This window comes from Streptomyces sp. NPDC088252 (genome assembly GCF_044740965.1).
Lineage (GTDB): Bacteria > Actinomycetota > Actinomycetes > Streptomycetales > Streptomycetaceae > Streptomyces.
On sequence record NZ_JBIURS010000016.1, the window covers coordinates 1 to 113,542 of the forward strand.

General features: G+C 70.8%; 107 protein-coding genes, 6 tRNA genes, 1 other RNA gene and 2 pseudogenes (1 of these 116 cut by a window edge). 55 read left to right on the forward strand and 61 right to left on the reverse strand.

Annotated features, from left to right (window positions below; translation table 11 throughout):
• From ACIOHC_RS28150 to ACIOHC_RS28215, 14 genes and pseudogenes are all read right to left on the reverse strand, one after another.
• Positions 1-452 (reverse strand): annotated as a pseudogene (locus ACIOHC_RS28150) (DNA primase); the annotation flags it as partial.
• Positions 449-592: a hypothetical protein gene (locus ACIOHC_RS28155; RefSeq protein ID WP_401844444.1), complete on the reverse strand. Its 144-nt coding sequence runs from the start codon at positions 590-592 to the stop codon at positions 449-451. The pseudogene ACIOHC_RS28150 and the gene ACIOHC_RS28155, both read right to left, overlap by 4 nt.
• 206 nt (positions 593-798) lie before the next feature.
• A complete protein-coding gene (locus tag ACIOHC_RS28160) occupies positions 799-1,701 on the reverse strand; it encodes a bifunctional DNA primase/polymerase (RefSeq protein WP_401844446.1) in 903 nt (300 codons plus the stop codon).
• Positions 1,698-2,549, reverse strand: a complete 852-nt coding sequence (locus tag ACIOHC_RS28165) for a hypothetical protein (RefSeq protein ID WP_401844447.1) — start codon at positions 2,547-2,549, stop codon at positions 1,698-1,700. The genes ACIOHC_RS28160 and ACIOHC_RS28165 overlap by 4 nt, the downstream gene beginning before the upstream one ends.
• 87 nt (positions 2,550-2,636) lie before the next feature.
• The gene (locus ACIOHC_RS28170; RefSeq protein WP_401844449.1) at positions 2,637-2,825 is read right to left on the reverse strand and encodes a hypothetical protein; all 189 of its coding nucleotides are present in this window, start codon (positions 2,823-2,825) and stop codon (positions 2,637-2,639) included.
• A gap of 202 nt (positions 2,826-3,027) precedes the next feature.
• Complete coding sequence (locus ACIOHC_RS28175) at positions 3,028-3,519, reverse strand: hypothetical protein (protein ID WP_401844450.1); 492 nt, start codon at positions 3,517-3,519, stop codon at positions 3,028-3,030.
• A 212-nt stretch (positions 3,520-3,731) separates the two neighbouring features.
• Positions 3,732-5,828: a hypothetical protein gene (locus tag ACIOHC_RS28180; RefSeq protein WP_401844452.1), complete on the reverse strand. Its 2,097-nt coding sequence runs from the start codon at positions 5,826-5,828 to the stop codon at positions 3,732-3,734.
• 1 nt (position 5,829) lies between these two features.
• Positions 5,830-7,359 carry a hypothetical protein gene (locus ACIOHC_RS28185; protein WP_401844455.1) on the reverse strand — a complete coding sequence of 510 codons (1,530 nt, stop codon included), beginning with the start codon at positions 7,357-7,359 and terminating at the stop codon, positions 5,830-5,832.
• Between the two features lie 90 nt (positions 7,360-7,449).
• Positions 7,450-7,674 carry a hypothetical protein gene (locus ACIOHC_RS28190; RefSeq protein WP_401844457.1) on the reverse strand — a complete coding sequence of 75 codons (225 nt, stop codon included), beginning with the start codon at positions 7,672-7,674 and terminating at the stop codon, positions 7,450-7,452.
• 1 nt (position 7,675) lies between these two features.
• Positions 7,676-8,026, reverse strand: a complete 351-nt coding sequence (locus tag ACIOHC_RS28195) for an RRQRL motif-containing zinc-binding protein (RefSeq protein WP_401844459.1) — start codon at positions 8,024-8,026, stop codon at positions 7,676-7,678.
• Entirely contained in the window at positions 8,023-8,265 is a 243-nt protein-coding gene (locus tag ACIOHC_RS28200) for a hypothetical protein (protein WP_401844462.1), read from the reverse strand. Before ACIOHC_RS28200 ends, ACIOHC_RS28195 begins: the two co-directional genes overlap by 4 nt.
• A complete protein-coding gene (locus tag ACIOHC_RS28205) occupies positions 8,262-9,263 on the reverse strand; it encodes a DUF2637 domain-containing protein (protein WP_401844463.1) in 1,002 nt (333 codons plus the stop codon). The genes ACIOHC_RS28200 and ACIOHC_RS28205 overlap by 4 nt, the downstream gene beginning before the upstream one ends.
• Entirely contained in the window at positions 9,260-9,544 is a 285-nt protein-coding gene (locus ACIOHC_RS28210) for a DUF6303 family protein (RefSeq protein ID WP_401844466.1), read from the reverse strand. The genes ACIOHC_RS28205 and ACIOHC_RS28210 overlap by 4 nt, the downstream gene beginning before the upstream one ends.
• The gene (locus tag ACIOHC_RS28215; RefSeq protein WP_401844467.1) at positions 9,544-9,852 is read right to left on the reverse strand and encodes a hypothetical protein; all 309 of its coding nucleotides are present in this window, start codon (positions 9,850-9,852) and stop codon (positions 9,544-9,546) included. Before ACIOHC_RS28215 ends, ACIOHC_RS28210 begins: the two co-directional genes overlap by 1 nt.
• Before the next feature lie 509 nt (positions 9,853-10,361).
• Here ACIOHC_RS28215 and ACIOHC_RS28220 point away from each other — a divergent pair.
• The 8 genes from ACIOHC_RS28220 (at position 10,362) to ACIOHC_RS28255 (ending at position 20,551) form a co-directional block, all read left to right on the forward strand.
• Positions 10,362-11,138: a GntR family transcriptional regulator gene (locus ACIOHC_RS28220; protein ID WP_401844581.1), complete on the forward strand. Its 777-nt coding sequence runs from the start codon at positions 10,362-10,364 to the stop codon at positions 11,136-11,138.
• 40 nt (positions 11,139-11,178) lie between these two features.
• A complete protein-coding gene (locus tag ACIOHC_RS28225) occupies positions 11,179-11,691 on the forward strand; it encodes a GNAT family N-acetyltransferase (protein WP_401844470.1) in 513 nt (170 codons plus the stop codon).
• Between the two features lie 1,046 nt (positions 11,692-12,737).
• Complete coding sequence (locus tag ACIOHC_RS28230; RefSeq protein WP_351076171.1) at positions 12,738-13,619, forward strand: DUF2797 domain-containing protein; 882 nt, start codon at positions 12,738-12,740, stop codon at positions 13,617-13,619.
• 34 nt (positions 13,620-13,653) lie between these two features.
• Positions 13,654-14,532, forward strand: coding sequence for an amidohydrolase family protein (locus ACIOHC_RS28235; RefSeq protein ID WP_351076169.1), 879 nt, complete (start codon positions 13,654-13,656; stop codon positions 14,530-14,532).
• 155 nt (positions 14,533-14,687) lie between these two features.
• A complete protein-coding gene (locus ACIOHC_RS28240) occupies positions 14,688-15,425 on the forward strand; it encodes a response regulator transcription factor (protein ID WP_351076167.1) in 738 nt (245 codons plus the stop codon).
• A gap of 4 nt (positions 15,426-15,429) precedes the next feature.
• A complete protein-coding gene (locus ACIOHC_RS28245; RefSeq protein ID WP_401844474.1) occupies positions 15,430-17,019 on the forward strand; it encodes an ATP-binding protein in 1,590 nt (529 codons plus the stop codon).
• A gap of 26 nt (positions 17,020-17,045) precedes the next feature.
• The gene (locus ACIOHC_RS28250; RefSeq protein ID WP_401844477.1) at positions 17,046-18,389 is read left to right on the forward strand and encodes a glycosyltransferase; all 1,344 of its coding nucleotides are present in this window, start codon (positions 17,046-17,048) and stop codon (positions 18,387-18,389) included.
• Positions 18,386-20,551, forward strand: coding sequence for an ArnT family glycosyltransferase (locus tag ACIOHC_RS28255; RefSeq protein WP_401844480.1), 2,166 nt, complete (start codon positions 18,386-18,388; stop codon positions 20,549-20,551). The genes ACIOHC_RS28250 and ACIOHC_RS28255 overlap by 4 nt, the downstream gene beginning before the upstream one ends.
• A gap of 10 nt (positions 20,552-20,561) precedes the next feature.
• Here ACIOHC_RS28255 and ACIOHC_RS28260 read toward each other — a convergent pair whose 3' ends face one another.
• Positions 20,562-21,419: an endonuclease/exonuclease/phosphatase family protein gene (locus ACIOHC_RS28260; protein ID WP_401844482.1), complete on the reverse strand. Its 858-nt coding sequence runs from the start codon at positions 21,417-21,419 to the stop codon at positions 20,562-20,564.
• A gap of 128 nt (positions 21,420-21,547) precedes the next feature.
• Between ACIOHC_RS28260 and ACIOHC_RS28265 the strand changes: the two genes are divergently transcribed.
• Positions 21,548-23,077: an MFS transporter gene (locus tag ACIOHC_RS28265; protein ID WP_351076158.1), complete on the forward strand. Its 1,530-nt coding sequence runs from the start codon at positions 21,548-21,550 to the stop codon at positions 23,075-23,077.
• Between the two features lie 91 nt (positions 23,078-23,168).
• On the forward strand, positions 23,169-23,927 hold the full coding sequence (locus tag ACIOHC_RS28270) for a TetR/AcrR family transcriptional regulator (RefSeq protein ID WP_351076155.1): 759 nt from the start codon (positions 23,169-23,171) through the stop codon (positions 23,925-23,927).
• A 28-nt stretch (positions 23,928-23,955) separates the two neighbouring features.
• Here the strand turns inward: ACIOHC_RS28270 and ACIOHC_RS28275 are convergent, their stop codons facing one another.
• The 5 genes from ACIOHC_RS28275 to ACIOHC_RS28295 form a co-directional block, all read right to left on the reverse strand.
• Positions 23,956-24,915 (reverse strand): NAD(P)-dependent oxidoreductase, encoded by a 960-nt coding sequence (locus tag ACIOHC_RS28275; RefSeq protein ID WP_401844484.1) that lies wholly within the window; start codon positions 24,913-24,915, stop codon positions 23,956-23,958.
• A gap of 26 nt (positions 24,916-24,941) precedes the next feature.
• The gene (locus tag ACIOHC_RS28280; RefSeq protein WP_351076153.1) at positions 24,942-25,412 is read right to left on the reverse strand and encodes a PPOX class F420-dependent oxidoreductase; all 471 of its coding nucleotides are present in this window, start codon (positions 25,410-25,412) and stop codon (positions 24,942-24,944) included.
• Between the two features lie 9 nt (positions 25,413-25,421).
• Positions 25,422-26,237: a YceI family protein gene (locus ACIOHC_RS28285; RefSeq protein ID WP_351076150.1), complete on the reverse strand. Its 816-nt coding sequence runs from the start codon at positions 26,235-26,237 to the stop codon at positions 25,422-25,424.
• Positions 26,238-26,412: 175 nt separating this feature from the next.
• Entirely contained in the window at positions 26,413-28,911 is a 2,499-nt protein-coding gene (locus ACIOHC_RS28290; RefSeq protein WP_389638027.1) for an MFS transporter, read from the reverse strand.
• Positions 28,912-28,934: 23 nt separating this feature from the next.
• Positions 28,935-29,456, reverse strand: a complete 522-nt coding sequence (locus tag ACIOHC_RS28295) for a MarR family winged helix-turn-helix transcriptional regulator (protein ID WP_351081703.1) — start codon at positions 29,454-29,456, stop codon at positions 28,935-28,937.
• 414 nt (positions 29,457-29,870) lie between these two features.
• Between ACIOHC_RS28295 and ACIOHC_RS28300 the strand changes: the two genes are divergently transcribed.
• Positions 29,871-30,080, forward strand: coding sequence for a hypothetical protein (locus ACIOHC_RS28300; protein ID WP_351081702.1), 210 nt, complete (start codon positions 29,871-29,873; stop codon positions 30,078-30,080).
• Positions 30,081-30,121: 41 nt separating this feature from the next.
• On the opposite strand, the gene ACIOHC_RS28305 is transcribed toward ACIOHC_RS28300, so the two are convergent.
• The 9 genes from ACIOHC_RS28305 to ACIOHC_RS28345 form a co-directional block, all read right to left on the reverse strand.
• Positions 30,122-30,958: a hypothetical protein gene (locus ACIOHC_RS28305; RefSeq protein ID WP_401844490.1), complete on the reverse strand. Its 837-nt coding sequence runs from the start codon at positions 30,956-30,958 to the stop codon at positions 30,122-30,124.
• A gap of 73 nt (positions 30,959-31,031) precedes the next feature.
• On the reverse strand, positions 31,032-31,898 hold the full coding sequence (locus ACIOHC_RS28310) for an RNA polymerase sigma factor SigF (protein WP_351081700.1): 867 nt from the start codon (positions 31,896-31,898) through the stop codon (positions 31,032-31,034).
• A gap of 236 nt (positions 31,899-32,134) precedes the next feature.
• Entirely contained in the window at positions 32,135-33,010 is an 876-nt protein-coding gene (locus ACIOHC_RS28315) for an RNA polymerase sigma factor SigF (protein ID WP_389638025.1), read from the reverse strand.
• Positions 33,011-33,231: 221 nt separating this feature from the next.
• Positions 33,232-33,525: a Dabb family protein gene (locus ACIOHC_RS28320; RefSeq protein WP_389638024.1), complete on the reverse strand. Its 294-nt coding sequence runs from the start codon at positions 33,523-33,525 to the stop codon at positions 33,232-33,234.
• Between the two features lie 11 nt (positions 33,526-33,536).
• Positions 33,537-33,701: a hypothetical protein gene (locus tag ACIOHC_RS28325; protein ID WP_351081694.1), complete on the reverse strand. Its 165-nt coding sequence runs from the start codon at positions 33,699-33,701 to the stop codon at positions 33,537-33,539.
• Between the two features lie 523 nt (positions 33,702-34,224).
• Positions 34,225-34,309, reverse strand: a tRNA-Ser gene (locus ACIOHC_RS28330).
• A gap of 45 nt (positions 34,310-34,354) precedes the next feature.
• On the reverse strand, positions 34,355-34,783 hold the full coding sequence (gene tadA / locus ACIOHC_RS28335) for a tRNA adenosine(34) deaminase TadA (RefSeq protein WP_351081713.1): 429 nt from the start codon (positions 34,781-34,783) through the stop codon (positions 34,355-34,357).
• Between the two features lie 81 nt (positions 34,784-34,864).
• On the reverse strand, positions 34,865-35,410 hold the full coding sequence (locus ACIOHC_RS28340) for a hypothetical protein (RefSeq protein ID WP_401844584.1): 546 nt from the start codon (positions 35,408-35,410) through the stop codon (positions 34,865-34,867).
• A gap of 187 nt (positions 35,411-35,597) precedes the next feature.
• Positions 35,598-35,825, reverse strand: a complete 228-nt coding sequence (locus ACIOHC_RS28345) for a hypothetical protein (protein ID WP_351081692.1) — start codon at positions 35,823-35,825, stop codon at positions 35,598-35,600.
• Between the two features lie 103 nt (positions 35,826-35,928).
• Here ACIOHC_RS28345 and upp point away from each other — a divergent pair, with 103 nt between their 5' ends.
• Positions 35,929-36,564: a uracil phosphoribosyltransferase gene (upp, locus tag ACIOHC_RS28350; protein WP_351081690.1), complete on the forward strand. Its 636-nt coding sequence runs from the start codon at positions 35,929-35,931 to the stop codon at positions 36,562-36,564.
• Between the two features lie 114 nt (positions 36,565-36,678).
• Here the strand turns inward: upp and ACIOHC_RS28355 are convergent, their stop codons facing one another.
• From ACIOHC_RS28355 to ACIOHC_RS28365, 3 genes are all read right to left on the reverse strand, one after another.
• Entirely contained in the window at positions 36,679-37,272 is a 594-nt protein-coding gene (locus ACIOHC_RS28355) for a LytR C-terminal domain-containing protein (protein WP_351081709.1), read from the reverse strand.
• Positions 37,273-37,439: 167 nt separating this feature from the next.
• Positions 37,440-37,736: a type II toxin-antitoxin system VapB family antitoxin gene (locus tag ACIOHC_RS28360; protein ID WP_072488263.1), complete on the reverse strand. Its 297-nt coding sequence runs from the start codon at positions 37,734-37,736 to the stop codon at positions 37,440-37,442.
• A gap of 629 nt (positions 37,737-38,365) precedes the next feature.
• Complete coding sequence (locus ACIOHC_RS28365; RefSeq protein ID WP_401844493.1) at positions 38,366-38,980, reverse strand: HhH-GPD-type base excision DNA repair protein; 615 nt, start codon at positions 38,978-38,980, stop codon at positions 38,366-38,368.
• A gap of 176 nt (positions 38,981-39,156) precedes the next feature.
• Between ACIOHC_RS28365 and ACIOHC_RS28370 the strand changes: the two genes are divergently transcribed.
• Together ACIOHC_RS28370 and ACIOHC_RS28375 are read left to right on the forward strand one after the other, a co-directional pair.
• Positions 39,157-39,309, forward strand: coding sequence for a hypothetical protein (locus tag ACIOHC_RS28370; protein WP_401844494.1), 153 nt, complete (start codon positions 39,157-39,159; stop codon positions 39,307-39,309).
• A 676-nt stretch (positions 39,310-39,985) separates the two neighbouring features.
• Entirely contained in the window at positions 39,986-40,819 is an 834-nt protein-coding gene (locus tag ACIOHC_RS28375; protein WP_351081684.1) for a DUF4157 domain-containing protein, read from the forward strand.
• A 117-nt stretch (positions 40,820-40,936) separates the two neighbouring features.
• Here the strand turns inward: ACIOHC_RS28375 and ACIOHC_RS28380 are convergent, their stop codons facing one another.
• Positions 40,937-42,292 (reverse strand): hypothetical protein, encoded by a 1,356-nt coding sequence (locus ACIOHC_RS28380; protein ID WP_351081682.1) that lies wholly within the window; start codon positions 42,290-42,292, stop codon positions 40,937-40,939.
• Between the two features lie 209 nt (positions 42,293-42,501).
• Between ACIOHC_RS28380 and ACIOHC_RS28385 the strand changes: the two genes are divergently transcribed.
• The 6 genes from ACIOHC_RS28385 (at position 42,502) to ACIOHC_RS28410 (ending at position 50,433) form a co-directional block, all read left to right on the forward strand.
• Positions 42,502-43,128: a response regulator transcription factor gene (locus tag ACIOHC_RS28385; protein ID WP_351081680.1), complete on the forward strand. Its 627-nt coding sequence runs from the start codon at positions 42,502-42,504 to the stop codon at positions 43,126-43,128.
• 165 nt (positions 43,129-43,293) lie between these two features.
• Positions 43,294-45,399: an HYR domain-containing protein gene (locus ACIOHC_RS28390; RefSeq protein ID WP_365688517.1), complete on the forward strand. Its 2,106-nt coding sequence runs from the start codon at positions 43,294-43,296 to the stop codon at positions 45,397-45,399.
• Between the two features lie 28 nt (positions 45,400-45,427).
• Positions 45,428-46,207 carry a DUF4255 domain-containing protein gene (locus tag ACIOHC_RS28395; protein WP_401844497.1) on the forward strand — a complete coding sequence of 260 codons (780 nt, stop codon included), beginning with the start codon at positions 45,428-45,430 and terminating at the stop codon, positions 46,205-46,207.
• The gene (locus tag ACIOHC_RS28400) at positions 46,204-48,249 is read left to right on the forward strand and encodes an ATP-binding protein (protein WP_365688515.1); all 2,046 of its coding nucleotides are present in this window, start codon (positions 46,204-46,206) and stop codon (positions 48,247-48,249) included. The genes ACIOHC_RS28395 and ACIOHC_RS28400 overlap by 4 nt, the downstream gene beginning before the upstream one ends.
• A gap of 121 nt (positions 48,250-48,370) precedes the next feature.
• Positions 48,371-49,168: an alpha/beta fold hydrolase gene (locus tag ACIOHC_RS28405; protein ID WP_401844500.1), complete on the forward strand. Its 798-nt coding sequence runs from the start codon at positions 48,371-48,373 to the stop codon at positions 49,166-49,168.
• Positions 49,165-50,433: a cytochrome P450 gene (locus tag ACIOHC_RS28410; RefSeq protein WP_401844502.1), complete on the forward strand. Its 1,269-nt coding sequence runs from the start codon at positions 49,165-49,167 to the stop codon at positions 50,431-50,433. The genes ACIOHC_RS28405 and ACIOHC_RS28410 overlap by 4 nt, the downstream gene beginning before the upstream one ends.
• Positions 50,434-50,562: 129 nt before the next feature.
• On the opposite strand, the gene ACIOHC_RS28415 is transcribed toward ACIOHC_RS28410, so the two are convergent.
• Together ACIOHC_RS28415 and ACIOHC_RS28420 are read right to left on the reverse strand one after the other, a co-directional pair.
• A complete protein-coding gene (locus tag ACIOHC_RS28415) occupies positions 50,563-51,147 on the reverse strand; it encodes a HEAT repeat domain-containing protein (RefSeq protein ID WP_401844504.1) in 585 nt (194 codons plus the stop codon).
• A complete protein-coding gene (locus ACIOHC_RS28420) occupies positions 51,144-54,920 on the reverse strand; it encodes a hypothetical protein (RefSeq protein WP_365688510.1) in 3,777 nt (1,258 codons plus the stop codon). Before ACIOHC_RS28420 ends, ACIOHC_RS28415 begins: the two co-directional genes overlap by 4 nt.
• A 263-nt stretch (positions 54,921-55,183) precedes the next feature.
• On the opposite strand from ACIOHC_RS28420, the gene ACIOHC_RS28425 reads away from it, so the two are divergent.
• The 13 genes from ACIOHC_RS28425 to ACIOHC_RS28485 all read left to right on the forward strand — a co-directional run bounded on the left by ACIOHC_RS28425 (position 55,184) and on the right by ACIOHC_RS28485 (position 67,681).
• The gene (locus ACIOHC_RS28425) at positions 55,184-56,734 is read left to right on the forward strand and encodes a phage tail sheath subtilisin-like domain-containing protein (protein WP_351081664.1); all 1,551 of its coding nucleotides are present in this window, start codon (positions 55,184-55,186) and stop codon (positions 56,732-56,734) included.
• 108 nt (positions 56,735-56,842) lie between these two features.
• On the forward strand, positions 56,843-57,286 hold the full coding sequence (locus ACIOHC_RS28430; protein WP_072488539.1) for a phage tail protein: 444 nt from the start codon (positions 56,843-56,845) through the stop codon (positions 57,284-57,286).
• Positions 57,286-57,765 (forward strand): hypothetical protein, encoded by a 480-nt coding sequence (locus ACIOHC_RS28435; RefSeq protein ID WP_351081662.1) that lies wholly within the window; start codon positions 57,286-57,288, stop codon positions 57,763-57,765. The genes ACIOHC_RS28430 and ACIOHC_RS28435 overlap by 1 nt, the downstream gene beginning before the upstream one ends.
• On the forward strand, positions 57,762-57,905 hold the full coding sequence (locus ACIOHC_RS28440) for a DUF6760 family protein (RefSeq protein ID WP_093896703.1): 144 nt from the start codon (positions 57,762-57,764) through the stop codon (positions 57,903-57,905). The genes ACIOHC_RS28435 and ACIOHC_RS28440 overlap by 4 nt, the downstream gene beginning before the upstream one ends.
• Positions 57,906-57,934: 29 nt before the next feature.
• Positions 57,935-59,731, forward strand: a complete 1,797-nt coding sequence (locus ACIOHC_RS28445) for a hypothetical protein (RefSeq protein ID WP_401844506.1) — start codon at positions 57,935-57,937, stop codon at positions 59,729-59,731.
• 41 nt (positions 59,732-59,772) lie between these two features.
• Entirely contained in the window at positions 59,773-60,210 is a 438-nt protein-coding gene (locus tag ACIOHC_RS28450; protein WP_351081658.1) for a phage tail protein, read from the forward strand.
• Between the two features lie 4 nt (positions 60,211-60,214).
• Entirely contained in the window at positions 60,215-61,021 is an 807-nt protein-coding gene (locus tag ACIOHC_RS28455) for a peptidase M23 (protein ID WP_351081656.1), read from the forward strand.
• Positions 61,021-63,024 carry a VgrG-related protein gene (locus tag ACIOHC_RS28460; protein ID WP_401844507.1) on the forward strand — a complete coding sequence of 668 codons (2,004 nt, stop codon included), beginning with the start codon at positions 61,021-61,023 and terminating at the stop codon, positions 63,022-63,024. The genes ACIOHC_RS28455 and ACIOHC_RS28460 overlap by 1 nt, the downstream gene beginning before the upstream one ends.
• Positions 63,025-63,205: 181 nt before the next feature.
• Positions 63,206-63,499: a PAAR domain-containing protein gene (locus ACIOHC_RS28465; protein WP_351081652.1), complete on the forward strand. Its 294-nt coding sequence runs from the start codon at positions 63,206-63,208 to the stop codon at positions 63,497-63,499.
• 6 nt (positions 63,500-63,505) lie between these two features.
• The gene (locus ACIOHC_RS28470) at positions 63,506-63,919 is read left to right on the forward strand and encodes a GPW/gp25 family protein (protein WP_351081650.1); all 414 of its coding nucleotides are present in this window, start codon (positions 63,506-63,508) and stop codon (positions 63,917-63,919) included.
• Positions 63,916-65,874 (forward strand): putative baseplate assembly protein, encoded by a 1,959-nt coding sequence (locus ACIOHC_RS28475; protein ID WP_351081648.1) that lies wholly within the window; start codon positions 63,916-63,918, stop codon positions 65,872-65,874. Before ACIOHC_RS28470 ends, ACIOHC_RS28475 begins: the two co-directional genes overlap by 4 nt.
• A 5-nt stretch (positions 65,875-65,879) precedes the next feature.
• Positions 65,880-66,413, forward strand: coding sequence for a phage tail protein (locus tag ACIOHC_RS28480; RefSeq protein WP_351081646.1), 534 nt, complete (start codon positions 65,880-65,882; stop codon positions 66,411-66,413).
• Positions 66,414-66,859: 446 nt separating this feature from the next.
• Positions 66,860-67,681 (forward strand): NADase-type glycan-binding domain-containing protein, encoded by an 822-nt coding sequence (locus tag ACIOHC_RS28485; RefSeq protein ID WP_401844511.1) that lies wholly within the window; start codon positions 66,860-66,862, stop codon positions 67,679-67,681.
• Positions 67,682-67,688: 7 nt separating this feature from the next.
• On the opposite strand, the gene ACIOHC_RS28490 is transcribed toward ACIOHC_RS28485, so the two are convergent.
• The 11 genes from ACIOHC_RS28490 to ACIOHC_RS28540 form a co-directional block, all read right to left on the reverse strand.
• Positions 67,689-68,135 (reverse strand): TetR/AcrR family transcriptional regulator C-terminal domain-containing protein, encoded by a 447-nt coding sequence (locus tag ACIOHC_RS28490; protein ID WP_351081707.1) that lies wholly within the window; start codon positions 68,133-68,135, stop codon positions 67,689-67,691.
• A complete protein-coding gene (locus ACIOHC_RS28495) occupies positions 68,132-69,478 on the reverse strand; it encodes a diaminopimelate decarboxylase (RefSeq protein ID WP_351081642.1) in 1,347 nt (448 codons plus the stop codon). Before ACIOHC_RS28495 ends, ACIOHC_RS28490 begins: the two co-directional genes overlap by 4 nt.
• A gap of 260 nt (positions 69,479-69,738) precedes the next feature.
• Positions 69,739-71,442 carry a PucR family transcriptional regulator gene (locus ACIOHC_RS28500; RefSeq protein WP_401844513.1) on the reverse strand — a complete coding sequence of 568 codons (1,704 nt, stop codon included), beginning with the start codon at positions 71,440-71,442 and terminating at the stop codon, positions 69,739-69,741.
• Positions 71,443-71,554: 112 nt separating this feature from the next.
• Positions 71,555-71,701, reverse strand: coding sequence for a hypothetical protein (locus tag ACIOHC_RS28505; RefSeq protein ID WP_365688501.1), 147 nt, complete (start codon positions 71,699-71,701; stop codon positions 71,555-71,557).
• A 105-nt stretch (positions 71,702-71,806) separates the two neighbouring features.
• Entirely contained in the window at positions 71,807-72,775 is a 969-nt protein-coding gene (locus ACIOHC_RS28510) for a CPBP family intramembrane glutamic endopeptidase (protein ID WP_351081636.1), read from the reverse strand.
• A 533-nt stretch (positions 72,776-73,308) separates the two neighbouring features.
• On the reverse strand, positions 73,309-75,246 hold the full coding sequence (locus tag ACIOHC_RS28515) for a YncE family protein (RefSeq protein ID WP_401844515.1): 1,938 nt from the start codon (positions 75,244-75,246) through the stop codon (positions 73,309-73,311).
• A 175-nt stretch (positions 75,247-75,421) separates the two neighbouring features.
• Positions 75,422-76,561, reverse strand: coding sequence for a hypothetical protein (locus ACIOHC_RS28520; RefSeq protein ID WP_401844516.1), 1,140 nt, complete (start codon positions 76,559-76,561; stop codon positions 75,422-75,424).
• Positions 76,562-76,796: 235 nt separating this feature from the next.
• The gene (locus ACIOHC_RS28525) at positions 76,797-78,131 is read right to left on the reverse strand and encodes an ATP-binding protein (RefSeq protein ID WP_401844518.1); all 1,335 of its coding nucleotides are present in this window, start codon (positions 78,129-78,131) and stop codon (positions 76,797-76,799) included.
• A gap of 1 nt (position 78,132) precedes the next feature.
• Positions 78,133-78,933, reverse strand: a complete 801-nt coding sequence (gene cseB, locus ACIOHC_RS28530; protein WP_389638028.1) for a two-component system response regulator CseB — start codon at positions 78,931-78,933, stop codon at positions 78,133-78,135.
• An 80-nt stretch (positions 78,934-79,013) separates the two neighbouring features.
• Positions 79,014-80,000 carry an endonuclease/exonuclease/phosphatase family protein gene (locus ACIOHC_RS28535; RefSeq protein WP_365688494.1) on the reverse strand — a complete coding sequence of 329 codons (987 nt, stop codon included), beginning with the start codon at positions 79,998-80,000 and terminating at the stop codon, positions 79,014-79,016.
• On the reverse strand, positions 79,997-81,013 hold the full coding sequence (locus ACIOHC_RS28540) for a D-alanyl-D-alanine carboxypeptidase family protein (RefSeq protein WP_401844522.1): 1,017 nt from the start codon (positions 81,011-81,013) through the stop codon (positions 79,997-79,999). Before ACIOHC_RS28540 ends, ACIOHC_RS28535 begins: the two co-directional genes overlap by 4 nt.
• A gap of 386 nt (positions 81,014-81,399) precedes the next feature.
• On the opposite strand from ACIOHC_RS28540, the gene uppS reads away from it, so the two are divergent.
• A complete protein-coding gene (uppS, locus tag ACIOHC_RS28545) occupies positions 81,400-82,203 on the forward strand; it encodes a polyprenyl diphosphate synthase (protein ID WP_401844524.1) in 804 nt (267 codons plus the stop codon).
• 98 nt (positions 82,204-82,301) lie between these two features.
• Positions 82,302-83,711: an oxygenase MpaB family protein gene (locus ACIOHC_RS28550; protein ID WP_351086412.1), complete on the forward strand. Its 1,410-nt coding sequence runs from the start codon at positions 82,302-82,304 to the stop codon at positions 83,709-83,711.
• A gap of 202 nt (positions 83,712-83,913) precedes the next feature.
• Here the strand turns inward: ACIOHC_RS28550 and ACIOHC_RS28555 are convergent, their stop codons facing one another.
• Together ACIOHC_RS28555 and ACIOHC_RS28560 are read right to left on the reverse strand one after the other, a co-directional pair.
• The gene (locus tag ACIOHC_RS28555) at positions 83,914-84,276 is read right to left on the reverse strand and encodes a PIN domain nuclease (protein ID WP_401844525.1); all 363 of its coding nucleotides are present in this window, start codon (positions 84,274-84,276) and stop codon (positions 83,914-83,916) included.
• A 243-nt stretch (positions 84,277-84,519) separates the two neighbouring features.
• Positions 84,520-84,735, reverse strand: a complete 216-nt coding sequence (locus tag ACIOHC_RS28560; protein WP_351086406.1) for a hypothetical protein — start codon at positions 84,733-84,735, stop codon at positions 84,520-84,522.
• Positions 84,736-84,827: 92 nt separating this feature from the next.
• On the opposite strand from ACIOHC_RS28560, the pseudogene ACIOHC_RS28565 reads away from it, so the two are divergent.
• Positions 84,828-85,460 (forward strand): annotated as a pseudogene (locus ACIOHC_RS28565) (tyrosine-type recombinase/integrase); the annotation flags it as partial.
• Between the two features lie 29 nt (positions 85,461-85,489).
• On the opposite strand, the gene ACIOHC_RS28570 reads toward ACIOHC_RS28565, so the two are convergent.
• Positions 85,490-85,602, reverse strand: a tRNA-OTHER gene (locus ACIOHC_RS28570).
• Between the two features lie 93 nt (positions 85,603-85,695).
• Between ACIOHC_RS28570 and ACIOHC_RS28575 the strand changes: the two genes are divergently transcribed.
• A complete protein-coding gene (locus ACIOHC_RS28575; RefSeq protein WP_389638002.1) occupies positions 85,696-85,920 on the forward strand; it encodes a hypothetical protein in 225 nt (74 codons plus the stop codon).
• A gap of 252 nt (positions 85,921-86,172) precedes the next feature.
• On the opposite strand, the gene ACIOHC_RS28580 is transcribed toward ACIOHC_RS28575, so the two are convergent.
• Positions 86,173-86,361, reverse strand: coding sequence for a hypothetical protein (locus ACIOHC_RS28580; RefSeq protein ID WP_351086398.1), 189 nt, complete (start codon positions 86,359-86,361; stop codon positions 86,173-86,175).
• Between the two features lie 24 nt (positions 86,362-86,385).
• Here ACIOHC_RS28580 and ACIOHC_RS28585 point away from each other — a divergent pair, with 24 nt between their 5' ends.
• Positions 86,386-86,769, forward strand: a complete 384-nt coding sequence (locus tag ACIOHC_RS28585) for a hypothetical protein (protein ID WP_401844527.1) — start codon at positions 86,386-86,388, stop codon at positions 86,767-86,769.
• Between the two features lie 83 nt (positions 86,770-86,852).
• Complete coding sequence (locus ACIOHC_RS28590) at positions 86,853-87,053, forward strand: hypothetical protein (protein ID WP_401844529.1); 201 nt, start codon at positions 86,853-86,855, stop codon at positions 87,051-87,053.
• Positions 87,054-87,204: 151 nt separating this feature from the next.
• Here ACIOHC_RS28590 and ACIOHC_RS28595 read toward each other — a convergent pair whose 3' ends face one another.
• The gene (locus ACIOHC_RS28595; protein ID WP_351086410.1) at positions 87,205-87,885 is read right to left on the reverse strand and encodes a response regulator transcription factor; all 681 of its coding nucleotides are present in this window, start codon (positions 87,883-87,885) and stop codon (positions 87,205-87,207) included.
• A gap of 23 nt (positions 87,886-87,908) precedes the next feature.
• A complete protein-coding gene (locus ACIOHC_RS28600; protein ID WP_401844531.1) occupies positions 87,909-89,150 on the reverse strand; it encodes a sensor histidine kinase in 1,242 nt (413 codons plus the stop codon).
• A 140-nt stretch (positions 89,151-89,290) separates the two neighbouring features.
• Between ACIOHC_RS28600 and ACIOHC_RS28605 the strand changes: the two genes are divergently transcribed.
• The 3 genes from ACIOHC_RS28605 (at position 89,291) to ACIOHC_RS28615 (ending at position 92,197) form a co-directional block, all read left to right on the forward strand.
• Positions 89,291-90,466: a serine hydrolase domain-containing protein gene (locus ACIOHC_RS28605; RefSeq protein ID WP_401844533.1), complete on the forward strand. Its 1,176-nt coding sequence runs from the start codon at positions 89,291-89,293 to the stop codon at positions 90,464-90,466.
• Positions 90,467-90,536: 70 nt separating this feature from the next.
• Positions 90,537-91,703 (forward strand): serine hydrolase domain-containing protein, encoded by a 1,167-nt coding sequence (locus tag ACIOHC_RS28610; protein WP_389637998.1) that lies wholly within the window; start codon positions 90,537-90,539, stop codon positions 91,701-91,703.
• Positions 91,704-92,011: 308 nt separating this feature from the next.
• Positions 92,012-92,197, forward strand: a complete 186-nt coding sequence (locus ACIOHC_RS28615; protein ID WP_401844536.1) for a hypothetical protein — start codon at positions 92,012-92,014, stop codon at positions 92,195-92,197.
• A gap of 101 nt (positions 92,198-92,298) precedes the next feature.
• Here ACIOHC_RS28615 and ACIOHC_RS28620 read toward each other — a convergent pair.
• Positions 92,299-92,386: transfer RNA gene (locus ACIOHC_RS28620), tRNA-Ser, on the reverse strand.
• 131 nt (positions 92,387-92,517) lie between these two features.
• Between ACIOHC_RS28620 and ffs the strand changes: the two genes are divergently transcribed.
• From ffs to ACIOHC_RS28650, 6 genes are all read left to right on the forward strand, one after another.
• An RNA gene (gene ffs / locus ACIOHC_RS28625) (signal recognition particle sRNA small type) lies at positions 92,518-92,614 on the forward strand.
• Between the two features lie 76 nt (positions 92,615-92,690).
• Positions 92,691-94,868, forward strand: a complete 2,178-nt coding sequence (locus tag ACIOHC_RS28630; RefSeq protein ID WP_351076819.1) for a DNA polymerase III subunit gamma and tau — start codon at positions 92,691-92,693, stop codon at positions 94,866-94,868.
• A 199-nt stretch (positions 94,869-95,067) separates the two neighbouring features.
• Complete coding sequence (purD, locus tag ACIOHC_RS28635) at positions 95,068-96,318, forward strand: phosphoribosylamine--glycine ligase (RefSeq protein WP_351076822.1); 1,251 nt, start codon at positions 95,068-95,070, stop codon at positions 96,316-96,318.
• A gap of 273 nt (positions 96,319-96,591) precedes the next feature.
• Positions 96,592-98,358: a hypothetical protein gene (locus tag ACIOHC_RS28640; RefSeq protein ID WP_351076825.1), complete on the forward strand. Its 1,767-nt coding sequence runs from the start codon at positions 96,592-96,594 to the stop codon at positions 98,356-98,358.
• A 389-nt stretch (positions 98,359-98,747) separates the two neighbouring features.
• Positions 98,748-100,208: a N,N-dimethylformamidase beta subunit family domain-containing protein gene (locus ACIOHC_RS28645; protein ID WP_351076826.1), complete on the forward strand. Its 1,461-nt coding sequence runs from the start codon at positions 98,748-98,750 to the stop codon at positions 100,206-100,208.
• Positions 100,209-100,308: 100 nt separating this feature from the next.
• On the forward strand, positions 100,309-101,223 hold the full coding sequence (locus ACIOHC_RS28650; protein WP_351076828.1) for a phosphoribosylaminoimidazolesuccinocarboxamide synthase: 915 nt from the start codon (positions 100,309-100,311) through the stop codon (positions 101,221-101,223).
• A gap of 86 nt (positions 101,224-101,309) precedes the next feature.
• Here ACIOHC_RS28650 and ACIOHC_RS28655 read toward each other — a convergent pair.
• The 8 genes from ACIOHC_RS28655 to ACIOHC_RS28690 form a co-directional block, all read right to left on the reverse strand.
• Positions 101,310-101,382: transfer RNA gene (locus ACIOHC_RS28655), tRNA-Gly, on the reverse strand.
• A gap of 22 nt (positions 101,383-101,404) precedes the next feature.
• The gene (locus ACIOHC_RS28660) at positions 101,405-102,016 is read right to left on the reverse strand and encodes a response regulator transcription factor (RefSeq protein WP_351076831.1); all 612 of its coding nucleotides are present in this window, start codon (positions 102,014-102,016) and stop codon (positions 101,405-101,407) included.
• Complete coding sequence (locus tag ACIOHC_RS28665; protein WP_401844541.1) at positions 102,013-103,269, reverse strand: sensor histidine kinase; 1,257 nt, start codon at positions 103,267-103,269, stop codon at positions 102,013-102,015. The genes ACIOHC_RS28660 and ACIOHC_RS28665 overlap by 4 nt, the downstream gene beginning before the upstream one ends.
• 19 nt (positions 103,270-103,288) lie before the next feature.
• Entirely contained in the window at positions 103,289-104,059 is a 771-nt protein-coding gene (locus tag ACIOHC_RS28670) for an ABC transporter permease (RefSeq protein ID WP_351076835.1), read from the reverse strand.
• Positions 104,056-105,066, reverse strand: a complete 1,011-nt coding sequence (locus ACIOHC_RS28675; RefSeq protein ID WP_351076837.1) for an ABC transporter ATP-binding protein — start codon at positions 105,064-105,066, stop codon at positions 104,056-104,058. The genes ACIOHC_RS28670 and ACIOHC_RS28675 overlap by 4 nt, the downstream gene beginning before the upstream one ends.
• Before the next feature lie 155 nt (positions 105,067-105,221).
• Positions 105,222-105,294 (reverse strand) — tRNA-Gly (locus tag ACIOHC_RS28680).
• 98 nt (positions 105,295-105,392) lie between these two features.
• Positions 105,393-105,464 (reverse strand) — tRNA-Gly (locus ACIOHC_RS28685).
• A gap of 162 nt (positions 105,465-105,626) precedes the next feature.
• Positions 105,627-105,962 (reverse strand): Lsr2 family protein, encoded by a 336-nt coding sequence (locus ACIOHC_RS28690; RefSeq protein ID WP_351076839.1) that lies wholly within the window; start codon positions 105,960-105,962, stop codon positions 105,627-105,629.
• A gap of 382 nt (positions 105,963-106,344) precedes the next feature.
• Between ACIOHC_RS28690 and purS the strand changes: the two genes are divergently transcribed.
• The 7 genes from purS to purF form a co-directional block, all read left to right on the forward strand.
• Positions 106,345-106,605: a phosphoribosylformylglycinamidine synthase subunit PurS gene (gene purS, locus ACIOHC_RS28695; protein ID WP_351076841.1), complete on the forward strand. Its 261-nt coding sequence runs from the start codon at positions 106,345-106,347 to the stop codon at positions 106,603-106,605.
• Positions 106,602-107,282: a phosphoribosylformylglycinamidine synthase subunit PurQ gene (purQ, locus tag ACIOHC_RS28700; RefSeq protein WP_351076843.1), complete on the forward strand. Its 681-nt coding sequence runs from the start codon at positions 106,602-106,604 to the stop codon at positions 107,280-107,282. Before purS ends, purQ begins: the two co-directional genes overlap by 4 nt.
• Entirely contained in the window at positions 107,279-109,528 is a 2,250-nt protein-coding gene (gene purL, locus ACIOHC_RS28705) for a phosphoribosylformylglycinamidine synthase subunit PurL (protein WP_351076845.1), read from the forward strand. Before purQ ends, purL begins: the two co-directional genes overlap by 4 nt.
• A 477-nt stretch (positions 109,529-110,005) precedes the next feature.
• Positions 110,006-110,644 (forward strand): helix-turn-helix domain-containing protein, encoded by a 639-nt coding sequence (locus tag ACIOHC_RS28710; protein ID WP_351076848.1) that lies wholly within the window; start codon positions 110,006-110,008, stop codon positions 110,642-110,644.
• Between the two features lie 58 nt (positions 110,645-110,702).
• Entirely contained in the window at positions 110,703-111,503 is an 801-nt protein-coding gene (locus tag ACIOHC_RS28715) for a sterol carrier family protein (protein WP_351076850.1), read from the forward strand.
• A 52-nt stretch (positions 111,504-111,555) separates the two neighbouring features.
• A complete protein-coding gene (locus tag ACIOHC_RS28720) occupies positions 111,556-112,389 on the forward strand; it encodes an META domain-containing protein (protein WP_401844547.1) in 834 nt (277 codons plus the stop codon).
• Positions 112,390-112,944: 555 nt separating this feature from the next.
• A protein-coding gene (gene purF, locus ACIOHC_RS28725; protein WP_114245671.1) for an amidophosphoribosyltransferase crosses the window boundary here: on the forward strand, positions 112,945-113,542 show its 5' portion. It continues 929 nt past the right edge of the window; 598 of the gene's 1,527 nt are visible here — the first part of the coding sequence; it begins with the start codon at positions 112,945-112,947; its stop codon lies beyond the right edge, outside the window.

Consider the following 113,542-nt stretch of genomic DNA (forward strand, 5'->3'; position numbering starts at 1 on the left):
ACGGTCTGGTTTCCGCCGTCGCCGATGCACCGGTAGGTGACTCCGGAGCGGCGGTGTCCGGCGTTCAGGAAGCCGCGCAGTTCCTCGTTGTCCCCAGCCTTGGGACCAAAAACGGTGTCGATCTCGTCGAAGAGGATCGTCGGTCGTCCGGCCGGGTCGGAGACGGACCGGAAGAGCGCGGCGGCCCGCGCGTTCACTGCCAGCATCGGGCGGGGCACCAGGGTCTCAACCACTTCCAGCGCGCGGGACTTGCCCGACCCGGGCTCCGGGGAGAGGAACGCCACCCTGGGGGTGGAGTCGAACGCGTCGAGGAGGTGGGCGTGCGCGTCCCACAGGGCCACGGCTACATAGGCGGCCTCGCGGGGGAACACGTTGAACCTGCGGTGGAAGGCTTCCACCTCGGCCAGCAGGGCGGCACCGTCGACGGGCGGGGTGGTCGGTGTCGCGGTCATGTGGCGATCCTTTCCTCGGTGGTGCGCAGCGGGCAGCGGGTTCGGTGGGCGGTGTGGTCTGCGATCAGGGCGAGGGCTTTGCGGTGGCCTGCGGCGAAGAGGTTGCGTCCGCACTCACAGATGCTTGTCGCGGTGGGCACGGCGCCGCGGGGTGCGCTGATGGTGAGCCAGGCGATCGGGTACCGGCCGTCGCCAACCGGCTGGTCAGAAAGAACAGATGAAAGGACGGCCTTACGGCCGACGACCCTCGGCGCACCACTGCCGGACGGGGTGTGGGCGGGATTGGCGGTGCTGGGGCCGGTGGAGGGTGGGGGGAGGCTTTTCAGGTGGGGGCGGCGCGGGGTGCTCACGCGGCGGTCCCCCTCGGCCGGCAGGTTCGGATGGACCAGTTGAGGGCGCTGCGGATCGTGGTGCGGCACTCGGCCGCCGGGAGTCCGGTCGACTCGCCCGCCTCCTGAAAAGCCTGCTCTACCTCGTGCCGGGGGAGGTCGCCCCACGCGACGAAACGACCCACGGCGCGAGCGCTCCTGAGCAACTGCGCGTTGCGGCCACCCTCGGTGGTGGCCCGGACGGTGGCGGTCTCGCGCTCCAGGGCGGCGTCTGCGGCCCGGTTGCCGAACCGGGGTACCTGGATACGTACCGGCTGCGCGGGCGCCGGTTCGGCAGTGAGGGCACCCAACAGCCATGCGGGCAGTTCGGCCACGGGTACGGGGTCGATGACCTCATACGCCTGCCCGTTGACGACGGAGCCGGGGGCGACGACGTATCCGCCCCAGGCTCGTGTGTCGATGAGGGGTCCGAGCTTGCCCGCGCTGTTGGCGAGCCGAGTGCCGGGAGGGGCGGTGAAGTACAGGTGGTGTCCACCGCTCGCGGTCCGGGTCCGGTAGGTGGCGGGAACGGCCTGCCCGGCGCGCTCGCAGAGCGCCCCAAAGGTTGTCACGCCGCAAGGCGTGCCCTTACTGCTGTTGGGCTTGGGCATGTCGAGGTCGACGACGACCAGCCCCGACGGGCCCGTTGCGATCCCGATGTTGAACGGTCGGTCGGCCCACGCCCCGCGGATACGGCCCGGGTCGACCGTGGCCCGGTCCTCCCACTTCCAGTGGCCCCCGGCGCAGTCCCCGACCCGGGGGCAGGCGGCTTCGCCGTGGAGGGCGGGGCGCTTGTCGGCGGGGCGGAGCGGGAAGACGTGCCAGCCGCGCTCAGCGGCGGCCAGGGCGGCGGCGAGTGCTGCGGTGAAGTGGGTGTTCATGCGGCTTCGCTCCCGTCGATGGTGGGCTGGTGCCAGGTGGGGAGGCCCTCAAGGACGCGGGTGCGCCAGCGCATGGCGTAGTCGAAGCAGTTCGCGCAGTTCTTGTGCGTGTGGCCGGGCAGGGGTGGGCGGCGCCGTGCGTGGGAGCTCCAGGCAGCAGAGTCGGCGGAGGCCAACAGGTGGCCGACCCGGTTCAGGCCGAGGGTTTTGAAGCCGAAGCCGTGCAGGCGTAAGCCGTGTGCGGCCATCGCGGTGACGATCGCGGCGCCCTCGCGGGTGGACTGCAACCGGCACACCGACCCCAGTCCCACCACCGGCTCACGCTGCAAATCAACCCCGGCGTTCTCGAACATCTCCACACACCGCTCGTACTCCGGGATGCTGCGCCCCTGGAGAACGGGGGCGATGCGCAGGTCTGGAGCGAGGGAGCGCAGTTCGAGGAAGTTGGCGACGGTACGGCGCTGGTGTTCGGCGACGCTGAGGTGGGTTCCGACGAAGTACTGGCCGCCGAACCAGCCGCCGTGAATGATCGCTTCCTCGCACATCCAGTCCTGTTGCGCGGCCCAGTCGTAGGGGCCCACGTGCTCCCAGATCCGGCGCAGGCTGGCGATGTACTCGCGCGGGGTGCGTTCCCAGGTGCCCTTGTCCTTGAGCTCCATGAAGCCGCCGGAGTCGATGGCATAGGGGCCCTGCGCTACATCCCACTTCACCGCGCGGTCAAAGTGCTCGGACTTCAAGAACAGCGGCTCATTGGTCCAGCGCAGCCAGTGGCGTTTGTGGGTGGTGAGGTAGAACCGCATGCCACCCGCGGGCGGTGGGAGCTCCCGGATGGGGACAGGTTGCGTCATGCTGGATGTCTCCAGTTCTGTAAAGAGTGCTGGCAGACGAGGGCGGCCCCGGTTCATTGGCGTGAGAGGGGGCCGCCCTCGGCGTAGCTACTTCCGGTTGCCGTGGCGGGTGTGGTCGTGGGCGAGCGCGGCCAGCCAACGGGCCTCGTCCGGGGTGACGGCGCGGTAGCGGATCCGCAGGGTGCAGCCGGGCGCCGTGCAGCGCAGCGTGCGCATTCCGCTGAGGCGGGCGATGGCGTCGGATACCTGGGTCGCGTAGGGCTTCAGGTTGGGCATGGGTTCCTGCTTTCTGGTCAGTTGTGGAAGCGGGGGGATTCGGGGTGCTGGTCGAGCCACGCTTCCGCGCAGACTTTGTGGACGGGTTCGCGGTCGTGGGAGCGCATTGGCGTGGGACGGCGGCAGAGCACGCAGGGCAGGTCACGGGATGCGTCGAAGTGCCGGTTGTCGCGCCAGTCGAGTAACGGCATGACCGGCCCCGTCAGCGGTGGTTGATGGTGCCGTTGGCGCGGCCGAACATGCCGGGCGCGGTGATGTTCTGGGTGATGTGGGTCGTCGACCGTCCGCCGCCGGTGCCGCTGCGGGCGAGGCGCAGGAGGACGGGGAGGCCGATGGCCCCGGCGGCGATCAGGGCGACGGTGGCCCAGAGGGCTTGGCTCATGGCGATCAGTCCCGGGGCTGCGTAGGAGAGTCCGATACCGGCAGCAGCGACACCGCCGCCGACTGTGGGGACGAGCAGGGCGGTGGTCTTGGCCCATGCCGGGATGGGCTGCGCGACCGGTACGGGCGGTGCGGGGGGTGCCTGTTCGGGGGTGTAGGCGAGGGTGCGGACGCCGCCGGGGAGGGTGACCATCTGGACGCCGGGCGGGATCTCGGACGGCAGCATCACCGGCCCCTCAGCGGCGGGGAGGTAGGTCGGCTGGACGGTGGTGTGGGGTGCCGGGGTGGTGATCGTGTACGTGGTGTCATGCACGACGGGGCTCCTTCAGCAGCGCGGGCGGCACCCCGGGATGTGAAGGGGTGTCGCCCGCGTCGGCTTGTCGTGTTGCTTGTCGTCTGGCTTGTCGTGTGCCTTGTCGCTTGTCTTGTCTTGTCGCTTGTCGCCTTGCAGGTCACAAGCCGTTTCCGGCCCACAGAAGGCCCCCTGGAGGGCTTCTTGGGCCGGTGGCGACAAGCGACAGGCGTTCAGCCCTCGGTGGGGTTATCGGGGGCGTGCTGGCGGTGGACGTAGCGGGCTTTGGTGCCGGTGCCGACGCGTACGGCGGTGCCGTCCTCGGTCCATGTCTTGAGCCAGCCGACAACGGTTTGCCGGGTGGTGCCGTGCTCGTCGGCGAGCGCCCGGGCGATGGCCGAGGCGCCGGTTCCGTCCGGTCCAGCGGCGAGCAGCAGCGCGAGCGCGGCCTGCCGCGCGGCGTTGTCCTCGTTCTGGAGCGCGGACAGGTTCAGCCCGCCCGCCGCGGGCTGCTCGGTGTTCGTCCCGGGCTCGGCGAAGGTCGCGAACTCGGCGTCGATCTGCTCGCGGAACTTCCGGGCGAGCGCTTCCTCAGCGGACTCCCGATTGCCCCGGAGCGCGGAGAGGTTCAGCCCGCCGGTACTGCCGGCCGTCTGCGCGGGGGTGTCGGTGGCCGGGGCGGGGGTGGTGTCCCGCATCCAGGCCGTGCGCTCGGGTGCCCACCGGTTCGCGTAGGCATCTCCAGCAGCTTTGCGGGAGATGTCGTCCAGGTGTGGGTGCATGTCGGAGGTGGCGACGACGATGTCGCGGATCTGGTTGGGCAGGATCCGCCAGTTCTTGAACAGGGCCGCCGCGGACTCCGGGGTGCCCATGAACCCGGCGCCCTTGAACGGGGCCTGGTCCACCTTGAGCCCTCGGGAACCGGGGAAGACCTTGCCCAGGTCCATGCCCTCCACCTCGCCACCAGTGAGGCAGACCCGCGCTTTGGCCTCCCGGCGGATCATCAGGTTGCCGAGGACGGAGCCGGTGGCACCGAGCGCGGTGAGCACCGTGCGGATGCCCATGGCCCGCAGCATCCGGATCACTTCGAGGATCTTCTTCGCAAGGACCTTCATCTGCCGGTCGGTGCTGGTCAGGATCTCCGCACCCTCATCGACCACCAGCATGATCTGCGGAATCTTCGCGCCGATCGGCAATTGGTCGGTGTTCCGCTCAGCCATGAGGTCCTGGTAGGCGACCTTGCGGCGCAGCCCGATCGCCAGGGCCGCATCGAGCATCAGGGCGGCTTCCTCGTACGTCGAGGCAAGCCAGTCGATGCCCGGCCGAACACCCTCGACCGGTGACCCGTTCTCGTCGAGCGCGGGGCGGACCCAGGACAGGCCGGCCGATCCGGCGTTCAGGTCGATCACCCAGGTCAGGACGTCCGTGGTGCGGGCGAACCCGGCGAGGATGACGTGGACCATGTTGGTCTTGCCGGACCCGGTCGGGCCGACGACCAGCGCGCACTGCTCGCGCAGGTAGACGCAGATCTCTTCGGCGTTGGTGCGGTAGCCCCACGGGATGCCGGTGTAGATCGACAAGGGGCTGTAGTCGGACGGGTAAGTGCGCTCCTCGGAGAGGACGTTGACCGTGGTCACGTCGATCAGGACGCGGCCCTGGTGAATGCCCTGCGAGGCAACCGCGGTGCAGCCGTGCGGCAGCCGCGCATCCGCGGACAGCTGCGCGGAGTAGCCCGCGATCTTGTCGTAGGTGGCGCCACCGGAGGGCAGTTCGGCATCGACGGTGTACCCGGTCCCGGTGGGCCAGATCTCCACCGCGAGGACCCGCAGCGTGAGACCGCAGACCCGCTGTACCCGGTCGATCCACTCGGCGGCGATCGCCCGCCGCTCCGCACTGAGTTCGCGGGCGACCTGGCGCTCATCGGCGGCGATGGCCTCCAGCTCGCGGGCCTCCTCGTGCAGGAGGGTGGAGCGGGCTGCGGCGCCGATACCGGCGCCGATCGTGGCGAGCGATCCGAGCGCGGCCCACGTCAGCGGGCCGCTGGTCATGGCCCACGTCGTCCATCCGGCCCCGACCAGCCAGGAAGCGGACCGCATGCCGATGGTGCGGGCGGCGAGCCGGTCCCGCAGGCCGGTGACGGTGTGGCCGATCGCGCCGGCCGCGCCGACGGCGAGCGCCCAGCCCGGGGGCATGCCGGTGGCGGCGCCGGTGGTGGCCAGGGCGAAGGCTCCGGTGGTGGCGGACAGGGCGCCGGTCACGGGTCCGTGACCAGCAGCCCAGTCCCACACCGGACCACCCGACTGCTTGTTGGTGGCGGTGTTGGTGCTCATGTCAGACGTTCCAGCCCTTCTCGGCCTCGGGGCCGTTGCGGGGGTCCTCGTGGCGGGCGATGTCGTGCTCGTGGACCAGGCGGAACAGCTCACCGAGGTCACCCGACGCGTCCACCGCGCGCATCAGGGCGCCGTAGATCTCGTCGAACGCCCCGGCGATGTCCTTCTCCAGCGGGAACTCACTGTCGGAACGCTCAGCGAGGATGCGGAAGGTGTTGGCCACCGACGTCAGCGCGTCGGGAAGGTTCTCGACCATGGAGAGGATCTCCATGCTGTTCTCGGGCTCATAGGTGCGGGCCGCGTTCTCCATCTCGGCGGCGGCCTCTTCGAACCGGAAACCGGACATGCTGACGACCTCCACAGGCGTGGTGTACGGGGCGGGGAGCAGGTGGAACGGGCGCTGGACCTTGTCGCCGATCTCCGGGGCATCGCCCGCAGCGGCGTCATCGAGCGCTTTCTCCTCGGCGGCCAGCCGGGCGCGTATCGCGGCGTCACGGGCGGCCTTGCGCTCCTCGGCGGAGCGCATCATGTGCCGGAACAGGCGGCGGCCGGGCTGCTGGAGCCAGGACCAGCCGAGTTTCCGGCCGAGCGGTGTGGTCAGCATCCCCACCACACCCAGCGGAGCGGCCAGGAGCGCGGCCAGCAGGCGGCGGCCCTGCTTACGGACCGCCGACCGGCGCAGCGCGCTGCGGGCCGCCTTGCGGACACCGGCCTTACGGACCCTGTCCCGGCTCGCGTTCAGCCGGTCCGCGGCCCGCACGTCCCGTGACGCACGGCCCTTGCGCACCGCCGCGTCACGAACGGACCGGGCCTTGCTGACCGCCGCCGTGCGGGCCCGACCGGCCAAACCCGCAGGGGACTTGCCGCCCATGCCCGCCGCGCGGGCGGCACGGCGGGCATCGGCCACCGAACGCCGCGCCTGCACGTCCTGCGACCGGGCGGCGTTACGGGTCGGTGCCTGTGACCGGGCAGCGCCCCGCAGGGCTTTGACCTGCGCGACCCTCCCGCCGGCCGAGCCGAGACGACCAGCGGGCTTCCCTGCCGCGCCCCGGCTCGCACCGGAACCGGCCGAACGCCCCTTACCGAGGGCGGCTTTCGTGCCGCCCCGGGGCCGTGACGCGGCACCCGTGGAGCGCGACGCCGTGACACGCCCCTGTGACGGGACAGCCCGACCGGCACCGCCGGTGCGGTGCGCGGCGGCTTTCCGGACGGTGCCGGGCTGCTTCTTGGCCGCCGTGCGGCGGGTCTGGCTGCGGCGACGCAGGGCGGTTGTTCCGCCGACTGCGGCGGCACCGGCGGCGGCCAGTGCCGCACCGACCGGGCCGCCCGCCAGCGCGGACGCGGCGACCAGCCCGATCGTGGAGTTCACCCCGGTCACCGCGAGCGGCACCACCGGCCACCCGCCCGCCGTGTGCTGCACCTCGGTGCCGGTGGGCTGAGTGGATGCGGTGGTTGTCGGTGAGGTGGGCGGGCGCGTTTCGGGCGGGGCAGCAGCGGGGGCTGCTACCGGTTCGGTACTGACTTCCGTCATGCTGAACGCACTCCTTTGTGGAGGAGGCGGTGGCCCGGACGCGGCCGTCCAAGCAGACGTCCGGGCCACCGCGCAGCGAGTCGTACGAGGTCAGAGCTGGTTCGGTTCGAGCGAGAAGAAGACGATGCAGGCCCGGACCATCTCCGGGTAGCGCTTCTCGAACTCGGCCCGGATCGCGAGGAACGTGTCGTGCCGGGTCCAGCCGGGCTCGGGGGTGAGGTAGCCGGAGAAGTCGGCCATCGCAGCACCCACGCCGCCCGGCAAGGCCTTCTGAGCGGTGATGACGAAGTGGTACTCGCGCATCTGCTGTGCCATGTCAGTCCTCCAGGTCGGTGTGGTGCTGGATCGCGCCGGTGTCGTGGCAGGTCACGCACATGCCGAGCGAGCGCGGGATGCAGTAACCGGCATCCCGCCCGCACGCCGGGCAGGTACGCCGGGCGGTCATGGCGCTGGCGAGCGCAGCCGCACGGCCCGGCGTCATCGGGCGGACCGGCTTGGCGTGGTCGATGCGGTAGAGATAGGCGACCAGCGGGCCCCGGTGACGGCGGGGGCGTTCGAGCTGGGCGGCGACGTCCTGACCGCCCGGCCGCAGCCCGAGGGCCCGGAGTTGACGGCGGGTCGCGTAACCGTCCGGCGCGAGGCGCCAGCGGTAGACGGGCAGGCTCATCGGTGCAGGTGGTGATAGGCCGCCCGGCACTGACCGGCGTGGTCATTGGCCTTGCGACGGGTGAAGGAGACGATGTCCACGGCCGGGAACTCGGAGCGCTGTCCGCATCCGTGGCAGTACCAGCGGGAGGCCTTCCCGTGGCTGTGGCCGGTGACGTCGACGGCGGCGCCGACCAGGTTGTGCATCCGGATCAGGAGATCGGCCGGTTCGGCCGGGCTGCTGTGGGGGGAGAGCTTCACGACAGGGCTCCTTCCAGAACGGTGTGGTTGGTCTCGCGCAGTTCCTGGTAGCGGGCGGTCACCCAGCCGGTCGACCAGCCGCACAGCTCCGATACGGCCCGCACCGTGAGCCCCGACTCGAACCCGGCGGTGACGATCTGCCGGGCCCGGTCCTCGGGCAGCTTCTCCTCGGCGGGTCCGCCGGCCAGCAGCGCGGCACGTTCACGACGCGCCCGCTCGGCCCGCTCCGCGTGTTCACGGCGCTGAGCTTCCTCGCGCTCGCGCCGCTCGCGTTCCCGGCGGTCCGCGGCCTCCTGCTCACGGCGTTCACGCTCGCGCTGCTGCTGTTCACGCTCGCCCTCGGCGCGTTCACGGGCCTCACGCTCAGCCCGCTCCCGTGCCTCGGTCTGCGCCTGTTCCTCGCGCCGTGCCCGGTCCTCGCGTTCAGCTTGTTCACGGGCCAAGCGGGCTTCGTGCTCCCGCTGTTCACGCACCAGCGCCGCCTTGTGCTCGCGCTCCTCGCGGGCACTGCGCTCGGCTGCTTCCCGCCGCTGTGCCGCCGCTTGTTCGCGGGCTTCCTTCTCGGCCTGCTGCCGGGCGTTCAGCTCGCTCAGCGCGGCAGCGATGGCCCGCCGGTAGGCGAGCCCGGTCTCTGCCGTGACGATGAGCAGCAGCGGCGCGACCGAGTGGACAGCCACGCCGACCAGGTCCTTTTGCAAGGCGGAGTCGGCCACGTTCAGGGCGAGGGTCATGCAGCCGGTCATCCACCGCAGGACGATGGGCCACCGGCCGCCGTGCCCGCCCAGCCGGGCCAGCGTCGCGTCCAGGCGGACCACGATGACCACAGCGGCGTCAACCACCAACGGAAGGATGGGGGCCGTCCAGCGCCATTCTTCGGGGGTATGACGGGCCGCGAGGGGGGTGACGGTGAGGATCGAGTACAGCATCGCCCCGGCCACGATCAGCCATGTGCCGACCGACAAAGCCCGGTCCGCTGAACGGATCTGAGCACTGTTCACGACGCGCCCCCGTCCCGTGAACGCACGCGGATGGAGGCCAGCAGCCGCACCGGCGACGTGGTGTCGCCGTGCGTCTCGCTGTACTCGGTCCACTCCCACTCGGCGTCGTCCGTGAACACGAAGCCAAGCGCGGTGAGCGCCCGTGAACGCTCGGCCACCGTCGGGACGGTGACTGTGGGGCTGAAGTCGTGCTCAGGCCACTGGGAGACCGGGACACCCAGCAGCACGACGTACAAGCGCCACCGGCCGGCACGGTTGGAGATCTGCGCGGTGTACTCCATCACGCAGCCACCGCCGAACCGGCCGCGTGGCCCTTCACCGCGCCGCGGACCGTGCGACGCGGGCGCCGACCATCCGGCCGCCGTGTCTTCAGCGGGAGGGTCCGCAGCAGGCCCTCGGCGTAGGCGGCGGTCTCCGGGTCGCTCTCCCGGAGCTCCGCGAGGACCTCGTGAGCCACGTCCAGCCGCGCCGCCCGCTCCATCGCGGACTCCGCGGCCGGACCGGTGAACAGCTCCAGATCGATACCGAGTGCCAGCTCAGTGAACTCAGTGGCCGTAACGGCCTCGTGACCAGCAACGATGTTCTTCATGGGTCGTTTTCTCCTTAGCGGTGGACGGCCCAAACAGCGGCCCCGGTGGTAGGACACCGGGGCCGCGCGCCGTCTATGGGTGAAGCAGGAATGACGTTCTCCGGCTCCCCTCGGCCCCGCCCGTACGACCGGCGGCCGGACGGGCAGAGGAGGCAACCGGCCGCATCGCCGAGGCGCTGCGGGGTTGTGGGTTGCGCTGTGCATCACGCGGGAATCCCGCGTGGCCGCCTACTTGGCCGAGGAGAGGCGGCGTGATCCCCATTCAGTTGTCAAAGAACAGTCGCTCCCCGGCAAGCGCGGTAACCCCTGGTCAGAGGGGCTCCCGTCCTCACGGGACCCGCCGGGCGCTCTGCGGTCGTGCTTGCCATGCCGAGCTGGCACAGCAACGTACGTGACACCCCGTACGACTTGTCTGGAGGAGTGCCGTGATCTGAGTCTGCACAGCTGGGCCTTGGCCAGTCAAGCCTTCTCGTCTAACTTGTACGGAGGAGTCGGAGCAGAAGGTGGAGATGCCCGTGCGACGCGGAATGACAAAGGCGCAGGAGATCGCGGCTGACCTGCGCAGGCAGATTGAGCAGGGGGAGCTAGCCCCTGGGGCGGCGCTACCTAGCGAGTCTCAGTTGATGAGCCAGTACGGCTACAGCCGCGAGACCGTACGCGCGGGCGTCCGAGCCCTTGTTGAAGAGGGTTTGGTCGTCACCGGGTGGGGCCAGGGCAAATACGTCCGCGAGAACTACCCACCTGTGGTCTGGAACTGGTCGACCCTGGAAAGCCGGAGCCGCCACGAGAACGCCGTAAACGGTCAGACAGCGGGTGACCAGTGGGCCAGCGCCATAGCGCTGGATGGCCAGTCCCCTCGGCAGGAGATCACCGTCTCCATCGTCGAGCCGCCCTCACACGTCCGTGATGCGCTCGCGCTGCCTGACGGCGGCCTGGCCGTGGCCCGCAAGCGAATTCGGTACGTCGACAACCGCCCCTACGCTCTCGCCGACTCGTACTTTCCGCAGGAACTCGTCGCAGGCACGCTCCTCATGGAGCCGCGCGACGTAGCAGCGCCCGGTGGTGTGCTCGCGTCCGTCGGCCTCATCCAGGTCAAGTACAGGGATGAGATCGCGGTGCGGATGCCGACGCGCCATGAAGCTGAACTTCTTGCCCTACCTGCGGCAACGCCGGTAGCCGAGCACACGCGAACGGGCTACGACGTGGACGGAAAGCCGTTGCGTTGCATGGTCACCATCCTCCCTGGCGATAGGCACAAGATCCTCTATGAAGTCGACACCGACTGAGCACATCCGCCCTGCACGAGCAGCGGACGTACAGGCACTCATGGCACTCAGAACGGAGGCCGAGAGCTGGCTTGGATGCAAGGGGACTGACCAGTGGAGCGACCCTGAGACTGGAAGGAATGCCATCACAAAGTGGCGAACATCCATCGACGAGGGGCGGGCGTGGGTCGTCGTCGATGGATCCGAGTCCATCTTGGCGACTGTCAGCAGGGGGCCCATTGACCGCGATTTCTGGACGGATGACGACCGCCCGGAATCGGCGTTCTACCTCTACAAGCTGATCGTGGCTCGTAAGGCTGCCGGCCGCCGCCTTGGCGTACGCCTCGTGGACTGGGCGTCCAATCTCGCAGCTCTGGAGGGGCGTGACTGGGTGCGTATAGACACGTGGCGAACCAACAAGGGCCTGCATGACTACTACCAGGGAATCGGGTTCCAGCATGTACGGACGGAGAGCCCATCGCATCGACGCTCAGGGTGGCTGGCTCAACGCTCGGTCACCGCGCTGAGTCTCCCCGATTCGCCCTTGGCAATAGGGTCGCGCTCCGCTGCGTGATTCGGGTCGCTGTCTCAATCTCCGTCTCGTCCACCGCCGCACGCTGCCGTTCACAGCGGTACTTCGTCCCATCTCCGTTCCAAAGGCCGTAACACCGAGACACCCAATCTGTGACCTTAGTCACAAAGCCTCTTTGCTGGTCCATAATGCCTCGGAGAGTGTCGTCGCCTTGCGGGGTGGTGCCCCGCTCTCGCGGCGCGAAGGTCTCGGGGGGGTATCTGCTCCGCCCCACGGTTCACTCGCGGAGTTGCGCCGATGTTCGGCAGGAGGGGGTTCGACCCGATGACGTCGCGACTTTGCCCGCAGCTACCCCCAATTCCTATTGCGTACGCAATAGGAATTGGGGGTGGGTGGCAAATACCGGCCAACTTCCCTGTTTAGTGCTGGATTCGCAGCACTCAAGGTTTGCTCTGCGATTCGCTAAATGGAATATGTGCGCGTGGGTGGTGGGGTGGGGTGGGGTGCTTCCGCAAGCAATGCGGCACTCTGTGAGGGCAGAGTTTCAGTGCGCCCACCCCCTGCTGCTTCCGACGGCGGGCAGGGGGCGGGCTCGACCTAACAGGAGGCCTCTATGAGTGTCGCTCACTGCATAGGATTACCGTCAACCCGCATGAGCCCGTGGGGGCTTGTCATCGTCGTGGTGGTCCTCATTTTCACGCTTCCGCCGCTCAATCACCTCGCCGAGGTTTGCGCCAGTGTTGCGACCGTATGGGGTGCGCTCAGTGCCGGGCCTGCAACCTCGGCAAGCCGCCCCAACGCTTGGGTGACCGTACTGTCTCTGGGACGTCGAAGGTCGGTCGGCAGCGACTGACATCAGCACCTGACATCAACGTCGGTGCACGCAGGGATGCACCGGCGTACAGGTGCATCATGGTCACCGGGGCCAGTTAGCCGTGACAGACCGAATGATCCGTGTGCGCACCCGCCTACGGATCAGAAGGTTGCAGGTTCGAATCCTGCCGAGTGCACAGTCGCAAGAGGCCCCCGGAAGAATCCGGGGGCCTCTTGGCATTCCTCCGACCGAATCGGAATCCGGGAGTTCACGCATGGGCTGGCAGTGCACCGGGCTTCGGTGGCCGGACGCGCGGGGGCTGCCCGTGCTGGGGTGGCGGCGCGGCGGGGTCGTACGGGTGAGCGCGCCGGCCTACGGGACGGAGCTCGGGTTCCGGGCCGTGGGGCGGCGGGGCTGTGTCGGGGCGCGGGGGAACGCGTGTCCGGTGGGGGCAGTGGTGTCGGGGCGGAGCACCGGGGCCCGGTGCCCGGAGTGTGCGCGGCTGGACCGGGCGCACTCGGTGGCCGCCGACACGATCGCGGACGACCCCCGGACGTACCGCGTGTATCTCGCCTGGTTCGGGCCGGGCATGGTGAAGGTCGGGATCACCGCGGAGGAGCGGGAGGCGGCGCGGCTGCGGGAGCAGGGGGCCGTGGTGTTCAGCTGGCTGGGGCGGGGGCCGTTGATGGCGGCGCGGCGGACCGAGGAGCTGCTGCGGTCGGCGCTCGGGGTGCCGGACCGGATTCCCTACGCCGGGAAGCGGGCCGTGCGCGCGGTGCTGCCGGGGGCGGCGGAGCGGCGTGCCGAGGTGGCGGAGCTCTACGGGCGGGCCGTGGCGCTGGAGGGGGCGGGGTGGCCGGAGTCGCTGGAGCGGTTGCCGTTCGAGGCGGTCGATCATGCCGGGGTCTTCGGGCTGGAGGGCGCGGTCGAGGTGGCGTGGGCGGTCACCGAGTTGGTGGACGGCGGTGTGGTCGGGGGACGGCTGGTGGCGGCGGCCGGGCCCGATCTGCACCTGGAGACGGTGACGCACGGGGCCGTGGTGCTGGACTCCCGGCTGATGACCGGGTGGGAGCTGGCGGGCGCCGACCCGGGGGCCGGGGTGGATGTGCCGGTGGCCGACATCGGGGGCGGTGGAGTGCAGGGCGGGCTGTTCTGAGATCGTCGGGGGCGGACGGTGGAAGGGGTGCGAAGTGAGTGGTGACACCGACGACGTCGCGCGGTTCCGGGAACGGCTGGGGCTGCCCGGGATCATCGACGTCCATACGCACTTCATGCCGGAGCGGGTGCTGCGCAAGGTCTGGGCGTACTTCGACTCCGCCGGGCCGCTGACCGGGATGGAATGGCCGATCGAGTACCGGCACGACGAGGACGAACGCCTCGCGCTGCTGCGGTCGTTCGGCGTGCTCCGGTTCACCTCGATGCTCTACCCGCACAAGGCCGGGATGGCGGCCTGGCTGAACGGCTGGGCGGCCGACTTCGCACGCCGGGTGCCGGACTGTCTGCACACCGCGACCTTCTTCCCCGAGGACGGCGTGGAGCGGTACGTGCGCGAGGCCGTGGAGGCCGGGGCGCGGGTCTTCAAGTCGCACGTGCAGGTCGGCGCTTACGACCCCGACGACCCGCTGCTGGACCCGGTGTGGGGGCTGCTGGCGGAGGCCGGGATCCCGGTGGTGACGCACTGCGGCTCCGGGCCCGCGCCCGGCAGGCACACGGGGCCCGAACCCGTCGGCCGGCTGCTCGCGCGGCATCCGCGGCTGAGACTGGTCGTGGCGCACATGGGGATGCCGGAGTACGCGGAGTTCCTGGCGCTGGCGGAGACGTACCGGGAGGTGCGGCTGGACACGACGATGGCGTTCACGGACTTCACGGAGGACCACGCCCCGTTCCCGGTGGCCGAACGGGGGCGGCTCGCCGCGCTCGGGGACCGCATCCTGCTGGGGACGGACTTCCCGAACATCCCGTATCCGTACGCGCATCAACTGCACGCGCTGGAACGGCTGGAGCTGGGGGACGACTGGCTGCGCGCGGTCTGTCACGGGAACGCGAGCGCGTTGTTCGCCGTGGACTGACCGCTCGCGAAGGGCCGCTCGCGAAGGGCCGCTCGCGAAGGGCCGCTCGTGAAGAGGCCGGTCCCGAAAGGAGCGCTCCTGACGGGCCGCCTTTTCTCAGGGAATTCACAGAATCGGGAAAGGGCCCTCTCAGAGGCGCCTCACAGGGTTGAGTCATGACGACGACCTCGCCCCTGGGGCGTACCGAACTGCTGAGGGCGGACCGCAGTCCCGTCCGTGTGCTGGTGGTGGACGACGAGGCTCCGCTCGCCGAGCTGCTCTCCATGGCCCTGCGCTACGAGGGCTGGGAGGTGCGCAGCGCCGGGGACGGTGCCGGTGCCGTCCGGATGGCGCGCGACTTCCGGCCCGATGCGGTGATCCTCGACGTGATGCTGCCCGACACGGACGGGTTCGCCGTACTCGGCAGACTGCGGCGGGAGCTGTCCGAGGTCCCGGTGCTCTTCCTGACCGCGCGCGACGCGGTGGAGGACCGGATCGCCGGTCTCACCGCGGGCGGCGACGACTACGTCACCAAGCCGTTCAGCCTGGAGGAGGTCGTGGCGCGGCTGCGCGGTCTGATCCGGCGCTCCGGTACGGCGGCCGTGCGCAGCGAGTCGACGCTCGTCGTCGGCGATCTGGTCCTCGACGAGGACAGCCACGAGGTGAGCCGGGGCGGGACGTCCATCCACCTCACCGCGACCGAGTTCGAGCTGCTGCGCTTCCTGATGCGCAATCCGCGGCGTGTGCTGAGCAAGGCACAGATCCTCGACCGGGTGTGGAACTACGACTTCGGCGGGCAGGCGAACGTCGTCGAGCTGTACATCTCGTATCTGCGCAAGAAGATCGACGCGGGACGGTCGCCGATGATCCACACCCGGCGCGGGGCGGGGTACCTCATCAAGCCCGGTGAGTAGCCCCGTGCACAGCCCCGTGCGCAGGCGCGTGGGCCGGCGGCGGGGGCCGTGGACGCTGCGGACCCGGCTCGTCGTCTCGGCGGTGACGCTGATCGCCGTGGTGGCCGCGGTCATCGGTTCGGTCACCACCATCGCCTACCGCAGCTACATGTACGGCAAGCTCGACGACCAGCTGAAGACCATCGCCATGCGGGCCGGGAAGCCGCCCGGTGGCGGCGCGGGACCGATGCCGGGCGGTGCGCCGAAGAGCGACGACCCGCTGGCCTTCATCGACGCGCGCGGGCTGCCCGTCGGAGCCTTCGGGGCCGTCGTGGCGGACGGTTCGGTCACCGGGTCGAGGGTGGTCGTGGAGACCTCCCTCACGCCGGGGCAGGGGACCGAGGACGGCGGGCAGCCGATGACCGGCGCCCAGGAGAACGCGCTGGCGGCGGCGGAGATCCCTGCCGGGGAGGGGGCGCGGAACATCGATCTGCCCGGTCTCGGCCCCAACCGGGTGCAGACCGTCGCGGGCCCGCACGGGACGACGATCCTCGTCGGCATCCCCGCCGCCGAGGTGCGCTCCGCCCTCACCACCCTGATCCTCGTCGAGGTCTGTGTCACCGGCGCCGGTCTGGTCGCGGCCGGAATCGCGGGCGTCGCCATGGTCGGTGTCGCGCTGCGGCCGCTGCGCCGGATCGCCGCGACCGCGACCCGGGTCTCCGAACTCCCCCTGCACAGCGGCGAGGTGGCGCCCCTGGAACGAGTGCCGGAGGCCGAGGCCGACCCCCGGACCGAGGTCGGCCAGGTGGGCGCGGCGCTCAACCGGATGCTGGGCCACGTCGGTTCGGCGCTGGAGGCGCGGCAGGAGAGCGAGACGCGGGTACGTCAGTTCGTCGCGGACGCCAGCCACGAGCTGCGCACCCCGCTGGCCTCGATCCGGGGATACGCCGAACTGACCCGCCGCGGCCGTGAGGAGACCGGCCCCGACACCCGGCACGCCCTGGGGCGGATCGAGTCCGAGGCGGAGCGCATGACGGGCATGGTGGAGGATCTGCTGCTGCTCGCCCGCCTGGACGCCGGGCGCCCGCTCAGCCGCGAGCGCACCGACCTCTCCCCGGTCGTCGTCGACGCGGTGAGCGATGCCCGCGCCGCCGGGCAGCGCGGGCACCACTGGCGCCTCGACCTGCCGGACGAGCCGGTGACCGTGCACGGCGATCCGACCCGGCTCCACCAGGTGCTGGTCAATCTGCTGGCGAACGCCCGTACCCACACCCCGCCCGGCACGACCGTCACCGTACGGGTGCGTGCCGCGGCCGGCCGGTCCCCGGCGACGCTGGAGGTCCAGGACGACGGGCCCGGCATTCCGCCCCAGCTGCTGCCGCACGTCTTCGAACGGTTCGCGCGCGGCGACGCCTCGCGCTCCCGCCACGCGGGCTCCACCGGGCTCGGGCTCGCCATCGTGCAGGCCGTCGTCACCGCGCACGGCGGCCGGGTGGAGGTGTCCTCGGTCCCGGGGCGCACGGTGTTCACGGTCCAGCTGCCCGCGGAGCCCGGGGCCGGGTCCCCGGCCGCGCCGCACTCACAGCGGGGGGACAGGCTCAGCACACCGGCGTGACAGCGGGGTTGACGAATGTCGGTGGCATGCAAACCGACACTCCCTGGAGCGCCCTGCCGGCCCGGGACCACCTTCTGGCCGGAGCGGTCGATGCGGCGGGTGACCCCGTACTCGATGTGGTGGTACCCGTCCACAACGAGGAGAAGGACCTCGAACCGTGTGTGCTGCGCCTGCACGACCATCTGGCGCGCACCTTCCCGTACGCCTTCCGGATCACCGTCGCGGACAACGCGAGCACCGACCGTACGCCGCAGGTGGCGGCCGGACTCGCGGCGGCGCTGCCCCGGGTGCGGTCGTACCGGCTGGAGGAGAAGGGCCGGGGACGGGCGCTGCGCACGGTCTGGTCGCACTCGGACGCCCCGGTCCTGGCGTACACGGACGTCGATCTCTCCACCGACCTCAACGCGCTGCTGCCGCTGGTCGCACCGCTGATCTCGGGCCACTCCGATCTGGCGATCGGCTCGCGGCTGGCCCGTAGCTCGCGGGTGGTGCGCGGATCGAAGCGGGAGTTCATCTCGCGGGCCTACAACCTCATCCTCCGCTCGTCGCTGGCCGCCCGGTTCAGCGACGCGCAGTGCGGGTTCAAGGCCATCCGGCGGGAGGTCGCGCAGCGGCTGCTGCCGATGGTGGAGGACACGGGGTGGTTCTTCGACACCGAGATGCTGGTGCTCGCCGAGCGGGCCGGGCTGCGCATCCACGAGGTGCCGGTCGACTGGGTCGACGATCCCGACTCCACCGTCCACATCGTGCGGACGGCGACGGAGGACCTGAGGGGCGTGTGGCGGGTGGGACGGGCGCTGGCGGTCGGCGCACTGCCGCTGGACCGGCTGGCGAGGCCCTTCGGGGACGATCCGCGCGACCGCGCGCTGAGCGGGGTGCCGGGCGGACTGGCCCGGCAACTGGTCGGGTTCTGTGTCGTCGGCGCGCTCTCCACGCTCTTCTACCTCGTCCTGTACTCGCTCTTCCGGCTGGGCGCCGGCCCGCAGATCGCCAACGGCGGCGCGCTGCTGGTGTCGGCCGTCGCCAATACGGCGGCCAACCGGAGGCTCACCTTCGGCGTACGCGGCCGGGGCGGAGCCGTACGCCACCAGGCGCAGGGCCTGGTCGTCTTCGCCATCGGTCTCGCCCTGACCAGCGGCTCGCTGGCCGCACTGGGAGCGGCGTCCGGATCGCCGTCGCACGTCACGGAACTCGCCGTGCTGATCGCGGCGAACCTCGCGGCGACGGTGCTGCGGTTCCTGCTCTTCCGCGCCTGGGTCTTCCCGGAGCGCGCTGCCGGAAGCCCTGCGGCCCCCGTGGCCCCCGGAGCCTCCGTGGGACCCGCCGGGCACGCCGACGACACCCACCACGAACGGGGGAACACCCGATGACCACGCTGCGTCCCGACCACCTTCCGGCCCCGCCGGACGCGCCGGCGCTCCCTCCCGCGGCACCGGCCGCCGGCCACGCCCGACCGAACAGGCCCCTGGCGCACCGTGTGTGGCGGGGCAGACCCGAGGACCCGCGCTGGGTGCGGCCCGCCTTCCTGGCGTTGCTGCTGGCCATCGCGCTCGCGTACCTGTGGAACCTCAGTGCCTCCGGGTACGCCAACTCCTTCTACTCCGCGGCCGTCCAGGCGGGCAGCCGGAGCTGGAAGGCCTTCTTCTTCGGCTCGTCGGACGCCGCGAACGCGATCACGGTCGACAAGCCCCCGGCCGCGCTCTGGCCGATGGCTCTGTCGGTGCGCGTCCTCGGCCTGGGTTCCTGGGCGATCCTGGCCCCGCAGGTGCTGATGGGGGTGGCCACGGCCGGGGTGCTGTACGCGGCCGTACGCCGCCGTTTCAGCGCCGCCGCCGGGCTGATCGCGATGGTGGTGCTCGCCCTCACGCCCGTCGCCGCGCTGATGTTCCGTTTCAACAATCCGGACGCCCTGCTGGCGCTGCTGATGACCGTCACCGTCTACTGCGTGCTGCGCGCGATGGAGCACGGCCGGACCAGGTGGCTGGTGTGGGCGGGTGTCGCGGTCGGCTTCGCGTTCCTGTCGAAGACCCTGCAGGCGTTCCTGGTCCTGCCGCCGCTGGCCGTGCTGTACGCGGTGTTCGCACCGGTCCCCGTACGCAGACGGCTCGGTCAGCTCGGCCTCTCGGCACTGGCGACGGTCGTCGCGGGCGGCTGGTGGGTGGCGATCGTCGAACTCTGGCCGGCGTCGTCGCGTCCGTACATCGGCGGCTCACAGAACAACTCCTTCCTGGAGCTGACCTTCGGCTACAACGGCCTGGGCCGGATCAACGGCGACGAGACGGGCAGCGTCGGGGGAGGCGGCGGCCGGTTCGGCGGCCAGTGGGGGGAGACCGGCATCGGCCGGATGTTCAACTCCGAGATCGGCGGCCAGATCTCCTGGCTGCTGCCCGCCGCGCTGATTCTGCTCGTTGCGGGCGTCTGGCTCACCTGGAGGACCAGGCGCACCGATACCGCCCGCGCGGCGTTCCTCGCCTGGGGCGGTTCGCTACTGATGACGGCGCTCGTCTTCAGCTTCATGGCCGGCATCTTCCATCAGTACTACACGGTGGCGCTGGCGCCGCATCTCGCGGCGCTCGTCGGCATGGGCACCACGGTCCTGTGGGAGGAACGGTCCAGGTGGTGGGCGCGCGGGGCGCTCGGCGTCACGGTCGTGGTGACCGCGCTCTGGTCGTACGTCCTGCTGGGGCGGACGCCGGACCACCTGCCGTGGCTGCGCTGGGCCGTCCTCGCCGGAGGCCTGGCCGGAGCGGCGGGTCTGCTGATCGCAGCGCGTGTCGGACGCCGACCGGCGCTCGTGGCGGTCGGGGTGAGCCTTGTCGCGTCGCTGGCCGGGCCGACGGCGTACACCCTCTCCACGCTGAACACCGGGCATCAGGGCTCGATCGTCACGGCCGGTCCGTCCGGGGCCAGTTCCATGGGCGGCCCCGGTGGCCGTGGCCGGGGCGGCCCCGGGGGCACGGGCGACGCGATGGCCGGCGGAATGCGGCCTCCGGGTCGGGCCGGTCAGCAGGGCGGCGGCATGGGCCGGCCCCCGACAGGAGGCCAGGGCGGCAACCAGCAGAACGGCGGACAACCGGGAGCCGTGCCCGGCACCGGCACCGCTCCCGTCGCCCCACCCGGTGGCACGGGTGAGGGCGGTGCCCCGGGAGGCGGCGGCATGGGCGGTCTGCTGGGCGGCCCGACCGTCGGCGCCGCGGCCGAGAAGCTCCTGGAGAAGGACGCCGGCGACTACACCTGGGTCGCCGCGGCCATCGGCTCACAGAACGCCGCGAGCTACCAACTCACCACCGGCGACCCGGTGATGGCGATCGGCGGCTTCAACGGCAGTGACCCGTCCCCGACGCTCTCCCAGTTCAAGAAGTACGTCGAGGACGGCAGGATCCACTACTTCATCGCGGGCGGTACGGGCGGGGGCGGCGGAAACGGCGGCACCTCGTCCGAGATCTCCTCCTGGGTGGAGAAGGACTACAAGGAGGTCACGGTCGGCGGCGCCACCTTCTACGACCTGACCCGGCCGAAGAACGGCACGTAGGACAGCCGGCTCAACGGCGCAGCAGCAGATCCGCGACGACCGGGCGGTGGTCCGAGGCGAGTGTCTCGGCCACCGCCGCGTCGCGCACCCCTACGGAATCCTTCGACACGGCCACGTAGTCGATCCGCTGCACCGGGTCCTGCGCCGGGTACGTCGGCGCGCCGGGCTCGATGTCGGTCAGTTCCTCCCACAGCGGGGCGAGTTCGGGTGCGGTCGGCGCCGCGTTGAAGTCACCGAGCAGGATCTGCCGCACCCGCTGTCGGCCGGGGGCGCTGTCCTCGGCCATGATCCGGCGGGTGTCGGCGACCTGTGCGGTCCGTACGGAAGGGTCGCCGCGGTAGTCGAGGTGCGTCACGTACACGTGCACGGGCAGCCCCTGCACCCGCAGGACCACCTCGCCGAAGCCGGGCGCCGGGGCCGGTACGGGGTTCGGGTCCTGGGTGGAGAGCCGGGTGATCTCATGGTTCTCGGCGCTCACGATCCGGTATCTGGACAGCACCGCGACCCCGAACTCGCGCCGGGGCGCGCCGGGGGTCACCGGACCCAGGCTGTAGATCGGGGCGAACGAGACCCGCATGTGCAGCCGCTCCGCCAGCTCTCCCGCCAGATCGCGCCACTCGCTGCGGGTGCCCCAGTGGGCGTCGACCTCCTGCAGCCCGATCACATCTGCGTCCAGCGAACGCAGTTCGGCGGTCTGCCGGTCGAGGTCGAAGACATTGTCCATGCCGGCACCCGCATGGATGTTGTACGTGGCCACGCGCAGCGGCACCGTGTGCTCCTGCCCGGCGGCCGACGCGGGAGGCGCGAGAGCGGTCCCCGACAGGCCCGCTGCGATGAGTACTTCCACCGTACGACGACGCAGTGACATACCACTCCAGTCCTTGTCGGATCAGCGGCGAGCACGGTACCGCGCGGAAATGAGCTGTACACCGTACAGGGGTGGCTATACGGTGTACGTCTCTTACTCGTACACCGTATAAGGCATCAGGAGTCCGCATGACGGCGACCGCCGCCGAGCAGAAACACCTCTCGCCGCCGAGCCACCCGCAGCGCTGGCTGATCCTCGGAGTGATCTGCCTCGCCCAGCTCACCGTGCTGCTCGACAACACCGTGCTCAATGTCGCGATCCCCTCCCTCACCCGGGAGCTGGACGCCTCCACCGCCGATGTGCAGTGGATGATCAACGCCTATTCGCTGGTCCAGTCGGGTCTGCTGCTCACGGCGGGCAGTTCCGCCGACCGCTACGGCCGCAGGAGGATGCTCGTCGCGGGGCTCGCCCTGTTCGGTATCGGCTCGCTGGTGGCCGGACTGGCCCAGTCGTCCGCGCAGTTGATCGCCGCCCGTGCGGGCATGGGCATCGGCGGTGCGCTGCTGATGACGACGACCCTGGCCGTCGTCGTGCAGATCTTCGACGACACGGAGCGGGTCAAGGCGATCGGCATCTGGTCGACCGTCAGCTCCCTCGGCTTCGCCGTCGGGCCGCTGATCGGCGGCGTGATGCTCGAACACTTCTGGTGGGGCGCGATCTTCCTGATCAACATCCCGGTCGCGGTCATCGGCCTGGTCGCCGTCATCCGGCTCGTCCCGGAGTCCAAGAACCCCAGCAGCGAGCGCCCCGACCTGCTCGGCGCACTGCTCTCCACCATCGGCATGGCCTCCGTCGTGTACGCGATCATCTCCGGCCCGGCGCACGGCTGGGCGTCGGGCCAGGTACTGCTGACCGCCTTCGTCGGGGTCGTCGTACTGACCGGGTTCGTGCTGTGGGAACTGCACATCCCGTACCCGATGCTGGACATGCACTTCTTCCGGAACCAGAAGTTCATCGGCGCGGTCGCGGGCGCGATCCTGGTCGCCTTCGGGATGGGCGGCTCGCTGTTCCTGCTCACCCAGCAGCTCCAGTTCGTCCTCGGCTACGGGGCGCTGGAGGCCGGCCTGCGGACGGCTCCGCTGGCGCTGAGCGTCGTCGCGCTCAATCTCACCGGGCTGGGCGCCAGGCTGGTGCCCAAGCTGGGTACGCCGGTCACCATCGCGGCCGGGATGAGCCTGCTGGCCGCCGGTCTCGCGGCGATCGCGCTGCTCGGCGGCAACGGCTACGGCGGCATGCTGCTCGGCCTGGTCGTGATGGGCGCGGGCATCGCACTCGCCATGCCCGCCATGGCCAACGCGATCATGAGCGCCATTCCGCCGGAGAAGGCGGGCGTGGGCGCCGGAGTCAACGGCACGCTCGCCGAATTCGGCAACGGGCTGGGGGTCGCCGTGCTCGGCGCGGTGCTCAACTCCCGGTTCGCGGCGCTCGTGCCGGCGGCCGTCGGGGCGGCCTCGCTGCCCGCCGCACTGGCTTCGGCCACCGATGCCGGCGAGCGGGTACGGATCACGGACGCCTTCGCCTCGGGACTGGAGACCAGCCAGCTCGTCGGGGCGGTGGCGGTGCTGGCCGGAGGCCTGCTGGCCGCGGCGCTTCTGCGCCGTGCCGAGCGGGCAGATTCCGTCCGGGCGGCCTCGGCCGGGGCCGAGGCCGCGGCATAGCATCGAGGGGGGCGTATCGGATCGTATGAATCCGCTTCATGCGCGCGCGTACGCGTCCGATCCGTCCCTCCGGCAAGACGAGGAGAGTGCCATGGTGTCCGCGGCCGATCGTATGAAGGACCCTGCCAGGACCAGTGTGTGGCTGGATCAGCGGGCACCGTCGCGCGCCCGCAAATCGGACCAGCCGGCCGGTCTGGACCGGGAGAAGATCACCGCGGCGTCGGTCCGGCTGCTGGACGCCGAGGGCCTCGCCAAGTTCTCCATGCGCCGGCTCGCCGCCGAGCTGGACGTCACCGCGATGTCCCTCTACTGGTACGTGGACACCAAGGACGATCTGCTGGAGCTGGCCCTCGACGCGGTCTACAGCGAGATCGCGCCCCCTCGGGAGGACGCGCACTGGCACGACCGGCTGCGCGAACTGGCGACCGCCTACCGGCACCTGCTGATCCGGCACGCCTGGGTGTCGCCGCTCGCCGGGCACTTTCTCAACATGGGCCCGCACTCGATGCTGTTCTCGTACGCCATCCAGGACGTGATCCGGGCGACGGGCCTGCCACTGCACCAGCAGACGGGGGCGCTCTCCGCGGTCTTCCAGTTCGTGTACGGATTCGGCACCATCGAGGGCCACTTCGTGCAGCGCAGTGTCGCGTCGGGGATCAGCCAGGACGAGTTCTTCCGGCAGGCGCTGGGTGCCATCCGGAGCCAGCCGCAACTCAGCCGGATCGTGGAGTCCTCGCAGGACCTGATGGACGCCCGCGGCGGCGACACGGTCGAGGAGATGCGCGAGCGGGACTTCACCTTCGCCCTGGACCTCTTGATCGCGGGCATCGAGGCGATGCGGGACCGCTGAGAGCCTGTCGGGTGACCTCGCTCGCCCCTCAGTACCCGCGCCCCACGTCCACGGCGGTGTCCGGGACCCGCCCCTCCGCCACCGCGTCCCAGCACGCCGCGAAGTCCGTGACGATGTCCTCGTCCGCGGTGATGCCCGCGGAGTGGGAGGTGATCACCGTGCGGGGCAGCCGCCAGCAGGGGTCGCCCGGTGAGGGGGGCTCCTCGGGCAGCACGTCGAGCACCGCGCGCCCCACCGCACCGGAGCGCAGCGCGGCCTCCAGGGCCCGCATGTCCACCGTTCTGCCCCGGCCGACATTGATGAACGTGGCGCCGTTCATGCCCGCGAACCGGTCCGGGCCGAAGAAGCCGTCCGTCCCGGTGGTCAGCGGCAGCGTGGAGACCACCCACCGCGCGGAGGCGAGCGGCCCCGCGTCCTCGCCCGCCCCGACGACCCGGTCGAAGCCCGCCGCCGTGCGCGTCCCGCGCGCCACGCCCACGGTCCGGATGCCGCATCCCCGCAGCAGAGCGGCGACGGCCGAGCCGATGCGACCGGTGCCGTAGATCAGGGCTGTTCGGCCGGCCGCGAGTTCGGAGGGGATACGGCGCCACTCGGCCCGTGCGTGCTGGGCGGCGAACTCGGGGACGGACTGACAGTCGGCGAGCACCCAGGCCAGCACGTACTGCGCGATGCGTTCGCCCATGCGGCCCACCGTCCGGGTGAGCAGCGCGCCGGATGGCCACGGTCCGGCGGCCAGCAGGGCGTCCGTACCGGCGTTCACGCTGTGGAACCACAGCAGCGACCCGCACCGCAGCGCGTCCGGCAGCGTGGCGCCGACATGGACGAAGGGCTCCCGCGGCGTGGTGCCGGAAGAAGCCCGGTGCACCGGGCGGCCGGTGATGCGTTCCAGTTCGCGGACGACGGAGGCGTCCACCGTCGGCGCGGCCAGCAGCCGGGCCCGCGCGAGCGGGCCCGGCGCCGGAACGTGCGCATGCGTTCGGGAGGGCACGGCGGGAAGTCGTCCGGGAACAGCCGTCAGCTGCCGGACGCCAGGTGGGCGGGGAAGCCGCCTGTGGCGATCGGACCCCACCGCTCGGGAGTGATCCGGATGATCGACTTGCCCTGCTTCACCATCGCCGCCCGGTACTCGTCCCAGTCCGGGTGCTCCCCGGAGATGTTCCGGAAGTACTCGACGAGCGGCTCGACCGAATCCGGTGAGTCGATCACCTCGGCCGAGCCGTCGATCTGCACCCACGGTCCGTTCCACTCGTCCGACAGGACGATCACGCTGACCCGCTCGTCCCGTCTGGCGTTGCGGGTCTTGGCCCGTTCGGGGTAGGTCGAGACGACGATCCGGCCGGAGTCGTCGACACCACAGGTCAGGGGGGAGCCCTGGGGGCGGCCGTCGGACCGGGTGGTCAGCAGGATCGCCCGGTGCCTGGGCCGTACGAAGGCCAGCAACTCGTCGAGTTCCACAGCGGTGTTCGTCGCGATGTTCGGTGCCATGTCCGCAGACTACGACGGCAGGGACTCACCCTGCACGGCCTGGATGTCGAGCTCCACCCGGAGCGTCGTACCGATCGCCGAGATGCCGGCCTGCACCACCTGGTTGTAGTTCATGGCGAAGTCCTCGCGGCGCAGCTCCGCCGTGGCGCTGAACGCCGCACGCACTCCGCCCCACGGGTCCGGGCCCGTCCCGAGGTAGCTCAGGTCCAGGTCGACCGGGCGCACGACACCGTGCATCGTCAGCTCGCCGTGGACCAGCCAGCGGTCCGGGCCCGCCGGGGTCAGCCCGTTCGAGCGGTACGTGATCTCCGGGAACCGGTCCGAGTCCAGGAAGTCCGGCGAGCGCAGGTGCTTGTCCCGCATGCTGTTGCCGGTGTCGATGCTGGCCGCGCCGATGACGGCGTCGACCCGGGAGCGGTGGACCTCCTCCGCGATCTCGATCCGGCCGCTGAATTCGGTGAACCGGCCGTGCACGCTGGAGATCCCCAGGTGCTGAGCGACCGCGGCCACCGAGGAGTGCGCCGGGTCCAGCGACCAGGCGCCCGGCGGCGGCAGCTCCACACCGCCCTGGCGGGCCAGCACCACCGTGCCGGCCTCGACCCGCCCGCTCGCCGTGACGAGGGCGGTGGAGGCGGCGGGGGCGTACCCGACCGCCGTGACGATCACCGTGTACGCGCCGGCCTGCAGGGGAGCGTCGGTCCGCACCGCCCCGTCCTCGTCGGCGGTGGCCCGCAGCACCTGCGTGCCGGTCATGTCGGTGACCGTCACGACCGCGTGCTGAACCGCCCAGCCGTCCCGCGTCCGTACCTGTGCGCGAAGTCCCATCCCGTTTTCTCTCCTTGCTCAACGACTCAATGAGTCGGGCCCCGGGGCGGGGACGGCAGGCCGTCCCCTGCCTGCCGTCCCCGCCACCGGGGCCCATTTCCACCGGCCGGTACAGCGTCTCCGCTCGGAACGCCGACCCGCCAGGGGTCTGTGATCACGACCTCGGTCGAGGTCGTTACTCGCCGGGGTGGGCGAGCTCGATGTCGTGGCCGTCGACCCCGCGACCGGCCACGGTCAGCGCGCCGGCCACCGGCGGGTAGCCGGTCGCGACGACCGAGTACTCGCCCGCGTCCAGGTCGGCGAAGGCGTACGCCCCGTCCTCCCCGGTCGTCGAGGTGGCGACCACGTTGCCCGCCGCGTCGATCAGCGTGACCCGGGCGTCCGGCAGCGGCCGACGGCCGGCTCCGGCCCGTACGACACCCTGGACCAGCGCACCGGACTGCAGCGCGGCCTCGATCCGGGTGACGCCCTGGCCGCCGATCTCCACCGGCAGCGCCAGCGGACGGTAGCCGGCGGCGTTCACCGCGACGGTCACCGAACCGGGGACCAGCTCACCGAAGGTGAACTCGCCCGCCTCACCGGACTTGCCGGTGGCCAGCACATCGCCGCGCACATCGGTCACGACGACCATGGCGCCCTCGACCGGGGCCGCGGTCTCGGCGGTCCGCACGGTCCCGGCCAGGCCGCTCGTACCGGAGAGCAGGATGTCGTACGCGAGCGGTTCGTCACCGACGACCACCGTGGACGCCTGCGGCTGGAAGCCGTCGGCGGACGCGATCAGGACGTAGCTGCCGGAGCCCGGCGCGTCCAGGCCGTAGCTGCCGTCGGCCAGGGCGACGGAGCGCCCCAGCTGGCGGCCGGCCAGCGAGATCAGCGTGACGGCGGCGCGGGCGACTGGTGCGCCCTCGGCGCCCCGCACCACACCGTGCACGGCCGTGCCCTGCAGGGTGGCGACCGGGGCCTGAAGGGTGTCGACCGCGGTGCCCCCGGACGTCGCCTCGGCGACGTGCGCCACAACGGCGGCCGGAGTCCTGACCGGCTCCTCGACGGGGACCTCTGCAAGGACCTCGGTGCTGGCCGGGGCTGCGTTCGCGGAGCTCGTCCTCAGCGCGACCTCCTTGATGAAGATCGTGACCAGGAAGGCGATCAGCGCGGCCGGGGCGGCGAACAGGAAGACATCGCCGACACCGTGCCCGTAGGCGCTCTCCACGACGGTACGGAACGGGGCGGGCAGCGCGTCCAGGTTGGGGATGCCCCCGCCGCCGGTGCCGCCGTGGCCCATGGCCTGGCCCTCGGGGCCGAGCTCCGCGAGACCTTCCTTGACGTAGTGGGTGACGCGGTTCGCCATGACGGCGCCCAGCGCCGAGACGCCGATCGCACCACCGAGGGAACGGAAGAAGGTGACGACGGAGCTGGCCGAGCCGAGGTCGGACGGGTCGACCTGGTTCTGCGTGGCGAGCACCAGGTTCTGCATCATCATGCCGATGCCGAGACCCATCACGGCCATGAAGACCGCGATGTGCCAGTAGGTCGTGTCGTACCGGATGGTGCCCAGCAACCCGAGCCCGGCGGTGACCAGGAAGCCACCGCTGACCAGCCAGGCCTTCCAGCGGCCGGTCTTGGTGATGATCTGGCCGGAGACCGTCGAGGAGATGAACAGACCCGCGATCATCGGGATCGTCATGACACCGGACATCGTCGGCGTCTTGCCCCGCGCCAGCTGGAAGTACTGGCTGAAGAAGACGGTGCCCGCGAACATCGCGATACCGACGAACAGCGAGGCCAGCGAGGCCAGCGTGATGGTGCGGTTGCGGAAGAGGCGCAGCGGGATGATCGGCTCGCTGGCCCGGGACTCGATGAAGACGAAGACCAGCGCGAGGATCAGGGAGCCCGCGAGCATCACGCCGGTCTGCCAGGACAGCCAGTCGTACTTGTCGCCCGCGAAGGTCACCCAGAGGAGCAGCAACGAGACGGCGGCGCTGATGAAGAACGCGCCGGCCCAGTCGACCTTGACCTCACGCTTGACGACCGGGAGCTTCAGGGTCTTCTGGAGCACGATCAGCGCGATGACCGCGAACGGCACACCGACGTAGAAGCACCAGCGCCAGCCCATCCAGCTGGTGTCCGTGATGACACCGCCGAGCAGCGGACCACCGACGGTGGCGACGGCGAACACCGCACCGATGTATCCGCTGTAGCGACCGCGCTCACGCGGGGCGATCATCGCCGCCATCACGATCTGTGCCAGGGCGGAGAGGCCGCCGACACCGATGCCCTGGACGACACGGCAGGCGATCAGCATGCCGCTGCTGGTCGACATACCGGCGACGACCGAGCCCGCGACGTAGATGACGAGGGCTATCTGGACCAGCAGCTTCTTGCTGAACAGGTCGGAGAGCTTGCCCCACAGGGGGGTCGTCGCGGTCATCGCCAGCAGCGAGGCCGTGACGACCCAGGTATAGGCGCTCTGGCCGCCGCCGAGGTCGGAGATGATCTCCGGCAGGGCGTTGGAGACGACCGTCGAGGACAGGATCGCGACAAACATGCCGAGCATCAGCCCGGCCAGTGCTTCCATGATCTGCCGGTGTGTCATCGGCGCGCCTGACGAGGAATCTGCTGATCCCCCGTGCTTGGCGTGGCCGCCCCGCACACCGGTCGGTGTGGTCGTAGCCATTGAGTTCCTTGTCTTTGCTTCTGTTACACGGGTGTACGGGTGTGCGAGTCGTTGTCGCTGTCGGCGTGCCGGGGGCGGCAGTCGCCACTGTGCTTTCCGGGGGCACACCCTCCGGGGCCGCGACAGGCGAAGCTGTCGCGCAGCCGGGCCAACAGCGTGTTGAGCTGTCCGACCTCGTCGTCGGACCAGTGGGAGAGGTTGTGGGCGAACATTTCGGTGGTCCGACGGTTCAGATCACCGAGCACGTCGTCCCCGGCGGGGGTCAGCCGCAGGATGCGGGACCGCTTGTCGGCCGGGTCCGAGGACCGCTCGATCCAGCCGTGCTCCGCCACATGGGCCACATGACGGCTGGTCACCGACATGTCGACGTCCAACAGTTCGGCCAGTCTGCTGATTCGCATCTCGCCGTGCTGATGGAGAAGAGCCAGCACGGCGGCGGATCCGGCAGGACATTCGGCGGGCAGGATGCGGGCGAGACCTCGCTTGACGGCTCCGACGGCGCTGAGCTGCCGGGCCAGTTCTTCGTACTGACTCCGTGCGGCCACGGGACCTCCAGACATCTCACCGGTGCATCTTGTTGCTTAGGGCAACCATAGAATCGTTGGTTGCTGAAGGCAAACGAAAAAGACCTTGCATAAGTAAAGGAACGCAAAAGGCTGCGTAGGGCCCGAGTCAAAGGCCCAGCGTGTGGGGCGCGCGTCGGGACAGGTGTGGTTCGCGCCACAGGCGGGGCGATCGGGTGTCCGATTCGAGCTGTGCGCCGGGTGGCCTGCCCGCCGCTTTCGGGTGCCCGCTCCCCGCGACCGCGGGCTGCCCGTTCCGTATATACGGGTGCGGGGCTTCCGTGTGCACGGGTGCGGGGCGCCCACCCCCTCCTTCGCCGGCCGTCGGCTTCGGTCCGGACCCTTCAGCGACCCGGGGGTTGGGCCCCCACTCCGAGTTCGCTAGGGTCCTGGCCCATGGCACACAACCCCCATGCCCCGCAGGGCCCCGAGGGCAACCACGACCCGGCCGGCAGCACTCAGATGTTCCGCGCCTTCGTCGACGAGGGCGAGCCGCAGCGTCGGCAGCAGCCGGCTGCCTCGTCCGGACCGAGGACCGGGGTGATCGTCACCGTCGTCGCGGTGATAGTCGTCCTCGCGGCGGTCGCCTGGCTCGCGCTCGGCTGACCCGGCGCACCGGCCTCTCCTCCACCTTCCGCATCCACCCGTCACTTCAATACGGCGGTGACGTCCCTGGTCTCGACATGCATGCCCAGGGGCACCCGCCAGGCGTCCACGCAGACGGTGTACGTCTTCGTCCGTGCCGCCCCCGCGTCGATCGGCGCGGGCAGCGGCGCCGACGACTCGACGGTCGCCCAGTCGATTCCCAGCCCGCCGATGATGTGCGTGGCGAAGGTGACGGTCCCCGCGTCCGCCGGTGATCCCCCGGTGTTGCGGAACGTGACGGTCACCTTCTCGCACCAGCGCTCGGACGCGCCCGCCCGCTCGGGGGCGCCCACCACCAGCACGGCAGGCCCCGCGGGTGCGTTGGGGCCCGGTGCCGACGGGGTCGCGGGGTCCGTGGGGCCGCCGCCCGGCCCGCCCGGTCCCGACGCGCCGCCGCTGCCGTCACCGCTGCCCGTACCGCCCGTGCCGGGAGTGCCGGACGGCCGGGCGGACCCACCACCCGCGCCGCCGGCCCGTCCGGAGCCGTCGCTCCCGGTCGTGCCCCCGGAGCCGTCGCCCCCGGGCGTACCGCCGGAGCCGTCGCCGCCGGGTGTGGCACCCGGCGCAGGCCCGCCGCCGTCCCGGCCTCCGGCGCCACCGCCGCCCCCGGTGTTTCGGCCGTCCCGGTCCAGCGGCACCAGGGTCACCTTCCCCGACGGTGCCACCGCACCCGTCGGAGCCTTCCGAGGGCCCGAGTCCGCCGCGCCGACCGCCGCGTAGCCGCCGTCGTCGGCCGTCCCGCCACAGGCGGCCAGTGCGCCGCCCAGACACAGCACGGCCGCCGAGGCGGCGATCAGGGTGCCCCGGCGGCCGGTCGAGTCGCGCATCTGACGTCGCATCGCGCCAGTGTGGCTGACGGTCCGTCAAATCGGAACCCATGCGTCGGCGTCGCAGTGCGGTGGTCCACGGCGGTCAGTCGGCGATGAGCCCCTCCCTGAGCTGGGCGAGCGTACGGGTCAACAGGCGCGAGACGTGCATCTGCGAGATGCCGACCTCCTCGCCGATCTGCGACTGGGTCATGTTGGCGAAGAACCGCAGCATGATGATCTGGCGCTCGCGCGGCGGAAGCTTGGCCAGCAGCGGCTTGAGCGACTCGCGGTACTCCACGCCCTCCAGCGCCGAGTCCTCGTAACCCAGCCGGTCCGCGAGGGAGCCCTCGCCGCCGTCGTCCTCGGGCGAGGGGGAGTCCAGCGAGGAGGCGGTGTACGCGTTGCCGACGGCCAGACCGTCGACCACGTCCTCCTCGGAGACGCCGAGCGCCTTGGCCAGCTCGGGCACGGTCGGCGAGCGGTCGAGCTTCTGGGCGAGCTCGTCGCTGGTCTTGGTCAGCGCGAGCCGCAGCTCCTGGAGGCGGCGCGGAACACGCACCGACCACGAGGTGTCGCGGAAGAAGCGCTTGATCTCCCCGACGACGGTCGGCATCGCGAAGGTGGGGAACTCGACGCCCCGTTCGCAGTCGAACCGGTCGATCGCCTTGATCAGGCCGATCGTGCCGACCTGGACGATGTCCTCCATCGGCTCGTTGCGGCTGCGGAAGCGCGCCGCGGCGTAGCGCACCAGCGGGAGGTTGAGCTCGATGAGTGTGTCCCGTACGTAGGCACGCTCCGGGCTGTCCGTTCCGTCGGGGCCCGGTGCGGGTCCCAGCGCGGCGAGCCGCAGGAACAGGGAGCGGGACAGAGTGCGGGTGTCGATGGCTTCCGGCGAGCTGGTGAGCGCAACGGGTGCGGGCGCGCTCTTCGTGAGCGTGAGCACCTTCGAGCTGCCCTGTTCTGCGGACATGCCACCCCCTTGAGGTCGCGGACGGTCGCGTTGAGCCGCGACCATCGGAGGAACGCAGCCTCCACCTGAATACCGGAGGCGAGGCCACGGCAAACGCGGTTCCCGCAGAATGTCACATGTCGGCAACACGCTGTAGTGACATGTCGACAAGTCTTTGTGGCGTCCGTGCAGTTAACGGGGGGTGCGGGGCAATTGCGCCCGCTCGGAACGAACTTCGGGCGCAGCACTCGATCCGGTTAGGCCTCGATCCTGTTTGCGGATCGAAGTCGGGCGAAGCTACGGGCCAGCAGCCTTGACACATGCATCTGGGAGACACCCAGTTCCGCACTGATCTGTGACTGCGTCAGGTTGCTGTAGTAGCGCAGCAGCAGGATGCGCTGCTCGCGCTCGGGCAGTTGTACGAGCAGATGCCGGACCAGATCGCGGTGCTCGACCCCGGCGAGGGCGGGGTCCTCGTAGCCGAGGCGGTCCAGCAGTCCGGGCAGCCCGTCGCCCTCCTGGGCGGCCTCCAGCGAGGTCGCGTGGTAGGAACGACCGGCCTCGATGCAGGCCAGTACCTCGTCCTCGGAGATCTTCAGCCGTTCGGCGATCTCCGCGGTGGTGGGCGAGCGGCCGTGAGCGGTCGTCAGGTCCTCGGTGGCGCCGGTGACCTGGACCCAGAGCTCGTGCAGTCGGCGCGGGACGTGGACGGTCCGTACGTTGTCCCGGAAGTACCGCTTGATCTCGCCGACGACGGTGGGCATCGCGAAGGTCGGGAACTGGACACCGCGTTCCGGGTCGAACCGGTCGATGGCGTTGATCAGACCGATCGTGCCGACCTGGACGACGTCCTCCATCGGCTCGTTGCGGCTGCGGAAGCGCGCCGCCGCGTACCGCACCAGGGGGAGATTCGCCTCGATCAGCGCCGCCCGCACACGGCCGTGCTCCGGGGTTCCCGGCTCCAGGTTCTTGAGCTGTCCGAACAGGACCTGGGTGAGCGCCCTGGTGTCCGCGCCCCTGGTCCTGGCGGGCGCGGTGGTGCCGTCGGGCGTCTCGGCCGGGACCGTCTCGATGTCTTCGGCGACCGGGGCGGCCGGGGCGGCCGGGGCGGCCGGGGCGGTCTGGGGAGGCACTTGAGGCGCTGTACTGGCCGGCACGGTGACGCCACCCCTCTGCGGTCAACTTCGGTCAACTCATCCGTCAAAAGCGGTCATAGCATCACAAGACATGTCCACTGTGCGCAAGCACCGTATAGCGTCGTGTTGGGGTCAACTTGGTTTAAACACTAAAAAAAGCCCCTCACTGCAATGGTGAGGGGCTCGGGTGACCGGTCGGATCAGGACGGTCGGGCGGATCAGAACGGATAGTCGGCGATCACCCAGGTGGCGAACTCGCGCCACTGACCGGCGGCGGCCTGATGGGCCGGATGCTCGATGTAGCGCTTCAGGGCGTCCTCGTCGGAGACCGCGGAGTTGATGGCGAAGTCGTACGCGATCGGCCGGTCGGTGATGTTCCAGGCGCACTCCCAGAACTCCAGCTCGGGGACCTGCCCCTCCAGCTCCTGGAAGGCCCTCGCCCCGGCGACGACCCGCGGGTCGTCCCGCTCGACGCCGTCGTTCAGCTTGAACAGGACCAGATGGCGGATCATGGGGGTAACTCCTACTTCACGAGCTCGGACATGAAGTCGCCGACGCCCTGCGCGGCACTCGAAACGCCCTCGAACCCTATCTGGACGAGATCTGCCGCCCGTTCCGGGGACGTGATGATCGTGTACAGCACGAAGACGACTATCACGTAGAGAGCTATCTTCTTCGCTTGCACCATCAGCCCCTGCCTCCCCTTGGATCCCCGTGCAGTCGGGCGATTCTATCCGCACGCATGGCCGTATCCCTCTGATGTATCCGACCACTCACACCGTCTTTAAGGACCAACGACCTGTTGATCGGGGCCCTTCGTCCGCCCACAGGGCTTCCGCGAGGCCGCAGGATGGGTGGCGAGCCCCGCGGACCGGGCAGGAACCGACGGGGCGAGGAACAGGACCTCACTGTGGGGTCCTCGCTGCGAGCTTCCCCCTGACCGCGGCGAGGGCTTGAGCGGCCTGTTCTCATCGGGGGAAGCGGCTTGTCCCCCCGATGCCGCTTCCCCCGACCAACGCTTCGGGCCGTGGCCCCGGGTACGACGGACGTCGACGCCCGGGGCCACAGCCATGTCCGCGGGAGCGCCGTCGGGTCCATGGGGCCCGCAGCCGCACCCGCGGAGCCCGCAGTTGGGCCCGGGACTCGGCCGGCATCCGCGGACGCGGAAAACTCGAAGGGCCCGACGCGATGCGCCGGGCCCTTCACAAGAGCGGTAGCGGAGGGATTTGAACCCTCGGTGAGTTTCCCCACACTCGCTTTCGAGGCGAGCTCCTTCGGCCGCTCGGACACGCTACCGAGAGAGAGCTTAGACCATCCCGGGGCGTGGACAGAAATCCAATGTCAGAGCTTGCGGAAGAACGCCGTCAGCCGGGCGGCGCAGACGTCCTCCAGCACTCCGTGGATCACCTCGGGACGGTGGTTGAGCCGACGGTCGCGTACGACGTCCCAGAGCGAGCCCGCCGCGCCCGCCTTCTCGTCGAGCGCCCCGTAGACCACCCGGTCCACGCGGGACTGCACCAGTGCGCCCGCGCACATCGTGCAGGGCTCCAGGGTGACCACCAGGGTGCAGCCGGACAGCCGCCATCGGCCGAGCGCCGCTGCGGCCCGGCGGAGGGCGAGGATCTCGGCGTGCGCGGTCGGGTCGCCGGTCGCCTCGCGTTCGTTGTGGCCCGTGGCGAGCAGGGCGCCGTCCGGGCCGAGGACGACGGCGCCGACCGGCACATCGCCGGCCCGCGCCGCCACGTCGGCCTCGGCCAGGGCGCGGCGCATGTGCGCCCGCCAGGGGTCTCTTACAGGATCGTGCGGTTCCGGCAGTCCTTGCGGGTGTGGTGGTTCGCTCACCCGCGGACCCTAACGGACGGTCTCCAGGACCTCGGCCGCGCCCAGCGCGTCCGCGATCTCCACCAGTGCGTCCGTGCGCAGCATCAGCAGCTCGGCCTCGGGGAGCCCGAGGTCGGCCAGGATCCCGGTGTCACCGATCGGGCCCGCCGGTACGGCGTCGGCGTCGAGTTCGTCGTCATCGTCGTTGTCGGGGGTGATGTCCGGCTCGCCGTCCTCCGTACCGTCGAGGCCGACGAGCTCTTCGAGGGCGGCAATGGTGTCCTCGGCTCCGGGTTCGCGGCCGAGCAGTTCATCGGTGAGCAGGATCTCCCCGTACGAGGAGCGGGCGGCGGCGGTGGCGTCCGAGACGAAAATTCGGGGGTCCTCCTCACCGTCCACCCGGACGACGCCGAACCAGGCGTCCTCCTGCTCGATGAAGACGAGCACCGTGTCCTCGTCCACCGAGGCCTCGCGGGCCAGATCCGTCAGGTCGGACAGGGTCTCCACATCGTCGAGTTCCGTGTCGCTCGCTTCCCACCCGTCTTCGGTGCGCGCGAGCAGTGCGGCGAAGTACACCGTGACTCTCCCACTGGTCATAGGGGTGTCGGTCCGGCGGGAGGGCAGTCGGTGGTCCGGCTGCCCTGCGTCCCGCCCATCGGAATCGTGGCAGAAACAAGGGCTTTGCGAGAGGAGTTCGGCCGTTGCGTCGGCCATCAGTTCTCCCGGACGCCGCCACCAGGGGGACACGGGACCGCCGTCCGACCTACCAGCGGAAGGTCCTCATCCGCATGGCCTGGCGCATCCGGGCCGCCCTGGCCCGGCGTGGCTGGACCCGGTCGCGGAGCGCCTTCGCCTCATGAAGCTCGCGCAGGAATTGGGCGCGCCGCCTGCGGCGCGCCGTTTCGGCCTCCTGCGGGTCCTGCGGGCCCCCCGCGTCCTGCGGGACCGGCGTGTCCGGCTGGTCCCGCTTGCGCTCTTCCCCGTCCGGCATCGGCTCATCACCCCAAGGCTGGGTCCGTATGCCACCACCTTCCCTCCGAACGTGTGGTTGATGCCAGCGCAGAGGTGCGAGCGGCCCGGTTACTGTTGAACCCATGCGGATCCACGTCGTCGACCACCCACTGGTCGCGCACAAACTCACCACCCTGCGCGACAGGCGCACCGACTCCCCTACCTTCCGGCGGCTCGCCGACGAGCTGGTCACCCTGCTCGCCTACGAGGCCACCCGGGATGTGCGCACCGAACAGGTCGACATCGAGACCCCGGTCACACCGACGACCGGGGTGAAGCTGTCGCACCCCCGGCCCCTGGTCGTGCCGATCCTCCGGGCCGGTCTCGGCATGCTCGACGGCATGGTGCGGCTGCTGCCGACCGCCGAGGTGGGCTTCCTGGGCATGATCCGCGACGAGGAGACGCTCCAGGCGTCCACGTACGCGACGCGGATGCCGGAGGACCTCTCGGGCCGCCAGGTGTACGTCCTGGACCCGATGCTGGCCACCGGCGGCACGCTGGTGGCGGCCATTCAGGAACTCATCGAGCGCGGTGCGGACGACGTCACCGCGGTCGTGCTGCTCGCGGCGCCCGAAGGCGTCGAGGTGATGGAGCGCGAGCTGGCGGGTACGCCGGTGACCGTCGTGACCGCCTCGGTCGACGAGCGGCTCAACGAGAACGGCTACATCGTCCCGGGCCTCGGTGACGCGGGCGACCGGATGTACGGCACCGTCGACTGAGGGCTGCCCCGTAATCCCGTGGTCCGGACGAAGGACCGCAGGTCCTGCCCCCTGCACAGGCCCCAGGGGCCGGGCGGGACGCGCTGACGGCCGCCGGGTCCGTTCCGGCCGCCGTCAGCAGGACGGTGCGGGGGCAGGCTTCGCCAGGGCGGCGAGGGCCGCGGCGGCGGACTGCGGCGTGCTGAGCGCCTTGAACTTCGTACCCAGAATCAGATCGACGTCCGCGGTCCTGCGGGCGTCGGTCTTCGACACGGTCCCCTGCAACTGCGTACCGAGGACCGGGAACGGGCCGTTCACGGCCGACGGAGCGCCCAGCAGCACCCCCGTACCGGCGACCTTCTTGTCGTACGCGGCCGGGGCGTTCCCCACCTCGCCGATGGTGAAGCCGCGCTTCTTGAGCTCGTCCGCGGCCTTCTTGGCGAGCCCGCTGCGCGGGGTCGCGTTGTAGACGTTGACGGTGATCTTCGCGGGCTTCGGCAGCGCCTTCGCCGGTGCTGACGGCTTGGCCGACGGGCAGTCCGTCTCGTGGTCGGCGGCGCTGGCCTGCCGGTCGCCGCCCGTGAAGACGTCGATGAGCTGCAGCGTGCCCCACCCGGCCAGCCCGAGGGCAACCACGGAAGCGGTGGCAGCGAGGATCAGTTTGCCGCGACGCCGGGGGCGGCGCATGCGCGGGTACTTGTCGCCCGTGATGCGGTACTTTCCGCCCATGCCGGGGGGAGTGAGCATGCTCATGGGCGCAGCGTAGTGCGGCCCGGTGATGATGCCTACTAAATGATCAATGGATCGCACCCGTCCGAGTGCGAAAGCACCCGAACGAACCCGGAGTGGGCCCGCAGGGCTTGCCGTTCGTGCGACGAGACTGCCACGACGCCCCGTCAGCCGAGTTCGAGCACCCGGGCGTGCAGTACCTGGCGCTGCTGAAGCGCGGCGCGGACCGCGCGGTGCAGTCCGTCCTCCAGATAGAGGTCGCCCTGCCACTTCACGACGTGCGCGAACAGGTCCCCGTAGAACGTCGAATCCTCGGCGAGGAGGGTTTCGAGGTCCAGGTTGCCCTTGGTGGTCACCAGCTGATCGAGGCGGACCGGGCGCGGCGCGACATCCGCCCACTGCCGGGTGCTTTCCCGGCCGTGGTCGGGATAAGGCCGCCCATTTCCGATGCGCTTGAAGATCACACGGAAAGCCTACCGGGCAAGAGCCTCCGGGCGCAGCCATGGGGCGGGACTGCGATACCGCGAGAACGCCATGAAAGCGGGCATTTCGGAACGGCGGCCTTGGTGAGTGACAGCGACGGCACGGGCGAAGGCACTGGTTCGGACACCAGCGACGGTGCGAGTACGGGTGTGGGCGTGGCGTCCCGTGGAGGTGTGGCTTCGGGCGCGGGTGCGGCCTCCGATGAAGGTGTGGTGTCGGGTGCGGGTGTGGCGTCGGGTACCGGTGAGGCTTTCGGCGGCGGGGCCGGGGTCCTGCCGCCGCAGGCACGGGAGATCGCCGACGGGTACGCCGTCTCCGGAACCGCTCTCGATCCGGGCGCACTGCTCCGGGGCGGTTGTGTGCCTGCCGGATGCGCAGGTCCGGATCCCACCGGCGACGCTGAACCGGCACGAACCCGTCGCGGGGCCACCGGTCCCGGCAGGTCCAGGACGCGCCGGCGGTGTGACGGTGCCGCTGCAGTGGGTGCATTGGGGTGCGTCGGAGCGCGCAGGGCGTGCGGAGGGGCGCGTGACGAGTGCGCCGGAGGGGGAAGTGGAGGGACGGGGGTGCTGCGGGCACGCGATGAGGGCCTGTGGTGCGGGCGCTGCCGCTACGTGTCCGCGCGTTTGGCCGCCCTGGCCGCCTGCTTGGCCTGCTGCTTGTACGCGCGGACCTCGGCGAGTGATTCCGGGCCGGTGATGTCGGCGACCGACCGGTGCGAGCCCGCCTCACCGTACGGCCCGGCCGCCTCCCGCCAGCCCGTCGGCCGGACTCCGAACTGCTTGCCCAGCAGTGCCAGGAAGATCTGCGCCTTCTGCGCGCCGAACCCCGGCAGCGCGTTCAGCCGCTTGCGCAGCTCGGCCCCGGTGGAGACATCGCTCCACACCGCGCTCGCGTCGCCGTCGTACTCCGCCACCAGGTACTGGCACAACTGCTGGACCCGCTTGGCCATGGAGCCCGGATGGCGGTGCAGCGCGGGTTTGGCGGTGAAGAGTTCGGTGAAGGCCTCCGGGGCGTAGGCCGCGATCTCATGGGCGTCCAGATCGTCCCCGCCCATCCGTACGGCCAGGGTGTACGGGCCGGAGAAGGCCCATTCCATCGGCACCTGCTGGTCGAGCAGCATGCCGACCAGAGCGGCGAGCGGGCTGCGTGCGAGGAGCTCGTCCGCCGCGGGGTCCTGGGCGATCCGCAGGGTGATGTCCTGGTCCTTGTTGCTCTTGGTCATGCCGTCGATCATCCCGACGGCGGCGGGGCCCGGCCACTCCGCGGCCCGTCGATGCAGCCGTTCGCCGCTGATTTCGTTCGCGGAGGCGACGTGGGGGAGAGGGCGCGAGAGGCCGCGGCGCGAGGGTCGGCGGCCGCCGGGGGTGACTGTCAGTGGCGTCCGGCAGGCTGGAGGATGTGGACATCGACAACTGGAAGTTGCTTCTGGAGAGTTGGAGCAGGCACTGGTTCGCCGCCCGGGACCTGCTCGATCCCGAGGAGGCCGAGGAGGAGGCCGACGGCGATGCGGTGGTCGCCGGATCGCTGGGGTTTCCGGCAGCGACCGGCTGACCGGCCTGGACGCGCGGGCGTCGCTCGGCACCAGGGCGATATCGGTCTGGTGCGCGGGGACCCGTGTTCCCGCCGGTCCGGGTACCGCCGCCCCCGCGCAGACCATTCGCTTCTCGTATGCCGAGGACGGTCAGGAGGTGTACGGATACACGACCGGTGGTGATGCGCGTGCGACGAGAGGAATGCTGCCCGCACCGCTCGGTGCGCTTCCGTTCGGTGGGCCCGCGCTCGACGCCATCGCTGCGGCGCACGGGGTCTCGATGCCCCGATTCGCCCTGCGGAGCGGTCGGTTGCACGCAGCGGCGGCGAAGTCGTGGATCGGGCCGCCGGCGGCGGGGGAGGGACGCACCACCATCCAGGCCTTCGCGGTCCTGCGTACACGGGGCATTGATGCCTCTCGGGCGGAGGAGAGACGCCGTCGACTTCGCTGATCCCCCGGATCTCCGTCGGATCCCCGCCGAACACGCTTCGAGGAAGCGTGCGTTGACGTGTTGAGGCGGTCGGGGCCGGGCGGCGGGCTTCGCGAGGCCGGGCGAAATGGTGGGGATGCCCGAAGGGGCAGCGACGGCTGCCCCTGGCCGGCAGGGTCCGGGCTGGACGGGACAGGGAGACGTGGTGAAGGTGGAGTGGTGGGGCCATCACGACGCGCCTTCGACCCGGGGCGCGGTCAGGGGAGATGACGATGCACGCACAGGAATGGGACCAGGAACACGACCACGAACGGGACCACGGGCACGGGCAGGAGCAGGACGATGCCGCGCACGCGTCGAGGACGGCCGGGGGCCGCGAGGCCGCGGGCATCCCGCACCTCTACCGTGCGGCGGCGGCCGGACGGGCCGATGTGGTCGGCGCCGGCGGCATGAGCGCGCTCCAGCGGGCGGTCGGCAACAGCGCCGTGGGCTCGATGCTCCAGCGGCAGGAGGAGGGAGAACGCTCCCCCGTGCACGAGGTGGTCTCGTCCGGAGGTGGGCAGCCCCTGGACACCGAGACCCGCACCGATCTGGAGGGGCGGATGGGCGCGGACTTCTCCGACGTCCGCATCCACACCGGCTCCGCCGCGCACGAGTCGGCGAAGGGCGTGGGCGCCCACGCGTACACGGTCGGCAACAACGTCGTCTTCCAGCGGGACGCGTACGATCCGTCCACGCCGCAGGGCCGCACCACGCTGGCCCATGAGCTCACCCATGTGATCCAGCAGCGCAACGGGCCGGTGGAGGGTACGGAGGCGCCGGGCGGCATCAGGGTGAGCGATCCGTCCGACCGGTTCGAGCGGGAGGCCGTCGCGAACGCCGACCGGGTGCTGTCGGAACCGGCGCCCGTCCCGGCTTCGGACTCGGCTCCGGGGATCGGGACCGGGGCGGCCGGTCATGGCTCGGCCCCCGCCTCGGTGCCCGCCGTGCAAAGGGCGGCGACGGAGGACGAGGACGAGCAACCCGCCGATGTGCAGGGTTCCTTCGTGCAGCGGGCGGAGGAAGGAGCCGAGGAGGAAGAAGAGGCTCCGCCCGCCTGAGCGTGGCGGGTTCTTCGTCAGTCCGCGCCGTCGGTCCGCGGAGCCAGTCCGGCGTCGGTTTGCGTCGGCGGTCCGCGGAGCCAGTCCGGCGTCGGTTTGCGTCGGCGGTGCGCGCCGTCAGTCCGCGGCATCCGTCCGCATCGTGCCGCCCAGGAACAGCGACTCCGCACACCGGGAGGGCGTCGGCGCGTTCACCGGCTTGCCCACCTTCCGGCAGTCGACGGTCATCGTGACCTTGCCGCCCGCGGGCACCAGGATCGGTGTCACGAAGTGGTAGTCGGAGTCCCGGAAGTTCTCCAGCGCCAGCCGGAGCACCGGCGTGTTTCGACCGGTGGAGACGAGGAGCGTTCCCGCGTCGCCCTGCGGGTTCTGGACCACGATGTCCGTCAGCTGGAAGGTGTGCCCGCGGGGTACCTGCAGGGCCGTCGAGGTATTCGACCCACCGCCCACCGAGTCCCTGACCTGCACCTGCGCACTGGTCGGAGCGGCCTCGGACGCACCGCCGGACCCGTTGCCGGTCCCGCCGTCGGACGTGCCGGAACCCGGTGAGGGACGGGGGCTCGGTGAACCACCGTTCGCCCCGGAGGAGTCACCGCCGCCCGATCCCGGGCCGGCTGTGGAGCCCTGGTCCGGGGCCTTGCTCTTGTCGGCCGCGGCGGCCGACCGTACCGCGTCCGGCGTGATCGCCTCCCGTGCCGCCGACTTCACGGCCGGCCGCAGCAGCGCGTACCAGAGCCCGACCAGCGCGATCAGCAGCACGGCCGCGGTGATGAGCGCCCGCGGAAGCCAGCGTGGCAGGATCGGCTCCTGCTGGTACGAGCCGTCCAGGGTCACCGGTGCGGCCGGTTCGGCCGGTGCCTGCCCCTCCACCAGATCCGTTGTGACGACGACCTGGAAGGCGTGCGTGACCGGCGTTCCGCGCCACACGCGCTTCGCCGGCCGGATCCTCAGCTTCCCGAACTCCGCCCGCCCGGGAGCGATCTCCAGCGCATCCGCGGCGAACGCGACCCGGGCCCGCTCCGTACCGGACCGGGCGCCCAGCCGTACGGTGGCCGGTGTGTTCCCCCGGTTGTCGACGGCGAGCTGATGCCTCCCGCGCCAGGCGCCGTGCGAACTGCGCGGCACCAGCTCGGCGGTCGTCTCGGTGAAGGGAAGTACGGTCACCCGCCCTTCGGGCACCACCGTGTCGTCCTGCTCGCTGGTGGGCACCACCCGTATCCCGAAGGGTGTCTCCCCCGCGAGAACGGTCGAGTCGCGGGGCGGACGCAGTACGAGGGAGACCGTCCGGGAGTCACCCGGGTACAGGGACAGCGTCGCCGGTTCCACCGTCGACCAGGCGGCACACGCACCGATCACCTCGAACCGGTATTCCTCGACGGTGCTGCCGGAGTTGAGGATCCGCAGAGGGAGGGCCGTCTCCTCGCCCGGTGCGGCAGTGACGGACGACTCGTCGAGGCTTGCCGTGAGACTCATACGCCGCACCGTAGGGTCGGCGTCCCGCGCCGACATGGGTCGTGAAGGAACACTTCCGGGCAGAATCCGTGCCCGGATCGGCTTTTTTGTTTCCCTCCAGGTAAACGAGGGAATCTTTTGACCGCCTCAGACGAATGAGGCATACGAAACAGCCGTGATGGTTGTGTTCGCTGCGAGGCCATCGGCTGTTGCTCAGGGGGAGCATTGCCATGGAGCGCACGACTGTCGCATTACGGGCCCAGGATCCGATCTCTCAAGCGGGTGTGGCCAGTCAGTTACGGGCCCGGCCCGAGGTCAGCGTCACGGAGTGGGTGGAAGGCGACGCCTCACCCCAGATCGTGGTCGTCGTCGTGGACACGGTCGACGAGGAGGTACTGACGATGCTGCGCCACATTCAGCGCACCAGCACCTCGCGCGCCGTTCTCGTCACCACGGACATCGACGAGCAGAAGCTGGTGAGCGCGGCGGAGTGCGGTGTCGCCGGCGTGGTCAGGCGCTCCGAGTCGACGCCGGAACATCTGGTACAGGTCATCAGGACGGTCGCGCGGGGCGAAGGCCATCTGCCCTCCGACCTGTTGGGCAGGCTGCTGGAGGAGGTGGGCCGTCTCCAGGGACAGGTACTCGGCCCGCGCGGGCTGCACTTCACCGGTCTCGCGGCGCGCGAAGTGGATGTACTGCGCCTGGTCGCCGAGGGGTACGACACCGCGGACATCGCGACGAAGCTGGCCTATTCCGAGCGCACCATCAAGAACGTGCTGCACTCGGTGATGACTCGACTGCAGCTGCGGAACCGGTCGCACGCGGTGGCGTACGCGATGCGGCAAGGGCTGATCTGAGCCTCCCGGTGTGCGCGTCGGTGGTGGAGCCGCCGGACGCGGCGGATGCCCGAAAGGGCAGTGGCGGCTTCCCGGGGATGTGACTTCCGCACCGCTGCGGGTCGGCCGTGCGTACGGGACCGTGTGGTCCGGTACGCCGACGGGCCGAGGGTGGGGAGGACTTCCGTGCGCTGGTTCCAGCCGCCGCGGCGGGCGTTGCGGTCGCTGCGGGCGCCGCGGGCTCCGTGGTCGAGGCCGGGAGGGCCGCGGCCGTCCGCCGCGCGCCGCACACTCACCGCGTTCCGCGTCCCGGCCCTCGCGCTGCTTCTTGTGGCCACCGGCATCGCGCCCGGTTCGGCCGTCACCTCCGGTACGCCGGCGGTGGCCGTACCCGAGCCCTGGGTCACTCCCGCCGAGTTCACCGACGCGGTCGATCCCGGCGGCTCCACGGGCGTGGCCAAGCAGGTCCGTACGCCGGCGATCCCGCCGAGACCGGACGTGATCCTGCTGGTGGACGGCACGGGCAGTATGGATGTCCCCATTCAGCGGGTGAGGGAGCGGATCCCCGAGATCACGAAGGCGATCCGCGACGAGCAGCAGGACTCGCGCTTCGCCGTGGCCACCTTCGGCGACCAGCAGGTGGACCCCGACGCGGGCTTCAAGGTGCTGCAAGGGCTGACCTACGACCTGGGCGAGGTGCAGACGGGTGTCGACCAGCTCAAGGCCGACATGGGCAGCTACAGCATCGGCCCGCCCGAGGACTGGATCTACGCCCTGTGGAAGCTGGCCAACGGCGGTGACGGGAAGACCGTGTTCCGTCCTGACTCCAGCCCGGTCATCGTGCTGGTCGGCGACGCATCCAGCCATGAACCCAGCAACTACAAGTACTACCTCAGCGACGCCGAGTTCGCCCTCCAGGACGCGGGGGTGCGGCTGATCGCGGTCGGTCTGACCAGTGAGAAGGGCGACGGACTCAACGGCAACGGCCAGATACCCAAGTACCCCGATGACAAAAAGCATGAGCCGGACCAGGCCCTGCGTCTGGCGGCCGCCACCAACGGCCGGATGATCGAAGGCATCGAGGGCAATGACGTCGTGGACGCCATCATCGAGGGGTTCCGCAACCTCCCCACCAACGTGAGCTACCGCCTGGACAACTGCGATCCGCATCTGTCCGTCAGCCTCGACCCGCCCACCCAGCAGGTCACCAGCGGGGACACCGCGCACTTCGCGGAGAACATCGACGTCGCCGCGGACGCCCCCCAGGGCACCCGGCTGAGCTGCACCGTCCAGTTCCTGATGGGCACCCAGGTCCCCGGTGCGGAGACGATCGGGCCGGCCGCGGCGGCCGACCCGGACTTCCAGGAGCAGATCGACATCGATGTGAACGACATCGATGCGCCCGTCGTCACCGTGGACGATCTGACCGTCCGGGCCAAGGACAAGAACGGCGCGCGCGTGACGTACACCGCCACCGCCCAGGACACCACCGACGGCACGCTTCCGGTGACCTGCACCCCCGCCTCCGGTTCGCTCTTCCCGGTCGGCCGCACCACGGTGACCTGCTCGGCGACCGACTCGGCGGGCAATACGGGGACGGACACGGCGGAGATCGAGGTCCTGGAGGCTCCCGTGCCGCCCTCGGCGGATGTGGCGATGAAGGTCGATGTCAGCCCCGACCGTACGTACACGGGCCGCCCGGCCCGTGCCCGCTTCATCGTCACCAACGCGGGCCCGGACGCGGCGACGGGCGTGGTCATCGGCTCGACCTGGCCGAAACCGTCCAGAGCGAAGGACCGCAGCCTGCCCGCGCCCACCCGCTGCACGGCTGCCAAGCCGTGCACCATTCCGGCCGGTGGCCGCATCGAGGTGGCCCAGACGGCGACGTACCGCGCGGCGGTCACCGGAGACGTACGGGCCACCGTGCGCGGCACGCTGCCGGACCGGCGGACGGCCAACAACGAGGACACCGACCGGCTGCGCGTCCTGAAGCCCTCGCTGACCGTCACACCGCAGGTGGCCAAGCCGGGGCAGCCGGTACTGGCCCGGGGCAAGGACTACCCGCCGGGCGCGACCGTACGTTTCACGTGGAACATCGGCATCACCCCCGAGGGGGCTGCTGCCACGGTGCGCCGTGACGGCACCTTCGAGGTGCAGGTCCTGGTCCTGCGCAAGGACAAGCTCGGCCCGCGCAAGCTGCGGGCGGACTCGCGGGACCTCGACCGACTGCAGAAACCGGTCCTGGTGGTCCAGCGGAATCTCCAGCCACCGGACTTCGCGGGCCGCGCATGAGCGCCGACGACCGTACGGGAGTGATCGGGTGATCCACGAGGTCGACGACGTACTCCGTGGGCTGATCAGGGCGGAGGTGCTCGAAGGCGGCCAGATCGCGGTGGTCTTCGACGCTCCGACCCGGGAGTGGGCGGCGAAGGTCAACGCACCCATGGTCAATCTCTACCTCTACGACATCCGCGAGGACATGCGCAGGCGCGAGCGGGGTCTGCACAACGAGTACGACGAACGCGGCACGATCGTCGCGCGCCGCCGTCCGCCCCGTTTCTTCAAGCTCTCGTACCTGATCACGGCATGGACGAAGCGCCCGGAGGACGAGCACCGGCTGCTCTCGTCGCTGCTCGGCTGCCTGCTGCGGTACGAGGCGCTGCCTCCGGAGCGGCTCACCGGCACATTGGGCGAGATAGGGGCATCCGTACCCATGTCGATTGCGCTTCCGCCGCCCGAGGACCGCTCGTTCGCCGATGTGTGGAGCGCGCTGGGCGGTGAGTTGAAGCCCTCGCTGGACCTGGTGATCAGCGTGCCCGTGACGGCGTCGCCGAGCTATGTGGTCGGCCCACCGGTAGGGGACGAGGGGCTGCAGACCCGTTTCGGGGACGTACCGGAGAGGGCTGAGCCGTTGTCGGAACCGATGCCGGGGCGCGGAGGACTTCCGGTGTACGGAGATCGTCCGGGCCGGCCGGGCAGAGGCGCGGCCTCACGCAGTCCCGATACGGAACGGCGGCGCGGTCTGTCCCTCCGGATCACGGAGACCCGGAAGGCCCGCACGGAGGCGGGGAAGGCACGCACGGAGGACAGTGCCGAATGACCACTGCGGGTGATCCGAACCTGCGCCATCTCCTCGCCCGCGCGGTGGCGGTGGAGCAGCGCATCCGGCGGGCGGTCGAGGCCCGGCAGCTCACCGATCCGGACCCGGACGACGCCTTCCGCGGCCTCTACCTCACGGACGAGAACATCGTCCGCCTGCTGAACGAGAACGAGGCCCGTGCCTTCCCCTACCCCGTGCCGCCTTCCGCTCCGGACTCCGGTGAGGTGCCGACGGAGCAGTCCGGACTGACGTCCCTGGCGGGCGAGTTCGGGCTCACCGACCTCGATGTCGAGATCCTCCTTATCACGCTCGTACCGGATCTCGACGACCGCTTCGAGGCGTTCTACGGCTACCTGAACGACGATGTCACCCGCCGCCGCCCGTCCATCGGTCTGGCCCTGGGTCTCTGCGGCCTGTCCCCCGCCGACCAGGTGGCGCGCGGTCGGCTGTCGGCCCTTGCCCCACTGCGTGAAGGCCGCCTCCTTCTGGTCGAGGACCTGGACCGCCCGTTCCTGAGTCGTGCGCTCCGTGTCCCCGACCGGGTCACCGCGCACCTTCTGGGCGACGACACCCCCGACCCGCGTCTGGCCGATCTCCTCGCCCCCTGGCACGCGGTACCGGGCGTCGGCGACCCGGCTCCGCTGGCTGCGGCCCTTGTCCGAGGCGTTTCGCTCGCCTACCTCCGCGAGGACCAGGGCGGCGCGGGCACGGCCCTCGCGGCCTCCGCGCTGACGCTCGCGGGCCACCGGGTCCTGGGCCTGGACCTGGCGCGACTGGCCGAGGACCCGGCCCCGGCCGAGGCCGTCCGCTCCCTGGTCCGCGAGGCCCGGCTGACCGGCGCCGGCCTGGTCTGCGCACCGCTCGACGCGGTCTGCCGCGAACACCCGGAGCTCCTCCGGCTCCTCACCGGCACCCCGGTCCCCACGATCCTGGTGGGCCGGGCCCCCTGGGACGCGGCCTGGTCCGCCGCCCCGCCGCTGCTCCTGCACGCCCCGCGCGTGGAACCCTCGACCCGGGCCGCCCTCTGGACCGACGCGTACGACGCACCCGTCCCCGAAACCCTCGACGTGGACCGCCTGCTCTCGCCGTTCCTCCTCACCCCGGAACAGATCACCCGCGCGGCCCGGGGCGCCGCCCAGACCACCTACCTGGACGGCGGCGCCCTCACCCCCGACCACGTCCGCCAGGGCGCCCGCGCCCAGAACGCGGCAGGACTGGACCGCCTGGCCCGCCGCATCGAACCCACCGTCACCTGGAACGACCTGGTCCTCCCGCCGGACACCCATGCCCAGCTCCGCGAACTCACGGCCCGAGCGAGGCATCGCGACCGGGTCCTGGGGGAGTGGGGCATGCGCCCCGGTGGCGGCAGGGGCCGAGGCGTATCGGCCCTCTTCGCGGGCGACTCCGGCACCGGAAAGACGATGTCCGCCGAGGTCATAGCCGCAGACTTGGGCCTGGACCTCTACACCGTCGACCTGGCGACCGTGATCGACAAATACGTGGGTGAGACGGAGAAGAACCTGGAGCGGATCTTCTCCGAAGCGGCAGGAGTGAACGGGGTCCTCCTCTTCGACGAGGCGGACGCGATCTTCGGCAAACGCTCGGACGTGAAGGACGCCCATGACCGCTACGCGAACGTCGAGAGCGCGTATCTGCTCCAGCGCATGGAGTCCTTCGACGGCCTGGCCATCCTCGCCACGAATCTCCGGGCCAACCTGGACGACGCCTTCACCCGCCGCCTGGACCTGGTCATCGACTTTCCGGTCCCGGACCCCGAACAGCGCCTCCAGCTGTGGGAACGCTGCTTGGGCTCCGGACTCCCCCGGGGCAAGGACCTCGACCTCGCCTTCTGCGCGGAGAACTTCGAGCTGGCGGGCGGCAACATCCGCTCGATCGCGGTGACGGCCGCGTACCTGGCGGCGGACACGGGCGAACCGGTCACGATGCCGACACTGATCCACGCGATCCAGCGCGAGTACCAGAAACTGGGCCGCCTGACACTGGCGTCGGAGTTCGGGCCGTATCTGGAGCTGCTGGCCTGAGGTGCGACACCTCGCCCGGTCCCGTGCGGGTGCCCTTGCGCCGACCCGGAGTTGGCGCCACCGTGGGCGGGGGCCGGTCGGTGACCGGCCGGTTCCTCTCCGTACGGCGACGGGAGTCAGCGTGACCGTATTGCCTGTTCTGCCCCACGAACTGCACGGCGACGGCCCGCACAAGGTGATCGCGGTGCACGGCTGGCTGGCCGACCGGTCCGCGTACGACCCGGTGCTGCCGGATCTCGACCGAGGTTCGTTCCAGTACGCCGTGGTGGATCTACGGGGATACGGCGAGGCCAGGGACGCGGACGGCACGTACACGACGGCCGAGGGCGCCGCGGACGTGCTCGCGCTGGCCGACCGGCTCGGCTGGGAGCGGTTCTCGCTGATCGGTCACTCGATGGGCGGCTCCGTCGCTCAGCGGACATTGGCCGTCGCACCGCAGCGGGTGCGCAGAATCGTCGGGGTGTCGCCCGTGCCCGCGTCCGGCCTGCCGCTCCCGCCCGACCAGTGGGCACTCTTCTCCGGGGCGGCACACACTCCGCACAACCGTCGAACCATCCTCGACATCACCACCGGAAGCCGACGCCCGGCCGCCTGGCTGGACCGCATGGTGCGCCGCTCGCTCGAACGCAGCGACGCGAAGGCGTTCCGTGCCTGGCTGGACTCCTGGGTGGGCGAGGACTTCCACGACCGGATCGACGGTTCGCCCGTGCCGGCCCTGACCGTGGTGGGCGCGCTGGATCCGGCGTTGTCGGCCGAGGTGCAGCGCGCGACGTGGATGCGGTGGTTCCCGCGGGCCGAACTGGTGGAGCTGCCGTCGTGCGGCCACTACGCGATGGACGAGACCCCGCTCGACCTGATCCGCGTGGTGGAGGACTTCCTGCGGGCGGACGCGGAGGATGTCGAGGGCGCGGAGGCATGACCGGGCCCGGGTCCGTGCCGGATGTCTTCGACCCCAGGCAGTACGCGCAGGGCATCCCCCACGACCACTACCGCCACCTGCGCGACCACCACCCCGTGGCGTGGCAGGAGGAGCCTGAGGTGCTCGGCTGGCCGGCGGGCCCCGGCTTCTGGGCGGTCACCCGGCATCAGGACGCCGTCCGCGTGCTCAAGGACTCCTCGACGTACTCCTCGTACCTGGGCGCCACCCAGATCCGCGACCCGGACCCGGCCGACCTGCCGTTCATCCGCCGCATGATGCTCAATCAGGATCCGCCGCACCACCGGCGACTGCGCACCCTCGTCAGCCGCGCCTTCACCCCGAAGCGCGTCGACCGCTTCGAGACGGCCGTGCGTGAACGCGCCCGTTCCCTGTTCACCCGGGCGGTGGCCGAGGCACGGGCCGGCGACGGCACCTGCGACCTCGTCGCCCAGGTCACCGACGACTACGCCCTGCTCAACCTCACCGACCTGCTGGGTGTACCGGACACAGACCGCGCGCTTCTTCTCCACTGGACGCAACGCGTCATCGGCTACCAGGACCCCGATGAGGCCGGAACACCGACGCTGGGTCCGGACGGCAAGCCGATCAACCCCCGCTCCCCGGCCTTGCTGCGCGACATGTTCGACTACGCGCACGCGTTGGCGGCCCACAAGCGCCGACACCCCGCCGACGACGTGATGACGGCGCTCGCCACCGACCCCGAACTGACCGCGCCGGAACTGGAGATGTTCTTCTTCCTGCTGGTGGTGGCGGGCAACGACACGGTACGCAGCGCGGCCCCCGGCGGCCTGCACCTCTTGGCCGAACACCCCGACGCGTACCGCCGCCTGCGCGACGGCGAGGTGGAATTGACCACCGCCGTCGACGAACTCCTCCGCCGCCACCCCCCGGTCCTGACGTTCCGGCGCACAGCGACCCGGGACACGGAACTGGCGGGCACGCGCATCCGCACCGGCGACAAGGTGGTCGTCTTCCATGCCTCCGCCAACCACGACGAACGCGTCTACCCCGACCCGTTCACCCTGGACCTCGCCCGAACTCCCAACCCCCACATCTCCTTCGGCGACGGCCCGCATGTCTGCCTGGGCGCCCATTTCGCGCGCTTGCAGTTGCGCGCTCTGTACGCGGAAGCGTGTCGAGCTCTGCCATCCGGCTCACTCCGACTCGCGGCCCCGCCGCGCCGCCTGGTGTCGAACTTCATCAACGGGGTGAAGTCGCTGCCGGTGCGGGTGACCGACGTTTGAGAACCGGGTTGTCTTCATTGGGCAGCGAAATCGTGTCGTTCGCAACAGCAGGGCCAAGTGACGGTCGGACGGTGCTTTCCGGAAGAATGCTCCTGCCGACCGCGTTCGTGCAGATCGGTGGCGGACTGACTACATCGGCGGGTTTCCGGCCCCGGGTTTCAAAGCTTCGCGGACACGTGCAGCCTGATCGCGCACCTCTTCTACAGGGTCCTGTTTGCTGATCTCATCCAGAACCGAGGAAAAGGCTTCCCAGCCGGTAATTGAGACAGCTAGAAGCGAAACCCTTCGAATCAGCGGGTCCGGATCATTCAGTCCCCAGCGCAGCAGGGCGAATGCCTGAGGGTCGTAACCTGAATATGCGACGATTGCGGTGCGATAGAGAGTGTCGATCAGAACATCTGCGTCTCGGTCTGTAATTGCTCTGGCCTGTAGTTGTGGAATGTCGTCCATCGGAAGTTCGGACCGGATGCTCTCGGCCAATGCAGCGGCATTGATTCCGCGCACAGCAATGTAGCTAATATCGAGCAGTTCGTCTTTGATCCAGTGTGCTGCTGTTTCGGCGTCGTCGGTCAGCCAGACCTCCTCTCCCGATGGCTGGTTGGTCTCGGTGCTGTGAGAGGCGTGCCTGGTGAGCCTCAACGAAATGAACGCTGCCGCCACCGATTCACTATCTGCCGGAGGTGTGGGAACGAGCCGAATGGTGGAAATGCTCACAGAGTCCCTCCAGGTAGGACATAGGTCGCAATGCGCGACTTCAAGTGACTTTCCATCTTTGATTCCACGAAGATCTTGCATTCGTGTTCGCTCTCAAACAACGGATTGTCGCCGGTCATGAGACTCTGTACCCAGCGGATGGTGGAATCCATCTCATTCTTGAGCATCCGGTCCACATTCAGCTGGACCGCGGCCGATCGTTCACTCTCCGGTACGAGTGATGCCCTTACCGTTGCGTTAATCCCCTTCGGGGCCATCGGATTATAATTTATGACCACATCTTTCCATGTTGTGTTCGGCAGATGCGCCGATTCCCATGTCATCGTGCTGGTCGCCAACGCGATCGGGTTGCGGCCGCCTTCTACGGCAAACATCAGTCGAACCAAGGCGGCGAGTCGTGCGGCTGCCTCGGGATCGCTTGAAATTCTCGCGTTTGAGGGTCGCAACCCTTGGGCTATTTCTGCGACGGCTTGCTGAATCTGTGGAGTGGTGTATCCTTTTCTGGATAATTCATTCAGGATTTTGATGACCGCCGGATCGTAGTGCCCCACGCCAAGTCCATAGGTTTTTATGTGGCCTGGCCCCGATGAATAAGTCTGCCGTTCCTTCACCTCAAGCCCCGGGGCGACTTCGATGAGATCGTCGGTGTGCGGGTTGCGGCGCAGGTTCTGATCGTGGATGGCGAGGGCCTCGGCCGCCTGTGACTGTCCGGGGCGTGACGGGAGGGGTACGTCCTCGACCTTGGCTTCTTTTCCGGTGGCGGCTGCCTCGGCTGCCGCCTTTTCTTGTCGTTGTTCCTGTGTCTCAGCGCGCTCCTTTTCGCGCTGTTGCTTGGCTTTGAGTCGATCCTGTTGGATCTTCTTTGCATCCTGTACGATATCCGGCCGAGTTATCAGGTCATTTCCAATTCTGGATAGCATCGAGTGTAGATCTGGTCCGAGTTTGCTGACGACCTTCTCGGCCACCTTTCCTTCCGGATTTACCTTGGCAATGACCTCGACGTCACCACCATTGTGCTTGATGGCAAGGCTGGAGAGTCGGTATCTTCCGCGCCAGACAAGGAGTTGAGCGCGAAGGCGCGACTCGGATATTTTGCGCCCAATGAGGGCGTAAACCTTTGGCCGCAGAGCGTTGATGGCTAGGTCGAGACGTTGCTGCTTTTTTTGTTGACTCTGCCCGGATGGATCGCTCTTGGGGGCGCCCTTGTCTTTCTTCTCGTTCTTGCTCTTGAGCTTTGCCCAGAGCTTTTTTCCCGCCTTCACGATGAAGCCCACGATCTTGTCGATGGCCCTGTTCACCGGGCGGGCGACGGCGTGGAAGACGCTCTTTACCTTGTTGGCCAGGCCGCCGATGCCCAGGAGGGAGGCGAGGAAGCCGATGAGGAGGGGGACGCTGGCCGCCAGGGCGGCCTCGACCATCTTGGGGACGCCTGCCGAACCCCCGTTGGCAATGGCGATCACCGCGTCCAGGACGGCGTTGACGAATTCGACGATCTGGGCGCCCTGGTTCACGATGAACGTGACGATGTCGATGATTCCCTTGACCGCGCGGACGAACGCGGAGGCGGGGTTGAGGAGGGAGATGATCCAGGTGATGCCCGCGATGATGACCGTGGGAATCAGATAACTGGTGAGCTTTTCGAGAATGGTGGCCTTGAGGTCGCCCGCTTCGGCCTCGATCTCCTTGACCGCGCCTGCGGGGCCCTCGCGGGCGAGGGTCTGGGCGACCGGGACGGATTGTTCGACCGCGCTCATGGCCTGATCGGGGATGCCCTTGCGGGTGATGCGGGCGCGGATATTCGCCCAGGTCAGCCCCAAGAGGGAAGCGATGAGCTGGATGATGCCCTTGAGGTCGAACTTCTGGGGGAGTTCGAGGCCGGCCTTGACCGCGGTGCCCAGGAGCCAGGAGACGACGCCTGTTTTGAGGTGTTCGGCGACGTTGGTGATGAAGAGGTTGAGGCCAGCGCCGACGGCTCGTACGAGGTTGCCCAGGAAGCCGATCGGGTCCTTGATGATCTTCATGATGGCCGAGGCGGCCTTGGCGAGGATGCCGAGCAGGAGGTTCTTGAGTTCGTTGATCGTCTTGAGGGCGCCGACGATCGCGTCCTTCGCCTTCTGGACGAGGCCCTTGTTGGCCTCCTGGAGTTTCTTGATCTCCTCGTCGATCTTGTTCAGGGCGGCGGTGTATTTGTTGGCGAGGTCTTGGACGAGTTGTTCGGACTTCTCGTTGACGGTGGCTTCGAGGTCGTCGAACTTCCCCGCGAAGTCCTTCGCCGCTTCCTCGCCGAACTGACGCAGGTCGGCGGGGAGTTTGTCGACCTCGGCCTTCAGCTCCGCACGGCCCTTGGCGATGCGCGCCTTGGCCCTGCCGAGCTCGGCGCCGATGATGTCGGCCACCGACGAGATGACCGTCTGCATCTTCGCCACGTAGAGCTTGCGGGCTTCCTGGAAGAGGTCGTTGGCCTCCTTCGGCATGCCCATGAGCTTGTCCTTGGCCCATTTCGCCGGGCCGAACATGCCTGAGTAGCGCTTGTCCTTGTACGCCTTCATCCGGCGCTTGTGGTCGGCGGTGAACGCGTCCCGGGCCGCCTTCTCACCGGCCGTGAACGCCGTGTCGACCTTCTTGTCCAGGTCCGAGAGGGTGGTTTCGACGTCCTTCTTCGTGCCGTCGTAGACCTTCTGCAGCTTCGCGGTGACCTCGGCCCGCCTCTTCTCGTCCTTCGACTTCGTCTCGCCCTTGCCGCCGTCGACCTGCTTGCCCGCCGCGGTGCGGGTCGCGGTCAGGGCGGTCATGGCCTGGGCGCCGGAGGCCGCGGCGCCTGCCTTCGCAGTGGAGAGTTGTTGGGCTTCGGCCGTCCTGCCCTTGGCCGGGGCCTTCGCGGAGTCGGCCTCGGCCGTCTTCTTCGCGGACAGGGCCTGGTCGAACTCGGGCTCGTTGCCCTTGGCGAGCTGGTCCTCGGTGACCTCGGCGTCCGCCATGGCCTTGTCGTTCTCGGCGGGGCCCTGGGAGAAGTCCGTGACCGAGGCCGGTTGTTTCGGGGGGATCGCATCGGTCGCGGACGGGGCGCCGGGGTTGGACGGGGGCTGGTCGGGGGACAGGGGCGTGACGGGTTTGTCCTTCGCCGCCGAGGTGTCCGGCGGGGCCTTCGTCGCCGTGTCGATGTCCTTGGCGGAGGCCTCCTTGCCGTCGGTGACCTTGCCGTCGACCTCGTCCTTGATCTTGTCGGCCTTGCCGGACTTGGAGAACTTGTCCGCCTGGTCCAGGTTCTTGGGTGCCTGCGCGTCGATCGCCTTGTTCACCGCGTCGATGAACGCCTGTTTGTTGAACTCGCCCGGCTTGGCCGCGTTCATCTTCTCCGCGTTCGCCGCCTTGCCCTGTGCCTCCTTGTCGTCAGGAGGCGCGACCGCCGCGTCCTGTGCCGATTTCGACTCGGTGACGGCGGGGGCGTGGACGGCGACCCTGGTCCGTTTCGCCGCGACGTCGGCCTTGACCCTGCGGAAGCCGGGGGCCTGGGCGGGGGGCGGTTTCACGGGGGCGGTGTAGCGCTGGGCCACCAGACGGGAGACCGCGCCGTTGCCGGCCGCGCGTTGCAGGCGCTGCAGGCTGCGGGGGTCGGGGGCGGGGCGGTCCCCGGGTGGGCGGCTGTCGACGGGGCGGTGCGGTGGGGGCGTCTGCGAACGTGACACTTCGGGCGTGAGTGTCACGTCGTCGCGCCGGGGGGTACCGCCACGGCCGGACACGGAGGCGGGATCCTTCTCCGGAACCTCCTTCATCCGCCCTCCCGGCCCACCACGTCCCCGGACAGTCGGCACTCGGCGCCGCCAGGCCCGACCGCCGTCCCAGGGTGCGGGGGCGGTGGATCGCGTGCGCAGTGCGCGGGGACGCGGCCGGGGGCAGCGCCCGCTGGGCCGTACAGCGCGTGCGCGTTGCCTGATCGGGCAGCGGCCCGTGCACGGGCGGGCGGCCGTGCGTCCGTTCCCGGTGATCGCGGCTGTCGCAAGAATTGCGGGCGTTCCCCGGCCAAGGAGAGACTCACATGCCGTCGTACCTGTCCCCGGGCGTCTACGTCGAAGAGATCGAGTCCGGATCCCGGCCGATCGAAGGGGTGGGCACCTCGGTCGCCGCCTTCGTCGGCTTCGCGCAGAAGGGCCCGTTCGACGAGCCGACGCTGATCACGAACTGGAGCCAGTTCGCCGGCACGTTCGGTGACTTCGTCGACGGTACGTATCTCGCCGCCGCCGTCCACGGCTTCTTCACCAACGGCGGCGGTGTCTGTTACGTGGTGCGCATCGGTGACGGTACGGAGCCCCCGGCCGAGGACGGGAACGACGCCCCGGCCGGACAGCCGCCCGCCGGATCGGAGACACAGCTCGGTCCGTACGCGGTGAAACCCCGACCCGGTGCGGCCGGTGAGCTCACCGTCGAAGTGGCCGAGGCGGAGGGAGACGATCCGCCCTCCGACGTCTTCCGGCTGGTCGTGAAGCGGGACGGGCAGGTCGCGGAGACGTACCCGGGCGTCACGACCAAACGCAGCAAGGAGAACGTCGCCACCCGGGTCAACGCCACGTCGGAGCTCATCGAGATACGGGAGTCCGGGCGGGGTGCCGCACCCGCCAGGCCCGAACCGCAGACCGTGACCCTGGCCCCGGCGGCGCCCGCGTCACCCGGTGCCGGGGCGCTGACCCCGGAGGTCTACGTCGGCGATCCCGACCGCCGGACCGGGCTGGGCGGCCTGGAGGCCGTTGAGGAGGTCACCACGATCGCCGTGCCGGACCTGATGAGCGCGTACGAACGCGGGCTGCTGGACCTGGAGTCGGTCGTCGCCGTGCAGCAGGGACTGATCAGCCACTGCGAGCTGATGGGCGACCGCGTCGCCGTACTCGACCCGCCGCCGGGTCTCAGCCCGCAGCAGATCCGCGCCTGGCGCACCGACCGCGCCAACTTCGACTCGAAGTACGCCACGCTCTACTACCCCTGGATCCGTGTGGCCGACCCCTCGTCGGGGCGCGCGCGGCTGGTCCCGCCGAGCGGCCACATCGCCGGGGTCTGGGCCCGCAACGACGAGTCGCGCGGTGTGCACAAGGCCCCGGCCAACGAGGTCGTACGGGGAGCGGTCGCCCTGCAGACCCAGCTGACCAAGGGCGAACACGATCTGCTCAACCCGATCGGGCTGAACTGCATCCGGTCCTTCCCCGGACGCGGCATCCGGGTCTGGGGCGCACGCACGCTGGCGTCGGATCAGGCCTGGCGCTATCTGAATGTCCGGCGCCTCTTCAATTACCTGGAGGAGTCGATCCTGGCGGGCACGCAGTGGGTGGTCTTCGAGCCCAACGACGACGCCCTGTGGGCCCGTATCCGGCGCACGGTCTCGGCGTTCCTGGTCAACGAGTGGCGCAAGGGCGCCCTCTTCGGGCTCACGCCGGAAGAGGCGTTCTACGTCAAGTGCGACCGTGAGACCAACCCGCCCGAAAGCATCGAAGCAGGTCAGGTCATCTGCGAGATCGGGGTGGCACCGGTCCGGCCGGCCGAGTTCGTCGTCTTCCGGCTCTCCCAGCTGACCGGAGGCACCGGCGGTGTGGACGAATGACCGGCGGCGAGGACGAATGACCGGCGGGAATGACCGGCGGGAGCCGGGCCGAGCAGCGCGGACGTCTCTGAGGTCCTCCAAGCGGCAAGAGCGGTAAAGGAGCCTGTTGTGCCACTTCCCGATCTCGACAGCACCGTCGGGGCCTCCTTCGGCCTCGAATTCGACAGCGTCGTCATCAAGCAGATCACCGAGGTCAGTGGTCTGAAGATGGAGCAGGACGTCATCGAGCTGAAGCAGAACACCGCCGACGGCCGCTACGCCATCAAGAAACTGCCGGGCCGGCCGAAGGCGGGCGAGGTGACTGTGACCCGGGGTCTCACCGAGGACAACAGTTTCGAACGGTGGATCAAGGATTCCCGGTTCGGCCGGATGACCGCGGCCCGCCGCAACGGTGCGGTGATCGTGTACGACCACGAGGGCATCGCCATCAAGCGCTACAAGCTCATCAACGCCTGGCCGAAGTCGCTGGAGATCGGCACCCTCAAGGCCGGTGACACCTCGGTCCTGACGGAGAAGCTCGCCATCACCTACGAGAGCATGGAACTCGACTGATGCGGCGTACGGCACAGGCCCCGCCGCCTCCGGCGCCGGCCGCGGCCCTCGAAGGACCGGACGGACGGTCGCCGGTCGCCGGGGGTGGACGGTCCGGTCGACGGGACACCCTGCGAACCGAGTTCGCCTTCGAACTGCCGCGCGGGTACGTCGACGAGACGGGAGCGGTTCACCGTACCGGAGTCATGCGGCTCGCCACCGCGCGCGATGAACTCGTGCCCTTGCGGGACGACCGGGTGCGCGAGAACACCGCGTATCTGTCGGTCGTCCTCATCGCCCGGGTCGTCACCCGGATCGGCACGATCGACGACATCCACCCGGGCGTCATCGAGGACCTCTTCGCCTCCGACCTGGCGTTTCTGCAGGACTTCTACCGGCGGATCAACGCCGAGGGCCACACCCGCGCGGCCGTCACCTGTCCGTCCTGCGACGAGGAGTTCGCGGTGGATCTCGCCGGTGGCCGCCTGGGGGAATCGTGACGTACGCGGCCGACCTGCTCTACGAGGAGGTCGCGTACCTCGCCTACCACTTCCACTGGCCGCTCGATGAGCTGCTGGACCTGGAGCACCCGGAACGTCTGAGGTTCGTCGCACAGATCGCTCGCCTCAACGGGCAGTAGCGAAGAGCGCAGGGAGGGCGGGAGAATCCATGGGCCTGATGTCCTGGCTGCGCGGTGGCGGGCGCACGGGTACGGATACGGCTGCGGAGACCGGAAGCGCGGGCGCCACTCCGCCGGCCGTGCCGCGCGAACGGGTCGATCCGGCCGAACTGCCCCCCATGCAGCGGACGGTGGGTGCCCAGGATCTGGTCATCGACCCTTCCGGGTTCCAGGGATCGCTCTCCACTCGGCAGGACGCCTCGCTCGGGACACCGCTCGGGCATCTGGTCAGCCCGGACGCGCCCACCGGGCTGGTGCACGGGGTCACGGCCCCGGTCTCCCCGGTCACCGTGGACCGTCCGTCGCCCGTGCAGCGGTCCGCGGAGCGTTCGGTGGAGCTGCCGGTCGGGACCAGGTCCGTTCGCCAGTCCGTCCCTCTGTCCGTGCCTGTGCAGCGCGTTGTTCCGGGTGATGCGCCCGCGATGACGTCGGCCGGGGAATCGGCCGTGGCGGAGTTGCCGGTGCGCCAACTGGTGGGTGAGCAGCCTCTTGTGGCGGCATCCGGATCGGCTGCGCCCGCGCCCGCGACCCCGTCCCCGTCCCGCTCCTCGGCCCCGCCCCCGGCCCCGCCCGTTCAGCGGTCGGTGATGCCGCCCGCCTCCGGCTCGCCCCGGCGCGCGCCGGGGCTCGGTGCTCCCCTGTCCGCGCTGCCACCGACGGCGCAGCGACAGGCTGCCGTTGATGGTCCGGGTCCGGGTTCCGGGGCTATTCCGGTGGCCCGGAGCACGGCGGACGGTGAGGGCGGTGGGGTCGGTGAGGTCCCCGAGGCCGCTCAGGTGCCCGCAGTCCCGGAGCCGGCCCCCGGCTCCGACGGACCCACCGCGCCGCTGCTCGGCGACTCCCCCTTGCTTCCTGCCGCGTCGGACGCCACATCGCCGGTCCCCACACCGCCAGCCCCCACGTCGGCAGTGCAACTGACTCCCGCCGTGCCGCAGGTCCCCCTGGCGCCGCCCCCGGCCACCGCTCCGGTCGCGCCGCTGCTCGCCGACCGGCCTCTGACGCTCCAGAACGGGCGCAGTGGTGGGACGGACGCCGTACAGCGTTCCACGGTGGCCGGGGCGGCACCGTCTGCGCCGGCCGGTGCGGGACCGGGGCCGGGGCCCGGACCGGGGGTCGGGTCGGCGTCCCCGGCCGATGCCGTTCCGGTGCGCTGGACGCCCGGCGGGGCAGGTGCGCCGTCGATCGCGGCGGTGACACCGTCCGTACCGGCGGCGCTGCAACGTACCGTCACAGTTCCGGGGCAGGCGACGGGCGCGCCTGCCCCGCCGCTTCCCGCCCTGCAGCGTCAGGCAGCCGGGGGGCCGCCGGTGCCTCGCTCATTGCCGGGTTCCGGTGGCCGTGCCGCACCATCCACCCCCCATACGCCCTCCGTGTCCTCCGCGCCCTCCTTCACCTCGGCCGGTTCGGTCGCCGTGGCCGCCGGGGTGGCTCAGCGGGCGGCCGACGGCAGCGTCGTGTTCGGTTCGCCGCCCCCGCCGTACGCGCCACCCGTGATCCAGCGCGAGACGGAGACCTCGGAACCACCGCCTCCGGAGCCGCCCCAGGAACCCGGACCGGAGCCGGCCCCGGACCCCGGACCGGAAGCGGAATCCGGACCTGAAGCGGAATCCGGGCCCGGGGCCGGGGAGCACACCGCACCGGGCGCTGTCGCCTCCGCCCCCGCCGGGGCACCCGTCGTCACCGACGAGCTGGTACGCGCCCTGTACACACCGCTCAGCCGGCTCTTCAAGGCGGACCTGCGGCTGGAACGCGAACGAGCGGGATTTCTCATCAACACCCGGCACTGACGAACGGCAGCGACAACAAAGGGAATTGAGAGGTACGTGCCATGGCCACCGCCCAGGACGAGGATCCCGCCGTCAGCGTCTGCTTCGTCGTCACGATCGACGACATCGAGCTCGGGTCGTTCAACACATGCGACGGGCTGGGTTGTGAGGTGGTGCTCGAAACACGGGAGGAGGGCGGCAACAACGGGCATCTGTGGCAGCTGCCGACCCGGCTGAAGTACTCGAACGTGAAGCTGTCCAGGCCGCTGACCAAGGAGACCGAGAAGGTCGCCCGCTGGTTCGCCACCATGACGACCGGGTTCAGCCGCAAGACGGCGCACATCGAGGCGCGGACCGGGGACGGGCGGAAGGTGGCCCAGTGGGGGCTGCTGGAGGTCGTGCCCGTCCGGTGGACCGGCCCCTCCTTCACCCCGGAATCGCCCAAGGTCGCGATGGAGACGATCGAGATCGCCCATCACGGCTATGTGATGGAGGGCTGACCTCGTGAGTGGTGCGGGTCCCATCGCGTTCAGTGCCGCCGGTACGTCCGGGGCCGGTGCGGCGGCGAAGGCGGGCAGGGGAGGTTCGGCCCGGCCCAAGCTGGAGCACGCGTATCTGGAACTGCGGACGCCGCCGACCGGGGGCGGTCTCACGCCCGGTGGCCCGTGCGGACGGATCGACTTCCAGTTCAACCCCAAGGAGCTGAGCCTCACCAAGGCCGCCTCCTGGAAGCGGAGTCCGGCCAAGGGCGCCAAGAGTTCGGGTCCGCCGGAGTACCAGGGTTCGCAGCCCAGCAAGCTCACCGTGGAGATGTTCTTCGACGCCAGCGACACCCAGGACACCCGCGTGGTGACCTCGGTCGAGCAGCTCTTCGCGTGCTGCGTGCCGACGAACGAGACCCGTCAGCAACAGCGTTCGTCGCCGCCGTGGGTGGTCTTCCACTGGGGCGGGCTGACCGGGTTCCCGGGCTATGTGAGCCAGGTACAGGCGAAGTACACCCTCTTCACCACCTCGGGCGTGCCGATCCGGGCCGTCTGCCAGGTGACCATGGAGGAGATCAGCGGGGACACTCCGGGGCAGAACCCGACCTCGGGCGCCCTCGCGGCCCGACGGGTCCACCGGCTGGACGCCGGGGACTCGCTGCCGTCGCTCGCCCAGCGCGAGTACGGCGATCCGGCCGCCTGGCGGGTGATCGCGGAGGCGAACGGGATCGACGACCCGCTGCGGCTGGCCCCCGGACGGCAACTGCTCCTTCCCGCGCTGGACGAGCTGAAACGGCTCGAAGAGACCCGGGACAGGGGGCGGTCCTGATGGCGCAGCCGGGCGTCGCGTCGGCGCTGGTGGTGGAGTTCGGCGGCCGGCCGTTGCCGCCCAGGTTCGTGAACACGCTGGTCGAGGGGTACGTCGACGACAGCCGCACGCTCCCCGACCTGTTTCTTCTGCGCTTCCGGGACCCCGACCGGGTCCTGCTGGAGCAGACCGGGCTGAAGATCGGCAGCGAGGCCCGGCTGCTGGCCCGCGCGGGCGGCGACACGGCGCCGAAGCCATTGCTGAAAGGGGTGGTCACCGCCCTGGAGGTGGAGCTCGACGAGACCGGCACGTTCACCGTCGTACGCGGGCTCGACGAGTCGCACCGGCTGTTCCGGGGGCGCCGGGTGGCCAGCTACCAGAACATGACGCTCGCAGATGTGTGTGCCCAGGTGGCCCAGCGCGCCGGGCTGAAGCCGGGGACGGTGGACGTCGCCGGGCCCGTACTCGAACACATCGCCCAGCCCAACGTCACCGACTGGGAGTTCGTGCGCGGTCTCGCGGAGGAGGCGGGCGCCCAGGCGTACGTGCTCGACGGGCAGTTGCACATCACCCGGCCCGCGGAGGCGAGCGGAGCCCCCGACGGCTCGGCGCGCGCCGACCGCGACCCGCTGGTCCTGGAGATGGGCAGCAATCTGCTGCGCTGCCGGGCCGGGGTGTCCTCCGCGGAGCAGGTCTCCGAGGTCGAGGTGCGCGGCTGGGACGTCAGGACGAAGCAGCCACTGGTCGGGCGGGCACCCGCGGGCAGGTCGGCGACGCTGGAGCTCGGGGTGAGCGCGTCCGAGGTGTCCGCGCCGTTCGGCGAGGCGCGTTTCGTGGTCACGGACGCGGCGTACGGGGCGCAGACGCAGGTGGACCAGGCGGCGAAGGCCCTGGCCGAACGGATCGCCGGATCGTTCGCGGAGCTGGAGGCGGTGATCCGGGGGAATCCGGAGGTGCGGGCGGGCAGCGCGGTGGCACTCAACGCGGTGGGTGCGCCGTTCGAGGGGCGGTACACGGTCACGTCCTCGCGGCACGTCTTCGACCCGGTGCGCGGATACGAGACCTGGCTCACGGTCTCCGGACAGCAGGAGCGTTCGCTGTTCGGGCTGACCGGCGGAGGGCCGGGATCCGGCGGGTCCGGAGCGGCGTCCGGCGGCGGGTCGCGATGCGCGGGCCTGGTCAACGGGACGGTCACGGACACCCACGATCCGGAAGGATCCGGCCGGGTCAAGGTGCGGTTTCCCTGGCTGTCGGACGAGTACGCGAGCGACTGGGCGCGTACGGCGCAGTCGGGCGGGACGAGCGGCGGCGAGGCGTTCATCCCCGAGGTGGGGGACGAGGTGCTGGTGGGATTCGAGCACGGGCACCTGGACCGTCCGTACGTTCTCGCCGGTCTGTACAACGGGAAGGACCGGCCGTCGCAGGGCAGCGGTGGCGGTGGTGGTGGTGCAGGCGGAGGACCGGGCGGTGGCGGGGCGGCGGGTGCGGCCGGTGCGGCGGCCGACGCGGTGACCGGCGCCCCGGCCGCATCCGGCTCCGTCCCCGGCTCCGCGGGTGGTGCCCCGCTGGTCGACCCGACCAGCGGGGCCGTCAACCGCCGTTCGGTCGCATCCAAGAGCGGGAACCAGCTGGAACTTCTGGACGGCGCGGACGGACCACAGGGCGTACGCCTGCTCACCGGTGACGGAAAGCTGAAGATCGATCTCGACCGCAGGGGCACCGTGATCGTGATCAACAGCGACGGCAGCGTGAACATCGAGGCCAAGCAGCAGGTGTCCATCAGGGCGGCGCGCGGGATCGCGCTGGACGGCGGCCAGGGAACCCTCGAACTGAGCGGTGACAGCGTCACGTTGACGTCCCGCAGCGGAGTGCGGGTCGACGGAGGGAACGGCGAGGTCAAGCTCTCCACCGGAGGCACGGTGGATGTCCGGGGTGCCCGGGTCGCGGTCGACGGAACGCAGCGGACGGACATCAGGGGCGGCGGCTCCCTGGCCATCAACGCGCCGCTGGTGAAGATCAATTGACGCCTCGGAGGCACGGCGCGACCCACTCGACCCTGGCACTCACCCGACCCGGGCGCCCCGCCGAATCGGGGCGGCCCACCGAACCCGGGCGCCCCACCCGACCCGTCGAATCGGGGCGCACCACTCGACACCTGATCGATCCGAATGAACCGAGCGACGCGAACGAGAGGACCGGACTTCCATGTCAGCAGCCGCAGCGGCAGCCGCTCGGGTCGGCGACCCCACCGGACACCCCGGCACGGTCGGGCCGCCCGGCGTCCCGTCCGTGCTCATCGGCGGCCTCCCCGCCGCCACGGTCGGCACCCCGCACCTGTGCGCCTCGCCGCCGCCCGCGGTGCATCCGCCGTCCGCGCTCGCGCCGCCCGGCAGCGCCACGGTGCTGATCGGCGGGCAGCCCGCCGCACGCGTCGGGGACCTCGCCGCCTGCGGCTCACCCGTCGTGTCCGGGTGCCCGACGGTGCTGATCGGAGGCTGAGCGTCCATGGGACAGCAGTTCATCGGCGCGGGCTGGGCGTTTCCGCCGCGCACCGATGCCACCGGCTCGATCGCCCTCGTGCGCGGCGAGCACGAGCTGGAGGAGTCGATCCGGCTGATCCTCGCGACGTCACCGGGCGAGCGGCCGATGCGGCCGGAGTTCGGCTGCGCGATCAACGACTACGTGTTCGCCCCGGCGGACGCGGGCACCGCCGGACAGCTGGCGTACGAGGTACGTCTGGCGCTGGACCGGTGGGAGCCCCGGATCGAGGTCGCCGAGGTCGTCGTCCGCTTCGACGAGGTGGACAACGGGGTCCTGTACATCGACATCGGCTACACCGTCCGGGGCGCCAACGACCCCCGGAACCTGGTCTTTCCGTTCTATGTGATTCCGCAGCACGAGGAGGTGGACGGCGCGTGACGCTGCCCAGTCCGCATCTGGACGACCGCCGCTTCCAGGGCCTGGTCGACGAGGCGAAACGGCTCGTCCAGCAGCGCTGCCCCGAGTGGACCGACCACAATGTGTCCGACCCCGGCGTGACCCTCATCGAGGCCTTCGCGACCATGGTCGACCAGCTCGTCTACCGCGTGAACCGGGTTCCGGAGAAGAGCTATCTGACCTTCCTCGACCTGATCGGGGTCCGGCTCCATCCGCCCACGGCCGCCCACACCGATGTGACGTTCCGGCTCTCCGCGCCGCAGCCCGAACCGGTGCGGGTGAGGGCCGGTACGGAGGTGGCGACCGTCCGTACGGAGACGGAGGAGGCGGTCGTGTTCACGACGGTCCGTGAACTGTCCGTCGTCCCGTGCGAGTTCGCCCATCTCGCGACCTGGCCGACGTCCGGCGACGCCGTCGACCGGACCGAGGAACTCGCACTGGGCCGGGCCGTCCCCTGCTTCGACACCACGCCGACGCCCGGCGACGCGCTCTATGTGGGGCTGTCGGCCGCCGTTCCGGCGGGGGTCGTCGTGCTGCGGCTGGACTGCGCGGTCGAGGGCGTCGGTGTGGACCCGTTGCGGCCGCCCCTGCTCTGGGAGGCCTGGGACGGCAGCGCCTGGACGGTCTGCGAGGTCGAGAAGGACGACACCGGCGGCTTCAACCGGTCCGGGGAACTGATCCTGCACCTGCCGCAGGGGCACACTCCTGCTGTCGTCGTGCGCCGGACCGGCGGCTGGCTGCGCTGCCGACTGATGGAGGCCGAACCCGGGCAGCCCACGTACATGGCGCCTCCGGTGGTGCGCCGGATCACGGCGTTCACGATCGGCGCGACCGTGGGGGCCGTACACGCCGAGACCGTGACCGACGAGGTGCTCGGCCCGGCCGAGGGGGTGCCCGGACAGACCTTCACGGTGAGCCGCCCGCCCGTCGTCCCCGGCGACTTCGTCGTCGAGGTCGCGGATCCGGCCGGCGGTCCGCAGGGCACGGAGTGGACCCGCGTCGACGACTTCGCGCACTCCGGACCCGACGACCGGCACATCACGCTCGACCCCAACTCGGGGCGGGTCGAATTCGGTCCGGCGGTGCGGGAGCGGGACGGGTCCATCCGCTACTACGGTGCGGTACCGCCGAAGGGCGCCGCCGTCCGCGTACGCGCGTACCGTACCGGCGGTGGTCTGCGCGGCAATGTCGCCCGCTCCACGCTCCGGGTGCTGCGCAGTGCCATCCCTTACGTGGCCCGGGTGGAGAACCGGCGGCCCGCGCTCGGCGGAGTCGACGGCGAGACGGTGGACAGCGCGCGGGTGCGCGGGCCGATGACGCTGCGGACGCTGCACCGGGCCGTCGTCCCGCACGACTACGAACTGCTGGCCCGCGAGGTGGCCCCCGACGCGTCCAGGGTGCAGTGCATCCCGGCCGGCGGGGACTCGGACGTGGAGGCGGGCGGGGTGCGGCTGCTCGTCGTACCGGCCGGGCGCAGCGACGGGCAGGGCCGGATCCGGTTCGACGAGCTCGTCCCGCCGCAGCACACGCTCGCCCTGATCGCGGGCCACCTGGACGAACGGCGCCCGATCGGCGCCCGGTTGGTGGTCGAACCGCCCTTCTACCAGGGGGTGACGGTGGTCGCCTCGGTGCAGGCCCGCAGGGGCGTCGTGCCGGAACGGGTACGGGAGGAGGCGCTGGCGGCCCTGTACGGCTACTTCAACCCGCTGAGCGGCGGGCCGGGCGGCGAGGGCTGGCCGTTCGGGCGGCCGGTCCAGTCGGGCGAGGCGTTCGCCGTACTGCAACAGGTGCCGGGCGTGGACCTCGTGGAGGACGTCCGTCTCTTCCCCGCGGACCCCGTGACCGGGGAGCGCGGCGAACCCGCCGCCAAGATCGAGCTGGACCGGCACGCACTGGTCTTCAGCTATGAGCACCAGCTCCGGGTACGGGAGGCCTGACCGCCATGCGTACAGCCGTGACCGGCCTGCCGACACCGCACCCACTGATCGAACAGCTCCCGGCGGTCTATCTGGAGCAGGACTTCCTGCGTCGGTTCCTCGCCGCGCTCGACGACGTACTCGCCCCGGTCCTGCTCTCCATCGACAATCTGCCCGCCCACCTCGACCCGCGCAGCGCGCCGGAGGACTTCCTGGCCTGGCTGGCCCGGTGGGTGGCCGTCGAGCCGCACGAGGACCACCCGGTCGAGCAGCGGCGCGCGACGGTGCGCGGCGCGGTCGAACGGCACAGCAGGCGCGGCACCCGGCGCGGCCTCTCGGAGGCGGTGTTCCTGGAGACCGGGATCGAGCCGGACATCGTCGAGAGCGGCGGCACGGCATGGTCGTCGACACCGCACACGCAGTTCCCGGGCGGCCCGCGGCCGTGGGTGACGGTCCGGGTCCGGGCCTCGCAGCCGTACCAGGTCGACCGGGTGCGGCTGGAGGAGCTGATCCGTACGGAGATACCGGCGCATGTGGGCTTCGACCTGGAGGTCTCGTGATCTGTGAGGCGTGCGGGCAGAGCAATGCGCCGGGGACGCAGTTCTGCAGCTCGTGCCGGGCGTTCCTGGAGTGGGAGGGGCCCGCCGGCGGCTCCTCGGCTTCCCCGGCACCGGCCCCGGCACCCCAGCCGCCGCCCGAGCCCCAGCCATCGCCCGAGCCCCAGCCGTCGCCCCAGTCCCAGCCGTCGCCCCAGTCCCAACCGTCGCCCCAGCCCCAACCGTCACTCCAGCCCCAACCGTCACTCCAGCCTCAGCGTCAGCCCCAACCGCAGCCGCAACCCGAGCCCCGACTGGCACCTCAGCCGCAGCCGTCATCCCATCCCCAACCATCACTCCAACCTCAGCGGCAACCGCAACCGCAACCGCAACCCGAGCCCCGGCCGCGCCCCGTGCCCCCCGGTGCTGCCGCGGCGGCCGCCCCACGTCGCCCCGGTGACGCCCCGGACGTGTCGGTGCCGGGGCCCGAGGCGTTGCCCGATGTGCCGCCGGATCCCACGCACGCGCCGCCGGGTCCGCCCCCCGCCGCCCCGGTCCGCTGCCCCAACTGCCGTACGGAGAACGCCCCGGACCGCACCCTGTGCATCCGTTGCGCACTGCTTCTGGACCCGGGCCCGCCGCCCGGGGTCCGGCCTCCCTGGTGGCGCCGGATCCTCCGGCGCCGGCCGCGTCAGGCGCCCACCGCAGGCACCCGGCCGCGGCGTCGGCTGTGGCGCCGCCCCGGCCTGGCGCTTCCGATCGCGCTGATCGTGGTGGCGTGCGGTGTGTGGTTCGCCCTTCCGCACGTGTCCGGCTGGTTCGGCTTCGCCAAGGACGAGACCGGAACGCCGGAGGCGGTGCCGCCGACCCGGTTCCGGGCCTCCAGCACGGTACCGGGCCACCCGGCCGGCGCGGCGTTCGACGGCTACACCAACCATTACTGGGCGCCCGCGGCCGTAGGTCCCGACACCGGGGTGAGCCAGTACCTGGAGTGCGACTTCGAGCAGCCGGTACGGGTGCTGAAGCTCGTCGTCTTCTCCGGTACGTCGGCCAAGCTGGACGAGTTTCTCACCCAGGCCCGCCCGGCCAGGATCACCGTCCTGCTCACCTCCGTGGACGGAAGCCGGGTCAGCAAGGAGATCAGGGTCAAGGACCAGCCCGGTCAGCAGACCTTCGACCTGCGCGGCTCGCAGATCGTCCGGGCCCGTCTCACGACGGACAGCACCTACGGGGCGGGACCCGGCCGCCGCCTGGCCGTTGCGGAGGTCGAGTTCTTCGGGCGGAGGACCTGAGAGCGCCTCAGAGCCTGTCGGGTGACCTCGGATCGGGGAGGCGGGCCTCCAGGCCGTCGGGCACGCAGGCGAGCCCGTCGCGGAAGTTGTCGTTGCGGGCGCCGTCCACCACCTCGCCGTGTCGTGACGCGTACAGCCGCCGCAGCCGCGGGTACGGCGGCTGTACGGCACGCTCGGCCGCGGGCCACAGGTGCTCCGTCCACTCCTGCTCGCTCCGGCCGCTGCGGGCGAGCATCGTCAGCCGGGCGGCCTCGGCGGTGGACACGCCGATGACGTACGACATGACCGTGTTGACGGCCCGGTCCGCCTGCTCCAGCGAGAAGCCCGCTTCCTCGAAGTCGGTGAGCATGTCCTCGGACAGCCGCAACGTGTTCGGACCGAGATGGGCGACGCCGGCCTCGCCGAGCTCTCCCGCCGAGCCTGACGCGCGGGGTGCCCCGGGAGCCGGGCTCAGGTCGCGCGCAGGGCCACCAGCGCGTCCGCCTGTGCGAGGCCGCTCTCCTCGACGACCTCGCGCACGCTCTGTGCCTCGCGCACGAGCGCGAAGCGCACCCGCCCGTCCGCTCCCGTCCGGTAGCCGTACACGGCGGGCCGGGGCAGTGAGTTGTACGAGAAGTGCGACGAGAAGTAGTACGCGCCGGTGTCGTGGAGCGCCACCACATCGCCGGGCTCGACGACCGGGAGCTCGCGCCCGGTCGCGGTCAGGTCCCCGGCGAAACAGCACGGGCCCGCGATGTCGACGGTCTCGGTCGGGCCCTCCTTGGGGCGGCCCGAGGCGTCGAACACCCCGACGCGCAGCGGCCAGGCATCGGGCATGAAGACCGTACGGGTGGCCACCTGGGCACCCGCGTGCGTGACCGCGATCCGCCGCCCACCGGCCGACTTGGTGTACTCGACGACCGTCGCGATCGTTCCGCTCTTGGCCAGCAGGGAGCGGCCGAACTCCGTGATCAGGGTGTAGCGCCCGTCGAAGAGGCCGGGCACGGCGTCACGGAGTCCGGCGACGTGGTCGGCGTACGTCGGCCGGTCGTCCTCGTCGTCGAAGTTGACGGGCAGCCCGCCGCCGATGTCGATCCCGGTGATCCGGGGGTGGCCCAGCCGCTCGTTGATGCGCTCGGCAAGTTCGTACGCGGCGCGGATGCCCTGGGCGATGAGCGGCAGCGGGCAGCCCTGGGAACCGACGTGCGCGTGCAGCCGGTTGAGCCACGGCCGGCGCGCGAAGGCGTCGATCACCGCGTCGACGGCTCCCGGATCGCGCAGCGCGACGCCGAACTTCGAGGTCGCGGTCGCGGTGCTCATCGCGCCGATGGCGCCCGCCCCCACCTGGGGGTTGACCCGCAGCCCGATCGGCCCGGCGGCGGCCCGCCCGGCCAGCAGACGGTCGACGCGGGCCATCTCCTGGAAGTTGTCCAGGTTGAACGCGATGCCATGGGCGAGGGCGAACTCCAGCTCCCCGACCGTCTTCGCGGGGCTGTCGAAGACCAGCCGGTCGTAGGTGAACCCGGCCGCCAGCGCCTGTTCCAGTTCACCGGGCGAGGCCACCTCGCAGCCCATGCCCGCCTCGGCGAGCAGCCGCAGCACGGGCACCAGGCCGCACGCCTTGGCCGCGAACGTGTGCTGTACCGGGGCGGGCCCCCGGAACGCCTCGTCGAGCGCGTCGACGGCGGCGAGCACACCGTCCACGTCGAGGAGCCCGACCACGGGCGAGGACGGACCGATCAGTCCCTCCTCGACGGCGCGCGCCAGCGCCGCCGTCCTTCTGGTGCTGCGCCGTTGGGCTGCCGAGCCGGAAGTCATGGGAACCACAACAACAACCCTCCATCTGTCGCGTCGGCCGGACGGCCGTCGGCCTGTGCGGGTGTGCGGCTGTCGGCCGTACGGACAGCTTCGGCGCACAGGGGGAGGCGCGTCTTCGACCGACACGACGACGCCTGCCCGATTTCTTTGTGACACCGGACAGCCGAACGATCAGCCGAATGACCGGCCCACGGTCAGTCGAATGGTCGGCCGGTTGATCGGCCCGACGGTCAACGGGCGCCCGGTCAAAGGCTGCTCGGTCAGAGGCTGTTCGGGTCCCCGGTGCCGCGCGCCGCGAGCCGTAGCCCGAGGTCCGCCAGGAGCCGCACGGAGGGGTCGGCCAGATCGACGCCGAACAGCTCCCGGGCCCGGCGCAGCCGGTAGCGCAGGGTGTTGGGGTGCACGTTCAGGCGCCGCGCGGCCGTGCCCGTGTCGCCGAACGCGTCGAGGTACGCGGCGACCGACGCGCCGTACTCAGAACCGTGTGCGCGGTCGTGCTCCGCCATCGCGTGCACGGGCCCCGACAGGGACTCCCACATCGGCTCGACCCGGTCGAGCACCCGGAGCACCGACGCGTCGGTCTCCACCTCGCCGAACACCGCCACCGCCGACACCGCCTCCGCGAGCGGCAGCGCCGCGGCCCGCTCCCGCAGCACCCGCACCACCAGCTCGGCGGCCTCCCGCGACGCGGGCAGCCCCGACAGGTCCGCCGCCACCGGCCCGACGCCCGCGAACACCGCGGTGTGCGGCACCGAGCGTGCCGTCGCCAGCAGGGTGCGGCCCGGATGGGGCTCACCGTCGCGTGCCGGGACCAGGACGTACAGCCGTCGTCCGGACCGCGCTGTCACGCACCCCGGCCGGTACGCGGAGGCCTGCAGTGCGAGCACATCCAGCACCCGCTGCTCGGCGTCGCCCCCGGCGCCCGGCCCGGCAGCGGTGCCGAGGGCCCGGCTGTCGTACGCCTCCGCGACCAGTACCGTGTACGGCCGGTGCGGCGCGATCCCGGCGTCGTGCGCGGTCCGTACCGGTTGCGCGGCCCCGTCCAGTAGCGCGTGGACCGCCTCCTCCCGCGCCATCGCCGCCGCCCGGCCCCACGTCCGATGGTGGGACAGATGCGGTACGGCGGCCCGCGCCGCCGTGCGCAGCGCCGCCGCCGCGCCTTCGGCGAGCGGCCGGCCGTCGGCGGCGGCCCAGATCGACCCGAGAACCTCCGACCCGTGGCGCACCGCGATGGCCAGCCGCTCGGCGAACCGGTCGTCGGCGGGCCGGCGCACCACGTCGTCGGTGCTCCACAGCGCCTGGAAGAAGCCGCTCTCACGGAGCTCGACGACCCGCCAGCGGGGGACCTCCTGCCCGAGGATCGTCAGCCGACGCATCGGATCGGGTTCGTGGTCCATCCGCGAGTACGCGAGTACCCGCGACTGCGGATCCTCGATCGTGATGGCACCGCCGACCAGGTCGGCCACCGTGTTGGCCAGCCCCGGCAGATCGCCGAGCCGCAGTCCCTCCACCCCGTCCGCGCCGCCCGACAGGGCGGCGTACCGGGCCGGGGCGCTGTGCACCAGAGCGGTCCGCAACCGGCCGAGCACCTCGGTCCACCCCTGCCCCGGCCGCCGGGTCAGCAACGCCGTGCGTCCCCGGCCGGCCGCCTCCAGCAGCACTCCCCGCGGCCCGCGGGAGCCGCTCCGCATCACCACGGCCGCGGCCCCGGCCCGGTCGGCCTCGCGCAGCACGTCGACCGCCTCGGGCGAGGCGACCTCCACACCGACCGCGAGCAGGATCAGCCCGGACGCCGTCCAGGTTCCGTCCCGCTCCTCACCGGAGTCGTGCAGCACCACATCGGCCACCGGAACACCGGTGCCGAGCGGTGCCACGACGACATCGAGCATCCCGGGGGCCGTCAGCCCGAGGATCTGCTCCAGCGAGGGTCCGGTGTCGCGCCGGTCCGGTTCATGCGTCGGCATCAGCCCATGATGGTCGGCCGCCCCCGGAGCGGGCCACAGCCGGCACCTCGTCGGGCGGGAAGCGCACCGAACCGGTCGGGCACGGAGTCCGTGGAACCGGTCGGGCACGGAGTCAGTCGAAGACGATGTCCAGGTGGCGGGGGCCGCGCAGTACGGCGTTGCGGCGGTACGGGGGCGGGTCCTTCACCAGCCGGGGGTTGTCCAGCCTGCGGGCGAGCGCGGTGAGGGCGAGCGCGGTGAGGGCGAGCTGGACCCGCACTGTGCACCCCCGCCCCAGCCTGTGAGCGCTGCTCCGGTTCCGCGAGCAATGACGGACCGAAGGGGTCATCGGCGGGGGCCGGCCGGGCGGGTCAGAACGTTCCGGTCAGGGCGTACGGTCAGGAGTCCGGTCCGGGCTCCCCGGCTCCGTCGTCCCGGCCTTCTCGCCCTCCGCGGATCGGGGCGCGGGAAGGGCGAGCCTTCCCGTAAGGGCGAGGAAGGCCACCAGGGCGCCCATGGCGATCCAGCCCGGCCACCCCGCGAGACTCATCTGCAGCGGGTTCAACGGGGCGTCCGGCTCCGCGAAGTGCTTGACCATGCTCACACTGGCCGTGCTGACGAAGGCGTGGCCGATGACCGCCGGGATCACCGATCCCGAGGCCAGCCGCAGCCAGCTGAAGACCGGCAGAGCGAGGCTGCAGCTGATCACCATGGCGGGCACGGAGACGTACCAGGGCCGCCCCGGATACTGCCCGCCCATCAGCAGGGTCGGCAGGTGCCACAGCGCGAAGGCGGCCCCCGTGCCCAGGTAGGCCCGCACCGGACGCGCGCGGCCCTTTCCGTACGCGAGCCGGGGGAGCAGATAGCCCTGCCAGCCCAGTTCCTCACCGAAGAACAGCGGGAGGGACACCAGCATCTGCACCAGCGCCGTTCCCGCCCAGGCAGTCGTGTCGCCCCAGTTCACGCCACCGAAGGGATAGACGCCCGCTGCCGTTCCGATGGCCAGCGCGACGGCGGTGAGGCCCGCGGGGACCGCCACGGCCGCCAGCATCCAGCGCACCGCATGGGACCACGGCCTCGGCATGCGCAGGGCGAGCGCGTCGAGCAACCGGCCGTCACGGCGCTCCACCCAGCGCACCACCACGATCGCGGCGAGGGCCGGAGCCATCATGGCCCCCGCTATGCACAGCTGTTCCTGAATGCCGGGCTCGGTCCTGCCGTCGGTACGTCGGAACCCCCCGAGCAGCAGGGGGGACATCGCCACCCACATGCCCAGGCAGGCGATCGTCAAATAGGTGAACAGTCCACGGAATCGGGCTTCCTGCGGTACGGCCCGCAGTGCTGCAGTCGTCATTCCAACGACGCTAGAAGCGCTCGGAGAGGGAGAGAAGGAAGCCCGCTCCCCTCTCTGGGGTGCAGTCGTCTGCACCTCCCGCACGGGCGGGGTCGTCGGACGCCCTGTGTGATCACGCGTACGCGTATCGCGTTCGATCACGGAATTGGTCAGAAAGAACTCCGGAAACCCCTTGACTCACGACAAACGGGGAGGAAAATCACTAATACACCAGAAAACCAGAGCGAGCCGCACCATCGGCGAAGACGTTCACCGATGACGTGACGAACTCGTCGGCTCTGGCCAGGCCCCCGGCGGATCCGCTCGATCTCCGAGTCTTCAGCGACGGTTGGAACTCGTGAAACCGAGAAGGACTACCGGGGACTGCATGTGCGGCCCCCGGTGCTTCCCCCCGGGGGCTCCTGTATGTCTCCCGGGCCGGCACGACGCTCGACAGACGCGACGCTCGGCAGAACTGCCCGGCGGCGCGGCTCGGCGGCGCGGCTCGGCCGCCTCTGCGACCGGACCGCCACCCCTCCCACGCCCTGCACGGCCTACTTGGAGAAGTACAGGTACTTCCAGGGCCCGTACGTCGTCGAGTTGACGGTGTCGCCGGACGACCCGTTCACGTACGTCGACCGCATGCGTGCCTTGATCCCGGACTGTCCCGGCGCCTCCAGGCGTACCGCGCACTTCCCGTCCGTGCCCAGGGGGAAGTACTCGGAGTCGGCCGAGTACCACTTTCCGCCCGAGTGGACCTGCAGGTCGAAGCGCTGCTTACGGCCCTTGTAGGAGGTCATGGTCGTCGTGAGCACCGGGTCGGTGCTCTTGTGGAACCAGTAGTACGGCGTCGAACCGATCTTGCCCGTCCTGTAGTGCTTGGAGACGGCGGTGGAGATCTTGACCCTGGCGTACGCCGTGGACTTCACCGTCTTCGGAGCGGTGCGGGCGTCCCCCTTGAAGACCGCGGTGACGTCCGTGTCGCGCGTCATGCGCACGGTCGCGGAGATGTTGCCGCTGGAGTTGACCTTCCCGGTCTTCAGCAGCTTGTTGGGCTTGTCGCTGCCGAAGGGGTTCGCCCATATCTCGACCGTGCGGTTCTTGTAGGTCGAGCCGAGGTGCGCCGTGAAGGAGACGTCGGTGCCGTAGTTGTAGATGTTGCGGTTCTTGTTCAGGGTCAGCGTCGGCTTCGTCCGGGGGACCGACACCTTGTCGGACGCGCTGACCGCCGTGTGCTGGGCGTCGCCCGCGTAGGCGACCTTGTACGTGACCGTGCCGCCGGCCGGCGGGGTGTCGGTGAAGGAGTACGAGCCGTCCGCCCTCACCTTGACGGAGGGCAGCGCCTTGCCCTTGGGGCTCTCCACATCGGTACGGGTGACCTGGAGCGAGACGCCGCTCGGCAGGGCCACCGTCGCCGACAGCTTCCCCGTCACGGTGAGCTTCTTGCCGCGGGTGGCGGTCGACGGGGCGTTCACCGTCAGGCTCGGGACGTTCAGCGTCGGGTTGGTGAGCGCCTTGAGGGTGTAGCCGCCGCTCGTTCCCACGAGGGCGAAGACCCGCGAGGAGTCCGGGGCCCAGGCCAGGTCGGCCGTGCCGAACGTGCCGGCGGTGTACGTACGGAGCGGCTTGGTGGCGTCGGGCCGGTAGACGGCCACCTTGGTGCCGTCGATCTGGGCGACCAGCCCGTTCGCCGCGATGTCGGCGCGCTGACCGGAGGGGTAGGCACCGGCGGCGGTGAACCTCCCGTCCGCGTACGCGTTCCGCTGAGCGCCGTCGACCAGCACCCGCGAGGTGCCGGGCACGAGGTCGATGTCCCCGATGCCGCTGTTCAGCGTGTAGTCGCCGTGGTGCCAGGCGAGTTGCTGCGGTGCGTCGCCGGAGACGTCGAGGACGGCCATCGAGTCCGTGGACAGGCCGGTCTCGCCGACGGCCAGCAGACCGGGCGAGGACGGGTCGGTGTCGAGGAGCGCCGGCCCCCAGACCTTGGACGAGAACTGCCCGAGCGTCACCGCGTCGGCTCCGCTCGCCGGATCGACCGCGGGGTCGACCGAGCCCAGGTCGCCGGCCCACTGGTCGCCGTACGTGAACCAGACCCTGCCGCCCGCGAAGGCGATGTGACGCGGGCCCGTGTCGGTGGCGACGGCGTAGCGGGTCTTGACGCCGAGGGTGGCCGCGTCGAGGGCCACGATCTCGTGGCTGTTCTCCGCGGCCGCGTACAGGGTGGCGCCGTCGTCGGACACCGCCAGGTCGGAGACCGCGCCGACGCCGCTCACCGAGCCGACGAGGGCGCCGCTGTAGTCGGCGGCCAGGATCTTTCCGGCCGACCGGTCGCCGACGAAGACCCGCTTGAGGGCCCCGTCCACGACGATGCCGCCGGGCGAGACGACGGTGGCGGAGGCGGCCGAGGCGGATCCGGCCGCGGTGACGCTCAGTACCGCCGAGCTGAAGAGGACCGCGAGCGCTGTCGCGGTCGAAGTGCTGCGCGTGCGCACAGTGTTGTTACCCCCACGAGGAAACCCGGTGGATGACCGGGAGTTGAGAGCGCCGCGCAGCATCCGGACGTGACCGCGGATGTGCGGCGACCTGCGGGGCGCGGCTGCTGTCGGGCAGCGTATGGCATGGCAGTGACATACGAGGAGTGTGTTTCTCGGACCCTCCGGCGGCGCTTCAGCCCCGGGCCGTCGGCAGGGGGAGCGTCCTGGACTTCTCGATCAGGCCGTTGACCGTCTGGTCGCCGTTCTTGTCCATGGGCGTGGAGTAGTCGCCGACGGCCCAGAAGGCGCCGGAGCTGCCGACCGGTGCCAGGTCGTAGAAGGTGTAGGACGGCCACCGGGTGTCGCCGTCGGGTGCGTCGGCTCCGGATTCCTTGGTCCAGGCGGTGCCGTCGTAGTGCCAGAAGACCGGCCCGGCGGAGGCCGGTTCGGTCTGGTCGTTCCCGGTGACCCACAGACCGCCGCGGCCGTCGGAGGCGATCGCGTGGACGTAGAGGTCGGCGAGCGATCCGGTGACGTCCTTCCAGGTGGTGCCGTCCCAGTGCGCGACGCTCGGGACGGGCGGGCCGCCGTGGATGCCGTCGGCCCAGCCGGCCACGTAGACGCTGTCGGGGGCGTCGGCGGTGATCTCGGCGGTGTCCGTGCCGGTACGCACGGGAGGCTCGTCCATCAGGGTCCAGGTCGTCCCGTCCCAGTGGTAGGTCACCGGGTGGCCGCCGTCGACGGGGTACTGCATCCCGGTCGCGTAGGCGTTGTCCGCCGACAGGGCGTCGATGTCCCGGATGTCGACCAGGCGCGGCAGCGTGAAGGTCTGCCATGCGCCGTCGGCGTACGTGTACAGGGCGTTGCCGCCCTTGAACAGCCGTCCGGGGACGGCCTCGATCGGGACCTCGGGCCAGGAGTCGTCGGCGGGACCGGCGGTGGGAACGCTGGTCCAGCGTTCGCCGTCGTAGTGCACCAGTGCCTGATCCCTGTTGATCGTGCCGTAGGCCCAGACGTCATCGGCGGACACGGCGCTGACCGACGACCACTGCCAGACGTCGGGAAGCCCGGGGGCAGTGTCCTTGCTCCACTTCTGCCCGTCCCAGCGCATGATGACGCCGTGCTGTTCCTTCCTGCCGACGGCCCAGGCCAGATCGTCGCCGACGGAGGAGACCGACATCAGCGATCCGGCGGGGCTGTCCCCGGAGAGGGAGACCTCCCAGCCGGACGGGGTGCCGTCCGCGCCGACCGCTTCGGCGCCACCGGCGGCGAGCATGGTGACGGCGAGGGTCAATGAGGCGGCCGCGGTGCGCAGGAGGTGCCGTGCATGCATGGGTGAGCGTTCCTTTGCGGTCGGAGGGAGCTCTGCCCGGCCGACCCCGCACAGGCCCTTTGTGCAAGCCGTTGGTGCAGGCCGTTGGTGCAGGCCGTTCGTGCAGGCCAGAGGGCAGAACTGAACGACCGAACAGACTTCTGACGGCGTCGGAAGGTTGTAGTGGGAGGGCGGGGAGGGACCCCCGCGGACCCCGCGGACCCCGCGGACCCCCGCCCCGCGCGGTCGCTCCTGATCAGACGCGGGCGCCGGAACGCGGGCCGCGGCCGGGCAGTTCCAGCGTGGCCACGGCTCCGCCGGCCGCGGCGTTGGCCAGAGTGAGGCGGGCGCCGATGACGTGGGCCTGGCCGAGGGCGATGGTGAGGCCGAGGCCGTGACCGTGGCCCCGCTCGGCGGCTCCGGTGCGAAAGCGCTGGGGTCCGTGGGCGAGGACGTCCGGGGGGAAGCCGGGGCCGTGGTCGCGTACGACGACGGTCGTTTCGCCGACGGTCACCTCGACCGGTGTCGCCCCGTGGCGGTGGGCGTTGAGGACCAGGTTGGTGACGATGCGGTCGAGGCGGCGCGGATCGGTCTCGGCGACCGGGCTGCCGCTCACCGTGACCCGGGTCTCCAGTCCCGTGCGTCGTACGGATTCCGCCACCAGCTCACCGAGCGGCACCGGCTGGGCGTCGGCCTCCTCCGCCCCCGCGTCCAGGCGGGAGATCTCCAGGAGGTCGTCCACGAGGGCGCGCAGCACCTGGACACGGTCGCGGACCAGTTCGGTGGCCTCGCTCTCCGGGAGGAGGGAAGCGGAGGTGACGAGGCCGGTCAGCGGGGTGCGCAGTTCGTGGGCGACATCGGCGGTGAAGCGCTGTTCGTCGCGCAGCCGGTCCTGCAGGGCGTCCGCCATGAGGTCGACGGCGGAGGAGATTTCGCCGATCTCGTCGTGGCCGCGGCTCCGGGTCCTGGCGTCCAGATCACCGCGTTTGATGCGGCGGGCGGTCCGGGCGACGCGCCGCAGACGGCGGAGCACCAGTTCGACGGCGAGGAGGGTGAGGGGGACGACGACGGCGAGCGTGGCGAGGGCCGCGTATCTCATGTGCCGGTCCAGGGCCTGGAGGCTGCGCAGCTCGCTGCCCATGTCCACCCAGATGGCCAGCACGGTGCCGTCGACGTGGCCCGCCGCCCACATCCGCGGCCCCTGAGCCGGCTTCCGGTTGTCGTACCAGGTCACGGGCGCGGGCTCGGAGCGGAGCCGGTCCCGCAATTCATCCGGTACGTTGTCGCCGACCAGATAGCCGGGAACCCCCGACGGGGACGGCCGCGCGGGCTGCGTGCCCCGGAACTCGGCTTCGGCCGACTCCAGCGCGCGCATCGCGTCGCCGCGGCCGACGTGCATGTCGCGGGCTTCGGTGGTCCGGTGAACGAGGATCCCGATGCCCAGCGCCATGGCACAGGCCGCTGCCGCGACCCCGAAGGCGATCTTCCAGCGGAGGGATCTGGGGTCGATGAGGCGCCGCAGCCCGTGGCCGGGACCGTCCTCGGGGGCTGCGCGGTCGGTCCGGGCGCCGGGGCCGATCGTCTGTCGCATCTCAGCGCCGGAACTTGTAGCCGAAACCGCGGACGGTCTCGATGTGACCGGCGCCGATCTTCTTGCGCAGACGCTGCACGGCCAGGTCCACCACCCGGCTGTCTCCGTCCCAGCCGTAGTCCCACACCTTGCGCAGGAGCGTCTGCCGTTGCAGGGCGATGCCCGGCGCGGCCACGAATTCCAGGAGCAGGCGCAGCTCGGTCGGGGTGAGCGCGAGCGGCCGGCCGTCGACGCGCACCTCCAGGCCCCGGGTGTCGACGCTGAGGTCGCGGAAGGCGAGCAGGCCGTCGTCGGCCGGGCGGTTGCCCGTCGTGGGGGGCCGGGTGAAGGTGGCCCGGCGCAGCAGGGTGCGGATCCGCGCCAGCAGCACGGTGGTGTCGACCGGTTTGACGATGTAGTCGTCGGCGCCCGCCTCCAGGCCCGCCACCACGTCGGGCGAGGCGCCACGGGCGGACATCATCAGGATCGGTGCCTGACTCGTCTCACGGATCCGGCGGCACAGTCCGATGCCGTCGAGGTGCGGCAGCATGATGTCGAGGAGCAGCAGGTCGTGCTGTTCCTCCCGGAACATCTCAAGGCCCGTCAGGCCGTCGGACGCCACCGAGACCCGATAGCCGTAGCGCTCCAGCACCATCCCGACGGACCTGCGGATCGCTTCGTCGTCCTCGACCAGCAGTACGTGGACGGAGTCGGGCGCGGAGGCCGGGGTGGACCCGGGCGCGGAGAAGGGCGCGGAGGCCGGGGCGGGACCGGTGGGGCCGCCGTCGTACGGTCCTGCCGCGTCACGGTCGTGCTGTTGCATCACGTCACCCGAGGGTAGACCGGTACCGGACACCCAAAGAGCGTCCTGCTGGGCGAGGAGGCCGCCGTCGCCCGCGCTTCTCACAGGCGCAGACCGGCCGTGACCGGCAGGTGGTCGCTCCCGGTGGACGGCAGGGTCCCGGACGAGACCGGGGTGACGCCCTTCACCAGGATCTGGTCGATCCGGGCCACCGGGAACGAAGCGGGCCAGCTGAAGCCGAAGCCGTCACCGGCCTCCTCCTGGGCCGACCGTAGCCGAGAGGTCACCGTTTGCAGCGCGCGGTCGTCGGTCGTGCCGTTGAAGTCGCCCACGACCACCACCCGGGGCAGCCGTTCGGCACGTACGGCGTCGGCGAGCCGCGCGGCCGCCTCGTCGCGTCCCGCCGTGGTGAAGCCCGCGCCCGGGAGCACCCGTACCGAAGCGAGGTGGGCGGCATAGACGGCGACGGGCCCCTTGGGCGTCTCGGCCGTCGCCCGCAGGGCACGGGTCCACGGCATGATCGCGACCGGCTCCGCATCCCGCAGCGGATACGTGCTCCACAGCCCGACCGTGCCCTGCACCGAGTGGTACGGATACGTGTCGGCCAGGGCGCGCTCGTACACGGGTGCCGTGCGCGCGCTCAGCTCCTCCAGGGCGAGCAACCCGGCACCGGAGGAGGCCAGTTCGCGCGCGGTCCGGACCGGGTCGGGGTTCTCGTCGTTGACGTTGTGGCTGACCACGGTCAGATCCTGGCCGTCGGACCGCTTGTCGATGAGCAGGCCGCCGAACAGGGAACACCAGACGACGGCCGGAAGCAGCGCCGCGACACCGGCGGTCGCCGACCGCCGTACCGCCGCCGACGCCAGCAGCACGGGCACACTCACCCCGATCCAGGGCAGGAACGTCTCCAGGAGGCTGCCGAGGTTGCCGAACCCGTTCGGCAACCAGGTGTGCCCGGCCATGACCAGCGTGGACAGTACGGCGGCTGCGGCGAGCAGCCGGCCGCGCCGCCAGGGGCCCCTGGCGCCCGGAGCGGTTCCCGGTCCGGCCCCTGTCCCGCGAGCCGGGCGCTCGACCAGCGCGGTCATGCCCGCACCGGCTTGCCGTCGCGACCGGCGAGCGCGGCCGGGAGGTCCTTCTGAAGGGCGTCGATCAGCCGGCCGCTGTTCTCCAGCGCGGCCCGGAGGCCCTCGGCGGGCGTGGTGTCGGCGCGCTGCCCCAGCACGACACCGAGCACGAGACGCCGTGCCGTGCCGGACCGCACCTCGGCGGCCCACATGAGATTGCCGCCCGCGGCGGTGCCCGACCCGGTCTTGAGCCCGATCACCCCGGGTCTGTCGAGCAGCCGGTTGGAGTTCGTGATCGTGCCGGGCACTCCGGGAACGGTCGTCTCCCGCATCGCGACGATCGCACGCAGCACCGGCTCCCGCATGGCCCGGCGGGCGAGCTTGAGCTGGTCGTCGGCGGTGCTCCTGGTGGTGGTCTCAAGACCGCTGGCCCCGGTGTACGTGGTCCGGGTCATCCCCAGTCCGGCGGCGGCGCGGTTCATCTTCACGACGAAGGCGTCCTGACTTCCCGCGTCCCAACGGGCCAGCAGCCGTGCCACGTTGTTGCCGGACGGAAGCAGCAACAGCTCCAGGAGTTCGCGCTGGGTGAGCCGCTGCCCCTCGCGGACCGGGGCGCTGGACTCGCTGAGCGAGTGGGCCTCCTGCGCGGCTGCCGCGTCGACCGTGATACCCGGCCCCTTCGCCCCGCCCTTGAGCGGGTGCTCCTTGAGGATCACGTACGCGGTCATCACCTTGGTGACGCTCGCGATCGGCACCGGTTCCCACCCGCCCCTGCTGCCCAGGCTGCCGACGCCCTCCACCTCGATGCTCGTCTGCCCCTCCCGCGGCCACGGCAGATCCATCCGCGCCGCCACGGCCGCCGCCTGTGGGGCCGACGCGGAGCCGTTGTCCCGGTCGCCGCCGGTGAACCCCAGCCAGCCGCCGGCGCCGACCACCCCGAGCACCGCGGCCGAGGCCCACACCGCGCCCCGACGGCCCCGGCCTGCGTGCTCCTTCCCCTCCGGCGCAGCAGCGCGTGTCCAACGAACCTCCACCGACGACCACCTCTCACAACCCGGCACACACGAGGAACCGTGTACGCGGCCCAGCCTGTGAGAGGACCGCATCCGGCCGATCAGGGCCGTGCATCCGGTACCGCGCGGAATTGTGTCGGCCGGGTATCAGGACCCGACGCCCAGGCGGCCGGACCGGCGGCCTCGGGGTGGGCCGCCCTGGCGACCCGGTCGGGGCGCCGGCCATGAGGTCGTTAAAGCGGACTGACGTACTACAGGTGAATATGCGGAGATTGTGAGGTGTGCGGGGCCGGGTACCGGCACTCTGCTGAGTGGCGCCGCGGCGGTCACGTGGGGCCAGGGGGTGCGGCACCCGCGGACGGGTGCGAGGCGGAGGGGGACTGCGGTGCGGCAGCCGGTGGATACGTATGGCAGTTGAAGGATTCGGCGGCACTCCTCCCTCGTCGTCGGCCCGTGCCGATCCGCGCCGCCCGGCCGGTGAGGACCGGCACAGGGGCGTTCCGCGCCACGTCGCGTGCGTGATGGACGGGAACGGCCGGTGGGCGGCACGGCGGTCCCTGCCGCGCACGTCGGGTCACCGGGCAGCGGAGACAACGGTGATCGACATCATCGAGACGGCGCGGGCGGCCGGGGTGGAGTGGCTGAGCCTGTACGCGTTCTCCACCGAGAACTGGCGGCGCCCGAGCAGCGAGGTCGACTTCCTCATGCGACTGGTGCGCCGCGTGGTGCGCAAACACGCCCCACTGCTGCACGCGCGCGGCATCCGCTGCCGGTTCCTCGGGGTGGCGGACCCGAGGATCCCCGCCCCGCTCGCCCGGGACTTCGACGACCTCATGACGCTGACCGCCCCGAACCGAGGCATGACGCTGACCGTGGCGTTCGATCACGGCGGACGCAGGGACATCGTCGAAGCGGCACGTTCCCTCATCCGCAGCGGAGTGCCGGCCGATGCCGTCGACGAGCGGCACTTCGCCGCTCACCTGCCCTTCTCCGACACACCCGATGTGGACCTCGTCATCCGGACGTCCGGTGAACAGCGGATCTCCAATTTCATGCTCTGGCAGGTCGCCTATGCCGAGTGGACCTTCCCACCGGTGCTCTGGCCCGACTTCCGCGCACCGCACTTCTTGGAGTGTCTGCACGCCTACCAGCAACGCGATCGCCGCTTCGGCGGCGTGACGCCGCACGCGAACGGAGAACCTCACCCGTGAAGGACACCGGCAGCGGCCACCCCGGCCACCCTCGTCCAGGAGCCACCGACCACCACGGCGATCCCGCACCTCCGACCCCCGACGCACAGCTCGGATCCATGTTCGGTCCCCACTCGCAGTTCCACCGGTTCTTCGACGACCCGCGCTGGGCACTGGCCGTGGTCAGGGCCACGGTGCTGGAGGCCGCCCACCCGCAGATCGGCGCGGCCCTGATCGACAACTCGACGTTCGTGGCGCACCCGTGGCGACGGCTGCGCAACACCCTCGTCAGCCTGCAGCGCATGTTCGGCGCCGACGACCACCAGCGGCAGAAGGAGGCGGCACGGCTCAACCGCATGCACACGCGGCTGAGCGGCACCGACGCACAGGACCGGCCCTACGACGCGATGGACCCGCAGGTCCGCGCCTGGGTGGTCGCGACGCTCTTCGAGAGCTCCGTCACCATGTGCCGGCTGAGCGGGCAACCGCTCGACCGGATCACCATGGAACAACTCTACGCCGAGTACCAGGCATTCCTCGCGGCCCTGGGGGACGTGGCCGGCCATCTGCCGTCCACGTTGCAGGAGTTCTGGCCGTACTACGACCACATGGTCGAGGAGGAACTGGAGAACACGGAGGCGCTGCGCATCATCCTCTACAAGCTCTTCGACCATCTTCCCGCGCCGCCCCTGCTGGACGGCCTGCCCACCGTATGGGCGGCGGGCCGCGCGATCGCGGGCCCGGTCCTGGGAACGATCACCGTGGCGTCCCTCCCCGAGCCCTTCCGTCGACGGGCGGGACTGCCGGAGGTTCCCGGCGCCCGGACGCTCATGCAAAGCCTCTACCTGGCCGCCGGACTGGCACGCCTGCTGCCGGCCGACTGGCGCCGGACCGAGACCCTCACGGGCTTCCTCTACTCGTCCCCGGACAGCGACACCCCCCAGGCCGCGACGCTCGCCGCGCTGCGTGGCCGGATGAAGCAGGCCGGCGCCTTGTTCCGGCTGGTCACGCCCTTTCCCGCGCAGCACGGTCCCGACGAGGGAACCGGGGGACAGCGGAGCGCCGACGAATTCTTCACCGCGGTGCTGGACCAGACCGGCGACGGCTACCTGGACTGGCCCGATCTCGCCGCCATGGCAAGGGAGTTGTCCACCCGTCTCGATCTGGACGAACCGGAAGAGACCAGGCTCTACAACGCGTACGCCGAGTGGTGGAGGGAGCTCCAGGCGGCCCTCGACATCGACGGCGACGGCCGCATCAGCAAGGAGGAGTACACCGCCGCTGTCCCCTCACTCGCCGGGCCCGCGCTGATCAGGGTCGCCGAGGTGCTCTTCGAAGTCACCGACGCGGACGGCAACCGGTTCATCGACGCGGACGAGTACCGGGCCCTGTTCCGGACCGGATTCAAACGCACGGTGGCCGACGCCGACGCGAGTTACTCCCGCAGCGCTTTCGTGAACGACTTCCTGTCCTTCATGTCGGGCCGTCGGCGCTCGACCCCTTACGACCCGCTGCTCTCCGACGCGTAGGACGCCCGGGAAACGGTCCACCGACGCCGCAGCGGCGGACCGTCACGAAAACTCGAGCTCAAAGGCCGGGTCGCCCGGGGAATCTCAACCCGGGCGACCCGACCACGGCGGTGGCGGACCTGCGGCGGAGCCAGTGGCTACAGGCTCGGTGAACTGTGTTGCACGCCTGCGAATGAGACCGGAATCGAGACCGGGCGCTCTTTCACTTACCGGCCTCCGGGCCGTACCACTGCATGGCTTGACCGGTGACGGCGGCGATGCATTCGAAGTCGTGGTCGCGGTGCAGGAGGGTCAGACCCTGGAGTTCTGCGGTGGCGGCAACGACGAGGTCCACAGCTCCCGCACTGCGGTGCTGACCGCGCCGGGTGAGCAGCTCCTGAACCTGCCAGGCGCGGTCGTAAGCGCGGTCATCGACGGGCGGCCAGCCGAACAACAGCCGCATGTCGTCGATGCCGCGTGTACGGCCTGCGGCGGAGCGGGCGCTGTAGAAGAACTCCAGCTCGGTGATCGGACAGGTTGCGATGAGCCCTGCCGTGGCGGCCTGGTCCGCGCCCGGTGACAGCAATGGCGGAGGATACGAGATTCGAACTCGTGAGGGGTTGCCTCCAACACGCTTTTCAACTGTGCGCGCGACCGTACGGAGAGGTACGTGCGCGTTCACTGGGCAGGTCGGACGGGGTTCGCGTACGACGGTGATCGTTAGTGCACTGGACAATGACCAGGACAACGAGTGTCCGAGGGATGGCGCTACTTCCCGTCCGGTGCGGTGGTGTTGCAGCCCTCTCCCTTCCTGCGGTTGTCCGCGATGTCAGTCACGGACGTCGGCGACCCCGGCCCCGAGATGCCGACGTCGCCTGACCAGATCCCGCACCAGGTCCCAGGCGGCACCAGCGCTGATCACCAGCCACACCACACGCACCCACGCCGCACTGCTGCTACTGGCAGCTCCCCACACAGCCGCGACGAGCCGCATCACCGTCCAGCCGTTGCTGTCGAGAAAGGACCGATCCCGCCCCTGCGACACCACCTGCTCCCCCCTACGCCCAGCCGACGGGCGTACCCCTGAAACGGCCTGCGAACGCCAACCGTTGCCCCCCATCATCCGACACGCCCCTGAAACGCAAGAGGTCCCGGATAGTGGGGCTATCGCTCGGACTGCGACAGGGAGAGACGCTGGGGCTGCGTTGGTCCGACGTTGACTTGCATCACGAGTACCTGAAGCTGCGCCGGAATCGACTGCGCCCGAAGTACGAGCACGGGTGCAAGGGGGCAGACCCGTGCGGCCGGAAGGCCGGGTACTGCCCGGAGCGCAAGCAGGTGCGGCGCGAGACGAAGAACACCAAGTCGCGCGCCGGCCGTCGTGCGGTGCCCCTGCCGGGCCCCCTGGTCGTGATGCTGCGAAAGCGCAGGGAAGCCCAAGCCCGGGGGCGCAAAACCGCCGGCAACCTGTGGACCGATTCGGACTACGTGTTCACGAAGCCGCTCGGTGGGCCGCTCAGCCCGAACACGGATTGCCACGACTGGAAGAAGCTGCTCGATGACGCGGGCGTACGTGACGGGCGCCTGCACGACGCACGGCACACCGCCGCCACCGTCCTCATGCTGCTCGGCGTCCCGGACCGTGTGATCGACCAGATCATGGGCTGGGAGGCAGGCACGTCGGCCCGGATGTGCGCGCGGTACCTGCATGTGCCCGACGCCATGCTGAAGGACGGGGCGCAGAAGCTCGCGGACGCCATCCGGGGGCCCTTCGACGTATTGCCCGGTGAGAGCAACGGCGGAGGATACGAGATTCGAACTCGTGAGGGGTTGCCCCCAACACGCTTTCCAAATGTTCGTCCGTCGGTCCGGAGGTGATTAGGAACGTTCTGACCTGCGGCGGACCGCCTCCCGTGCTGCTCACGGTTGATCTCGTGATCTTGACGCTGCGTAAGGGCCGGCTGTGTGTCCTGCTTGTGGAACGGGGTGAGGTGCCCGCGGTGCCGTGTTCGGTTGGGAGGTCTACCACCGTGGTGACGCAAACCGCGCAACGCGCAAGCGTCTGCAATCCGCTGTCGATCTGTTCACGTACTTGGCATTGCCGATGACCTGCGTGATCGCATTCTGGTGTTCTCGTGCTGTCCAGCCTTTGCTCTTGATCGTCTCCATCGCGCAGATGCTTGCTCTGGCCGTGCTGGGCTGGCAGTTCCTGCGCTACGCCGAGGGATAGAGCGCGCCCCGGACTGCACCCGAACCGTCCCGGTCTGTCCCGCGAGATCACCGCCCGCGTCTTTGAGCGCGACTCGCATCTGAGTGTGGTTGAGACCGCTACGAGGTGCGGCCCAGGCGCCGAGGCCGAGGTGCCCGCGGCCAACCGGCGCAGCGTCTCGGATGCCTTCAACGGCAAAGAGATGGTGATCCGCGGGGGATGCCGGCACCTCGAAGTCCGGATGCGTACTGAGCAGCGAGAGTCACTGCCTCATCAGCAAGGGCGCCCCTTCACCGGCAGCAGGCGCCCGCCCGAGGTCCGCAGCAGTCGTGCTGCCTTCCCCCACTCGACCAGCAGCTCCTCGCTGGATTTCGTCTTGAACGTACGGTCCCCGATCACCGGGTCCATCCGGTCGCCGGTGTCCAGAACCTCCACCAGTGCTCGCGCGTCGGCAAGCGTCACACGGCCGGTCTGGGTCAGTTTGTCGTGTCCCGACTCACCCGAACCCAGGATGGCAGCACCTCCGGCGCACCCTGTGCTTCGCATGGGGCGACGCCGGCGGCGCTGACCGAGTCCACTCGCAGGGCCGCCGAGGCCAAGGGCGGCAACAAGATGCGCACCCGTCTACGACGCCGAGCCGCGTTCCCGCCGCGTCGACGATGTCATTACCCCCGACCACGGCGACGACAGCGGCGACGGGCCCTGCCCGCCGCGGCTGCGTTCAACAAGTGGCTGACCGGCAGCGTCACCGACAACATCCAGACCGTGATCTCGCAGGTGTTCGACCAGGCCGAGCAGCGCGACCCGATCCACGCCCGCACCTGGATCGTCCTGATCGAGGGCGCGAAGGCGCAGATCGAGCAGTTCTAGACCGAGGCCGCCGTCCGCGCCGTCACCGTGCACATCGTCGTGGACTTCGTCCACGTCCTTGAATACCTGTGGAAGGCCGTCTGGTGCTTCCACCGTTCCGCCACCCGGTCAAAGACCGTCTCGGCATCACCGGGGCCCGGTGGTCGCGGGCCGGAGCCGTCCTCAAACTGCGGGCCCTGACCAGCAACAGCGACTTAGACGTCTACTTCGCCTGGCACCTCAAGCAGGAGCACCACCCCGTCCGCCAGTCCCGCTACCAGGGCAAACTCAGCCTCGCAGCCTGACAACACCACTCACTCAGGCTGAACTGCACCGATCCCGGTTCCACGGCCGCGTTATCGAGGCCAGGATCGCTGACACCGTGGACTTCAAGGCGGCGCTACGTCGCGGCCGGTACTGAGCCTGCGGGCGACCGCGAAGAGGAGCTGAAGCCGGTCAGCCGGCGAAGCCCGGTACCACCAGGCCGGATTCGTACGCGATCACGACCGCATGGGTCCGGTTCTGCGCACCGAGCTTGGTCAGCACGTTTCCGACGTGGGTCTTGACCGTCTCCAGGCTCACCGTGAGGGACTCCGCGATCTCCGGATTGGAGAGCCCGGTGGCCATCAGGCGCAGCACCTCCTCTTCCCGGCCGGTCAGGGCGGCCTGCGGCAGGACCTCGGCGGAGCCCAGCGGGCGGGCGGCGACCATGCGGCCCAGTGCGGCCGGGAAGAGGACTGCTTCGCCCGCCGCCACCACCCGGACCGCCTCGGCGATCTGGCGGACCGGGAGGCGCTTGAGGACGAAGCCGCTGGCGCCCGCGCTGAGGGCGGCGGTGACGTAGCCGTCGTTCTCGAAGGTGGTGATCACCACGACCTTCGGCGGGTCGGCCGCTTCGGCCAGCAGTTGGCGGGTGGCCTCGATCCCGTTGCGACGCGGCATCCGGACGTCCATCAGGACCACGTCCGGCCGTAGGCTCCGCGCCCGTTCGACCGCCTCGACGCCGTCGGCGGCCTCGCCGACCACCGTGATCCTCGGCTGTGCGGCGAGCAGCATGCGCAGGCCGCTGCGGGTCACCTCGTCGTCGTCAGCGATCAGGAGGGTGACGGCGGGGCTGGTGACGGCGGGGAGGGCCATGCCTTCGCTCGCGTCGGCTCCACTCACGCCGGCACCCGTACCGGCAGCCGGACGGCCAGTCGCCAGTGCTGCGTCCCGTCCGGGCCGGCCTGGAACTCACCATGCAGCAGCCGGACGCGCTCGGACAGTCCGGGCAGACCGTGACCTGAGGTCGGGAAGACCCCCGGGCCCGGGCCCATCCGTGCCCCGGTCCGGTTGACCACCGTGAGATCCAGTCCGTCCGGCCCGGCCGCCACTCGGACCTCGATCGGGCCGCCCGCCCCGTGGCGCAGCGCGTTCGTCAACCCCTCCTGGAGAATCCGGTACGCCGCCCGGGAGAGCGTCCCCTGCACCTGCGCCAGCTCGCCCGACAGCTCCGGTTCCACCACCGCCCCCGCGTGCCGCAGGCGGTCCAGCAGCTCGGGGAGGTCGGCCAGGGTCCGGGTCGGCGCCGTCCCCGACTGTTCCTCGCGCAGCACTCCGAGCACGTAGTCCAAGTCCTCCAGCGCGGCCCGCGTCGACTCCTCGATGCTGCGCATGGCGGCCCGCGCCGCCGCCGGGTCGGCGGAGAGCACCTCGTCCGCCACCGCCGCCTGGATGGTGGCCGTCGTCAGCGTGTGCCCGATCGAGTCGTGCAACTCGTGGGCAATCCGGTTGCGTTCGGCCAGCAGCAGTTCCCGCGCGGCAGCCAGCGCGAGCCGTTCGGCCGCCGACGGCCCCAGCAGCCTTGGCGCCGACCACCGCAGAGCCTTCGTCACCAGTACGCAGACGGCCACCGCCAGCAGGATGCACACGGCCGCCACCACCCAGCTCCACCCGCCCGACACCCGGACCGACGTGCCGAACAGACTCGCCCGTGCCTCGCCGCCGAGCCAGTTCCCCGGCAGGGAGAGGCCCATGATGAACAGCACCCCGCTCGCCAGCGCCCCCGTCCACCCGACGGCCACGTGCAGGACCAGCCAGAGCGGGGTCCGCCAGCGGTCGAGGCCGAGTGAACCGGAGGCCCGGCGACCGGCCACCGGATCCGGCAGCGACACCCGCAGCAGTCGGCGGGCGGACACGACCAGCGCCCGCCGTACGGGGCGCGCCAGTCCGACCACGCCGACCAGTACCGCCCAGAACAGCAGGACCAGGACCAACTGCACGCTCTTGGGAGCGGATCGCCACGACAGCGCCGGCAACAGGGCGAAAGGCAGCAGCGGAAGGCTCGCCAGCGCGCCGCAATAGGCGAACAGCACACCCGAATACGTGGAGCCGCGCAGCAGCGGCCGAATTCCCCTGATCATGGCCGCCAGTATTGCCGGGCAACCTACCAGCAGCCTCCCCCGATCGGGGGAGCGATTTCTCCCGCCTTCCCGCGATGCGGTCAGAGGGCCCTGGGAACCAGGATCGTGCCCCGACCAAACGATTCTCCAGGAGTTGACTTATGCGTGCTCAGACCCGACAGGGCCTTCGTTCCTCGACCCGGCAGCAGGGCAGGCGGCGACGAGCCGTGTCGGCCGCGGCCGCGGTGGCCATCGGCGTCATGACGCTGGGTGCCCTCGCCCCGCCCGCCGCCTCCGCTGCTGCCGCCGCCAGGCCGGACGCCGTCCAGCAGAGCCTGAACGCGCTGGTGCGCGACGACGGGATGCCCGCCGCGCTGGCGAGCGTCCAGGACCGGAACGGCCGCACCCGCACCTACACCGCAGGAGTCGGCGACCTGACCACCGGCTCGAAGGTGCCCAGGGACGGCCAGGTACGGATCGGCAGCAACACCAAGGCGTTCACGGCGGTCGTGGTCCTGCAGTTGGTCGGCGAAGGGAAGATCGGCCTCGACGCCACCGTCGACACCTACCTGCCCGGCCTCGTCCGCGGAGAGGGAATCGACGGGCGCCGCATCACCGTCCGCCAGCTCCTTCAGCACACCAGCGGACTCCCCGAGTACGGCATCCACGTCGACGACGACGAGATCAGGAACCGGTACTTCGAGCCCCGCGAGCTGCTCGACATCGCCCTCCGGTACAAGGCCGACGCGGCTCCAGGGACGACGTGGGGGTACAGCAACACCAACTATGTCCTGGCCGGCCTGATCGTCCAGAAGGTCACCGGCCGCCCCCTCGCCGAGGAGATGGACCGGCGCATCATCAAGCGCATCGGGCTGCGCCACACCTACTTCCCCGCCCCCGGCGAGATGACCATCCGAGAGCCGCACCCCCAGGGGTTCCACCGCAACGCGGCGGACGGACCGCTGCGCGACTTTACGGAGATGGACCCCTCCGCAGGCTGGGCCGCAGGCCAGTTGATCTCCACCAACTCCGACCTCAACCGCTTCTTCACCACGCTCCTCGCCGGTCGGCTCCTCCCGGCGGCCCAGCTTGCCGAGATGCGCACGACCGTCCCCGCCGGGACCTCCGGCCTCCGCTACGGGCTGGGGCTCGCGAGCAGGCCGCTGTCGTGCGGCGGCGTCTACTGGGGCCACGGCGGCGACATCGCGGGATACGAGACCCGGGGCGGTATCACCGACGACGGCCGCGCCGCCAACGTCGCGGTCACCAGCATCCCGACGGACGAGGCGGCCACGCAGCACGTGAAGGACGCCGTGGACAGGGCCCTGTGCGGCTGAATCACGCACCCGGCAACCCGGCAACCCGGCAACCCGAATGACGATCCAACGATTCCTCAGGAGTTGACTCATGCGTGGACAGACACGGCAAGGGCTTCGCTCGCCGGGCCGGCAGCAGGGCACGCGGCGACGGGCCCTGCCCGCCGCGGCGGCGGTGGCCGTCGGCGTCATGACACTGGGCGCCCTCGCCCCGCCCGCCGCCTCCGCCGTCAGGCCGGACGCCGTCCAGCAGAGCCTGAACGCGCTGGTGCGCGACGACGGGATGCCCGCCGCGCTGGCGAGCGTCCAGGACCGTGACGGCCGCACCCGGACCTACACCGCAGGGCTCGGCGACCTGGCCACCGGCGCACCGGTACCCGTCGACGGGCAGGTGCGGATCGGCAGCAACACCAAGACCTTCGTCGCGGTCGTCGTCCTCCAGCTCGTCGCGGAGCGGAGGGTGGACCTGGACGCCTCCGTCGACGCCTACCTGCCCGGCCTCGTCCGCGGGGAGGGGATCGACGGACGGCGCATCACCGTCCGCCAGCTCCTCCAGCAGACCAGCGGACTCCCCAACTACAGCAATCACCTCGGGGACGACGTCCGGTACTACGCCCCCCGCGAACTGCTCGCCACAGCCCTCCAGCACCCGGCCGACTTCGCCCCCGGGACGAGTTGGAAGTACAGCAACACCAACTACGTGCTCGCCGGCCTGATCGTCCAGAAGGTCACCGGCCGCCCCCTGGCCGAGGAGATCGACCGGCGCGTCGTCCGACGCGCCGGGCTGCGCCACACCTACTTCCCCGCCCCCGGTGACGCGAGTATCCGGGAGCCCCACCCCCACGGCTACTACCGGGAATCGGCGGACGCGCCGCTGCGCGACATCACGGAGATCGACCCCTCCTGGGGCTGGGCGGCAGGCCAGATGGTCTCCACCGGCTCCGACCTCAACCGCTTCTTCAGCGCACTCCTGGCCGGTCGCCTCCTGCCCTCGGCCCAGCTCGCCCAGATGCGCTCCACCGTCCCCGCCGAAGCGACCTTCGGCCCCGGTGCCCGCTACGGACTTGGACTTGTCAGCAGGCCGTTGCCGTGCGGCGGCCTCTCCTGGGGCCACGGCGGCAGCTTCCCGGGGTACGAGACCCGGGGCGGCGCCACCGACGACGGCCGCGCCATCAACGTCGCGGTCACCATGCAGCTCACCGACGAGGCGGGCCGGAGGAATCTCGAACGCGCCGTGGACACCGCCTTGTGCCGCTGAACCCCGCCGAGGGCGTTCCGTGAAGCAGAACGACCGACGCCGCGAGTTCAAGAACACCAAGTCGCGTGCCGGCCGCCGCACCATCGGGCTTCGGGACCCGATCATCAAGCTCCTCCGGGAGCACCAGGACGCCCAGGCGTGGGAGCGGAAGCAAGCCGGGGACGAGTGGGAGGACAAGGGGTGCGTCTTCGCGCAGCCGACTGGGGCCCGCTCATTCCGAATACCGTCTACCAGCACTGGAAGAAGCTCTGGACGACGCCGGCGTGCGGGACGGCCGTCTTCATGACGCACGCCACATCGCCGGGACCATGCTCCTGCTGCTGGGAGTCCCCGATGTGGTGGTCGACGCGATCACGGGCTGGGAGCCCGGCGGCTCGGCGCGGATGCGCGCCGGGTACCTGCACGTCACCGGTCCCATGCTGAAGAACGTCGCCAAGCAGGTCGGTGACGCAACCGAGGAGGCAGGCCCCGACACCGGCTCGGACCCCGCATAGCGGGCCGCAGACCCCAACTGAGACGGAAACTGAGACGGGGAGACGCGAAGGGCCCCACCGCAAGCGGTGGGGCCCTTCGACGTATTGCCCGGTGAGAGCAATGGCGGAGGATACGAGATTCGAACTCGTGAGGGGTTGCCCCCAACACGCTTTCCAAGCGTGCGCCCTAGGCCACTAGGCGAATCCTCCGCGGCAAACAATACAAGACGTTGAGGAGTGCTCGCGAACCCGTTCCCCTCAAGATCCGCTCGGGCTCGTCCGGGGCGGTTCGGGAGGGTGGGGCAGTGGACCGACGGGGGTGGGGATCGGCTAAGGTGGGCGTCAGCCCCTCACGTGGCGCTATCTGACTGAACTCCCCCAGGGCCGGAAGGCAGCAAGGGTAGGTCGGCTCTGGCGGGTGCGTGGGGGGCCCTTGTGTTTCCTGGGAGGGTACGGGGTGGGGCTTCGTCCCGTCCGGGGCCGCTTGTCGGTCGGCCCGGATAACCTCGTATGTGTGTCGTCCCTTGCGCTGTACCGCCGCTATCGCCCCGAGTCGTTCGCCGAGGTCATCGGGCAGGAGCATGTCACTGACCCGCTGCAGCAGGCCCTGCGGAACAACCGGGTCAATCACGCGTACCTGTTCAGCGGTCCGCGCGGTTGCGGCAAGACGACCAGCGCGCGCATCCTCGCCCGTTGCCTGAACTGCGAGCAGGGCCCGACACCCACGCCGTGCGGGGAGTGCCAGTCCTGCCGGGACCTCGCGCGCAACGGGCCGGGATCGATCGATGTGATCGAGATCGACGCCGCATCGCACGGTGGCGTGGACGACGCCCGTGATCTGCGGGAGAAGGCGTTCTTCGGTCCCGCGTCGAGTCGTTACAAGATCTACATCATCGACGAGGCGCACATGGTCACGTCAGCGGGGTTCAACGCCCTGCTGAAGGTGGTCGAGGAGCCGCCCGAGCATCTCAAGTTCATCTTCGCGACCACCGAGCCCGAGAAGGTCATCGGCACCATCCGGTCGCGTACGCACCACTACCCGTTCCGTCTCGTCCCGCCGGGCACGCTGCGCGAGTACCTCGCGGAGGTCTGCGGCAAGGAGAACAGCCCGGTCGAGGACGGTGTGCTGCCGCTCGTCGTGCGCGCCGGGGCCGGTTCCGTGCGTGACTCGATGTCGGTGATGGACCAGCTGCTGGCCGGCGCGGGCGACGACGGTGTGACATATGCCATGGCGACCGCGCTGCTCGGTTATACGGACGGCTCGCTGCTGGACTCGATCGTGGACGCCTTCGCGGCGGGCGACGGGGCCGCGGCGTTCGAGGTCGTGGACCGGGTGATCGAGGGCGGCAACGACCCGCGCCGCTTCGTCGCCGACCTCCTGGAGCGCCTGCGTGACCTGGTGATCCTGGCCGCCGTGCCGGACGCCGGGGAGAAGGGGCTGATCGACGCACCCGCCGACGTCGTCGAGCGGATGCAGGCTCAGGCGTCCGTCTTCGGCGCCGCCGAGCTGAGCCGCGCCGCCGACCTGGTCAACGAGGGACTGACGGAGATGCGCGGGGCGACCTCGCCGCGTCTCCAGGTCGAGCTGATCTGCGCCCGGGTGCTGCTGCCCGCGGCCTTCGACGACGAGCGTTCGCTGCAGGCGCGGCTGGACCGGCTGGAGCGCGGCGCGTCCTTCGCGACCGCCGGTACGGGCCCCGCCATGGGGTATGCGCCGGGGCCGGAGGCACCGGCCCATGCCCCCGCCCCCGTCGCGCCGGCCGTGCAGCCCGGCGCCGGACCCGCTGCCGCGCGTGCGGCGGTACGGGGCGAGGCCCCCGCCCCCGCAGCGCCGCCCGCACCTGCCGCAGCGCCCCCGGCACCCGCGCAACCCACGGCCCCCGCCGCAGCCGCTGCCGCAGCGCCTCAGCCGCCGGCCGGGGCCCCGGCTCCCGCGGGCGGTCAGCGTCCCGGTGCCTGGCCCACCGCCGCCGCGCCGGAGTCCGGCCGCCGTCCCGGTGGCTGGCCGGCCGCCTCCGCCCCCGGCCGCTCGCCGGCCCCGCAGGCCGCCCCCGCTCAGGCCCAGCAGCCGAGCGCCGCTCCGGCGCCCGCCGCCGAGCCGAACCCGGGAATGACGCAGGGCGCCGGCCAGGTACGCAACATGTGGCCCGACATCCTGGAGGCCGTGAAGAACCGCCGCAGGTTCACCTGGATCCTGCTCAGCCAGAACGCCCAGGTCACCGGTTTCGACGGCACCACCCTGCAGATCGGCTTCCTGAACGCGGGCGCCCGCGACAACTTCGCGAGCAGTGGCAGCGAGGACGTGCTGAAGCAGGCCCTCGCCGAGCGGTTCAACGCGCAGTGGAAGATCGAGGCGATCGTCGACCCGTCGGGCGGCGCCGGAGCACCCCCGCAGACCGGTGGCGGTCGCCCCGCCGCCGCGCCGCCCGTCGCGCAGCGCCCGGCCCCCGCGCCTCAGCAGCAGTACGAACCCCGGACCGCCCCCGCCCCGGCCCAGCAGCCGAGCTCCGCTCCCGCCGCGGAGCCCGCCCCGCCGTCGTACTCCGCGCCCGAGCCCCCGCGCCCGGTCGCTCCCGAGGACGACATCCCCGAGGCGGACGACCCGGACCTCGTCGACTCGGCCCTCTCCGGGCACGACCTGATCGTCCGGGAGCTGGGCGCCACGGTCGTGGAAGAGTTCACCAACGAATAACCGGGGCAGCCGGGCACCGCCCCCGGACGCGGTTCCCGGGCGCGGCACCTGGTCGCGGTTCCCGGACGCCGCACCCGCCCCCGGACGCGGTTCCCGGTCGCGCGGGGCGCGTGGTCGCGAGGCCGCGGTCGCGCACCCCGGGTGTCCACAGAGCGGCGTCCGTCAAGGCCGTCGTGCCCCGGCGGTTAGGCTGCACCCCGTGAAGGTCCTCGTCATCGGCGGCGGCGCCCGCGAACACGCCCTGTGCCGCTCTCTCTCCCTCGACCCCGACGTCACCGCTCTGTACTGCGCTCCCGGCAACGCCGGCATCGCGGAGGTGGCCGAACTGCACCCGGTCGACGCTCTCGACGGTGACGCCGTCGCGCGCCTCGCCGCCGACCTGGGCGCCGAACTGGTGGTCGTCGGCCCGGAGGCGCCGCTCGTCGCCGGGGTCGCCGACGCCGTGCGTGCCGTGGGCATTCCCTGCTTCGGCCCCTCGGGTGAGGCGGCTCAGCTGGAGGGCTCCAAGGCGTTCGCCAAGGACGTGATGGCCGGGGCGGGCGTCCCGACCGCCCGCAGCTACGTCTGCACCACGCCCGCCGAGATCGACGCCGCACTCGACGCCTTCGGCGCTCCCTACGTCGTCAAGGACGACGGGCTCGCCGCCGGAAAGGGCGTCGTCGTCACCGACGACGTCGAGACGGCCCGCGCCCATGCCCTGGGCTGCGACCGGGTGGTCATCGAGGAGTTCCTCGACGGCCCCGAGGTCAGCCTCTTCGCGATCACGGACGGCACCACCGTGCTGCCTCTCCAGCCCGCGCAGGACTTCAAGCGCGCCCTGGACGACGACGAGGGACCGAACACCGGTGGCATGGGCGCTTACTCCCCGCTCCCGTGGGCCGACCCGAAGCTGGTCGACGAGGTCATGCAGTCGGTGCTGCAGCCGACCGTCGACGAGCTCCGTCGCCGCGGCACCCCGTTCTCCGGGCTGCTGTACGCGGGCCTCGCGATCACCTCGCGCGGCGTGCGGGTGATCGAGTTCAACGCCCGTTTCGGTGACCCCGAGACCCAGGTGGTCCTGGCCCGTCTGAAGACTCCACTGGCAGGTGTCCTGCTGGGCTCCGCCAACGGCACCCTCGACGAACTGCCCCCGCTGAAATGGCGTGACGAGGCCGCTGTCACCGTGGTCATCGCCTCGCACGACTACCCGGCCACGCCGCGGACGGGTGACCCGATCGAAGGGCTCGACGACGTGGCGGCGCAGGATGCCCCGGACGCGTACGTCCTGCACGCCGGGACCAGGCGGGACGGCGACACGATCGTCAGCGCGGGCGGCCGCGTGCTGTCCGTGACCGCGACCGGAAAGGACCTCGCGGCCGCCCGTGAGCGTGCTTACACGGCGGTTGCCCGGATCCGGCTCGACGGCTCGCAGTTCCGCACGGACATCGCCAAGAAGGCTGCGGGAGCCTGAGACCGGGACGGGACCCGTGGACCACTCGCCGGACCCCGCGGACACCCACCGACGCGCCGCTGCCCCAAGGACGGCGGCGCGTCAGCACCTTTGCCCAAAGCCATTCCATCGAGTGACGACTGAGCCATCCGGATGACGTCCGTCGAGGCCCCAACTAGGGTGCGGCGCAAGCATTCCGGCACATGGCTCACTGGCATTGCGATGTCAGTGACGGGTGCCACAGTGGGGGAGTGAACAACACCGCCGCGGGGGCAGAGGGGGTGACGTCCGGCCGTGTCCGGTACCGGTACAACTGAGGAGCTCGGTGCGCAGAGTGCGCGTGCCCGAGCTCTCGCCCTGCTGCGCATCCGCAGCAGGGCGACCGCCGCGGCCATCCTGCCGGCGGCGGTCGCCGTCGTGCTGCTCGTCGCGGGTGCCCAGGGCCATGCCGTCGGCACCGGCTGGGACGCGGCGCGCTGGGCCGTGACGGCCTGCGCGGTCGTCGTGCTCCTGCTCGCCACGGCGGTCGCCGTCGCGATCGTACGAGCGAGGCCGGCGATCAGTCCGACCGTCCCGCTCGCGGAGGAAGCCGCCCCGGATCTCTACCGTCTGGTCAGGGACCTCGCCGAACGGCTCGGGGTTCCCGCGCCGTCGGCGATAGCGCTCACGCCCGACTGCGACAGCTGGCTGGAGGACCGCACCCACCCCGCCGTGCAGCAGTTCACGACGGGCCTCGGAGCCGATCGGGCAGCGCGTTCCGCGGGCCGGGTCCGCCGCCGGGTGAAGGCGGCTCCCGTGCTGGTCATCGGTTCGCCGTTCCTGTGGTGGATGCGGGTCGCGGAGCTACGGGCGGTGCTCGCCCCGGTCGTGGCGGGCACGGGGCCCTCCGCGCATCCCGACATGGCGGCGGCGCGTCGTTTCGTACGAGGGCTGGACGGAGCGGTCGCCGACGCGGCCGTGCCCGTTCCGGGGCCGCTGTCCGGGGTGCGCAGAGTGCCACGCCTCTTCGTCGGCTGGATCGCCCGGTTGCTGCTGCGCAGTTGTCGCAGCCATGCCGCGGAGATGGAGCGGGGCGTCGCCGCCGCCGCGTCGGTTCGTGCACAGGGTGTGGACCACGGTCTTCGGATCGTCGCGCAGGAGCAGGTCGGTCTCGCCTACGCGGGTTGGGACCGGTTGCTCACCCGGGTCGCGCTGCCCGCCTGGCAGATGGGCCGCTGGCCGTCCCGGCTGGACGCGGGTGTCGTGTCCGCGCTCACCGAGCTCTCCCGGCGCGACCGGCTCGCCGACGGGTTCACCTCCCGGCTCGGCGAACGCCCCGCCTGTGACCTCCTGGAGGAACCGGGCGCGGCCGACGAGGCGGCATCCCTGCTGGCTGCCCGGCTCTTCCACGGCGGTCCGGCGGAGTCCGGTCCCGACTGGTCGCCGGTCGACTGGCAGCAGTACCCGGATGAGGTCGTCGACCGGAAGTGGCGTACCGAGGCCGCCCGGCTGCATCGTGTCCTGGACTCGATGGGGGTGGCGCCCGGACCGGCCGCCGACGCCTCGGGACCGGGCCGTCCCGCATTCTCCGTCGATGCCGGGGTGCCCACGCTGGCCCGTGTCGTCGACCATCTGGCCGGCGGGGGCGGAAGCGGCGAGGAGCTCGCGGCCGGGATCAGCGCCGCGGTGGCCCGCGAGGAGGCGGCGGCCCAGCGCCGGCCACCGGCCGACGGCGCGTCGAGCCCGGCGGGCACCCCGGGTGCCGTCGGCGCGGGCGGGAACATCCTGGACCTCTGGGGCCCCGACTCCCTCCCGATCTTTTCGCTCCAGCCGCCCCGTACGGGTACGGAGCTGCTCGCCGACCACGTCGCGGCCATGGTCTGCTGTGCCGCCGTCGACACGGCTGGCGCGGCCCCCGGCCTCGATTGGCTCGACGGCCCCGCGCTGCTGGTCGACGGCGAGCGCCGGGCGGATCTGGGCAGTCCGGTCCTCAGTCTCGTCGAGGACGGGGACGCGGCACCGCTGCGGTCATGGCTCGCCTCGGTCGGCGTGCGCACCGACAAGCCCGTCCGTCTCGTCTGAACCAGCGGCGCCCGGCGACGGCGCGCACCACGGCAGACCCACCCGTCTCAAGCTCCTCACCGGCAACGTTGCCGGGGCTGTCGCCCCCCAATACCCGGAAGAGAACGTTCCGTTCACGTCAATTAGCGACGAAGGGTGACGGGCCGCATGCGTTATGTGATGTGCTGGGGATCAACGCTGACAGTCGGAGCATCACTGTTGGCGCACCGATGACGCACGGCCGGATGCGGTCAGCGGCAACGGCCGACGGGCAGGACCGCCGTCGGCGATCGGCGTCCGTGATCGGCGTCGGCGTTCGGTGCCGGTGCCCGGCACCCGCGTCCGGCGTCCCGTGACCGGCGTCCGTGACGTTGATCAGCTGTACTCGGGGCCTGTGGGAGGGAAGCGGTATGGGGGCGGAGCAGATTCGTCGATGGGAGTCGGGTGCCCTCGCGCACGCCGTCTCCGACCCCTTCGGCCAGGGCCCCCTGCCCTGGCTGCGCGGCAGTGACAACTACTTCGACGACACCGGGCACGTCGTTCCCTGGTACGCCGACCCCACCCTGGCCCGGGGCGCCGACGGCGGCACGCGTACGGCCGACGACGTGCACCGCCAGATCAAGGGCTTCATCTCCACGGGTGCCGCCGCCCCGGGCGAGGCGATCGACTTCCACATCACCGTGGACCCGCCCCAGCAGTTCTCCGTGGACATCTACCGCATCGGTCACTACGGGGGCGACGGGGCCGCCAAGATCACCACGAGCCCCCGGCTCTCCGGCATCGTCCAGCCCGCCCCGCTCACCGCCGACCGCACGGTCTCCTGCCACCACTGGTGGCAGTCCTGGCGGCTGCAGATCCCCTCCTACTGGTCGATCGGCGCGTACGTGGCCGTGCTGACCACGGTCGACGGGTACCGCTCCCACATCCCGTTCACGGTCCGCGACGAGCACCCGGCCGATCTGCTGCTGGTCCTGCCGGACGTCACCTGGCAGGCGTACAACCTCTACCCGGAGGACGGCCACACAGGTGCCAGCCTCTACCACGCGTGGGACGAGCGGGGCCGCCTCCTGGGCGAGGAGGACGCCGCGGTCACCGTCTCCTTCGACCGTCCGTACGCGGGTGCCGGGCTGCCGCTCCACGTCGGCCATGCCTACGACTTCATCCGCTGGGCCGAGCGGTACGGCTACGACATCGCGTACGCCGACACCCGTGATCTGCACGCGGGCCGGATCGACCCGGGCCGCTACCGGGGCCTGGTCTTCCCCGGCCACGACGAGTACTGGTCGGTACCCATGCGCCGTACCGCCGAACGCGCCCGCGACGGCGGAACCTCGCTCGTCTTCCTCTCCGCCAACACCATGTACTGGCAGGTCAGCCTCTCCCCGTCGCCCTCCGGTGTCCCGGACCGCCTGCTCACCTGCCGCAAACGCCGCGGCCCGGGGAGGCCCGCGCTCTGGCGCGAGATCGACCGCCCGGAGCAGCAGCTCCTCGGCATCCAGTACGCGGGCCGGGTCCCCGATCCGCACCCCCTGGTCGTACGGAATGCCGAGCACTGGCTGTGGGACGCGACGGGCGCCGGCGAGGGCGACGAGATCGACGGCCTGGTCGCGGGCGAGGCCGACCGCTACTTCCCGCGCACCGCGCTTCCCGAGCACGAGAACCGCATCCTGCTCGCCCACTCCCCGTACCGGGACAACGACGGGGCCAAGCGCCACCAGGAGACCTCCCTGTACCGGGCCCCGTCCGGCGCGCTCGTCTTCGCCTCCGGCACCTTCGCCTGGTCCCCGGCCCTGGACCGCCCCGGCCATGTGGACCCGCGCATCCAGCGCGCCACCGCCAATCTCCTCGACCGCATCTGCAAACGCGACTGAGGAGACCGCGCCCGGCGCCACGGACGCCCCCGCTCCGCCCCACCGCACCCCGATACGGGAGAATCGGAACGACTCCTGGATCAACCTACGCGGAGGCAGCGTGTCCGGATTTGTAGAAAAGCCCGAGCCAGTGCAGGTCCCGGGGCTCACCCACCTTCACACCGGCAAGGTGCGCGACCTGTACCGGAACGAGGCGGGCGACCTCGTCATGGTCGCCAGCGACCGGATGTCCGCGTACGACTGGGTGCTGCCGACCGAGATCCCGGACAAGGGCCGGGTGCTCACCCGGCTCTCGCTGTGGTGGTTCGACCGGCTCAGCGATCTCGTGCCGAACCACGTGCTGTCCACGGAGCTCCCCGCCGGAGCCCCGGCGGACTGGGAGGGCCGCACGCTGATCTGCAGGTCGCTGCGGATGGTCCCGGTCGAGTGCGTCGCCCGCGGCTACCTCACCGGCTCCGGGCTCGTCGAGTACGACGAGTCCCGCACGGTCTGCGGCCTCGCGCTGCCCGAGGGCCTCGTCGACGGCTCCGAACTGCCGGCGCCGATCTTCACCCCCGCCACCAAGGCGGCCGTCGGGGACCACGACGAGAACGTGAGCTACGAGGAGGTGGCCCGCCAGGTCGGCGCGGAGACCGCCGCCCAGCTGCGCCGCACCACGCTCGACGTGTACGGCAGGGCGCGTGACATCGCGCGCGAGCGTGGGATCATCCTCGCCGACACGAAGTTCGAGTTCGGTTTCGCTCCCAAGGACGGCGGCGGCGAGGAACTGATCATCGCCGACGAGGTGCTGACCCCGGACTCCTCGCGCTTCTGGCCCGCGGCCGAGTGGGAGCCGGGCAGGGCCCAGCCCTCGTACGACAAGCAGTTCGTGCGCGACTGGCTGACCTCGCCTGCCTCGGGCTGGGACCGCAGGAGCGAGCAGCCGCCCCCGGCGCTGCCCCAGGAGATCGTGGACGCGACCCGGGCGAAGTACCTGGAGGCGTACGAACTCCTCACCGGCACGCCCTGGCAGTAGGCGGTTTTCCGGACGCGAAGCAGCACGCGGTTCCCGGAACACGAAGAAGCCCCCGGCCGAAAGACCGGGGGCTTCTTGCTGAACCGAGCGGACGACCAGGTTCGAACTGGCGACCTCAACCTTGGCAAGGTTGCGCTCTACCAACTGAGCTACGTCCGCAAGCGCCGAAGCGCGAGGACCACTATACCCATCCGCGCTCCCGGGCGAGACGCGCCGCCGCGTGGCGGTTCTCCGCCCCGAGCTTCGATACGGCCGCGGAGAGGTAGTTCCGTACGGTTCCCTGCGACAGCGATGCGCGTTCCGCGATCTCCGCGACCGGCGCCCCGTCCGCCGCCAGTTCCAGCACCTCGGCCTCGCGCGCGGTCAGCGGCGAGTCCCCGGCGGAGATCGCGTCGGCCGCCAACTCCGGGTCCACATAACGGTTTCCGGCGTACACGGTACGGATGATCCCGGCCAGCTGGCGGGCGCTGACCGTCTTCGGCACGAAGGCCCGCACGCCCGCCGCCAGTGCCCGCTTCAGATGTCCCGGCCGACCGTGACTCGTCACGATCATCGTCCGGCAGCCGGGAAGTTCGGCCCGCAGGGATGTGGCCACACTCACACCGTCGGCACCCGGCATCTCCAGATCGAGGACCGCCACATCGGGGCGGTGGGCCCGCGCCATGGCCAGTGCCTCCGGGCCGGTCGCCGCCTCCGCGACCACCACGAGATCGTCCTCCAGGGCGAGCAGCGCGGCCAGCGCGCCCCGGATCAGGTGCTCGTCGTCGGCGAGCAGCACCCGTACAGCCGTCATCGTCGTTCCTCCACCAGTGCGGCAGCCGTGCGCGGCAGCGGGATCTCGGCCGTCAGGCGGAACAGTCCGTTCCCCGCCGGGCCCGCGTCCAGCGAACCGTCCAGCGCCCGCAGCCGCTCGCGCAGTCCGGCCAGCCCGGAGCCGCCCGGTCCGCAGCCGCCCGGTTCCGAGCCGGCCCGCGGCGCCCCGTCGTTCTCCACCTCCAGCACCACCGCGCCCGCCGAGGCGCGGAGCCGGATCGTGCAGTACCGCGGATCGCCGTGCCGCAGCACATTGGTTGCCGCCTCCCGCACCACCCAGCCGAGCGCCGACTGCACCGGCGCGGGCAGCGGACGACCCTCGTCGCCCTCCACCGCGCACGCGATCCCGGCCGCCCGCAACACCCCCTGCGCGCCGGCCAGTTCCGTGCTCAGGTCGGCCTCCCGGTATCCGCGTACGACGTCGCGCACCTCCTGCTGCGAGGCACGGGCGATGCGCATCACCTCGACCATCTGGTCCACGGCCGCCGGATTCCCGCGCTGGGCCAGTTCCACCGCCAGCTCGCCCTTCAGCGCGATCACGGCCAGATTCCGGCCCAGGACGTCATGCATGTCCCGGCCGAACCTCAGCCGCTCCTCGGCGACGGCCAGCCGCGCCTCCATGTCCTTCGCTTCACGGAGCTTCCACATCACACTCAGCGTCCAGGCCGACGTGCGCGTGGCGACCGCCATCATCCCGCCGCCGAACGCCGTCGCGAGAAATGTGGCGGCCACCAGCGCACTGCCGCCGTCGAGCAGTCCCACCGCGGTGGACATCGCGGCCGAGACGACGGCCTGCTCCAGCATCGACACCCAGCCCGGCACGATGAGCACGAACGCGCAGGAGAACGGCACCACACAGGCGCTGAACACGTATCCCGGATCGGGGAACTCGCGCATGCCCGTGCAGTCGGCGAGGGCCAGCACCGCCGCCGTGTTCGCCACCAGCGACACGGCCGCGACGGCGACCAGCCGCCGGTCCGTGGTCCCCCGGCCCAGATACGTCGCCAGCCCCCTGGCGGTCAGTGCCGTCCCGCAGATCCCGTGGGCGACCGCGAGCACGATCGCCAGGGCGATCAACGCGGCGGGCGCCGCGCCGCGCACGGGCCGGGTCACGGACATCAGGACCTGGACCAGCACCGCGATCCACACCAGGCTGTACAGCATGCCGCGCGTATACAGGTCGACCTTGTCGAACCCGGTGCGGCCGCGCCAGCCCCACGTTCGCCACCGCACCCGCACGGCGCACCCCTCCTCAGCGTCGGGGTTCCCAGCGGAACCACCGCTGTACAGCAAACACGGCGAGCACCGTCCAGGCCAGCGCGGTCAGCCCGGCCCCGAGCAGGTCGTGCCCGTCGACCCCGCCGAGCCAGCCCGCCCGCACGAGTGTCATCACCCCGGTCACCGGCAGCAGCTCGCACACGGATGCCACCCGGTCCGGCAGGACCTCCAGCGGCACGAAGAGCCCCGAGCCCGTCATCGAGACGAGGAACAGCGGCAGCGTGGTGATCTGCGCCGTCTGTACGGTCCTGGTCGATGCGGAGGTGGCGGCGGCCAGTGCCGCCAGCAGCACCACACCCGACAGCAGGCCCGCGACGAGCAGTTCGGGCCGCTTCGGCGCACCGACACCGAAGAAGGCCGCACCGGCCAGGACCACCAGCACCGCCTGCCCCAGGGCCAGCGCGATGGACGGCAGCGCGGTTCCGACGAGGATCTCCCGGTCGGTGACCTCGCCCGTGCGCAGCCGCTTCAGGACCAGTTCCTCGCGCCGCGCCACGTACGCGGCGACCAGGTTCATGTACACGACCTGCATCAGCACCATGCCGACGCCACCGCTGAGCGCCGCCCCGGCCACGGTCAGCCCGGTTCCGCCCAGATCGATCTGATCCAGTGTCGACTTCATCGCCACGACCATCGCCACAGGTACCAGCAGTGCGACGAGGACCGCCGTCCTGTTGCGGGCGAGCAGGGTCAGCTCGGCGCGCCCCAGCGCGTTCAGCCGACCGGACATCGTTGTACCGGTCATGCGGCGGCCGCCTTCCGGGCCTGCGAATCCGATGCGCGCTGCGCGATATCGAGAAATGCCTCTTCGAGCGAGGCCGACCGGGCATCGAGCCCGAGCAGCCGTACGTCCGACTGCTCCGCCCAGAGCAGCAGTTCACCCAGCGACTCCTGCAGCCGGTGGGTACGGATCTCGACCTTGCGCCCTTCGGCCGCCGCCCTCAGCGGCAGCGGAAGCCTCGCCGCCGGCACCCCTTCGGGCAGCTCGAACCGGATGCGGGCGGGGCGGGCCGCCGTCACCTCGGCGGGGGTGCCCGCCGTCACGATCCGCCCCCTGTGCATGATCGCCAGCCGGTCGGCGAGCATCTCGGCCTCCTCCAGGTAGTGCGTGGTGAGCAGGACGGTGGTGCCGTCGTCGCGCAGTATCCGGACCAACTCCCAGGTGTCGCGCCGTCCCTCGGCGTCGAGCCCGGTGGTCGGCTCGTCCAGGAACAGCACTTCGGGCCGGCCGAGCAGGGCCAGCGCCAGGTCGAGCCGGCGCCGCTCGCCGCCGGAGAGCTGCTTGACGCGCACCCGCGAACGATGGGTGAGCCCGACCAGGTCCAGCACCTCCCCCGTCGGGCGGGCGCCGCTGGTGCAGCCCGCCCACATCCGTACGGTCTCGGTGACCGTCAGCTCGGACGGGAAGCCGCCCTCCTGGAGCATCACCCCGATCCGCGGCCGGACGGCGGCGCGTTCGCGACACGGGTCGTGGCCGAGCACCCGCACGGACCCGCCGTCGGGCCGGGCCAGGCCCTCCAGCAGCTCGACGGTGGAGGTCTTGCCGGCACCGTTCGTACCGAGCAGGGCGAAGAGCTCACCGCGCGCCACCGTGAAGGAGACGCCGGTCACCGCCTCGAAGCCGCCGTCATAGCGGCGCCGCACACCGCTCGCCTCGATCACCGGGTCGGCGACGGAGCCGGACGCGGAGGCGGCTGTGGCGCATGCCACAGCGCTGTTCACGTGGTCCTTGGGAATGTCGTCGCTGGTCATGCCTACAGATTTCCGCCGGATCGGCGCCGCGAGCAGTGCGAGCTGTCACGACTGCTCATGACAAACGTCATGGGCCAAGGAGCCCCGGGCGGAAACGGATGGGAATACGACGAAGGCCCTGGTCGATATCGACCAGGGCCTTGCGTTCGATCAAGAGCGGACGACGAGATTCGAACTCGCGACCCTCACCTTGGCAAGGTGATGCTCTACCAACTGAGCCACGTCCGCATTGCTGCCGCTCATTGTACTCCTTGTGAGGAGTTTCATCGGGCGGTGCGAGCACTACCCTACCCGATCCAATGGAGTGGACGGTAAGAGCGATGCAGAGCGGGTGACAGGAATTGCACACTGCGCCTTCCCCCTGGAAGGGGGATGTTCTACTACTGAACTACACCCGCACGCTGCGTGAGGTTCGGCTTTGCGGCCTTGCCCCTCGGCGTGCTCCAGACTTTAGCCGACCAGCGGGGGTGTAGCGCAAGTCGGTGGCCGCGGGGTGTCGCCGGAGCGTTCGCGGCGCGTCCCGGCGAGGGCCCCCGGGGGTCCTGGGGCGGACCGGAATCTCAACTGGCTTCGCGGAACGCCTCGTAGACCTTCTTGGGGATCCGGCCGCGGGCCGGCACCTCCATCCGGTGGGAGCGGGCCCAGGCGCGCACGGCCGCCGGGTCGGGTGCCAGCGAGGTGTGCCGGTACGGCACCGGGGCCTTGCCGCGCTTGCCGGTATTTGTCTGCTTTCGGCCGGCCGCCACGTACGGCGCCAGGGCCTTGCGCAGTTTCTTTGCATTGGATGGATTGAGGTCGATCTCGTACGACTTCCCGTCCAGGGCGAAGGTGACCGTTTCCGCCGCTGCTCCCCCGTCGATGTCGTCGAAGAGCGTGACCACTACGCGCTGAGCCACGGATATCGGTCCTTTCCTACGGCGTCGGCGCGTCTGACAAGCGCTGATGCCGGCCTTCCGGCTGTTAGGCGGATGCGGGTCGACCGGTGTCGACCGTTTAGGGGCAATGCTGCATTCCCCGGTAATCATTTGTACAGCGATGGGTGCCGCATTGTGAAGCCCGCCCAATTACCTCCGCGTGTCAGCCTTCTTGTGTGTTGCCGGTGAGGATTTTTTTCGCAGGACTTTCCCCATGTGTTGTCGCGGCCGATATCCGGGCGTGATCAAGGGGGTTCGATATCTACCCGCGTAGAATTTCTGGCCAGGTAGGCTGAGGGAACCTGCGGGGGTCTGGGGAGCCCCCCGGAGAAACAGCCGCACCACACCACCACCGGGAGTGCCAGTGGCACGCGTCGTAGTCGACGTCATGCTCAAGCCCGAGATCCTCGACCCGCAGGGACAGGCGGTGCAGCGCGCACTGCCCCGTCTCGGCTTCGAGGGAATCGCGGACGTACGTCAGGGAAAGCGTTTCGAGCTGGAGGTCGAGGGGCCGGTCGACGACGCCGCCCTCGGCCGCATTCACGAGATGGCCGAGACTTTCCTCGCCAACACCGTCATCGAGGACTTCACCGTGAGGGTGGAGAAGGCCGAGGAGTCGAAGTGACTTCTCGTATCGGAGTCGTCACCTTTCCCGGCACGCTCGACGACAAGGACAGCCTGCGGGCCGTACGGGTCGCGGGTGCCGAACCCGTATCGCTGTGGCACCGCGACAAGGACCTGCACCAGGTCGACGCGGTCATCCTGGCGGGCGGCTTCTCCTACGGCGACTATCTGCGGGCCGGAGCCATCTCCCGCTTCTCGCCGGTCATGGAGACGATCATCGAGAACGCGCGGGCGGGGATGCCGGTCCTCGGCATCTGCAACGGCTTCCAGATCCTGACCGAGGCGCATCTGCTGCCCGGCGCGATGCTGCGCAACAACCACCTGCACTTCATCTGCCGCGATCAGAAGCTGCGCGTCGAGAACACGGACACCGCCTGGACCTCGGACTACTCCGCGGGCCAGGAGATCTCCGTACCGCTCAAGAACATGGACGGGCGGTACGTCGCCGACGAGCGCGTGCTCGACGAGCTGGAGGCGGAGGGCCGGGTCGCCTTCCGTTACCTGGACAGGAACCCCAACGGCTCGCTGCGCGACATCGCCGGCATCACCAACCCCGCGGGCAACGTCGTCGGCCTGATGCCGCACCCGGAGCACGCCGTCGAGCCGCTGATCGGAACCGGTCGCACCGACGGCCTCGGTTTCTTCACCTCGATCATCAAGAAGCTGGTCAACGCATGAGCCTGGATACGGTCAAGCACGCGGCCGAGACCCCGGACGTCGAGCAGCCCTGGAAGGAGCTCGGCCTCAAGGAGGACGAGTACGCCCGGATCCGCGAGATCCTGGGCCGCCGTCCCACCGGTGCCGAACTCGCCATGTACTCCGTGATGTGGTCCGAGCACTGCTCGTACAAGAGCAGCAAGGTCCACCTCAAGCAGTTCGGCGAGAAGGTCCCCGCCAACGACGCGATGCTCGTCGGCATCGGCGAGAACGCCGGTGTGGTCGACGTCGGTCAGGGGTACGCGGTCACCTTCAAGGTCGAGTCGCACAACCACCCCTCGTACATCGAGCCCTACCAGGGCGCGGCGACCGGCGTCGGCGGCATCGTCCGCGACATCCTCGCCATGGGTGCCCGTCCGGTCGCGGTCGTGGACCCGCTGCGCTTCGGCGCGGCCGACCACCCCGACACCAAGCGCGTCCTGCCGGGCGTCGTAGCGGGCATCGGCGGCTACGGGAACTGCCTGGGGCTGCCGAACATCGGCGGCGAGGTCGTCTTCGACGCCTGCTACCAGGGCAACCCGCTGGTCAACGCCGGCTGCATCGGCGTGATGAAGCACGAGGACATCCACCTCGCCAAGGCCTCCGGCCCCGGCAACAAGGTGATCCTGTACGGCGCCCGCACCGGCGGCGACGGCATCGGCGGCGTCTCGGTACTGGCCTCGGAGACCTTCGAGTCGACCGGCCCGGCGAAGCGCCCGGCCGTCCAGGTCGGCGACCCGTTCCAGGAGAAGCTCCTCATCGAGTGCACCCTGGAGATCTTCAAGGAGAAGCTGGTCGCGGGCATCCAGGACCTCGGCGGTGCGGGCCTGTCCTGCGCCACGAGCGAGCTGGCCTCCGCCGGATCCGGCGGCATGCGCGTCGAGCTGGACACCGTGCCGCTGCGCGACTCCTCCCTCTCGCCCGAGGAAATCCTCATGAGCGAGTCGCAGGAGCGCATGTGCGCGATCGTCGAGCCGCAGCACGTCGGGCGCTTCCTGGAGATCTGTGAGAAGTGGGACGTCATCGCCACCGTCATCGGTGAGGTGACCGAGGGTTCCCAGCTGGAGATCTTCTGGCACGGCGAGCAGATCGTGGACGTACCGCCGCGGTCCGTCGCCCACGAGGGCCCGACCTACCACCGCCCGTTCGCCCGCCCGTCCTGGCAGGACGCGCTGCAGGCCGACGACGCGGGCAAGCTGGCCCGCCCGGCGAACGGCGCCGAGCTGCGCGAGCAGGTCCTCAAGCTGGTCGCGTCGCCGAACCAGGCGTCGAAGTCCTGGATCACGGACCAGTACGACCGGTTCGTGCAGGGCAACACCGTGCTCGCGATGCCCGAGGACGCCGGCATGGTCAGGATCGACGAGAAGTCGAACCTGGGCGTGGCCATGGCGACCGACGGCAACGGCCGGTACGCCAAGCTCGACCCGTACACCGGTGCGCAGCTCGCGCTGGCGGAGTCGTACCGCAATGTCGCCGCCTCCGGCGCCAAGCCGCTGGCCATCTCGGACTGCCTGAACTTCGGTTCGCCCGAGGACCCGGACGTCATGTGGCAGTTCGCCGAGGCCACCCGTGGTCTCGCGGACGGCTGCCTGGAGCTGGGCACCCCGGTCACCGGCGGCAACGTGTCGCTGTACAACCAGACCGGTGAGACGGCGATCCACCCGACGCCGGTCGTGGCCGTGCTCGGCGTGATCGACGATGTCACCCGGCGTACGCCGGTCGCCTTCGCGGAAGAGGGCCAGCTCCTCTACCTGCTGGGCGACACGCACGAGGAGTTCGGCGGTTCGGCCTGGTCCGAGGTCGTCCACAACCACCTCGGCGGCATGCCGCCCAAGGTGGACCTGGGCCGGGAGAAGCTGCTGGGCGAGATCCTGATCTCGGCCTCCCGCGACGGCATGATCGACGCGGCGCACGACCTCTCCGACGGCGGTCTGATCCAGGCGGTCACCGAGTCCTGCCTGCGCGGCGGGAAGGGTGCCCGGCTGGTCGTGCCGGACGGGCTGGACGCGTTCACCTTCCTCTTCTCCGAGTCGGCGGGGCGCGCGGTCGTCTCCGTTCCGCGCAGCGAGGAGCTCCGCTTCAACGACATGTGCGGGGCGCGGGGCCTGCCCGCCACACGGATCGGTGTCGTGGACGGCGAGGAGATCGAGGTCCAGGGCGAGTTCGGCATCCCGCTGAGCGAGCTGCGCACGGCGCACGAGGAGACCATCCCGGGTCTGCTCGCCTGACGCGACTGTCGCTGTGGAGGACGGCCCCGCCCGGGTCTCGGATTCCGGGCGGGGCCGTTCCCGTGTCGTCGTATCGCCCGGGGGGTGGATACGGTTCGTCCGGGCCGCGAACTCGGTTCGTCCGAGCGGTGGATACGGTTCGTTCCGGCCGTGAATCCGGTTCGCGCCGGCTTGCGGACCCGGCGTTTCGGGAATTCCGGCGGGCGGTATGCGTAATTCCGGCTGACGTCCCGATCGAGGCGCGGATGCGAGCGGCCGTGGAATTGCGACCGACCCACCGGGCGGCGGTGTTCCGGCGGATGGCGGGCATTCGCTTCCGGCGGTGCGAGCAGAACGAAGGCGCCGGGGCCACCGGAGGTGCGGGCGGCCGTTCCCGAGCCGCCGGGCACGGTGTCGCTGCGGCATTCACCGCACCATGAAAATATACTCGGTCAATATTTAATCCAGGATCAATCTTTATCCTGGTACAATGATGTCATGACTGAGGGGATGAGCCTTCGCGAGCGCAAGAAGCTCCAGACTCGGCGCCGTCTGCTGGCGGTGGCCACCGAGCTCTTCGCCGCACGTGGCTTCGACAAGGTCTCGGTCGCCGAGATCGCCGAGGCGGCCGACGTCTCGAAGATGACGGTCTTCAACTACTTCGCCGGCAAGGAGGACTTGGTCCTCGCTCCCATGGAGGAGCACATCGGCGATGTCGCGCGGGAGGTACGGGAACGGGCCCCCGGAGAGTCCGCGCTGGCCGCAGTCCGGCGTCAGTTCCTGGCCGCCGTCGAGGCCCGTGACCCCTCGGTCGGGATGAGCGACTCACCCGTGGTGCTCGGGGTGCGCCGGCTGATCCAGGAGACACCGGCGCTGCTGATCCGGGCGCACGCGTTCTCCATGCGGTCCTACGCCCTGCTCGCCGAAGCCCTGGCCGAGGAGGGGGAGGAGCCCTCCCTCGCCCGGATCGCGGCCGCCCAGCTGATCGGCACCCGCAACGCCCTCATCACCGCGAACCAGTTGCGGCTGCTGGCGGGGGAGCCGGCGGACGCGGTCGCGCCGGACGCCGTCGCGCTCGCCGAGCGCGGCTTCGATCTGCTCGACAAGGGGCTGGGCGACTTCGCGACCCGGTCCTGAGGTCACCGCTCCGACAACCCACTGCCCGTCGCGGGCGAGGTCGTTAGGCTCCTGGACCATGCCGCCGTCCCAGAAACGAGCCCGCCGCTACGACCCGGTCAGGACCCGCGCCGCCGTCCTGGCCCAGTTCGCCCATGTCCGGGAAGCCGTCCGCGCCCTGACGCCCGAACAACTCGCGCTGCCGACCCGGCTCGGGGACTGGACCGTGCGCGAACTGGCCGTCCACCTGACCATGGCGCTCTCGCGCGTCACCCATGGTCTCGAGCTGCCCGAACCGGCGTCGCCCAAGCCCGACCTGACGCTCCTCGAATGGCCGTTCTCGACCGCTGACCGGGCTGCCCGCATCGCCGAGGACACCACGGCCGCGGCCGCGGACCATCCGGACCTGGACGCGCTGTACGGGGAGGTCGCCGGGCGGTTCGAGGCGCTGGTGCCCGGCGATCCCGGGGAGCGGCTGCTGCCGACCCGGGTCGGTGCGATGCGGCTGGCCGACTTCCTGGTCACCCGTACCGTCGAGCTCGTCGTGCACACCGACGACCTGAACGAGGCGGCCGGCCTGGCCGTCCCGTACGACCGGCAGGCCCTCGCCGCCTGCACCCGGCTGCTCGCCGACGCCCTCGCGGAGAGGGCGCCGGGCGGTTCGGTCGAGGTGCGGGTTCCGCCGTTCGCCGTCGTGCAGTGCGTCCAGGGCCCCAAACACACCCGCGGCACACCGCCCAATGTCGTCGAGACCGATCCGCTCACCTGGATCCGGCTCGCCACCGGGCGTACGCAGTGGGCGCAGGCGCTCGACGCGGCGAAGGTCAGCGCCAGCGGGGAGCGGGCCGACCTCGCCGCCCTGCTCCCGCTGATGGGGTGAGCGGGAACCGGACGGGGTCCGGGGCCGTCCCAGGGCCATGCGGAGGCAATGTATGGCCCTCGGTGTCCTGGTGTCCCTTCTCGCCCTCACCTCCTGCGGTACGGAGACGGGGGACGGTTCCCGGTCCGGGGCCGGTTCCGGCGGCGCCGTGCGGACCGAACTGCCCGTCACCGGCATCCGCTGGGGCGTCGACTCGGTGACGGTCGACGGGAAACGGACCGCCGCCCCGGCCGACGCCCACGTCGAGATCGACGCCAAGGGCCGGGCATCCGGGAACTACGGCTGCAACCTCTTCACCGCCGATGTCCGCGTCGACGGAGAGACATTGACCGTCGGCCCGGCCACGAGTACCGAAAGGGGCTGCGAGAAGGATGTCCAGCGGTTCGAGACGGTCATGTCCCGCGCGTTCAGCGGTGAACTCACCGCCGCCGTGGCGGACCGGAAACTGACCCTGACCTCCGCCGACGGCGACTCGATCGCGCTCACCTCGCAGCCTCCCGCGCCGCTCACCGGCACCACCTGGACGGTCACCTCACTGGTCTCCGGCTCCGTCGCCTCCTCCCTGCCCGCGGGCACGGAGGGCAAGGCACGGATCGTCTTCGGCAAGGACGGCTCCGTGCACGGCAGTTTCGGCTGCAACGGCTTCCGCGGCCGGGCGACGGTCTCCGGCTCCACCATCACGTTCGACAGCGTCGACAGCACCAAGATGATGTGCCCGGACCCCCGGATGAAGCTGGAGCGGGCCGTGCTCGCGGTCCTGGACGGGAGGACGACGTACAGGATCGACCACCGCAGCCTGTCCCTCACCGCGGAGAACGGCGAGGGAATCGGCGCGTCGGCCATGGAGAGGACTCCCACCGGGGGGACGGTGGGGTCGGCGGGCTGACTCGGGAACGCGTCGGGCACGGCAGCAGCTCGGCGTCCGCCCGCTCCCAGGAGACCCTGCCGCCCGAACCGGTCCAGGCCGTGCGGGAAGCCGGGAAGCGACGGCGGCCGAGAGCGTGGCGGCCGAATCGGGCGCCAACGGCCAGCGCCCTGCAACTCGCCGGGCTTCCGCGCCGCGTCCACGGCCCGGCACCGCATCGTCCACACTTCCGAGATGCCGCATACCGGGCTCGTCGATGTGAGGCTCACCACGAAACGGGCGTTCGGCCGGACTCCGCGCCGGAACGTCGGCCGGTTCACCGAGTGCCACCATCCGGCCATGCGGGCCTACGCGCCCCGAGTGGCTGGATTCAGCCCCCGACCGGCCGCTGGTCCGGGCGACCGCCGCCCCGAGGGCGTCCCGTACCCCGTCCCGAACCTCACCGCATCCCGGAAATGATCACTCCGCGTGACTGCCCGGACCGGCCTCCGAACAGCCTCTGGGAGCGCTTCCCCGGTGCTCCGGCCCGGTATCCCGAATTCGGACCAGTGGTCGATCTCGCCTACACTCGGTGGCGTGCCCCGTGGTGATGGACGACTCAACCACGACCTGCTCCCCGGAGAGAAAGGCCCCCAGGACGCTTGCGGCGTCTTCGGTGTCTGGGCTCCGGGTGAAGAGGTCGCCAAGCTCACCTATTTCGGACTGTATGCCCTGCAGCACCGTGGACAGGAGTCCGCGGGCATCGCAGTGAGCAACGGGTCCCAGATCCTGGTCTTCAAGGACATGGGACTGGTCTCGCAGGTCTTCGACGAAACGTCTCTGGGATCTCTCCAGGGCCATATCGCGGTCGGTCATGCCCGCTACTCGACCACCGGTGCCTCGGTGTGGGAGAACGCGCAGCCGACGTTCCGTGCGACCGCGCACGGCTCGATCGCCCTGGGTCACAACGGCAACCTGGTCAATACGGCCCAGCTCGCCGAGATGGTCGCCGACCTTCCCCGCAAGGACGGCCGCGCCACCCAGGTCGCCGCGACGAACGACACCGATCTGGTGACCGCGCTGCTCGCCGGCCAGACCGATGAGGACGGCAAGCCGCTCACCATCGAGGAGGCCGCCGCGAAGGTGCTCCCCGATGTGAAGGGCGCCTTCTCCCTCGTCTTCATGGACGAGCACA

Coding starts and splice junctions, on each gene's coding strand:
- ACIOHC_RS28160 (WP_401844446.1), bottom strand. CDS start 1,701: ATGAACACCCACTTCACCGCAGCACTCGCCGCCGCCCTGGCCGCCGCT.
- ACIOHC_RS28165 (WP_401844447.1), bottom strand. CDS start 2,549: ATGACGCAACCTGTCCCCATCCGGGAGCTCCCACCGCCCGCGGGTGGC.
- ACIOHC_RS28170 (WP_401844449.1), bottom strand. CDS start 2,825: ATGCCCAACCTGAAGCCCTACGCGACCCAGGTATCCGACGCCATCGCC.
- ACIOHC_RS28180 (WP_401844452.1), bottom strand. CDS start 5,828: ATGAGCACCAACACCGCCACCAACAAGCAGTCGGGTGGTCCGGTGTGG.
- ACIOHC_RS28185 (WP_401844455.1), bottom strand. CDS start 7,359: ATGACGGAAGTCAGTACCGAACCGGTAGCAGCCCCCGCTGCTGCCCCG.
- ACIOHC_RS28190 (WP_401844457.1), bottom strand. CDS start 7,674: ATGGCACAGCAGATGCGCGAGTACCACTTCGTCATCACCGCTCAGAAG.
- ACIOHC_RS28195 (WP_401844459.1), bottom strand. CDS start 8,026: ATGAGCCTGCCCGTCTACCGCTGGCGCCTCGCGCCGGACGGTTACGCG.
- ACIOHC_RS28210 (WP_401844466.1), bottom strand. CDS start 9,544: ATGGAGTACACCGCGCAGATCTCCAACCGTGCCGGCCGGTGGCGCTTG.
- ACIOHC_RS28215 (WP_401844467.1), bottom strand. CDS start 9,852: ATGAAGAACATCGTTGCTGGTCACGAGGCCGTTACGGCCACTGAGTTC.
- ACIOHC_RS28220 (WP_401844581.1), top strand. CDS start 10,362: ATGCCCGTGCGACGCGGAATGACAAAGGCGCAGGAGATCGCGGCTGAC.
- ACIOHC_RS28225 (WP_401844470.1), top strand. CDS start 11,179: ATGGCACTCAGAACGGAGGCCGAGAGCTGGCTTGGATGCAAGGGGACT.
- ACIOHC_RS28230 (WP_351076171.1), top strand. CDS start 12,738: ATGGGCTGGCAGTGCACCGGGCTTCGGTGGCCGGACGCGCGGGGGCTG.
- ACIOHC_RS28240 (WP_351076167.1), top strand. CDS start 14,688: ATGACGACGACCTCGCCCCTGGGGCGTACCGAACTGCTGAGGGCGGAC.
- ACIOHC_RS28250 (WP_401844477.1), top strand. CDS start 17,046: ATGCAAACCGACACTCCCTGGAGCGCCCTGCCGGCCCGGGACCACCTT.
- ACIOHC_RS28255 (WP_401844480.1), top strand. CDS start 18,386: ATGACCACGCTGCGTCCCGACCACCTTCCGGCCCCGCCGGACGCGCCG.
- ACIOHC_RS28260 (WP_401844482.1), bottom strand. CDS start 21,419: ATGTCACTGCGTCGTCGTACGGTGGAAGTACTCATCGCAGCGGGCCTG.
- ACIOHC_RS28265 (WP_351076158.1), top strand. CDS start 21,548: ATGACGGCGACCGCCGCCGAGCAGAAACACCTCTCGCCGCCGAGCCAC.
- ACIOHC_RS28270 (WP_351076155.1), top strand. CDS start 23,169: ATGGTGTCCGCGGCCGATCGTATGAAGGACCCTGCCAGGACCAGTGTG.
- ACIOHC_RS28280 (WP_351076153.1), bottom strand. CDS start 25,412: ATGGCACCGAACATCGCGACGAACACCGCTGTGGAACTCGACGAGTTG.
- ACIOHC_RS28285 (WP_351076150.1), bottom strand. CDS start 26,237: ATGGGACTTCGCGCACAGGTACGGACGCGGGACGGCTGGGCGGTTCAG.
- ACIOHC_RS28290 (WP_389638027.1), bottom strand. CDS start 28,911: ATGGCTACGACCACACCGACCGGTGTGCGGGGCGGCCACGCCAAGCAC.
- ACIOHC_RS28300 (WP_351081702.1), top strand. CDS start 29,871: ATGGCACACAACCCCCATGCCCCGCAGGGCCCCGAGGGCAACCACGAC.
- ACIOHC_RS28305 (WP_401844490.1), bottom strand. CDS start 30,958: ATGCGACGTCAGATGCGCGACTCGACCGGCCGCCGGGGCACCCTGATC.
- ACIOHC_RS28310 (WP_351081700.1), bottom strand. CDS start 31,898: ATGTCCGCAGAACAGGGCAGCTCGAAGGTGCTCACGCTCACGAAGAGC.
- ACIOHC_RS28320 (WP_389638024.1), bottom strand. CDS start 33,525: ATGATCCGCCATCTGGTCCTGTTCAAGCTGAACGACGGCGTCGAGCGG.
- ACIOHC_RS28325 (WP_351081694.1), bottom strand. CDS start 33,701: ATGGTGCAAGCGAAGAAGATAGCTCTCTACGTGATAGTCGTCTTCGTG.
- tadA (WP_351081713.1), bottom strand. CDS start 34,783: ATGCGCCGCGCCCTGGCCGAGGCCGACGTGGCGGCGCGGGCCGGCGAT.
- ACIOHC_RS28345 (WP_351081692.1), bottom strand. CDS start 35,825: ATGCCGGACGGGGAAGAGCGCAAGCGGGACCAGCCGGACACGCCGGTC.
- upp (WP_351081690.1), top strand. CDS start 35,929: ATGCGGATCCACGTCGTCGACCACCCACTGGTCGCGCACAAACTCACC.
- ACIOHC_RS28355 (WP_351081709.1), bottom strand. CDS start 37,272: ATGGGCGGAAAGTACCGCATCACGGGCGACAAGTACCCGCGCATGCGC.
- ACIOHC_RS28365 (WP_401844493.1), bottom strand. CDS start 38,980: ATGACCAAGAGCAACAAGGACCAGGACATCACCCTGCGGATCGCCCAG.
- ACIOHC_RS28375 (WP_351081684.1), top strand. CDS start 39,986: ATGACGATGCACGCACAGGAATGGGACCAGGAACACGACCACGAACGG.
- ACIOHC_RS28380 (WP_351081682.1), bottom strand. CDS start 42,292: ATGAGTCTCACGGCAAGCCTCGACGAGTCGTCCGTCACTGCCGCACCG.
- ACIOHC_RS28385 (WP_351081680.1), top strand. CDS start 42,502: ATGGAGCGCACGACTGTCGCATTACGGGCCCAGGATCCGATCTCTCAA.
- ACIOHC_RS28400 (WP_365688515.1), top strand. CDS start 46,204: ATGACCACTGCGGGTGATCCGAACCTGCGCCATCTCCTCGCCCGCGCG.
- ACIOHC_RS28410 (WP_401844502.1), top strand. CDS start 49,165: ATGACCGGGCCCGGGTCCGTGCCGGATGTCTTCGACCCCAGGCAGTAC.
- ACIOHC_RS28420 (WP_365688510.1), bottom strand. CDS start 54,920: ATGAAGGAGGTTCCGGAGAAGGATCCCGCCTCCGTGTCCGGCCGTGGC.
- ACIOHC_RS28425 (WP_351081664.1), top strand. CDS start 55,184: ATGCCGTCGTACCTGTCCCCGGGCGTCTACGTCGAAGAGATCGAGTCC.
- ACIOHC_RS28435 (WP_351081662.1), top strand. CDS start 57,286: ATGCGGCGTACGGCACAGGCCCCGCCGCCTCCGGCGCCGGCCGCGGCC.
- ACIOHC_RS28445 (WP_401844506.1), top strand. CDS start 57,935: ATGGGCCTGATGTCCTGGCTGCGCGGTGGCGGGCGCACGGGTACGGAT.
- ACIOHC_RS28450 (WP_351081658.1), top strand. CDS start 59,773: ATGGCCACCGCCCAGGACGAGGATCCCGCCGTCAGCGTCTGCTTCGTC.
- ACIOHC_RS28460 (WP_401844507.1), top strand. CDS start 61,021: ATGGCGCAGCCGGGCGTCGCGTCGGCGCTGGTGGTGGAGTTCGGCGGC.
- ACIOHC_RS28465 (WP_351081652.1), top strand. CDS start 63,206: ATGTCAGCAGCCGCAGCGGCAGCCGCTCGGGTCGGCGACCCCACCGGA.
- ACIOHC_RS28470 (WP_351081650.1), top strand. CDS start 63,506: ATGGGACAGCAGTTCATCGGCGCGGGCTGGGCGTTTCCGCCGCGCACC.
- ACIOHC_RS28480 (WP_351081646.1), top strand. CDS start 65,880: ATGCGTACAGCCGTGACCGGCCTGCCGACACCGCACCCACTGATCGAA.
- ACIOHC_RS28495 (WP_351081642.1), bottom strand. CDS start 69,478: ATGACTTCCGGCTCGGCAGCCCAACGGCGCAGCACCAGAAGGACGGCG.
- ACIOHC_RS28500 (WP_401844513.1), bottom strand. CDS start 71,442: ATGCCGACGCATGAACCGGACCGGCGCGACACCGGACCCTCGCTGGAG.
- ACIOHC_RS28510 (WP_351081636.1), bottom strand. CDS start 72,775: ATGACGACTGCAGCACTGCGGGCCGTACCGCAGGAAGCCCGATTCCGT.
- ACIOHC_RS28520 (WP_401844516.1), bottom strand. CDS start 76,561: ATGCATGCACGGCACCTCCTGCGCACCGCGGCCGCCTCATTGACCCTC.
- ACIOHC_RS28525 (WP_401844518.1), bottom strand. CDS start 78,131: ATGCGACAGACGATCGGCCCCGGCGCCCGGACCGACCGCGCAGCCCCC.
- cseB (WP_389638028.1), bottom strand. CDS start 78,933: ATGCAACAGCACGACCGTGACGCGGCAGGACCGTACGACGGCGGCCCC.
- ACIOHC_RS28535 (WP_365688494.1), bottom strand. CDS start 80,000: ATGACCGCGCTGGTCGAGCGCCCGGCTCGCGGGACAGGGGCCGGACCG.
- uppS (WP_401844524.1), top strand. CDS start 81,400: ATGGCAGTTGAAGGATTCGGCGGCACTCCTCCCTCGTCGTCGGCCCGT.
- ACIOHC_RS28550 (WP_351086412.1), top strand. CDS start 82,302: ATGTTCGGTCCCCACTCGCAGTTCCACCGGTTCTTCGACGACCCGCGC.
- ACIOHC_RS28595 (WP_351086410.1), bottom strand. CDS start 87,885: ATGGCCCTCCCCGCCGTCACCAGCCCCGCCGTCACCCTCCTGATCGCT.
- ACIOHC_RS28600 (WP_401844531.1), bottom strand. CDS start 89,150: ATGATCAGGGGAATTCGGCCGCTGCTGCGCGGCTCCACGTATTCGGGT.
- ACIOHC_RS28605 (WP_401844533.1), top strand. CDS start 89,291: ATGCGTGCTCAGACCCGACAGGGCCTTCGTTCCTCGACCCGGCAGCAG.
- ACIOHC_RS28610 (WP_389637998.1), top strand. CDS start 90,537: ATGCGTGGACAGACACGGCAAGGGCTTCGCTCGCCGGGCCGGCAGCAG.
- ACIOHC_RS28615 (WP_401844536.1), top strand. CDS start 92,012: ATGCTCCTGCTGCTGGGAGTCCCCGATGTGGTGGTCGACGCGATCACG.
- ACIOHC_RS28645 (WP_351076826.1), top strand. CDS start 98,748: ATGGGGGCGGAGCAGATTCGTCGATGGGAGTCGGGTGCCCTCGCGCAC.
- ACIOHC_RS28660 (WP_351076831.1), bottom strand. CDS start 102,016: ATGACGGCTGTACGGGTGCTGCTCGCCGACGACGAGCACCTGATCCGG.
- ACIOHC_RS28670 (WP_351076835.1), bottom strand. CDS start 104,059: ATGACCGGTACAACGATGTCCGGTCGGCTGAACGCGCTGGGGCGCGCC.
- ACIOHC_RS28675 (WP_351076837.1), bottom strand. CDS start 105,066: ATGACCAGCGACGACATTCCCAAGGACCACGTGAACAGCGCTGTGGCA.
- purL (WP_351076845.1), top strand. CDS start 107,279: ATGAGCCTGGATACGGTCAAGCACGCGGCCGAGACCCCGGACGTCGAG.
- ACIOHC_RS28710 (WP_351076848.1), top strand. CDS start 110,006: ATGACTGAGGGGATGAGCCTTCGCGAGCGCAAGAAGCTCCAGACTCGG.
- ACIOHC_RS28715 (WP_351076850.1), top strand. CDS start 110,703: ATGCCGCCGTCCCAGAAACGAGCCCGCCGCTACGACCCGGTCAGGACC.
- ACIOHC_RS28720 (WP_401844547.1), top strand. CDS start 111,556: ATGGCCCTCGGTGTCCTGGTGTCCCTTCTCGCCCTCACCTCCTGCGGT.